Here is a 115343-nt window from a genome sequence, read left to right as displayed (position 1 = left end):
TCGCAGCTCCCGCGGCGGCAGCCGGGGACGAACCTTTGAAGATGTGTTGCTGGCCGGCCTCGCCGAAGATGGTGGCCTGTTCGTGCCCGAGAGCTGGCCGGTGATCGACCCGCGCTCCCTGCGCGGGCTGGGCTATGCGGAGACCGCGGCCAGGGTTCTTGCCCCCTTTGCCGAGGGCTGTTTCACCCTGGATGAATTGCTGGAAATGGCACACGAGGCCTATGCCGGTTTCGCCCATCCGGCGACAGCACCCCTGCGGCAGATCGGTCATGACGCATGGGTCCTCGAACTGTTTCACGGGCCGACGCTGGCCTTCAAGGATTTCGCCCTCCAGCTTCTCGGGCGGATGTTCGAGCGTGTTCTCGAACGTCGCGGCCACGAGATCACCATCATCGGCGCAACGTCCGGCGACACCGGTTCCGCCGCCATTCATGCCTGCGCCGGGCGTCGCAACATGCGCATCTGCATCCTGCATCCCGAGGGGCGCGTCTCCGGGGTGCAGCGGCGGCAGATGACGACGGTCAAGGCAGCCAATGTCGATAATGTTGCCATTCGAGGAACGTTCGACGACTGCCAGAATATCGTCAAGGCCATGTTCGGCGACGAGAATTTTCGCAATGAAATCCATCTCGCGGCCGTGAATTCCATCAACTGGGCACGACTGGCGGCGCAGGCCGCATATTACTACTATGCAGCCATCCGACTCGAGGGAGAGGTCACCTTTTCGGTACCGACCGGCAATTTTGGCGATGTCTATGCGGGGTATATCGCCCATCGCATGGGATTGCCGATGCGCCGCCTGGTTGTGGCCACGAACCGCAACGATATCCTTGCAAGGTTTTTCGACAGTGGGTGCTATTCCACAGGTGAGGTTCATCCCACCATGAGCCCTTCGATGGACATCCAGGTCGCCTCCAATTTCGAGCGTCTGCTGTTCGAGATGGCCGACCGCGATGGCACCCTTGTCGCCCGGATGATGCAGGGCTTCCGTCAGAGCGGGGCGCTCGAGGTTGACGAGGAGGCGAGGAGGCGGCTGAATGGCCTGTTCGTCTCGCACAGGGCGGACGAGGAGGAGACCGGCGCTGCCATCGCTTCCCTGCTGGAAACGGCCGGCTATCTGTGCGATCCGCACACGGCGGTGGGTGTCGCTGCGGGATATGCCCACCTGGAAGACGAATATCCGCTGGTGGTGTTATCAACGGCCCATCCGGCGAAATTCCCCGATGCGGTCCGGAAGGTGGCCGGTGTGACCGCCGACCTGCCGTCGCACATGAGTGATCTGTTCGAACGCGAGGAGCATTACTCGGTGCTGGATAATGATGTCATGTCGGTCATGTCCCATGTGAGGAACTGGACGAATTGAGCGAAGGTTATCGCGAGAGCATTCTCGACAATGGTGTCCGGGTGGTGACGGAAGCCATGCCCCGGCTGGAGACGGCTGCCATCGGCCTGTGGATCGACGTCGGCAGCCGGCACGAGCGGGCCGAGGTCAACGGTGTCGCGCACATGCTCGAACACATGGCCTTCAAGGGCACGGCACGCCGCTCGGCGCGGCAGATCGCCGAACAGATCGAGGATGTCGGCGGATCGCTCAACGCCTACACGTCGCGCGAACATACCGCCTACTATGCGAGATTGCTGGCTGATGACATCGATCTCGCCGGCGACATATTGGGCGACATCGTCCGCAATTCGACGTTCGACGAGGTCGAGCTCGAAAAGGAGCGTCATGTCATCCTGCAGGAAATCGGGGAGGTCGAGGACACGCCCTCGGACCTCGTCTTCGACATCCTGCAGGAGGTTGCCTATCCCGATCAGGCGATCGGGCGCTCGATCCTGGGACCCGAGGACATTGTCGGCCGGATGCCGCGTCGGGCCCTGTTCGACTATGTGGGCGAACATTACCATGCGGATAGGATCGTGCTGTCGGCTTCCGGCAAGGTCCGGCACGATCACGTCGTCGCGCTTGCGGGGCAGGTTTTCGATGGCATGGGCAGAGGTGCGGCATCGGCGCCCGAGAAGGCGCGCTATGCCGGCGGGGTGCGGATGGTCGAGCGGGACCTCGAACAGGTCCATGTCTGCCTCGCCACGGACGCCTTTGCCTATACCGACCCCGACCTCTATGCGCTGCAGGTGTTTTCCGCGGCACTGGGCGGTGGCATGTCCTCGCGGCTGTTCCAGAAGATCCGCGAGGACATGGGCCTGTGCTACTCGATCTTCTCGTTCACCTCGCTGCACAACGATTCGGGCATGATGGGCGTCTACGCCGGTACAGGCGAGGCGGATGTCGAAAGGCTGCTGCCGGCCATCGCCGACGAGATCCGCTCAATGGTGAAGTCGCTCGACGCGGTCGAGTTGCAGCGCGCCAAGGCGCAGATGAAGGCCGGCCTGCTGATGGGGCTCGAAGGCTGTTTCGCCGTCTGCGAGGACATGGCCCGCCAGCATCTGTGTTTCGGCGACCGGCTGTCGGCGGCACAGGTCGCCGCGAAGATCGAGGCCGTCGACATGGAGGCGATCGAGCGGGTCGGCCAGCGGCTGTTCGGCTCGAATCCGGTTGCAGCACTGGCCGCCATCGGTCCCGAAAAGGGCCTGCCGCGTATCGGGATTGACGGGCTGATCACGGTAAACTGATCCGGTTTGAACCCGCTCCAGGCGCGGTCGGTGGTTGCGACCGCTTGCCCGGCGGCAGCAGACGGCGTACCAGCAAGGCATGAAAAGAAAGAACATGGGATCGGAGGCGAGGGAAAGCCGCAGTCGGACCGCGGAGGGCAGTCTTTTCGCTCCCCTGGCGGAGACACGCTTCCGCCAGCTCTGGTCGGCCAATCTGCTGTCGAATCTCGGCTGGCTGATCCAGGGAGTCGGGGCGGCGTGGCTGATGGCCGAACTGACGTCCTCGCCGCAGATGGTGGCCCTGGTCCAGACCATGACCCAGTTGCCCATCCTCGTGTTCGCGCTGTTCGCCGGGACCGCCGGCGACTTGTGGGACAAGCGCTGGGTGCTGATGGCCGCCCAGCTCTGGATGTTGTCGATATCCGCCATTCTCGCCGTCCTCTCCTTTGCCGGCCTGGTGACGCCTGCGGTCCTCCTGGCGTTCACCTTCATGCTCGGTGCCGGTGCCGCCCTCAACGGTCCGGTCTTCCAGGCCGTCGTGCGCGAGATCGTGCGGCCGCAGATGCTGGCCGGGGCCGTGGTCATCAACGCCGTGGCCTTCAACCTCGCCCGCGCCGTCGGACCGGCGATCGGCGGCGGCATCGTCGCGACGGCGGGTGCGGAAGCGGCGTTCCTGTTCAATGCCGTGTCCTATGTCGCGCTCATCCTCGTCCTGCTGTTCAACCTGCCGGCCAGCCCGCGCAACGAGATCCCCCGCGAACGGCTGGGCTCGGCCATCCTCGCCGGCATGCGCTATGTCAGCCAGACGCCGGACATCTGGCGTGCGATGGGGCGGGCCTCCCTCTACGGGTTCGCGGCACCCGCCGTCATGGCCCTGATGCCGCTGATCGTGCGCGACGAAATGGAGGGCGGGGCCATAGTCTTCGGCCTGATGCTGGGCGTGTTCGGCATCGGCGCCCTGATCGGCGCGTTCGTGGTGCAACCCCTGCGGCAGAAGGTCGGCGCCGAACGGCTGGTGACCTTCCAGGCCGGCCTGTTCGGCGGCGCATTGCTGACGCTGGGCATGACCTCCGCACCCGTCGCCGTCGTTCTCGCCGTGATGGTCAGCGGCAGCTGCTGGCTCGGCGCCTTTTCCACCTTCAACATTTCGGTCCAGCTGACCACCGCCCCCTGGGTCCAGTCGCGCGTCCTGGCCATCTACCAGATGGCGCTGTTCGGCACGATGGCGCTCGGCAGCTGGTTCTGGGGCCTGATCGCCGAACTCACCGATATCCGGATCGCCATGCTGGTGGCCGGCCTGAGCATGCTGGGCGGACTCGCCCTGGCCCCGTGGTTCCGTCTCGCCGCCTCGGGCCCGCCGGACTTCAGCCCCTCCGGGCGGTCGGAACCCGAGGCCATGCTTCCGGTCCACGGCAGCGACGGACCCATCCTCAACAGGATGGAATATCGCGTCGCCCTCCACGACGCGCCGGCCTTCGTGCTGGCCATGGACGACCTGGGCCATGTCCGCCGGCGCAATGGCGCCATGCGCTGGCGCCTGTTCCAGGACCTGGCCGATCCCGAGCACTGGACCGAGACGTTCCTCCTGGCGGACTGGGACGAGCTTCGCCGTTTCAACCGGCGCGAATCGGCCACCGATATCGCCATCGAGACCCGGGTCTGGAAGTTCGAGCAGAGCGGCGAGCGCCCCGTGGCCCGCTACATGATCGCCCGGCGCCACGACAGCCGCTTCGCCCTCGACCCGGATGAGGAGGCCCGGCGACAGCTCTGACCCCGGTCGCGCACGAGCGGCCCGGCGACACGGAATCGCCAGGCTGGACGGACCCTGCGGGAAGGAGCGAATGCGGGCGCGGCGGGTCATGCCCGCGATGATGACGGCATGCCCGGCCGGGGCTCGTGGCGGCAGACCGCCGCGGCAGGCCGGGGCGGAGGGCAGCCCTGCGAACGAACGGGCCGGGCAGGGCGGTCGCAAGCGAGACTTCGTCGAGAAGCAGGGCGGTCAGCCGGGAGTGCCATCGGGACTCGTGGAACCCCGCGGCATTCTCGCGGGCGGGGCAGCGATCGCCCCCGGTCTCCTGCCGGTGCCGCTGCCGGAACAAGAGCAGCAGGTCACGGACGGCCTCGCGCGCATCGCGCCCCTCGACATGCAGGAGCCAGGCACGGCGCAACAATCGGGTCTCACCGGCGGTCAGGCCGAGGTTCCGGCGCTGGACCTCGACGAAGCTGTCGAGAACGGGACGAAAACGGCGGCGCACCGCGTCATGGGCGCCCCGGCGCAGTCTTCCCGCCAGCAGCCGGAAGGCGTCGAGCGCCGCTTCGCCCGCGACAAGGCGCTGCGGGCACCGCTGCCCGGCCCGACGACCGGCGATGGCCCGGCACGCCCGCAGCAGCCGCAGCGACCGCCCGACAATGTCCCGGACCCGCAGGCCGGCGATATGCCCCAGAAACCCGTTCATGCCCACCTTATGTTACGAAAGGCGGATTCATGTCAAGGATTTTATTCCTTAATACTGCCGTGGCACCTATGCCTGCGCCTTGCCTTCGACCTGCTGCTCGATGGCATCCTGTGCGGCGCCAACGGCGGCGTTCTTGATGTCCTCGGTGAGCGGCTGGTTGCCGATGACCTCGACCTTCACGTTGCGCTGGGCAAAATTGATGCCGTGTTTCTCGAATTCGTCGCGGATCCGCTGGTAGGCGTCCCGGCGAATGGTCCACTGTTCGCCCGGGCGGGTCATGAATTTCACGCCGACGACCATGTTGAACTCTTCCATCCGGCGCACGCCCTGGAACTTGAGCGGTTCGAGAAAGCTGTGCCCGTAGTCGGGATTGGAGCGCAGTTCGGCGTCGATCTGCTTGACCAGCTTCTTCGCCAGCTTGAGATCGGTGTCGAACGGCACGCGAAATTCGAGCTTCATCATCACCCAGTCGCGACTGTAATTGGTGAGCGACTTGAGCTCGCCGAAGGGGATGGTGTGGACGGCACCGCGATGGTGGCGAACACGGAGGGAGCGTAGCGAGATCGATTCGACCGTACCGCGCAGTTCCCCCATTTCGATATATTCTCCTACCCGGAAGGCGTCGTCGATGAGGAAGAAGATGCCCGATACGATATCGCGTACCAGCGCCTGAGCGCCGAAACCGAGCGCAAGGCCGATGACGCCGGCACCGGCGAGCAGCGGACCGATGTCCACGCCCAGCGATGACAGGGTGATCATGGTGAGCATGACGACGATCGTGATCAGGACCGCGAGGCGGAAGACCGGCAGGAGCGTGGCGAGGCGGGCTTCCGGCCCGGGCGCCACGCCATGTTCCGGCTTGGGCATGCTCGCCATCTTGCGGTCGATCGCCGTGCGGGTGATGATCCAGACGAGATCGGCGATGAGAAACGCGATGGCGATGTCGATCGCGACGCCGAAGAAGCGGCCGGGCAGTGACGAGGCCTGCGAAAGCTGATCGAGATCCAGCCCCCAGACGACCGCGAGGACCGCGGCAGCACTGCCCAGCACGAAAAAGCGGGCGAGGCGTTCGACGATGGGCCGGTAGATGCTGCTCCCGGTTTCGGTCGCGACCCTGCCGGAAGCATGGGCGTCGTCGTGCGCATCCGTTTCACCGTCCGCGTCATCCTCGTCCCCGGCGGCGGTTTCCGCCTCGCCCTCGCCGGCCGGCGGCGGCGGCAGTTCCGCGACGGGGTGCGGATCGAATGCGCGCAGCACGGTCCGCCGAACGCCGATGGCGACCGGGATGGTGATGCCGATCACCGCCAGACTCGCCGACAGCTTGAAGGCGCCGACCAGCCACAGGACGTAGATGGCGATGATGAGGATGGTGCCGCCGATCGGGAGCAGGATGCCCTTGCGCCGGGGGCAGGCTCCCTTGAACGGCACATGTTTTTCGGCGTGGCGCAGGAACAGGACCCAGATGGTGTCGATGGCCATCAGTGCGGCACAGGCCGCAATGACGATCTTCAGCCCGAGGCCCGCCTCGGGTGGCGCGCCGACGCGGGTGACGGTATTGGACAGGCTGACGCCGACGAGGACGGCGAACGCGATCACGAGCGTGGAAACGTAGAGCCATTTCGCGTCCCGGCGGACGAGTGGAACGAGCCGCAGCGAATCGACCCGCGGGGCCAGGACGAATTCGAGCAGGGCGGTAAGCGCCCGTACCAGCACGATGGCCCAGAGGATGTCGATCAGGGCGGCCTTGAACTGGGGCGGCCAGTCGAACCCCAGGAAGCTTCCGAGAGTTCCCAGGCCGAATGCGAAGGCGCCCCCCGCCGTGACGGCAAAACGCCCGGTCGCAGCCAGGATGGTGGGAACGAAGGCGGCGTTGCGGTGGGATTCGATGCGGGTCTTGAGCGGTCCCGCATAGCACCAGTAGAGCCATTCGAGGCCGGCGCCGATGAAGAAGAAGATCAGGACAAGGATCCAGACCCTGAGCTTGTCCTGTCCCGGGAATTCCTTCTCCAGCGCACCGCTGATCATGCCGGGCATGAGGGGAAGGCTGTGAAGGGCGGTCTTCACCCTGTCGACGCGTTGCTGGACGAGGGCCATGCCGTCGTTCCCGGCGGCACCTCCCGCCTGCGCCGGACCAGCGGCATCGATGGCCGGGTCGCCCGCCCTGTTTTCCAGCCACTCGATGATGGCGGGATCGCGCAGCAGGCGGGACAGTTCGTGAAGATCGGCCTGGCTCGGTGGCGGCGATGCCTCCCCGCCTTCGCCGTCAACGGATGGGCCCATCATCGAAGGCGGGATCTGGGCGGCGGCGCGGTTGGTCGGCGATGCCAGCAATACCGGCACGAGCAGCATCAGGACGGTGATCGCGGAGCGGATCCTGGCGTTCATGCCATGGCCTCCCCCATGGCTGCGCGATTCATCGCATGGGCCACCTCGACCGGATCGTCCGTCGTCAGCAATTCGCGATAGTCCGACGGCGTCAGGTGGGCCGGGAAGATTCGTTCGACCCTGACGGTCCCGGAAATCGGGGCGGCCTGGCAGGCGAGCCGGATATCGGGTCCGGCCTTGATCCTGGCGAGCGTCGCCTTTTCGGTGTCGTCGGCGGGCGGCAGGTTGTCCATGCCTTCGAGAACCCGCACAGCGCAGGAGCCGCAACGGCCGCGGCCGCCGCACAGCGAGGCGTGGAGAATATCATGGTTGCGGGCCAGTTCGAGAAGCTGGGGACCGCTGCGGTCGGTGATCGCGGGTCCGCCGTCATAGCTGACGGCCACATTGCGCCGCGACCGTGCATTGCGGATCAGCCGGGCGAGGATCAGGACCGCGAGCAGGATGGCATAGGTCGCCAGGATGACATCGTGGACATCCCACAATGTCGGCGCGACGGGTTCGTAGAGGGCGGCGGTGTCGCGAATGGGGTCGGCGATGGCCGGGGCGGTCTGGTTGAAGTAGATCTCCTTGCCGGCCTCGATGAAGCCGAGCAGGGCCGCAACCGGGATGATCAGTGCCAGGGGATAGACCAGAAGGCCGTATCGCCCCCACCAGGGCTGCACCTGGATCCACAGGAGCAGGCCGTAGCAGGCGTGGATCCAGATCACCATCAGCGCCAGCACCTGCTGCATTCCGAGATTGGGTGCGCGCAGCCAGTAGACTGCCAGTACCCAGGTATAGCTCGGGGTGGCATCGGTGATTGCCGGGGCGACGGCGGTGGCCATGATGTGCGGCAGCAGCAGGGGGATGATGGCGACGCCCATGATGGCCTGAATGAAGTCGCCGGAATTCAATCGTATCTGCGTGCGCTGGAACAGCGACCAAAGGCCCAGGCCGGCATGGACGAGCACGCAGGCCAGCAATACCGTGCCGCCCACCGGGTTTGCCCAGGGTCCCGTCAGGATCGGCCGCGCCTGTTCCAGGGCATGCAGGGATATCAGTCCGAAAGCCAGGTTGATCAGATGAAAGAACACGAAAACGAAAAGTACGAGGCCGGTCGCTATGCGGATTCTGCTGATCATGCGGCATGTCTCTCTGCGGCGTTTCCCGTCTCCTAGACGCAGTTGGTCCATTTGGCAAACGCTGCCGGAGGCGGTGAACGGCGATTGGCCGCTGTGACTTTCTACCTTTTCGAGGCTGTGAAATCCTTGTTCGAAACGATTTGGGGAGATGCGGGAATGGAATGGCCGGGTGACGCCATGGGGAGATGACCATGTCCCGATCGTCCTGTCTCGTCATGCTCCTGTTCAGCCTGCTTCGGCCCGTCATGGCGCATGCGCACGATCCCGGCATGACGGCGGCGACGCTCCTGCTCGAACCCGCGAGGGCCACTCTCGAACTGTCGGTGAAGGGCAGGGATCTTGAACAGGAATCGGGCGTGCGCCTGCGATATGACGGCGAGGGCAACGTCGACCCGGCAGCGCTCGCGGAGCAGGCCGGTGCGGTGCGCAGCTATATCGGGGAACGAGCCGGACTGGCGGCCTCCGGTCGGGCCTGTCGGCCTGCGCAGGTGGAAATCGAGGCGATCGAGGACAATGTCGTTTCGATCATCGACTTTCCCTGCGGTCGGAACGACGCGGGCCTGACCTATGCGACGCGGCTGCTGCATGACATTCAGCCGGCGACGGTCCAGACACTTCTGGTCGTCGACGGCGACCAGTCATCGACGTTCGTCCTCGACCGGGCCCATCCGCGACTGAATCTGAACGAACAACCCTCGCCCGCGGGTCTGGTCTGGCGTTTCTTCCTCGCCGGTACCACCCATCTCTTCATCGGCTTCGACCACATCGCCTTCCTGCTGGCGCTCATCCTCTGGGCGAGGCGGATCGCACCGCTGGTCAAGGTCGTCACCGCATTCACCATAGCCCATTCGATCACCCTGTCGCTGGCGGCCTTCTCGATCTTCGTGCTGCCATCCCGATGGGTCGAGGCACTCATTGCAGCGACGGTCGTCGGCGTTGCCGCGGAGAACTTCCGGTCACGCGATGCGGCAAATCGCTGGATCGAAGCTTTTGTTCTCGGTTTGTTCCACGGATTCGGCTTTGCCTCCGTCCTGGCTGATCTGGCCATCGAGAAGGATGTGCTGGTACCGGCACTGTTCGGGTTCAATCTCGGGGTGGAAGCGGGACAGCTCGTGATCGTCGCCGTTGCGGTACCTCTGCTGCGCGGGGTCGATCACCTGACGACACCAGCCGGGCAGGAGCCACGGCGCGCTCCCGTCGTGGTATGGTTCCTTTCGGCACTGATCGCCGCCTTTGGATGTTACTGGCTGGTCGAACGGCTGTTCATGACGCCTTGAGGTGATCGGCGAGGCGAATGGCCAGTGCCACGATGGTCAGGGTCGGATTGGCCATGCCGGATGTGGGGAATACCGAACTGCCGGCGATGTACAGGTTGCTCATGCCATGCACGCGGCAATGGGCATCGACAACCCCCTTTCCCGGATCGGCATGCATGCGTGTCGTGCCCATGTGATGCCATGAGCCCGAACCGGGAACCTCGAAATCGGGTTGCATGACCCAGTCATGGATGCGCAGGCGTCCCAGCCCCGCGCGCCCGGCTTCCTCACCCACGATCTCCAGTCCGCGACGGATGGTGCGGCGATCGAGCTCGCCAAGCTCCCAGTCGCGAATCACGGTCGGCATGCCCAGGGCATCGACACTGTCACCGAGCATGATACGGCTTTGCGGATGCGGGCCGACCTCGGTGTGGACGCGCAATCCGAGAGCTTCCGCATCGGCGAAATAGCGCTGGTAGCCGTAACTCACCGCATCGTCGATATCGCCCAGGAAGATCTCAAGGCGCTCGGAGAGGTCATCCGGCCATTCAAGGCGCCCGAACGCCTTGAAGATGTCGCGAACGGCCATGTAGCCTTCAGGTTCGGCAAAGAGCTCCTGGCCGACATGCAAGGTGGTCAGGAAACGCTGGACGCGCTCCGCATCCTCCACTTCGGGACGAAGGGCCGCCTGCGGGAAGATCGGCTGCATGGCCGGTCGCCGGGCGATTTGGGAAGGCTGGTTGAGCAGCAGGGTCGCCGCCTCGTGACTGGGATGGTCCATGTAGTACCGGCCGACGATATCGTGTCCGTTGCCGAGGCCGGCGGGCGCCACCGTATTCGAGGCCAGCAGGATGCGGGGATTCTCGATTCCGCCGGTCGCGAGGACCACCTTGCGTGGCAGGATGCTGAAGCCATTGCCGGAAAGGCAGGCCACGTCCAGCCGCTCGACGGTTGTTGCGGTACCGTCGGGGACAATCTCACGGAGGTTGGACCACAAGAACAGTCGAACATTGGCCGATGACACCAGAGCCGACCGGTAGAGTTCCCCCATATTGGTTGGGGGGCTGAGCTGGAAGATCTCCGGCATCAGCCGGCCTTCGAACATCTTGCCCGTGAAGATCGGCGGCAGCGACTTCTTCCAGCGCCGAACGCTGTAGTCGTAATCCTGCAATTCGAGGATGGGTTGCGCGCGGGCATAGAAGGGGTCGAGATCGGCACGAGCGATCGGCCAGCCGCTATCCGGGACCCATGGCCGTTCGATGAAGTCCTGGTGATCCAGCGGGTGGCAGAACCCGCCCCAATGATTCGTCGAACCACCGAAGTAACGCAGCCGCGCATCCACGAGCGATGCCGCATGGTGCCCGACCGACCGACCCTCGTAGAGGGCCTGCGTGGCATCGTCATATTCGAAGCCGCCGGATTCCAGCAGCACGACGTCGATACCACTGCCATCCAGTTCGAGGGCCAGCGCTATTCCTGCGGCACCCGCACCGATGATACAAAGATCACACCCGATTTCACTGCCGTGAGGCACCGAGCGGCCATCGATATCCAGCCTACTAGCCCTTCCGGGCGCGCCAGGCTTCGAATGCCTTCTTGCTCTCCGGCGACTGCGGATAGATGCCCGGGAGGCGCGACCCGTCCATCACCTGGATTTCCACCCAGTCCTCGTAGGCGGTCATCTCCGCGCTTTCGTGCGCAAGCTCTTCGGCCAGATGCGCCGGAAGAACCACGACACCCTCGCCATCGCCGACAAGGATGTCGCCCGGATAGACCGCGGCACCGCCGCAGGCGATCGGCTGATTGAAGTCCAGCGCGTGATGGTAGATCGGACCGGTGGGCGCCGACGGACGCTGCTGATACACCGGGAAGTTCATGGCGCGGATCGACGGGGTGTCGCGAAAGCCGCCGTCGGTGACGGCTCCGGCAGCGCCGCGCATCATGATCCGCCGAAGGAGGATGTCGCCGGCAGAAGCGCCGCGGGCGTCACCGCGACTGTCGATGACCAGCACCTCGCCCTTCGAGATGGTCTCGACGGCCTTGCGCTGCGGATGCTCGGGATCCTTGTATGCATCCATCACGTCGAGATCTTCCCGCGCGGGTATGAACCGCAGCGTGAACGCGCTGCCGACCATTCGCGGCATGCCGGGGCCGACGGGGTGGACATTCTGCAGGTACTGGTTGTGAAACCCACGCTTGAACAGGCAGGTCGTGAGTGTCGCGGCCGTTACACCTTCGAGCTTGGTCTTGGCTTCTGCGGAAAGCACGGATGGACACCCCCCTTGATCTGAGTCACTGGAATCGACGGCGAGGTCGTCCGCCTCCGCCAGCCGGGGCGGGACCACGCGGCGACATATTGAGGCACTGCCACTGCATTCGACAAGTGAAGATATTATTTCGCTTCCGGGGATAACGATGATGCCACGTGAACCATTGTCAGGGTTGATGGTGCAAGGGGGCCGATATGCTCGATGAACGATCCCGAAGCGTCGAGGAATGGACCGCAGCTGATTGGGGCAGGGCCATCGGCGGGGCCACCGGTGCCCTGATCGGGCGGGACTATTCCCATGAATTGCGGATTCCCGACCCGGCGGTGGTACGCTCGGCCATGGAGAGATTGCAACGGGCTCTTGTTGACGATCCGGAGCTCGTGTTCGGGGCGTTCGCCCGTTTCAGTGCCGGCATGGCTGAAGTATGCGGCTGGTTCTCACGGAGGATGGAGGGGGCTGACGAGCCGCCGCCGATCAGTTCGCCTGCCGGCGACCGGCGTTTCAAGGATCCCGCATGGGACGACGACCTGCGCTTCGCCTTCATCCGTCAGGCCTATCAGCTTCAGGTTTCGTGGATCCGGGAGCTGGTCGAGGGGGCGCGGGACCTCGATCACGCCACCATGCGCAAGGTCCGTTTCTATGCCGGCCTGGCCATCGATGCGATGGCACCGACCAATCAGTTGTGGACCAATCCGGCCGCCATTGCGGAAGCGGTGCGAACGGAGGGACAGAGCCTTCGGCAGGGCATGGCGAACGCCTTGAGAGACATCGAGCGTGGCGAAGGCAAGCTGCGCATCACCCGCACCCGGTCGGACGCCTTCCAACTGGGAGTGAATGTCGCGGCGACGAGAGGATCCGTGGTCTACGAGAACGAGTTGATGCAGCTCATCCAGTATGCACCGGCAACCGGCGAGGTCATGCGCCGGCCGTTGCTCATCGTTCCGCCGTGGATCAACAAGTTCTACATCCTCGACCTGGGCGAAAAGAACAGCTTCATCCGCTGGCTGGTCGAGCAGGGCATGACGGTCTTCGTCATTTCGTGGGTCAATCCGGGCGAGGCCCATCGCGACAAGGGATTCAGCGATTACCTGCTCGAAGGGCCGGAGTCGGCAATCGATGCCATCAGGGAAATAACCGGGGAGGAGAAGGTCAATATCCTGGGATACTGCCTTGGCGGGACGCTCACGGCCTGCTTCCTCGCCCGGATGCGCGCCCGTGGCGGCAGCAGGGTGGCAAGCGCGACGTTCCTGACCACGATGCTGGATTTTTCGGACCCGGGCGATCTGGGCGTCTTCATCGACGGGGAGCAGATCGAGCTGCTCGACGAGGCGATGAAGGAGCGGGGCTATCTCGATGCACAATACATGCAGGAAGTGTTCAACCTCCTGCGGGCGAACGATCTGATCTGGAGCTTCCACGTCAACGGCTACCTCATGGGAAGGCAGCCACCCGCGTTCGATCTGCTCTACTGGAATGCCGACGGAACGCGCATGCCGCGGATGATGCACGGTTTCTATCTGCGCAAGATGTACCTTGAGAACCTGTTGACGAAAGCGGGCGGTATCGAACTGGCGGGCGAGCCGATCGACCTGTCGCGCATCGACATCCCCACCTATTTCCTGTCGACGATCGAGGATCATATCGCGCCCTGGAAGAGTACCTACGCGGGATTGCGCCTGCTTTCCGGAGACAAGCGCTTCGTCCTCGCCGGATCGGGCCACATCGCCGGTGTCATCAACCCGGAAACCAGCGGGAAATATGGCTACCGGACGACCGCGGGCCTGCCGTCGACGGCTGAAGCCTATCTCGATCAGGCCGAACACAACGGCGGGTCGTGGTGGCCGGACTGGCGGACATGGATAAGTCGACATGGCGGCGACCCGGTGCCGGCACGATCCATCGTGCCGGGCGAGGGCAGATCGCTGGAGCCGGCGCCTGGACGCTATGTCAGCATTCTTGCGTAAAAATTCGTATTTCATCGATTTTTCGGGAATAACGGCGATTTAGCGGCGTCTATTGAACAGATTGAAGCTTCGACGAGATTGGATCTTCTTCGCTTCGACAGATTTCGGGCCTGCTGCTTTTGTCCGCAGTCCGGAATACCGCCCAACCGATTGCTCCGCGCGACCTCGCCGAGGTTCGCGGAGCCCTCTTTTTTTGTTTCATGGCGGGTGTTGGAAGCAGGAGACGCTTGGAAAGGTGGAGCGAAATGTCGAATCGCATGAGAGAGTTCCGGGGTCCGGCCATATTATCTCTGGTATCTTTCAGCCGGATGGTGGATTTTGTCGGCTGTGACGATTTCAACTGGAAGTCGGTTCCGTGAGGCTTGCCCTGTCGTGGAGAGCTGAATCGCGCTCCGCCGGACAGCCCGCCGATGACATGGACGGGTTGTTGACTGGTGATACTCATGAGTCCGTGCCGGAGCATCGCGAGGGGCGAATGTCATCGACCGAGAGAACAGGCGGCATCGGTCATTCCGATGTGGGCGACCTCGTCGCCGAGGAAATGGTCGAGCATGTCAAGTCCCTGCGTCGTTATGCAACCCTCCTCATAGGCGACAGTTCGGATGCCGACGACATGGTCCAGGAGACCCTGACCCGCGTCCTGGCCCGGGCCCGCAACTGGCGCGATGTGCGCGAGGTGCGTCCCTATCTGTTCGCCACACTGCACAATGTCTATATCGATCATCGCCGCCGTCTGAAGCGGACAGGGCATCCCGTGGATGTCGACGATGTGATGTCGCTGATGATCAGCCCTGCCTCCCAGGTCAAGAGGCTGGAACTTCGCGATCTTGTTCAGGCTTTGTCCAAGCTGCCGCTAGAGCAGCGGGAGGCTGTTCTTCTGGTCGGACTTGAGGGGATGAGCTACGCGGAAGCCGCGGAAGCTCTGAGTATTCCAATTGGCACTGTCATGTCGAGACTATCACGCGGCCGGGAAGCTCTGAGGCAGTTGACCGATCGACGCGGTATCTCAAAACTGCGTGTTGTGAAATGAAAAAGACATATACACACCATCCGGCAGAGATCACCGAAAGTGATCTGAACGCCTTTGTCGACGGTGTTCTGGATTTTGACCGCCGTCGTGACGTCATTGACTATCTGTCCGACCACCCGGTCGCGACCGGCAGAGTGGACAGCTATCTGTCGCAAATGTCCGGTCTGAGGGAACTCGGCCGGATGCTGGATATCGACGATAGTGAAAACTTCTGTCCGGATCTGCAAAGGCGGCTCGTGGCCGAACGGAGGAAGAAGCCTGTCCCCGTGGCCCGCTATCTCGCCATGGCCGCTTCGGTGGCCGTGGTGGTCGCGGCCGGTTTCCTGGCTTTCGAGCTGGCACCGCATCACGGTGGCCAGGCCGACAAGACCAGGGCCGCCCTTGCCAGCGATGCACGGGTACTCGCCAAGGCCATGGTGGTCGACAACGGTACGGCGGTGCCTGCCGGTGCGATCACTCCCGCATCGACGACCGGCATTGCCACCGCATTGCCGATGGAGGCCAATGAATCGCCGGTGACATGGCTGACCCGGCATATGGTCGACCATGTGCTGCGCAAGCCCAATCTCGATGAACTGGGATTGAGGTTCGTCAATGGCGGTGTTCTGGCCAATGCCGCGACGCCGACGATCCAGTTGATCTATGAGGACGAAGAACGCAACCAGTTGTCGATCTATGCCGGCCTGTTCCCCGGAACCGTCGACCAGACCGCGTTTGCCACCGTGCCGGAAGGGCACCTGTCGCTGCACTGGCGCCGGGGACCCCTGCTGTTCGCATTGGTCGCTCCGATGGACAGTCCCAATCTCGACAAGATGGTCAATCTCGTCAGTGCGGGGCTGGCCAAGGTCCCGCAGGCTCCGGCGGCAACTGAATCGGCCGCGACCGCGGTGTCGGCCACGACGACCACCGCGGCTGTCGATGGCAACGCCTCTCCGGTCAACAGGCTGGCCGAAGGCGGAGCGCTGATGACGCCATCCTTCGATATGATCTCCGGTCCGACCGGCAATGTCGCGGTGCCCGCGCCGCGTCCGCCGGAATATCATTTCAGCGTCGGCGATACCCTGCGGCAACCCCAGCATGGTACCGTCACGCCTGCGCTTCCCGTTGAGCCGAACAAGCCGGAAGCTCTCTGAGTCGCCGGTTTTACGGTTTTTTCATGTCCATCTCACCGGGTGAAGGGGGTGGCTGGTAGCGTGATACCTCGGCGACCAGGCGGGAGAGTTGCCCGCTGGTGTGGCCGAGGATGGCTGCTCCCTGCTCCGGGCTGGCGACGGATGCATCACCCGCCGCACCGCTTTCGTGAAGGTCCTGCGCCTTCCAGCCGAAGCCGGCGGCCCCCAGTCCCATGAGGATCGGGAATTCCTTCGTCCGGGTGGCATAAACCGGCTGGAAATTTTCCGCCTTGCTCATATCCACCAGATGGGGAGCGATGTGGAGCATCAGCGAGGTCTCAACCTGTCCCGCGTGGATGCCGACGCGCTGTTCATGGGTGCCGACCAGCCCTTCGGGCAGGCCCAGCTGCGGCCACGAGCATGAGACGACAAACATGTCGTGGCGGATGCGCAGTTCGCGGGCGACGATCTGCATGACCTGGATCTGGCCGCCATGGCTGTTGAGGATGATCAGCTTGCGGACGCCCGCGCGGGCGACGCTGGCGCCGGTCTCGAACCACATGCGGCGCAGGGTTTCGGCGCTGAATGTCAATGTTCCCGGAAAGTCGACATGTTCCTCGCTACGGCCAATCCAGAAGGTGGGAAGGACGGTCACCGGCAGGTCGTCCGGAGCGAGGTCGAGCATGGCGTCGATGATCGCATTGTTGATCATCGCGTCCACGCCCACGGGCAGGTGCGGGCCGTGCTGCTCGATGGCCCCGACCGGCATGATGGCGACCCAGCCCCCGGGTGTGCCACGGGCGAAATCGCCCGACGTCATCTCATGCCAGCGGCGCCGCGGCAGTCTTTTCCCGTCCAAGGGGGTTTCCCATCGTCATTGCTGTCTTGACCCGAAGGCGGATCGGTTCTCCAAGGAGAGGCAGGATCATGCCACCCGCAACGGAAAGCCGCAATGCCAGCTCCCTCGATGATCGCCAATGTCTCCATCCTGCCGGTCCATCGCGACCCTTCGTTCGGTGACGGCGAGGGGGTCTTCGACGTGGCGATCGAGAACGGCCGGATCGCGATGGTGGAGGAGGCCGGCAAGGTCTGCGACATGGCCTTCGAGGGCGGACGCATCGACGCCGGGGACGGGCTCCTGTTCCCGACCTTCGCCGACATGCACACACATCTGGACAAGGGGCACATCTGGCCACGCGCGGCCAATCCCGACGGCAGTTTCGCCGGGGCGCTCGAAGCGGTGCGGGCCGACCGCGAGGCCAACTGGTCGGCCGGGGACGTGGAGGCGCGCATGGAGTTCGCACTGCGCTGCGCCTGGGCCCACGGCACCTCGGCGGTCCGCACCCATCTCGACAGCAGCCCGCCGCAGCATCGCATCTCCTTTCCGGTCTTCGCGGCGATGCGCGAGCGCTGGGCAGGGCGGATCGAACTGCAGGGTGTGGCGCTGGCCACTCCGGACAGGCTGGAAGGGCGCGAGGGCGAGGATGTCGCCCGGGTCTGCGCGGAGCATGGCGGCATCATGGGCGGCGTACCGTTCGACACGGCCAGCCTCCGGCAGGAGGTGGAGCGCATCTTCGACCTGGCCATGGCGCACGACCTGGCCATCGACCTGCACGTCGACGAGACGGACGATCCCGCGGCCTGCGCATTGCGCCATATCGCCCGGGTCGCCATCGAGCGCAACTATGACAAGGCCATCACCTGCGGCCACTGCTGCTCGCTGGCGGTGCAGGACGAGAGCGAAGCCCTGCATACGCTCGATCTCGTCGCCCGGGCGGGGATCTCGATCGTGAGCCTGCCCATGTGCAACATGTACCTGCAGGATCGCCGGGCAGGCCGTACCCCGCGCTGGCGTGGCGTCACATTGATCAACGAGATGCGCGCGCGCGGCATTCCGGTGGCGATCGCCTCCGACAACACCCGCGACCCGTTCTACGCCTATGGCGATCTCGACATGCACGAGGTCCTGCGCCTGGGCATCCGCATCGCCCACCTCGACCATCCCGTCGAGCCCGCCGCCGCCCTCGTCACCACCGCCCCGGCGTCGATCATGGGTCTGTCGTCACCGCATCGCATCGAAGTCGGTGCGCCTGCCGACATGGTCCTGTTCGAGGGACGGACCATGTCAGAGCTGGTGAGCCGCGGCGAGGAGCGGCGCAGGGTGTTCCGTCACGGTATCGAGATCGATACGTGGCCGCCATCCTATCGCCAGCTCGACGGCCTGCTTGCCCGCTGACCGAGGGCCGGGCTACTCCATCTCCGGCGAAAATGGTGGCAGCAAGGAGAAATTCATATGACGGATATCGACGGTCTGATTGCATCATTGGGCGCCATCGCCGTCGAGACACAGCCGCAGAAGGTGCGCCGGCGCAGCCGCGATTTCTACTGGTACAGCCCGGTGCTCAAGCGCGAGCTCGATCATGTCACGGCCGACCTGGTGATCACGCCCGCCGACGAGGGCGAGGTGATCGCCGCGATCCGCGCCTGTTACGCTCATGATGTCCCGCTCACCGTACGGGGAGGCGGAACCGGCAATTACGGGCAGGCGATGCCGTTGCATGGGGGAGCCGTCCTCGACCTGTCGGAGATGAACGCCATACGGGAAATTTCGCTCGGGCGGGTGAGGGTGCAGGCCGGTGCGAAGATCAGCGATATCGATGATATCTGCCGGCGCGAGTCCGGCCAGGAGCTCCGGCTGCACCCTTCGACCCACAAGACCGGCACGATAGGCGGGTATATCGCCGGCGGATCGTCGGGTATCGGCTCGATCACCTGGGGCCTGCTGCGCGATCGTGGCAACATCCTCGGGGCGCGGGTGGTCACCATGGAGGGGGAACCGCGCATCCTCGAACTGCGCGGCGCGGACATCCAGAAGGTCAATCACGCCTACGGCACCAACGGAGTGATCACCGAACTGGCCATGCCGCTGGCTCCGGCCTGGCGCTGGCACGACCTGTTCGTCGTCTTCGACGACTTTGCGACATCGGTGCGCTTTGCCGACGCCCTCGCTCGCGAGGACGCGATTCTCAAGAAGCTCGTCGCCCCGCTGGCCGCCCCCATCGGCAATGCCTTCCTGCGGCCCGACATCATCGGCCGCGACGAGAGTGCGGTTGCACTGATGATTGCCGATATCGCCATGGACGCGTTCAGGGATCTCCTTGACGGCTGGCCGGGTCGGATCGTCCATGAATGCCCTGCCGATGGCCGTCTCCCGGGCGAGTTGCCGGTCTTCGAATATACCTGGAACCACACCACGCTTCATGCGCTGAAGCATGACCGCACCATCACCTATCTGCAGATCCTGTTTCCAGCACCGGACCATGTGGAAAAGGTGCGCCGGATGAGCGGGCATTTCGGCGACGAGCTGCTCATGCATCTCGAATTCGTCCGGTTTTCCGGCGAGATCGCCTGCTTCGGACTGCCGATCGTCCGATACACGGACGACAATCGCCTTAATGAGATCATTGCCTATCTGAACGAAAATGGCTGCCCGGTGTTCAACCCCCATGCCTGCACGCTGGAGGAGGGCGGCATGAAGAGGGTCGATCCGGTCCAGCTCGCCTTCAAGAGGGAAGCCGATCCGAAGGGACTCCTCAATCCGGGGAAGATGCTGGGCTGGGACAATCCCGATTTTGACGAGAGTGCCGACAGAGCATTCCTCTACGATGGTTGATGCCCGAACATGCCGCAAACGTCACAGGGGGCTTTCACGCGGCCGTTTCCGGCGTTACACGGGACAGGTCGTTCAAAAACCGGAGTGATCTCATGGCGCGGCGCGTTGGCAGTGGCTGGCCGATGCTGGATCTGATGCTGGCGACGCAGAAGATGTGGCTGGATTCGGCAGATACGATCCTCAAGCGTTCGATGATGATGGCGGCAGGTTCGATGTCGCAGGCGGAGGCCATGCGCATGGTCGCGGAAAAGCCGCTGGCCATGGCCGAAGCGTCGATGCGGGCGTCGATGGCCGCTGCAAGGGGTGCTGATGCGACAGGTATCGCCCGAGCGGCCATGCGACCCGTGGCGAGCAAGGCCCGTGCGAACAGCCGTCGGCTGAAGTGACGGGCAACGATCGCGAATTCGGGAACGTCGCCTTTCCGTTCATGCTATAGGTACAAACGAAGATGACAGGTGTCGGGGGAAAGGTGTCATGAGGAAAATGTCTCTTGTCGTGGCGAGCACGGTGCTGTTGCTCGGCTGCAGTGGTGAGGGCTTCGAGAACTTCATGCAGGACTGGCACTCGCAGAAGGTCGAGAGCGACCGCCTGGAGGAACCCGTGCCCTATGACACGGAGAATCCGGACGACGTGGAAATCAACAGCACACCGGCTGTCGAAGGCAACATGTAGCCGGACGGCCCGGGTCCCGGGGAGCGGGGCAGGGCGTGCCATGATCGTCTTTCACGCCGGATGATGCGTTCGAATGTGCGTTACGGCGCTTCGAGTCTCTTGCGGTTGGTGTTTTTCTCCTTAAAGATTTTCCCACCATGTTCCCGGCAAGGGTCTTTGAGGGAGAAAGCGCTTGAAGAAACTGTTGCTTGTCGCACTGCTGGGTGCGGCTACCAGTCAGGCGGCTCTTGCTGCCGATCTGCGGATCTGTGTCGAGGGAGCCTATCCTCCGTTTTCGGAGACGTCTCCATCCGGCGAACTCGTGGGCTTCGACATCGATATCGCCAACGCGCTGTGCGACGAACTGGGCAAGTCCTGCGAGATGGTGCAGGTCGAGTGGGATGGCATCATCCCGGCTCTCCTGGAGCGCAAGTGCGACGCCATCATCGCCTCGATGTCGATCACCGAGGATCGCAAGCAGACCATCGACTTCACCGACAAGTACTACAACACACCGGCAAGGTTCGTCGCGCGTGCGGATGCAGGCCTGACGGATACCCCCGAGGGGCTCGCCGGCAAGGTGGTCGGCGTCCAGCGCGGCACGATCTACAACGATTTCATGGTCTCGGAATATCCCGATGTCGAGCTGCGCCTCTACGGTACCCAGGAAGAGGCCAACCTTGACCTCGAGTCCGGCCGGATCGACGCGGTCCTCGCCGATTCGGTGACGCTCGACGACGGTTTCCTCAAGACCGACTCCGGCAAGGGTTTCGCCTTCTTCGGCGAACCTCACAGCGAGGTGAAATATTTCGGCGACGGAGCGGGCATCGGCGTGCGCAAGGAGGACACCGAACTGCGCGACGAGCTTTCCGCGGCCATCACCGCCATTCGCGACAGCGGAGCCTATGACGAGATCCGCAGCAAGTATTTCGACTTCGACATCTATGGCGGCTGATCGCCGGTCGTGAAGGGTGACGGGCCGATGCCGCGACGAGCCGGCGGAACGGGGGTTGCATGAACCAGCTCATCGAGTACCTTCCGCTGCTCTTGCGCGGTGCGTCCGTCACCGTGGCCCTTGCCGTGCTGTCGCTGCTGCTGGCCACGCTGCTCGGCGGCCTCGGGGCGGCGGCGAAGATCGGCGGCGGGACCGTCGCGCGCATGGTTGCCGCGGTCTACACGACGATCGTGCGCGGCGTGCCGGACCTGGTGCTGATCCTGCTCATCTATTTCGGCGGCCAGAGGCTGGCCAACGACATCGGCGCCCTCTTCGGCATGGACTATGTCGAGGTTTCCAAGTTCGGCGCCGGCATCGTGTCCATAGGCTTCATCTACGGCGCCTATCTGACCGAGACGTTCCGGGGTGGCTATGCCGCCGTGCCCCGGGGACAGCGCGAGGCTGCCGAAGCTCTGGGGCTTTCGCCGTGGATCACCCTGCGCAAGGTGACACTGCCGCAGTTCTGGCGGCACGTGCTTCCCGGCTACGGCAATGTCTGGCAGGTGCTGGTGAAGTCCACTGCCGTGGTCTCGGTGATCGGGCTGGAAGATCTCGTCGGCCTCGCCGACAAGGCGGGGAAGTCGACCCGCGAGCCGTTCCTGTTCCTGGTGATCGTCATCCTGGTCTATCTGGCGATCACCGCCGTTTCGGGGCGGCTGTTCGCTATGGCCGAAACGCATGTCGGCAGGGGCCAGACCTTCGCGGCGCGGGGAGGGTGAATCCGTGAAGGTTTCCCTCGTCCTGCAACACTGGGACCTGTTCGCGCATGGCGTGCTGGTCACGCTCCAGCTCACGGCAATCGCCGTCATCGTCGGGTTCCTCATCGCCCTGCCGTGCTCGCTCATCCGCGCAGAGCGGTCCGGGAGCATGGGAGACCGTCTCGTTCGCGGGTATGTCTACCTGTTTCGCGGAACGCCGCTGCTGGTCCAGACCTATCTCGTCTATTACGGCCTGGCGCAGTTCAGCTTCATCCGCGACAGTTTCCTCTGGGTTTTCCTTCGCGAGGCATGGTGGTGCGCGGTCATCACCTTTTCGCTCAACTCCGGCGCCTATGCCACGGAGATCCTCCGCGGCGCGCTCGCGACCATTCCCCGGGGCCAGCCCGAGGCAGCACTGGCGCTGGGCCTGTCGAAATGGCAGACGCGCCTGCTGATCCAGATCCCGCTCGCACTGCGTAACGCCCTGCCGCAATACGGCAATGAAGTGGTGTTCATGCTGCACGGCTCGGTGGTCGCAAGCGTCATCACCATCCAGGACATCCTCGGTGCGGGACGTACCCTGAATGCCAAATACTACGTTGCCTACGAAGGTTTCATTACCGCCGCTCTTCTCTACATGGTCATCACCTTCACGCTTGTCGGGATATTCCGCCTGCTCGAGAAACGCTATCTCGGCTACCTGACGATCAAATCAGGAAAAAATACCATAAAACCGGTTGCCGCCGCAAGCCCGGAGATCGTCTCCCGATAGAGCGGCCTGGCGATGGCCGCCGTCTGGCGGTCATCCCAGGAACGTCGGTATCGAACGGGCTGCGCTCAGCCGGGCCAGAAGCTCGTGGTCTCGTCCCAGATCTCCATCAGCACGGTCATCGGCGTCGCGTTCGGCAGATCGACACGGGCCTCGACATCGCCATGGTCGATATGGATACGCGCACCGACATGGTGCGCCAGGCGCAGCATGCGGCCATTGTCGAGCTGGCAGGCGATCAGCAATGTGTGGATGCCGCGATTGCGGGCCGCCGTCGACAGGCGCCGGAGCAGTTCGCTGCCGATGTCGCGGCCGCGCCAGACACGATCCACCGAGAAGGCCACTTCGGCCGTCCGCTCGCGTCCGGCGGAACATGCGCGCATTTCGCCGAGCCCGATGATCCGGCCGTCATGTTCGGCGGCCAGCAGCACGGCGCTCGACCAGTCGATCTGCGCGATATGGGCGCGGATTCCGTCATCGCTCAGGCGCGTGCCGAAGCGCAGCCGCCGGTCCTCGGGCTCCAGCCGCAGGAGATGGTCGGCAATGGCCGGCAGGTCGAGGCGTCCCAGGCGCCGGATTCGCGGACGCTCATGCGCACACGGTTCGGCGGCAGGATCGCCACGGACGGCAAATTCGTTGACCGCCCGATCATTCTTGTCGAGAATCGGTGTTCCAAGGCTTGCCCACATCGAATGTTCTCCGCCCGGGCTGACCGGTCCATTCGCGTCACACCCGCAGGTTGGTGCGACCCATTCCGGAACTCTTGTCTTATACCCCGAAACATCCATTCGTTGTCGTGCGATTACCGCAATCCTGAGATGTCAGAACGGATAGGCTCACAACCGTTTCCAAAGCTTTTTCTTGTCATAAGATTTCTTATGCATTTCAAATCATAAGAGACAATCCATCGCCTTCATCGACCATGGACATCCCATCCCCTGCGGCCGGATGGCCCCGCCCGGCGACGGGCAAGGCCATGACCGTTTTTGGAACACGGGACCGATCCGATGCGACGACGGCCGCCGCTTGCGTGCGATGATCGAACGCGCATCCTGATCGTTCCGGCAGGACTATCCCCGAATGGCACCGGTCTCAGTAGGTCCAGACGAGATCGGCATACAGCCGGTAGTCCATGATGGTGTTGTTCTTGCCGGTGATCGGCGTTTCGCCACCGACACCGAGCATGAGGTTGTCGAGCAGAGCATAGCGCGCCCCGCCGCCGATGGTGATCGTCGTATCCCGGTCCTTGCTGCCGAAATTGAGCACGTCGACGCCGTCAAGCTGGCTGAGTGCTCCCGCCGTGCGGTCGGCATTGTCGATGGCCGTGAAACCGTTGAGTTCGATCAGCGGAAACAGTCCCGGAAGGACCTCGTAATCGGCATGCAGCGAATAATGCATGATCGACGTGTCCTTGTCGGTATCGAGCGCGAAATTGCCACCCAGGCTCGCCTGCAGGCCCAGATCGCCGATGGTCGTCGCTCCCGTCACGAACGGATTGAGAAAGCCGTCGCCGTCGCCCTCCAGTTCGATCCCGCCGGTCTGCAGGTCGTTGAGCGGAATCTCGTAACGCAGGCCGCCGGTGATGATGGTGTTGCTCTGCGGGTCGGACAACAGGGCATATTTCATGCCGAACGCGATATTGGCAAAGCCGGTCTCGTCATCGAGGACATGCTTGAAATGCGCATCGGCGTAGCCATCCTTGGTCGCGATGAAACCGAGCCTGTCGGTGAGCGCGATCCGGAACTGGGCGGCGACGAGATTGATGTGGCCGCCACCCGTGACGAAGTCGTCCGGCAATTCGTCGTAGAAGTAGATCGGCCTCAATTCCGTGGTGATGTAGGGCGTCTCGTTGAAAACGGGATTCGTCAATGGCGGGACATAGTGCGTGAAGCCATTTTCTCCCAACGAACCCTTGAAGTTCAGCCCGTAATTGTTGTCCGCCTGTTGAGCGTTGGAGGCGTTCGGAATCAGTCCAGCCAAAGCAAGTCCGGCCAGAAGCATGGTTGACTTCCAGATTTCCAAGGTAATTTCTCCAAAACTTGGTTCGAAAGGAGAATCCACCTTGTCAAACTTGACACCATTGATTCAAATCAAGGCTTGGATGAATTTCGAATTATCAAAAATCGAACGGACACATTTATCACAACAGCACGCTTACCATGGGATTTGTTGCCATGCAGGCAAGACTCCCCTGCCCGGCCTGCCGCGGATCGCCCGTCATCAAGCGGCACTTTGCGTGGAGGAAACGGGGAATTCATCCCGATCTTTCGGCCAGCAGCTTCTGCTTGCGGCGGATCGGGCTCTTGCGCGCGGATGTCGTGGCAACGCCGGCTTGCGCCCCGCCCCCAACCACGGCCACGTCATCCGGCTCATCGTCGAACGATGTTTGACCGAAGCGCTTCATGCGCCGTTCGCCGACCTCCTGGCGAACGATCGTGTCGGTGGCGATGATCAACACGTAGAGATAGTAGTCGAGATCATAGAATGCCATGTTGAGGAAGGCACCGCCGATGGCAAAGCCGACGATACTCACCTGCAACGCGGTGCCGAGCTCGAACGCCCACTGGAGATCCGGCCTTGCCGCGGTGCGGCTGCGAATCCGGTAGCAGGTGATGATCGAACCGATGATCAGCCCGAACAGGATGAACAGCCCGACATAGCCATGCTCACCGAGCGTCTCGAAATAGATCGAGTGGGCATTGGTCCAGCTTTCCGACACCCCGTTTTCATCCGGCCCGTCTTCGGCAGACTTCTTGTTGCGGACAAAGACGAGGAAACCTCCGCCATAGATGGGGCGTTCGGCGGCGACACCGATGGCAAAGCGCCAGGAATGCAGCCGCGCCTGTGCCGATGCATCCTCTTCGTAATTGCGTATGGCGTCGATGCGGCTGGCAAGAATGGCGGAAAGGAGCAGGCCGGCAACGACCGCGACGACGACGAGGACGGCCCCCATGGCCACCTTGTTTTTGGACCGCCACCACAACAACCCGCCCATGGCCGCCAGTGCCAGCATGCCGCCGCGCGACTGGGTACCCAGAATGGCGATGACACACAGGCCCACGACCCCCATCAGTGCAAACCGCAGCCAGCGCTGCCGGGCCTGGGTCGAAAGGAAATAGATCAGCGGCACGACCATGTTCATCGCCAGTGCGACGGCATTGTTGTCCTCGATCATCGTCGCCGGCGGACCCCAGATCCGCGCGCCGCCGCCGGTCAGGATGGTGAAGATCCCACCCTTGATGCCGAAGAACGCGATCGAACCGGCAACTACTGCCGTGAGTTGAATGACCCGTTCCCTGCTCGATATCAGGATGAGGGTGACGAAGGCGCCGATCATGATCTTGATCGTGCGGTCGAATTTGGGCGCCGCCTCGACGGGTTCGAGCGCTATGTAGGTGGTGACGCAGATCCAGATGGCAAAGGCTACCATGAACCAGGCAACGGCGTTCATAGCCGGCAGCTTGCGTTCCCTGGGGTTGCACAACCAGGCAATGACGGTCAGTCCGGCGATATAGGTGGCGAACGGCAGGCCGTAGCTGAACCCGTAGGTCAGCCGGTGCGGATTCATCAGCGACAGCCAGGCATAGGCCAGCGCTCCCACATGCGGGCTCACGATGATCATGGGCATGATGGCACCGATGACCAGGACGAGAATGACATCACGCATGAACGACAGGATCCGCTGGGTTGCCGGGCTGGACGGATGGCACGACACCATACGCCCCGAACCAGTATCGTTCTGCTTGACGAAGCCTCCCTCCTCAAGTCCGATTGCCGGGTATGCAGCAATAGGTATGAGGGGATATTCATGAAAATCGGCGAAAAACTGATCAAGCCGTTCGCCGTCTCTTCAGGCAAGGATTTTTGTCTGTCGTCTGTTCCGACCGATGGCCGGGACGAGCTCAAGATCGACAGGGATGCAGCCGAAAAGATGCTGGAACTGGGTATCGAGCGCCTGTCAGCCATGCAGGAGCGGCTCTATGCCGAAAACCGCCAGTCATTGCTGCTGGTCTTCCAGGCCATGGACGCGGCCGGCAAGGACAGCACGATCAAAAGGGTGATGTCCGGTGTCAATCCGCAGGGCTGCCAGGTCTTCGCCTTCAAGGCCCCGTCGGCCGAAGAGCTCGACCACGACTACATGTGGCGTTGCGTCCGCCACCTTCCCGAGCGCGGCCGCATCGGCATCTTCAACCGGTCCTATTATGAGGAAGTTCTAGCTGTTCGGGTCAATCCCCAATTGTTGGAGAATCAGCGGCTGCCGGTGAATTTGGCCGAGGATGGCGACCTGTTCGAGAAGCGCTACCAGGATATCCGCAACTTCGAGGATTACCTGCGGCGGCAGGGAACCCGCGTCATCAAGTTCTTTCTCAACGTGTCGAAGGCCAAGCAGAAGGAAAGGTTTCTCGAACGGCTGGACGATCCGCAAAAACACTGGAAATTCTCGCCCAGCGACCTCGAATCGCGGGAAAGCTGGGACGATTACATGAAGGCCTACGAGGACATGATCAAGGCCACGGCGACCAAGCATGCACCGTGGCATGTCGTACCCGCCGACCGCAAGTGGCTCACCCGCGTGATCGTCATCGCGGCCATCGTCACGGCACTGGAGGATCTTGATCCGCAATATCCCGACGTTTCGCCGGAGTTCAAGGACAAGATCGAGGCTTATCGTTCTGCATTGAAGAATAAGTAGCTGGCTGGAATTTCTGCAACTTGCCGTTTTCTCCCTTTGAAGCGATGATAAGGATGACAATAAGATATCGACTTCGGGGAGGAAACGATGCGCAGAACATCCATCGGCAGCTGGGCCTACAATGTCGGCCCCTACGGTGACAATCCGGTTCCGTTCGACACGGTGCTGGCAAAGGTCGCCGAACTGAAGTTCGACGGTGTCGAACTGGGCGGGTTCAACGGCTACCCGAATCCGCAGAACCACCCGACATCGGACGACCGGGCCGCACTGAAGGAGAAGGTCGCGGCCCACGGACTCGAATTCTCGGGCTTCGCCCAGGACCTGTGGAGCGAACACCTGCTGGATACCGGCGACCCGGCGGCCTATGTGAAAGCGTTCGAGGCCAATGCCGATTTCGCGCGCGACGTCGGCATAAGGCGTATCCGCGTCGACTGCGTGCAGCCGCCCACCATCCACGGTACAGTTGATTACGACACGCTGTTCGGGCGACTGACGACCACCTGGGATCACTGCATTCGCTATGCCGGCGATCGCGGGTTGACGGTGAGCTGGGAATTCGAACCGGGCTTCGCCTTCAACAAGCCTTCCGATCTCGAACGGGTGCTCGATGCCCTGCCTCACGAGAATTTCGGCATCATGTACGACACCTGCCATGGACAGATGGTCGCGGTAAATGGTTCGCGCCAGTATGGCGAGAAGGAGGTGTGCAAGGGCGGCCAGCTTGAGCTGATCCGTCGTCTTTCCGGCCGGATCAACCACATTCACCTGATCGACAGCGACAATACCTGTCACAAGGACGCCCAGGGCGAGGACGAGACCAGCACCCATCCCCCCTTCGGGCTGGGCATGCTCGATTTCGACAGCCTCGTGCCAGCACTGGCGAAGGAGGACGTCGGTCATGACTGGTGGACGGTGGACCTCTGCTTCTGGCCGGATGCCTGGAATGCCACGGCCACCTGCAAGGCGGCCCTCGACGAACTCAATCGCAAATATGGATGAGGGGCATGAAAGTCGGTTTCAACATGCTGCTCTGGGCCACGCACATCACCGAGAACAGCTTTCACCTGTTCGAGGAGATCAAGCGGGTCGGTTATGACGGTGTCGAGATCCCCGTGTTCGAAGGTCATCCCGAGCACTTCCACAAGATCGGCAGGGCACTGGCCGATCACGGACTGGCATCGACGGCCGTGACGGTCATGCCGGATGCCGCCCATGACGCGGTGAGCCCCGATTCCGGAGCGAGAGCGGGCGCCCTCGCCCACCTGCAATGGGCCATCGACTGCACCCATGCGCTGGGCGGGGAACTGCTGGCCGGTCCGATCCATCAGGCCCTCGGACATTTCACAGGCCATGGGCGTAATGAGGACGAGTGGTTGCGGGGAGTCGAGGTGCTCGGTCAAGCCGCCGATCATGCGGCCGGTCTGGGCGTCTCCCTGTCGATCGAGCCGCTCAACCGCTTCGAATGCTACTTCCTGAACCTCGTGGACGACGCATCGGCGTTCACGGATGCCATCGGCCGGGACAATGTCGGCGTCCTCTACGACACGTTTCACAGCAATATCGAGGAAAAGGATCCGGTCGAGGCGCTGCGCCGGAACTTCGCGGCCATCAATCATGTCCACATTTCGGCCAACGACCGGGGAACACCGGGCAAGGATCACATTCCCTGGAAGGAAACGTTCAGCGCGTTGAAGGAATGTGGCTACGATGGATGGCTGACCATCGAGGCGTTCGGCCGCGCCCTGCCTGACCTCGCCGCGGCAACAAGGGTATGGCGCGATTTCTTTCCGGACAGGAAGGAAGTCTACACCTTCGGACATGATTTCATCCGCGAAAGCTGGCGTTCGGCATAGACAGCCAGCGGGAGCGCTTCCTACAAGGGCGGAATATCGCCAAGTGACCAGGTGCGGCGGAACTCATCGGCAAAGCCTGACAGTTGCCCTCGTTCTATAGCCGCCCTCATTCCCTTCATCAGGGACTGGTAATAGGCGAGATTGTTCCATGTCAGCAGAATGGCCCCGAGGATCTCGTCCGACCTGAGAAGATGATGCAGATAGGCCCGCGACCAGTCACGGGCCGCCGGACATTCGCTCGCCTCGTCCAGGGGACGCGGGTCGTCGGCATGGCGGGCGTTCCTGAGATTGACCGTCCCGCGCCGCGTGAAAGCCTGCCCGGTGCGCCCCGAGCGCGTCGGCATGACACAGTCGAACATGTCGATGCCGCGCATGACCGCACCCACCAGGTCCGACGGCTTGCCCACGCCCATCAGATAGCGCGGGCGGTCGTCGGGCAGGTGCGGCACGGTCGCTTCGATCGTGGAGAACATCTCGTCCTGCGGTTCGCCGACAGCCAGTCCGCCCAGCGCATATCCGTCAAAGCCGATCCCCCGCAGTCCCGCCGCCGATTCCGCGCGCAGGCGCTCGTCCGTGCCGCCCTGCACGATGCCGAACAGGCCATGCCCCGCACGCTTCACAAACGCTGCCTTCGACCGCGCCGCCCAGCGCAGCGACAGCTCCATGGCCCGCCTCACCTCATTTTCGGGTGCCGGAAGCTTCAGGCATTCGTCGAACTGCATGGTGATGTCGGCCCCCAGCAGATGCTGGATCCCGACGGAACGCTCGGGTGTCAGTTCGTGCCGGCTACCGTCGATATGGCTTTGAAAGGTCACGCCATTTTCGGTGAGCTTGCGCCTTGCCGCCAGCGACATCACCTGAAAGCCACCGGAATCGGTGAGGATCGGCCGGTCCCACCGCATGAATCCGTGCAATCCGCCAAGCTTGCCGATGCGCTCGGCACCGGGTCGCAGCATCAGGTGATAGGTATTGCCCAGGATGATTTCCGCACCCGTGGAAAGGACCATTTCATTGGTCATCGCCTTGACGGTGGCGGCCGTTCCCACCGGCATGAAGGCTGGTGTCTCGATGGTGCCATGGGCGGTGGTCACGCGGCCGCGCCGCGCCGCGCCGTCACGGGCGAACAGGTCAAAGGAAAGGCTCATCGGGCTCGTTCCAGCAGCGAGGCATCGCCGTAAGAAAAGAAACGGTAGCGTTTGGCCACGGCATGACGGTAGGCCGCACGCATGCGTTCCATGCCGGCAAAGGCCGAGACCAGCATCAACAGGGTGGAGCACGGCAGGTGAAAATTGGTCAGCAACCGGTCCGCACTGCGAATCTCCACCCCCGGCGTGATGAAGATATCGGTGTGGCCGCTCATGGCACGAATGGCCCCGTCATGGAAGGCGCTTTCGAGTGCCCGCAGGGCGGTCGTGCCCGCGGCCGTAACCCGGTGCCCCGCTGCTCGCGCGGCATTGACCACCGAGGCGGTATCGTCGCCGATCTCGAACCATTCCGCATGCATGACATGGTCGTCGGTGTCACCAGTCTTCACCGGCAGAAAGGTGCCCATGCCCACATGCAAGGTGAGCGTGACCGGCTTCACCCCGCGATCTTCGAGTTTGCGCAGAAGGTCCCGCGTCAGATGCAACGATGCCGTCGGCGCCGCCACGGCCCCGTCGCGTCGCGCGAACACCGTCTGGTAGCGATCGTCATCCTCGTGACTGCCGCCGCGCGGCCGCCGGATATACGGCGGCAACGGCATGTGGCCGTGTGCCTTGATCCGCGCCACGAGCGCTTCACCGCTTTCACCCAGACGCAGGAGGATACGGCCATCCTCACGTTTCTCCTCGACATGCGCCCCGAGGCTGTCGGCCAGACGGATATCATCGCCGACACGCAACTTCCTGCCCGGCCGGGCGAAGGCCCACCAGCGATCGGCACCGGATGCCTCCACCAGCGTCACTTCGACCAGCACCTCGCCGCGCCGGGCGAGAAAACGGGTCGGGAGAACGCGGGTGTCATTGAGCACCAGCACCTCGCCCGGCTCGAACAGGTCCGGCAGGTCGGCGACGCGAAGGTCGTCCAGCGCCCCGCCCACATGCAGCAGGCGGGCGCTCTCCCGCGGTTCGGCCGGATACTGGGCGATCAACTCCTCCGGCAGGTCGAAGGCGAACCGGTCAACGCGCATCTTCGCCGATCATCGCCGCCGCCTTTTCGCCGATCATGATGCAGGGCACATTGGTGTTGCCGGAAATCACCGCCGGCATGATGGAGGCGTCCGCCACACGGAGACCGTCGACGCCGCGCACGCGCAGGCGCGCATCGACGACCGCCATCGGGTCGCTCGCGGGTCCCATCTTGCAGGTCGAGGTCGGGTGGAAGATGGTGCCGCCGGTCTTGCGGACGTGGTCGAGCAGCGCCTCGTCGCTGGTGCAGTTTTCACCGGGCGTCACTTCGGCCTCGCGCCACGGATCCATGGCAGGCTGGTCCATGATCCGCCGGATCAGTTTCATGCCGTCGACCATCGTCCGCCGGTCGTTTTCGGCGGCGAGGTAGTTGGCGACGATTCGCGGCGATTCCTCGGGATCGGCCGACCGCAGGGTGAGTTCGCCGCGGCTTTCGGGGCGCAACTGGCAGACGGAAATGACATAACCCGAAAAGGAGTGAAGCGGCTCGCCGGGCCGGTCACTGCTGAAGGGGATGACGTGGAACTGGACATCCGGCGTCGCCAGCTCCTCGCGGGTCTTCCAGAACAGGGCGACGAAGCCGGCACCGACCGTGAGCGGCCCCCTGCGGGTGAAGAACCATTGCAGGCCGGCCTGCACCTTGGCGATCATGCTGTTGCCGACGTCGTTGAGCGTCGCCGGTACGGGCGAACGGTAGACGATCCGCGCCTGGAAGTGATCCTGCAGGCCCTGCCCCACGCCCGGCAGCTCGATTGCGGGTTCGATGCCGACTTCGGCCAGATGGGTCGAGGGACCGATGCCCGAAAGCATCAGCAATTGCGGCGACTGGATCGCACCGGCGCAAAGCACGACCTCGCGGCGGGCCCTCACCTCGTGGTCAATGCCGTGGCAACGATAGTGCACACCGACGGCCCGTCCCTCTTCGAGGATGATCCTGCGCGTGAGGGCATGGGTGACGATCACCAGATTGGGCCGCTTCCTCGCCTCGCGCAGATAGGCCACGGCCGCGCTGCGACGCAGGCCGCCATGCATCGACAGCTGGAATTTCGCCACGCCCTCCTGCGTCTGCCCATTGTAGTCCGGGTTGGTGGGAATGCCGGCCTGGTTCGCGGCGTCGATGAAGGCATCCATGATCGGCAGGTCATGCGCGGGTCCGCCCACCTTCAGCGGCCCGTCCCGGCCGCGCAACTCGTCCTCGCCGCCGTCATAGCTTTCGAGCTTGCGAAAATACGGCAGCACGTCGGCATAGGACCAGCCCTCGTTGCCGAGCTGGCGCCACATGTCGTAGTCCTCCGCCTGGCCGCGCACATAGGCCAGCCCGTTGATCGACGAGGAGCCGCCGAGCACCCTGCCCCGCGGCCAGTTGACCTGGCGCCCGCCAAGCTCCGGCTCGGGCTCGGTCGTGAAGGTGCGCGACGTGCCCGGCGAGAACATCGTGCGATAGTAGCCGATGGGCACGTGAATCCACGGATTGCGGTCCGCCGGCCCGGCCTCGAGCAACAGCACCCGGTGCGCGGGGTTCTCCGACAGCCTCGCGGCCACCGCACACCCCGCCGATCCTGCCCCCACGACGATGAAATCGAATCCGCTCGCCAATCCGTCCATGTTCGGTTCCCCCCCGTTTGACAAGGGGTATTTCGCACCCTGCCCCGTCCGAGGCAAGGCCGTCAGGCAGAATGGCGATGGCGAGCGGAGCAAAAGATCAGGGCAGGATTTTCCTGACCTTGTCGTCGAGCACGTCGAACCAGCCGTCACGGTCGCGACCAAGAAGGACATCGGCCAGATGGCACGCCTGTTGCAGCATGGAATTGAGCGGACGGACATCCCGTGGGCCGAACTCCCGGCAGGCTTGCGCATAGCCTTCCAGCGCCGCCTGCGGATCCCCCAGCATCAGCGCTGCATCGGCGCCACTCGCATGACGCCAGCCCGACCGTACCGGATCGCGCCCGGCATGATCGCGGGCCGTTCGCGCATGCGCGCGGGCTTCGGCATCGGCGTGGTTGGCGGACACCGTGCGCAGATAGGCCAGATTGATCGCGTGATAATGGATCTGGCCATGATCGCCCGCCCGCTGCGCCCGTTCGAGCCCATCGCCGTAGTGACGGCAGGCAGCGTCGAAATCGGCCTGCAATCCCTCCTGCAGCCATGCCCGCTTGAAGCGCCCGCCCAGCGCACCGGCGATGTCGGTGTCCCTGCCCGCATGACGGGCGAGAAGTTCCGTGGCCTCATCCCGCCTGCCGCATTCCTCCAGTGCCAGGGCAAGATCGACGAGACGCGATGGCGACAGCGCATCGGCATGCGGCAGATCACGCTCGATGATCCGCCCGAAACCGTCCCGTGTGAGGATCCAGCTCGCCGCGTTTCCGGCAAGATGCGCATCCGGGTGATCCAGCAACAGGTTGCGGCCGAGACGAAAGCCTTCATGGGATGGTTCGCGAGCACGGACAATCTCCAGATGGTTTCCTTCGACATCGGCCCGGTAAGGTTCGCCGAACGGCCCGAGCGTGCTGCGCCGGGGAACGAAATCATCGCGGGTTCCCGCGACGGCGCGGAACCGGAAGGCCGGTGCGGCGAAGACTTCCGGCCGCCTTTCCCGCAGGTCCTGCATGAAGGCGCTGTCGTCGGCCATGTCCCGGACCTGACGCGTCAGGAAACGGAAAAGCCCCGCCTTGCGCAGGCCATCGCTGGGTGTGCCGTAGAGCAGGACATGGCTGAGCCTGTCCACAAGATCGGGATGATCGACCAGCGCACGCTGGACGACCAGTCCTCCCATGCTGTGGGCGAAGATCGCCAGCCTGGGATAATGGCACAGCTCTCCGTCGTGCATCCGGGTGGCCAGCTGCCCCGCCAGCGCGGTGAGGTCGGGATTGGCCGACCACAGATGCGGCAATCCCGGCAACAACGATGTGGAATAGCCCAACGAGAGGATGTTCCAGCTGTCCAGCTCCGGGTCATCGCCCAGCAAGGAGGCGAAGGCATGCCAGGTATCGCCCATCCGGCCGGTGAAACCGTGGAGGAAGACGATTGCCGGGCAGTCGGAACCGGCCCTGCGGTGAAACTCCACGGTCGCCATCAGACCGCCTCCACGAGATGACACTCGCTGGCCGGAACCGTCCGACGAATCACAGAGCCACTGGAGCGGGCGATGGGAATCGAACCCACGACATTCAGCTTGGGAAGCTGACGTTCTACCTCTGAACTACGCCCGCCCGCTCCGCAACTTCTAGCACGTTCGCGGTACGACGCAATATCCGACGATGCTGCCGACGATAACGGCAGGGCAGAGAGGCATCCGGCGACCACAAGGTATCGCGTGCCCGATGTTCTGTTCATGACATTCGATCCAGGCTGACAAAGGATCATCCATCATAACAGATTATTTTCCTATTTTCAAAAAAAACCAGCTCGTCCTGCAAGCGGGGCAATCGGGCAACAATGCAGATTGCCCCGCTTGTCGATCACGGGATCAGCTTGCCTGACGAAGGGCGGCAAGGCGCTCGTCACGCAGGGCTTCGGCCATGAGGAAGGCGAGTTCAAGGCTCTGCTGCGCGTTCAGGCGTGGATCGCAATAGGTGTGGTAGCGGTCCGACAACCCGGCATCGGTGATGGCCTGGGCCCCGCCGGTGCACTCTGTGACGTCCTGTCCGGTCATCTCCAGATGCACGCCACCGGCATGGGTCCCTTCGGCCTTGTGGATCTCGAAGAAGTTGCGGACCTCGGCCAGCACACGATCGAACGGGCGGGTCTTGTAGCCGGTGGCCGTCTTGATCGTGTTGCCGTGCATCGGATCGCAGGTCCACACCACCTTGCGTCCCTCGCGCTCGATGGCACGGACCAGCGGCGGCAGTCCCTCGCCCACCTTGTCGTGACCCATGCGCACGATCACCGTAAGCCGTCCGGGAACGTTCTCCGGATTGAGAACGTCTGTCAGGCGCAGCAGATCGTCTGGCGCAATGGCCGGACCGGCCTTGACGCCGATCGGGTTGCAGATGCCGCGGCAATACTCGACATGGGCTCCGTCAAGCTGACGGGTCCGCTCGCCGATCCAGACCAGATGGGCCGAGGTATCGTACCATTTGCCCGTGGTCGAATCGATGCGGGTCATGGCCTGCTCGTATCCGAGCAGTAGGGCCTCGTGACTGGTATAGAAAGCCGTGCGGGTGATTTCCGGTGTCGTCAAGTCCGAAACGCCGCAGGCGCGCATGAAATCCAGCGCCATGTTGATACGGTCCGCCATGTCGCGATAGCGCTCGCCCTGCGGCGACCGGTCGACAAACCCCATGTTCCACTCGTGCACCCGGGTCAAGGAGGCGTAGCCGCCCTGCGTGAACGCACGAAGGAGGTTCATCGTTGCCGCCGACTGGGAATAGGCCTGCAACTGACGGCCCGGATCGGGAATACGGCTGGCCTCGTCGAACTCGATGCCATTGATGATGTCACCGCGATAGGATGGCAGTTCGATACCGTCCACCGTCTCCGTGTCGGACGATCGCGGCTTGGCGAACTGTCCCGCCATGCGGCCCAGCTTGACCACGCCCATACCGCCGCCGAAGGTCAGCACGACGGCCATCTGCAAGAGCACCCGCAGCGTGTCGCGGATCTTGTCGGCCGAGAAATCGGCAAAGGCTTCCGCGCAATCCCCGCCTTGGAGCAGGAAGGCCCTGCCCTCGCAGACCCTTGCCAGATCCTCCTGCAACTTCCGGGCCTCGCCCGCAAAGACCAGCGGCGGATAGCTCGCAAGTTTGCCTTCGACCGTCGCCAGGGCATCCGCCTCGGGATAATCGGGCATCTGCAGGCGATTCATCTTGCGCCAGCTATCGGGCTTCCAACTCGTGGTCATCACAGCGATTCCAGGCCATTCATTTTCCGACTGTCAATTCCACCACCGGCAATGGCGAAAGAAGGCGTCTCCGTCGTCGGCTACCGGAGCGTTTCCCGACCGGACATCATGACAATTCCGACCGACCCTATCGAGTGATAAGGTGGCAATTTTGTCGACAAAGCGCAAGCTGTCGTGCCGGCATCGGTATTATTGCAGCCGACACGGGTCGTTCAGTCCGGCGGAGATGGCTTGTACATGGTGACGAACTCCTCGGCGGCGCTCGGATGAATGCCCACCGTCTCGTCGAACTGTGCCTTGGTGGCACCCGCGGTCAGCGCCACGGCAAATCCCTGGATCAGTTCGGCGGCATCGTCACCGACCATGTGACAGCCCAGGACCCTGTCGGTCGCCCGGTCGACGACGAGCTTCATGAAGATCCGCTCCTCGCTCGCCGTGAAACTCAAGATCATCGGCCTGAAGCTGGTCCGGTAGATCTCGACATCATAGCCCTGGGCACGGGCGAGCCACTCGCTCATGCCCACCGATGCCGCCTCGGGCCGGGAAAACACGGCTGTGGGAATTGTATCGTAGCGAACCTTGTGCGGATTGTTGTTGAACAACGATTCGGCGACAACCCGCCCTTCGGCAATGGCCACGGGCGTCAGGTCGAACTGACCGCCATCCATGCCGTTGCCCGCGTGGTCGCTGCAGTCGCCAACGGCATAAATACCCTCGACATTGGTGGCATAGGTGGCATCGACATAGATCATGCCGTCGCTGTTGCGCATCACGCCGATTTCGTCCAGCCCCAGCCCGTCGGTGCACGGCACAGGCTTGCGGCCCGTGGAATAGAGCACGAGATCCGCGTCGACCGTGTCGACATTCGTATGCAGGTGAATGCCGTCATCCGTCTTCGAGATCCGGTCGACGACGGTCCTGGCGCGGATACTCACTCCCTGTCGTTCGAGACTGCGGCTGAGGGTCCGGCGCAGGTCGTCGTCGAATCCCCGCAGCGGCTCGTCGCCGCGCAGGATCAGCGTCGTCCTGCTGCCCAGGCCATTGAGTATACTGGCGATTTCGAGGCCGATGTAACCGGCGCCGACAACGGCGAAACGCCCTGGCAGCGGGTAGCTTTCCTCAAGCATGAAATCGGAGCTGACGCAGTGCTCGATCCCCTCGACCGGCGGAAGGGAGGGAGCGGCGCCAACGGCGACGACCACGTTCCTGGCCATGTGCCGCTCGCCGCCGATCTCGACGGCATGCATCCCTCCCTCGCGCGCCCTGCCGATCATGGCCCTTCCCTCGTGGATCGCCACACCGGCGCCGTCCAGCATCTTGCGATAGATGCCGTTCAGCCGGCCGATCTCTTCATTGCGGGACCTGACCAGGCTGTCGAAATCCAGCGCGATATCACCAAAGCGCCAGCCGTAGTCCTTCGACAACCGTGCAAGGTGCCCGAGATGGGCACCGTAGTGCATCAGCTTCTTGGGAACGCAGCCGCGAATGACACATGTGCCACCGAGCCTGCTCCTTTCGGCGATTCCGACCCTGGCGCCATGGCTCGCAGCACGGCGGGCGCAGGCAACGCCACCCGACCCGCCGCCGATGACGAAGAGATCATATTGAGCCATGCGTCAGCTTATTCCCCCGAGACTGACATACTTGATTTCGAGATAGTCATCCATCCCGTACTTGCTGCCCTCGCGCCCGAGGCCGCTTTCCTTCACGCCGCCGAACGGAGCGACCTCGGTCGCGATGACGCCGTCATTGACCCCCACGAGGCCCACCTCAAGCGCCTCGGCCACCCGGAAGACCCGGCCGATGTCGCGGGCATAGAAGTAGCCGGCAAGGCCGACATCACTGTCATTGGCCAGCTTGATCACTTCGTTCTCGGTCTCGAACCTGAACAGCGGCGCTACCGGACCGAAGGTCTCCTCGTGGGCGATTTTCATGTCCGAATTGCAACCGCCGATGACCGTCGGCTCGAAGAACAGGCCGCCCAGCTTGTGCCTGCTGCCGCCGGTGATCAGCGATCCGCCCTTGCTGACCGCATCCTGGACGTGCTCGCTGGCTTTCTCGATGGCCGAGGCCTCGATCAGCGGGCCGACCGTCACACCATCCTCGATACCGTTGCCGACCTTGAGCTTTCCGACGGCTTCGGCGAACTTGCGCGCGAATTCGTCATAGATCCCGGCCTGGACATAGATGCGGTTGGTACACACGCAGGTCTGGCCGGCATTGCGGAACTTGCAGACGATGGCTCCCTGAACGGCCGCATCGATGTCGGCGTCGTCGAAGACGATGAAGGGCGCATGTCCGCCCAGTTCCATGGACACCTTCTTGACCGTGTCGGCACACTGCCGCAGCAGGACCTTGCCCACCTCGGTGGAGCCGGTGAACGTCACCTTGCGCACCAGCTTGTTGGACGTGATTTCGCTGCCGATCTCGCGAGCACCGCCGGTGACGATGTTGACCACCCCGGCCGGAACGCCGGCACGCTCGCCCAGAACGGCCATGGCCAGCGCGGAATAGGGAGTGTAGCTGGCGGGCTTGATGACGAAGGTGCAGCCCACGGCAAGGCCGGGGCCCGTCTTGCGGGTGATCATGGCCGAGGGGAAGTTCCATGGCGTGATCGCGCCGCAGACCCCGACCGGCTGCTTGATCGCGAGGATGCGGCGTGAGCCCACGGTCTGCGGAATCACGTCGCCATAGTTGCGCTTGCCCTCCTCGGCGAACCATTCGAGGAAGGAATTGGCGTAGGCCACCTCGCCCCGGGCCTCGGGCAGCGGCTTGCCCTGCTCCCGCGTCATGATGTAGGCGAGATCGTCGACATTCTCGTTCACGAGCTGGACCCAGCGTTCGAGAATGGCCGAGCGCTCCTTCGCGGTCCTGGCCCGCCAGGCCGGCCAGGCGGCATGTGCCGCCTCGATGGCGCGCCGGGTCTCCGCGGCACCCAGCTTCGGCGCTGTACCGATCACCTCGCCGGTGGCGGGGTCGGTCACGTTGATCGTGGCGCCGTCATCGGCATCGATCCATTCGCCGCCCACGAGACACTGCTCGCGAAACAGGGCGGGATCCTTGAGGTGATTGCGAATATCCTTGATTGCGGTGGCCATTCCGTTCGCTCCCCATCCGGAACAAATATCCGTTTCGTTCGCCAGAAGCCGCTGTCTAGCACGCTATCCCTCCTCACTCCACAAGCAAGGATGGCCGACGGAACGCGACAGGGAGCAGCCGGACGGCATTGCAGCGCAAGGAATGGCGCAATGCCGCCCGGGATCCGGTGTCAGCCGGCGACGGCCTGCGCCAGATAGCGGCTCATGCGGCGCGAAAACGCGCCCGGATCGGGAACGGGTTCCCCCTCGATGATGCGGGCCTGATCGAGAAGGAGTTGCGACAGCTCACGCAGCTCGTTTTCCCTGCCGGCATCGTCGACAAGTGCCGCCATGCGCCGGACAAGGGCATGGCCGCCGTTGACTTCGAGGATACGGCCGCCCAGCTGGGCAAGCTGGTTGTGCTGCTTGAGGAAGCGTTCCAGGCGCATGTCCATCGAACCGGCATCGGCAACCAGGCAGACGGCGCTGTCCGTAAGCCGTTTGGACAGTTTCACGTCCTTGACCGCGTCACCCAGCGCGAGCTTGATCGTCGCGATCAGCTTGTCGAGCCCCTCGACCGGCTGCTCCTCGTCCTTCTGCGAACCGCCGTCGATCGAGGAGAGATCGACATCCCCCTTGGTCAGCGAGGTGAATTTCCTGCCATCGTGTTCGTCGACCTCGGGCAGCCAGAACTCGTCCACCGGGTCATCGAGCAGCAACACCTCGACTCCCCTGGCCCGCGCCTGCTCCAGCTGCGGACTGTTGCGCAGGCCGGCGATATTTTCACCACTGATGTAGTAGATCGCCTCCTGGCCCGGCTTCATCCGTTCCACATACCCGGCAAGGCTGGTCCAGCCATCGTCCCGGGTGGTGCGGAACCGGGCCAGTTCCATCAATCGCCCGCGATTCTCGCGATCCTCGTAGAGCCCTTCCTTGAGCACCGCCCCGAAGGACTCCCAGAACATCGTGTAGGTCGCAGCCTCCTGCTCCCCGGACATGTCCTCTGCGGCTTCCCCCTCGCCCCCGGTGCCGGCAGCCGTGGCGTCGGCCTTCGCCTTCCGGGCCAGCTCGTCGAGCAGGCGCTTGACCAGGACCTTCCTCATACGGGCAACGACGCTGCCATGCTGCAGCGTCTCGCGGCTGACATTGAGCTGCAGGTCCTCGCTGTCGACCACACCGGAAACAAAGCGCAGATAGCGGGGCAAAAGCGCCTCCACGTCATCGCCGATGAAGACGCGACGGACATAGAGCTTCACACCGTGGTGCCGCTTGGGGTCGTAGAGGTCGAACGGCTTTTGCGTCGGCATGAACAGCAACGCGGTGTAGGCCAGCGTACCCTCTGCCGAGAAATGCACGCGGACAAACGGATCGTCGAACGCGTGTGCGTTGTGGTGGTAGAATTCCCTGTACTGCTCCTCGGTGATGTCCGAACGATTGCGAGCCCACAATGCGGAGCCGTCGTTGATCTGCTCAGGATCGCCGTCTTTCTTGCCCTCGGCCTCACTGTCCTTGCCGGCAACAGTCTCCAGAGTGATCGGAAAACCGATGTGATCGGAGTAGCGGCGGATGATGTCGCGGATTCGCCGGTCCGCGAGGAACTCCTTGGCATCCTCCTTCAGGTGGAGGGTGATCGAGGTTCCGCGCGGCAGCGCATCTTCGGCCTCGCTGATGGAATAGCCTGTCTTCCCGTCCGAGACCCAAAGCCAGCCCTGCTTGTCGCCGGCCTTGCGCGACCGGACGATCACCTTGTCGGCAACCATGAATACGGAATAGAACCCGACGCCGAACTGGCCGATCAGCTTCAGGTCGGCTTTCCGGTCGCCTGTGACGGCTTCGAGGAACCGTGACGTTCCCGAACGGGCGATCGTCCCCAGATTGTCGACCAGATCGTCCCGATCCATACCGATACCGTTGTCGGCAATCTCCAGGAGGCCATGGTCCTCGTCACTGCGGACACGAATGGCAAAGGCGCTTTCGCCCTCGAGCAGTTCCGGCTGTGAAAGGCTCTCGTAACGCAGCTTGTCGCACGCATCCGATGCATTCGACACCAGTTCGCGCAGGAAGATGTCTCGCTCCTTGTAGAGCGAATTGATCACCAGATCGAGAATGCGGCCGACTTCGGCCTCGAAGGGTTGGACGTTCTCCGGCATAGCCTTTTGATCATCTCGCAAGTTAACGGGTCGTCGTGGATGTGGTTCCTGCGTCTCGCGGTTCAAGATGAAGCCATCGGGTCCATGGCCGGCCGAAAGGGTCATTCGGCCGGAAAAGCCGGCAAACGGCACTGGATCGCCGGGGCTGCCGGCGTCCGTGCGGGGGATGACCCTTGCCGGATGATGGACATTCGCCGTCGCAGGATCATGGCGGCACCGGCATCGGACGTTAACTTCTTGATGTACGCGCGTGTTCTGTGGATCGGATCAGAACTGAAACTGCAATCTGTTTGATTGACAAATGCTCGTCGACACCCACATATGCAACATCAAACACTATCATCAGGCTTGAAGGTTATCATTGACCACTGAACAAATTGACGGCTTCGCAGGACTTGGCCTCCGCGAAGACATTCTGCGTGCAATCCGTGACGCAGGGTACGAAAAGCCCACGGAAATCCAGAGCCGCGCAATCCCCGAGGTCCTCAAGCGACGCGATATCGTGGGAATAGCACAGACCGGTACGGGCAAGACGGCCTCATTCACATTGCCGATGCTCGATATCCTCGCATCCGGTCGGGCCCGGGCCCGCATGCCCCGCTCGCTCATTCTCAGCCCGACACGCGAGCTGGCGACCCAGACGGCCGAGAATTTCGAGATTTACGGCAAATACCTCAATCTCAGCATGGCGTTGCTCATCGGCGGCGTCGGCATGGGCGAACAGGAAAAGGTCCTCGAAAAGGGGGTCGATGTCCTGATTGCCACGCCCGGGCGGATGCTGGACTGGTTCGATCGTGGCAAGATCCTTCTCGGTGGCGTCAACGTCGTCGTGATCGACGAGGCTGACCGGATGCTGGACATGGGGTTCATCCCCGATGTCGAGCGGATCATGCAGCTCATGGCGCTCCGCAAGCAGACCCTTTTGTTCTCGGCGACCATGCCGAAGGAAATCCGCCGGCTGGCCGAGCGCTTCCTCACCGATCCCCTGGAGGTCGAGGTTGCGCGTCCCGCCCAGACCAAGAGCCTCATCAAGGACATGCTCGTACCGCTGGCGGATGGCCGCAGGAAGCGTCAGGCGCTCGACCAGCTGCTGCGCGCCGAGGCGGCCGACAAGGCGATCATCTTCTGCAATCGCAAGCGCGATGTCAGCACGCTGACCCAGTTCCTCAAGCGTGCCGACTACAATGCCAGCGACATTCACGGCGATCTCGACCAGAGCCAGCGTGACGCCACCCTGACCGCCTTCAAGCGCGGCGAGGTCGACCTGCTGGTGGCCACGGACGTCGCGGCCCGCGGGCTCGACATCTCCGACATGCCGCTTGTGGTGAACTTCGACGTGCCCCTGCATGCGGACGACTACATTCACCGCATCGGCCGCACCGGGCGCGCCGGGCGCGAGGGCAAGGCATTCACCTTCTCCACTCCCGACGACAGCAAGCTGGTTTCGGCCATCGAGCGCCTGACCGGACGCACGATCGAGCGTCACACCATGGCGCATCGTGCCGAGCCGGAGGCGGATGCCGGCGGTGAGGACAGGAGTTCCGCACGGTCCGGCAGGACCGCCCGCAGCCGTACGGTCAGGCGCGAGGAAAGCGGTGTTTTCAAGACCAAGGCCCGGACGGCCCCGACCGGAAGGGGCCGGGAAGCGGCACAGCCTACTCGCCGGCGTCGTGACACGCGTGATGATGAGCGTCCCGTGCTGGGGTTGGGGGACCATGTTCCGGCTTTCCTTTTGCGGCCCGTTCCTGCAAAAGCCTTGGCAGGCTAACCCGGAATCCATGGAGTTCGGGCATATCATCCGACCAGTCGCAACGATGGGTCCGTCTTCGTTGCGGGCATGACCGGAAGGCGGAACAGGTGACGCGATGCAGACGATCTTCGTGATGGTCAAATGTGAGCTCGGGCAATCCTATGAGGTGGCCGAGGCCGCGCGCGAGAGGATCGAAGAGGCTTCCGAAGTCTACTCGATCTCCGGGCAATATGACCTCATCATGAAATTCCACCTCGATCAGGGTGTGGATATCGGTCGTTTCGTCAACAGCCGGGTGCAGGTACTCGACGGCGTCAAGGACACCTTCACGCTCATCACCTTCAAGGCCTTCGGTTGAAGTTATCCTCCATGCCGAAAACATCGACGTTCGACGCGGAACGCGATCTTGAGATCATTGACCGCCGCGTCGCGTCGCAGGGGTTCTTCCGCTTCGAGAAGCTCAGGCTCCGGCATCGACGGTTCGACGGTTCCTGGAGCGGGGAGTTCGATCGGGAACTGCTTCGCATTCCCCGCGCGGTATGCGTGCTTCCCTATGACCCACAGCGCGATATCGTGCTTTTGATCGAGCAGTTCCGTACCGGTGCCATAGACCACGAGGGCGGTCCATGGCTGCTGGAATGCATCGCCGGATTGATGGAAGACCATGAGGATCCGCCGACGACGGCGCGCCGCGAAGTCGGTGAGGAAGCCGGCATCGAGGTCGACAGGCTGGAGCGTGTCGGTGTCTATGCCCCCAGTCCGGGAGCCGTCAGCGAGCGCACGACGATGTTCATCGCCCGTTTCGATGCGGGCTCGGTATCGGCCGGCATTCACGGCCTCGATGATGAAAACGAGGATATCCGCACCCATCTGGTGACTTTCGACCAGGCGCTCGAATTAATCGACTGCGAACGCATCACCGCAGCCAACGCCCAGTTGCTGTTGCGCTGGCTGCAGATCAATCGTGACAACCTGCGGCAGCGCTGGGGCGCTCCGGCTTGAACTCCGGCGCCAAACATTCTAGCTGTTGCGCACGCGCTCAGGAGGAGGCCCGTCGACCATGGCGACTGCACGTATCTACCAACCGGCCAAGACGCAGGCCTCGTCAGGCCGGCGCAAGACCCGGCAATGGCTCGTCGAGTTCGAGCCGACGGCACGCAAGCAGGCCGACCGGCTGATCGGCTGGATCGGTTCCGACGACACCCAGCAACAGGTTCAGCTGCATTTCCCGTCGAAGGAAGCAGCCATGGCCTATTGCAAGCGCGAGCAGATCGAGTTTCATGTCGATGATCCTCACCGGCGCGTCGTGCGACCGAAGGCCTATGCCGACAATTTCACCAGGCGAGCCTGACCCGACATCGTGACTGCCGTCCGGCGATGATTGTGGCCTTGAGACGGAGTTTTTGGAAGCGGCATGGCCCGATGCGGCAAGCCATTGCCGGGCGGTGTCGTTGCGGATGTCGGGACGATCACGAAAGGGAGGATGAGTGATGGTGGAGATCAGGATGAAACGGCGACAGGCGCTGACCGGTGCCGCGGGCCTCGCTGCCGGCGCCATGTTCCCTCGCATCGGCCGTGCCGGTACGCCACTGAATGTCGGTGCCCTGCGCTTCACCAGCCATGCCGCGAGTTTCGTCGCTTTCGAGCGCGGTTATTTTGCCGACGAAGGGCTTGACGTGACCTTCCGGTTCTTCGAGGCGGCACAGCCCATGGCCGTTGCCATCGCCTCGGGCGATGCCGATTTCAGTGTCACCTCGGTCACCGGCGGCCTCGTCAGCCTTGCCCAAAAGGGTGCAGTGAAGGTCATTGGCGGTGCCCTGCAGGAGGAAAAGGGGATCGATGGGCAGATGATCCTCGCATCCGAGGCGGCCTATGCGGATGGACTGACATCTCCCGGGGATCTGGCGGGACGCACCTTCGGCATCACGACGGCAGGCTCGTCCTTCCACTACATGGCGGCGAAGATCGCCGAAAGGGAAGGAATCGCGGATCTCAGGCTGAAGCCGTTGCAGAAGGTGCCGGCGATCATCGGTGCGCTCAAGTCCGGACAGATCGACGCATGGAGTATCGTTCCCCATATCGGAAAACCCCTGGTCGAGAGCGGTGCCGTCCGGCACATCGGCATGGTCGCGGACTTCATTCCCGATTATCAGGTAACCACGGTCTTCACCTCGACTGCCAACGCCGTTGACGATCGCCCCAGGACAGAAGCCTTCCTTCGCGCCTTTTCCCGCGGGGCCGACGATTTCGACGCGGCACTGGTCGACAGGACCCTGGGCGAGGACAAAGCCACGGAAATGGTCGAGCTCATCCACAAATATGTCTATGCCGACAAGCCCTACGAGGAGGCGGAAAAATCGATCCGTGACGGCGCCATGCGCATCAACAGGGACGCGGCACTCAACGTCACCAGCGTCGGTGACCAGCTTGGCTGGTTCAAGTCGGAAGGACTGGTCGACGAGGATGTCGGCATGGACACGCTGGTCGACTCCTCCTATGTGCGGACATTTTGATCCGAAGTCATGGAACTGCGTCTTGAGCAGGTGAACCATCGCTATGCCGATGTCGACGTCCTGCAATCCATTGACCTTGACATCGTCGGCGGGCGGGTCACCTGCCTGATCGGCCCGTCCGGATGCGGCAAATCGACGCTATTGCGAATCATCGGCGGGATGGAGAGACCGGCCTCCGGCAGGGTCATGCAGGAGGGGGCCGTTCCACCCGATACGCTCAATCCGCTGACTTATGTCTTTCAGGATTTCGCGTTGCTGCCATGGCGTACGGTCGAGGGCAATATACGTCTCGTTCTTGAGGATCATCGACTCAGTCGCGCGGCCCGGCGCGAGATCGTCGACGATGTCCTTGAACGAACCCGGCTGACGGACTTCCGCGACGCCCTGCCCCGCCAGCTTTCGGGGGGGATGCGGCAGCGGGTGGGAATCGCCCGTGCACTGGCCGTGCGGCCCGCGGTGCTGCTGATGGACGAGCCGCTTTCCGCACTCGACAGCCAGACCCGCGAACTGCTGATGGACGATCTGGTGGGGTTGTGGACCCGGTCACCGTTCACGGCCGTCTATGTTACCCACAATCTCGATGAAGCGGTGCGGCTCGGCCACAGGATCGTCCTGCTGTCGCGCCGTCCGGGCACCATTCGCCAGATCGTGACCATTGACCGTCCACTTGCAGGACGTGACGACCGGGACGGCGAGCTTGCCGCCATTCGCGCGCGATTGTGGCAGGAGATGCGCGACGAGGTGGTTCGGGCCGACAATGAACTCGTTCATGGATAATCCCCGCCCCGTTCCTTTCCGCGGCGGAGGATTCTCCCCACGACCCGTCAGGTTTGCAGCACCTCTGGTCTTCATCGCGATCATTTCGCTGCTCGAAGTGGGTACCCGGACAGGTTTCATCTCCTCCCTGACGCTTCCCCGCCCCTCCGATGTCGCGCTCACATTCGTCAGCCTCTACCGCTCCGGGCTGCTCTGGGAACACCTCCTGCCATCGCTGTCGCGGCTGTTCGTCGGCTCGTTGCTGGGAGTGACCGCGGGTATCGTGGTCGGCGTTCTCATCGGCCTGTTCAGCGTCGTTCGTGCCGCACTCGTGCCGATCGTCGCCGCGATCTTCCCCATTCCCAAGATTGCGCTCCTGCCCTTGTTCATCATCTGGTTCGGTATCGACGAAGGATCGAAATATGCGCTGATTGCGCTCGGTACCTTCACGCCGATGGTGGTGGCGACCTATGGCGGCGTGGACAATGTCGATAGGACATTGATCCGCATGGGACAGAGTTTCAATCTTTCGTGGTGGTCCATCACCCGCAAGATCATTCTGCCCGGTGCGCTTCCCGCCATCCTGTCCGGCCTGCGCGTCTCTCTCGCCATCGCCATCATCCTGCTGGTCGCAGCCGAGATGCTGGGCGCGGAACACGGCATCGGAGCCTATATCCTCGAAGCCGGCAGCCTCTACGACCTGGAGCGCCTGTTTGCCGGCGTCGCCATCCTGTCGGTCCTGGGCGTCGCCACCAGCTGGCTCGTCGGTCGTGCTGAAAAGACCCTCCTCACCTGGCGGAATTGAAAATTCTCCGAAGATCTTCAGGTCTTCAATGCCTGAGCTGGATTTCGAGGCGCGCCTCAAGGCCGCCCAGCCTCGATGCGGCCAGCGTCAGCATGCCACCGTGGAGCTCGACCAGATCCTTGACGATGGCAAGGCCGAAGCCCGAGCCCGGCGGTGCGAGATCGAGACGTTCGCCCCAGTCGACCGCCCGCTCCCTCTCGACATCGCTCAGACCCGGACCATCATCGCTCACCGTGAGGCGGAAGGGACTGCCATCCATGGCCGACACGACGATCCGCGAGCGCGCATGCTTGGATGCATTGGTCACCAGGTTGGTCACCATGGCCTCGAGATCCTGGCGCGGAATGCGCAATTCGATCGCGGGAGAACAGTCGATTTCGATCGCGATCGGCGTACGTCGATAGATGAGCGCCACACCATCGCAGACATCGCGCAGGATCGGCAGCAGATGGACCGCGGGTTCGGGTGCGCCGGGGCCGACCGCCGTCGCAAGCGCCGTATAACGGTCGAGCAGCGCGGCCATGCCGTCGATGCGACGGATCGCCATGTCGCGCTCGTCGGGCTGGTCCAGCGCGTTGCGAATGATGGCGAGCGGATGCTTGAGGTCATGCCCGATCTTGCCGATGTAGCGTCGTGTGCGCTGCACCAGGACCTCGCTGCGTGCCAGGGCCTCGTTGAGCTGACTGACCACTGCCGCAATCTCGCTGGGGAATTCCCCCTCGATGCGATGGGTGGCACCTGCTTCGAACCGGGCGGCGGCGTGGCGAAGGCGGCGCAGGGGCACACCCAGCACGATACCGAGCATGAGCAGGATGCCCAGCAGCAACAATCCCAGCACGGTGAAAATCTGCACAGCGGCCCGTTCGAAGGGTGCTGCATGTTCGGCCATGATCGCCGCACGTCGTTCGCTCGTGATCGCCGCCCAGTAGGTGACGTATTTCGAGCCGGGATTTTCGACACCTGGAGCTGAAGGCACACTTTCCTTGATCCGGCGAACCACCGTGCGAAACGTACCGATCGGCGTGTCGATATCCCTTTGCGTGAAACTTACCGAAACGTCGACCGGTGTCGGCAGGATGACATCCTCGAAGAACAGCAGATCCGACCGGTAGAGTGTCCCGTCATCGGCAGCGATCTGCCAGACCAGTTCCACATCCCCCGGGCCGAATGGTGCCACACCCGTGATTTCGGCCGTCGCCCAATATCCCCTGAGTTCGCGCGCAAGGGCCAGCAGGCGGTTCTCCACCACGGCCTCCGCCGGCCCCTGAATGGCCGTCTGGAGCGCAAACCAGCTCGAAACGCCGACCACGACGAAAAGGATACCGGCAACGAGAGCAAAACGCCGCATCAGGCTCCGCGGCTCGCGAAGCCTCAGGATCACGGCCGGTTCACCTCGTCAGCAAGGCGATAGCCGAAGCCGTGCACGGTCTCGATCGCCGTTCGCCCGAGCTTGTCACGCAACCGGCTGACATAGACCGGGATTTCGGCGGCGGTCTTCGTGCTTTCGGCATCGAACCCGCGTTCGACAATTTCCTGGGCCTGCATCGGTCGACCATCGGCAGTGGTCAGGCAGAGGAGAATTCTGTATTCCGTGGGGGTCAGTCGCAGGAGATCGTCGCCGAGCCAGACCTTCAGTGCCACCGTGTCGATGCGCAGGTCGCCGCGTTCGAGGATGACCCCGCGGCTGTTGGGCCCGGCCGAGTTGACCACGCCGCGCACCCAGTCCAGCAGAAGCTCGCTGTCGACCGGCTTGAGCAGGTAGTTGGTGGCCCCGGCGCGAACACCTTCACGCATGTCCGAGACCTCGGTGCGCGAGGCTGTCAGGACGATCACCGGCATGGTCAGTCCCGCGTTGCGCCAGCGCTTGAGCACGGTGAGCCCGTCCATCCCGGGAACCCCCGGATCGAGGATGACGGCGGCATATGGCGCGTCGCGGCCCATTTCCAGCGCCAGTGGCCCATCGGCTGCGTGATCGACGGCATAGCCTTCCTGTTCCAGCAGCCGCCGGATCTGTCGTGCCAGATCGGGATCGTCTTCAACCAGTAGAATTCGCATGGTCGTCAGTTTTCGTCTGCCTGATTGGGAGCCGTCGTGTAGATCACCTTGTCCTGGTCCGGATCGACATAGATGAGGCGCTCACCATCGTCGCCATCGAGCACGACCTCGTACATGAAACCGGAATGAGTCGGTGCCGGACGACGGACATAGATCTTCACGACGGTGAGATCGCGATAGCGCGGATCGCTGTCGAGGGCCTTCCGAACCGTATCCGGGTAGCGCTCAGTACCCGTGGCCGTGCCGCCGAGCACCAGAAACGCCATGATGAATATCGCTGTTCGCTTGATCATTCCCCCATCCTAGGGCCGGAAACAACCCGGATACAGTAAACGGGTGTTATGTCCCTTTCAGGACGGTTGCACAAGAATAACCCCATGAACATTCAATCGATCCCTCAAGACCGGATAAATCGACAAATAGCGATAAAAGCAAGCCGGGAGAACATCATGCGTCTCATATCGTTGCTGATTGGCAGCGTTCTCGTACTGGGTGTGCCAGATAATGCCCGTTCGGATGCCATCTCCGCACATTCCCGTAATGATGAAAAAGCTCTTTTCGAGAATTTCCACGACACTAAATCCGCTTCGCACAACGGTTCGCCCGTGACTGCGACATATGCCCGGCCGGGCAACTCCGGCAAACCCGCGCGCGCCCGGATGCAACTGGCGATGAACGACCATGCGGGCTGGCAGCAGACCGATGCGCAGACATTCCGCATGGCCCCGGGACGGCGCATGGACGGTCAGTCCCTGTCGCTCTCCGGCCTGGCCGGGCTCGACGGCCTGGACCGCGACCGCGTCGTCGAGCGCGTCGAGATCAGCTATTCGGGCGGACGCGACGATGCCTCGTTCGGTCTCATGATCGGGCAAAGCCCGATCGGTCGTGTTCCCCTGCGGCGGAACGCCCGCCACGCTTCGCTGGTCGTCCCGGCCGGTATTTCGGTCGGTGCCAGTCTCGGTGCGTTACGGCTGGCGTTCGAGGGCAGCATCTTCGTCGATGGCGTGACCGTCCACCTGCGGTCGATACACGAACCCCGCCGGACGATTGTCATCCACCGCCCCCGCCACGACAACCGGCGATTCGAGCGGAGAGATGGCCACCGCGACCATGACCGCGGCTCCTATCAGCGGCGTCATGATGACGATCGCCGCCGCTATCAATCTGACCGCCGCGACCGGGACCGGGACCGCGGATCAGACCGGACCCGCCAGCGCGTCCGCGACCATGACCGCGGCACCGGACAGGGTCGCCGCAGCGATATCAGATCCGCGAGGCCCGGCGCGGGCGGGGGAAACGGCTCCTTTCCTCGACATCATTGAGATCGAGATGATTGCGCATGAACCGACGCGACTCGTCGACATGCGGTTGAAATTCCCATGATGTGTAGCGGCCCTGGCGAAGCGCATCGTTCAGGGCCCGCCGCCTGCCCTGCGAGGCCAGGACCTCGGCATGCAGGGCGAACAGGTCGTATCCGTCGGCAATCTGTCCGGCGAATTCCGACGCACGGGGATCATCCTCCGCCAGGTTGTTCCGCTCGCAGGGGTCGTTCCCGAGATCGAACATCAGCGGCGGGTCGCCCGGGGCATGGATGTATTTCAGGGAATTGTCCCGGATCATGACCATGGGCGACACTGCCCCCTCGCCCTGATATTCGGCCATGATGCGATTGCCACGTTCGAGACGGCCCCCATCGAGCAGGGGCAGGAGATTCTCGCCATCGAGGCCATCCATCAACGGAGATTCTGACACATCGGCGAAAGATGCCAAAGTAGGAAAGATGTCGAGAAGGCTTACATGCGTGCCGATACGCTGCGATCCGCCTCGCCGCGGGTCGTGAATGACCAGCGGCACCCGTGCCGACCCTTCAAAGAAGCTCATCTTGTACCACAGCCCGTGCTCGCCCAGCATGTCTCCATGATCGCTGGTGAAGATGATGACGGTGTTATCCGCCAGCCCCGTTTCCTCAAGTGTGGCAAGAATCTCGCCGATACGGTCATCGAGATAGGCCAGCGCGGCCAGATAGGCATGGCGGGCGTTGCGGATTTCGTCCTTGCCGACGGGCATGGCCGCCATGTCGCACACATGGCGCAGTCTCTCGCTATGGGGATCATTCGCAGGAGTGGGGGTCATCGGATCGGGGACATCATCGTGCCCGATCCGGTCCCAGTACCGCCGGCGCATGGCGTAGGGATCGTGCGGGTGGGTGAACGAGACCGTCAGGCAGAAGGGTTCCTGCTCGCGGCGTGCGATGTCATACAGGCACTGGCGTGCACGAAACGCGACCTCGTCATCATATTCGAGCTGGTTGGTGATTTCGGCGGGCCCGGCCTGCTGGACCGAGGCCATGTTGTGATACCACCAGTCGATCCGCTCCCGCGGCCGGTTCCAGTCCGGAACCCAGCCGAAATCCGCCGGGTAGACATCCGTTGTCAACCGTTCCTCGAAGCCGTGAAGCTGGTCGGGGCCGACGAAATGCATCTTGCCGCAAAGAACCGTCCTGTAACCGCTGGCGCGCAGCAGGTGGGCGAAGGTCGGCGTCGAGGCCGGGAGCTCGGCGGCGTTGTCATAGACACCGTGATGCGATGGGAGGAGGCCGGTCATGAAGGATGCACGTGACGGCGCGCAGAGCGGCGAGGCACAATAGGCCGAATCGAAGATCACGCCGTTGGCCGCCAGCCGGTCGAGATGCGGTGTCCTGACGGCCGGATGTCCCGCCCAGGATGTCATGTCGCCGGCCCACTGGTCGGTCATCAGGATGAGAATGTTGGGGCGGGTCATGTGCTCTCCCTGAAATCTGGATGATCTTGCGGACGGCTTCTCGTTAGACGCAACGGAGTTGTCGAGACAAGTGTGGAAGTCCTTCCCACATGGCTGGTGCGCTTCTATAAGCGCCGGCATGCACAGACCCGCTCCCGTCAAGAAGATCGGCATGGTCAGCCTCGGCTGTCCCAAGGCCCTTGTCGATTCCGAACGCATCCTGACCACGCTGCGATCCGAAGGCTACGAGATCGCGGCAGACTACGATTCCGCCGATGCGGTGATCGTCAATACATGTGGATTTCTCGACAGCGCCAAGGCCGAGAGCCTGGAGGCTATCGGCGAGGCGGTGGCCGCCAATGGCCGGGTGATCGTCACCGGCTGCATGGGCAACGACGTCGAGCGGATCCGCGAGATCCATCCCAGGGTCCTGGCAGTAACCGGCCCGCAGGCCTTCGACGAGGTGGTGGCGGCAGTGCATGAAACGGCACCGCCGGCGCACGATCCCTATGTTGACCTCGTCCCGCCCGAGGGCATCCGGCTGACGCCGAGGCATTACGCCTATCTGAAGATTTCCGAAGGCTGCAACCACCACTGCAGCTTCTGCATCATCCCCTCCCTGCGTGGCCGCCTGCGCAGCCGCAAGCCGCATCACATCCTGCACGAGGCCACCAGGCTCGTGGAGGCCGGGTGTCAGGAACTGCTGGTGATCTCCCAGGATACCAGCGCCTATGGCGTCGATCTCAAGCATGAGACCTTCAACTGGAAGGGACGGGAGCTTCGTGCCCACATTACCGATCTTGCCGAGGCCCTGGGCGAACTCGACGTCTGGGTAAGGCTCCACTACATCTACCCTTACCCTCATGTCGACCAGTTGATCCCATTGATGGCCGACGGGCTGGTATTGCCGTATCTTGACATTCCCTTCCAGCATGCAAGCCCCTCCGTCCTCAAGGCCATGCGCCGCCCTGCGCATCAGGAGCGCACCTTGGAGCGCATTGAGTGCTGGCGTCGCGAAGTGCCCGATCTCGCCCTGCGTTCGACCATGATCGTCGGATTTCCCGGCGAGACCGATCACGATTTCGAGCAACTGCTCGAATGGCTCCGCGAGGCACGGCTCGATCGCGTCGGCTGTTTTCGCTACGAGAATGTCGAGGGAGCGGCCTCCAACAACCTCGACGGGCATGTGCCCGAGGAGGTCAAGAAGGAGCGCTGGAACCGCCTCATGGAGCTTCAGCGCGACATCTCGCGCGACAAGCTGGCGTCACGGGTCGGAACCACGACCGACATCGTCATCGATTCGGTCGGCGAGGATGGCGTGGCCATCGGCCGAAGCTGGGCCGAAGCGCCGGAGATCGACGGCGTCATTCATGTCGAGGATGCCGACGAACTGGAACCGGGCGATCTTCTCACGGCAGAGATTACCGGCAGTGACGACTACGACCTCCATGTCGGGCCACCTCTCTGATCGCGAACATTTTTAAGATCAACATCCTATTTTCAATGGAAACATCCATCCTTGCATTACATGCTTGCATCTCATGGAATTCTACTGATAGTTTAATTCACCATCTTCGATCTCTCTCAGTCAGGCCGTCGTTGTCGACAGCCACCCATTTATCGTGGCTGTCCAGTCTTCAGGAGTGGACGGCATGGACTTGCGGAGGAGGCTCCTTCTCGGGACCACCTTGAGCATGGGAGCACTCTCCCTTTCGGCCTGCGGCGGTGGCGGCGCGACAGGCGGCTCCTCGGGCCTGACCAGTTATGGCCTGGGATTGTCGCTGCTGTTCAGTCCTTCGACCTTCGAGACCGTTGAATACGGTGTCAGCGGCGCCCTCGCCCAGACCAACGCGTCCAGCGCCTATGGCGTCGGCGCGACCGGCAGCGGCATGGTGGTCGCGGTTATCGATACCGGTATCGACACGACACATGCCGAGCTCGTTTCGCACGTCCACCCGGACAGCACGGATATCATCGGAGGGCGCGGCGCGCTCCAGGATGTCGGCAATCACGGCACGCCCGTGTCGGGCGTCATCGCTGCCGACAGGAACGCCAACGGCATGCACGGAATGGCGTACAATTCACAGATCATGGCCATTCGTGCCGATTCCGCGGGAAGCTGTTCCGTCGGAAGCTCGGGATCCTGCACCTTCGATCAGACCGACCTGGCCACAGCGACCGACTATGCCGTCAGTCACAATGCCGACATTCTCAATTACAGCCTCGGCAACGCCCTTTCGCTCAACAGCGCTTTTCAAGGCAGCCTCGCCAACGCCGCCGGCAGCGGCCACGTCCTCGTCTTCGCTGCCGGCAACAACGGGTCCAGCAGCCCCGACTATCCCGGTGCCTTCGCGTCATCAAGCGAAGCCCAGGGACGTGCGATCGTCGTCGGTTCAGTCGACGCCAGCAACACGATCAGCGCGTTCTCGAACCGTGCGGGATCGTCGAAGAACGCATACATGGTCGCACCCGGCGAAAACATCGTATCCACGACCTCGGCCTCGGCCGGCGGTGGATATTCAGCCTATGACGGAACGTCACTCGCCGCGCCGTCAGTCTCCGGTGCGGCCGCCCTCGTCTGGCAGGCCGCACCCAGCCTGAGCGCAAACGAGGTCGTCTCGATCCTTCTCAACACCGCAACCGATCTCGGTCAAGCCGGTGTCGACAGCACCTACGGACACGGGCTGCTCAACCTGAAGGCCGCGCTGGCCCCCCAGGGCACGCTGACGCTCAGCCTCGGCAACCGCGTCGACGGGCACGAGCTGGCCGCTGCCGACAGCCGCATGACCCTTCCGGCCATGATGACCGGAGCTCCGGAACTGGGGCAGTCGCTCATGCTGCTCGATGCCTATGACCGTTCCTACAGCGTACTGCTCGAAAATTTCGTCGAACGGCGATCGTCGCCGCTCGACATCGCCCGATGGATCGACAGCGATCACGAGTTCGACAAGGAGGAACGGATCCTCGACGGCCGCGTCGCTTTTCAGGCGCGACCGGCATCCGAGCGCGACAATGGCGACCTCGCCCTGCGCGCACAGTTGCAGCCCGGCACCATGCTGGATATCGCCATCGGTCGCCCGATGGATGCGGCCAGCGTGACCCGCCCTCTCCCTTCGGCCGGTTTCGCCGAGCTGTCACAGGGTGCCTCGATGGCCATTGGCCACCAGCTCGGATACGGCTTCGAGTGGCGCATGGGGTTCAGCACGGCCATCGTCGACACGCAGCGATCCGACCTCGATGGCGCCGATCGCACCGACATCAGCAGCGAACTCGTCCATCGTTCAGCCTCCGGCGCCACGGCACGGCTTTCCCTGGGCCAGCTCGACGAGAGCGACGGCCCCTTCGGCATGGAGAGTGCTGGCGCGCTGGCATTCGGGGACGGCAGCCGTACCGTGCATGGCAGGATTTCCATCGACCAGCCGATCACCAGCGACCTGTCGCTGTTCGCCGAAGCCATGCTCGCCCGTACCACGGTCTCAAGTACAGCCACCGGCCTTGTCCGCGATGTCGGCAATTTCCGCAGTGACGGCTATGCGCTGGGACTGGCCTCACGCAACCTCCTGCGAGATGCCGACCGCTTTGCCGTCACCCTGATGCAGCCCCTGCGTCCTGACGGCCTTGAGGCCAGCCTGGACCTGCCGGTCGCCCGCACGCTCGATGGCACGGTCATCCGTCGCCGGCACGATGTCCGGTTGTCGGGCGATGGCCGCGAAATCGACCTTGCTCTCGACTATCGCCTGCCGCTGCACGATGGCAGGACCGTCCTGCGCCTTGGCGGCATTCTGCGCCATGAAGCCGACCACGATCCGGCACGCGATCTCGACTTCGTTTCCCTCTTCGGCCTCACCCACAGATTTTGACCGGTTGGAGAAGAACGGCAGAATTTTCAACGATTACCGATTAATGGAAGCACTTTCTTGTGCAGGAAATGATATTGGCTGCACAAACCATTGGATGATATAATTCAACCTATGGTTTATAAAATATAGAAAAACCGTTTGATTCAAGAGAGTTAGCGTGGCATAATCCTTACGAAGTCAAGAACGCAAGGCACCGTCTGACTTCCCGGGGTCCCATCCCACCGGTCACGATCGTCGAAGTCGAACCGCTCATCGTCCCGGGGTTTCATGGCCAATCCATTTACATCGCAAGCTCGTGTCAGCCCGGCCGCCATCCGGCGGCAGGCTGCCATGATGCGGCATGAAGACAAGGCCGACCGGCGCAACAACAATCGCCCCTTGGCCATGGGAACGGCACTTTCCGCCGGATTCCTCGGATTCCTCGTCCATGCCGCGACGCGAAGTGCTGCCGCTGCGACGCCTGCGGAAGAAGGCGGCGCAAATCCGGTCTATGGCGAGGCCACGACCAGGCCCGATCTCGCAATGGGACTGGCCGAGGATCCTGCCCCCACGAGCTTCCTCAACTTCACCGGCAACATCTCCGCGGCACGACCGGCCGCGAGGGCCGACACCACCGCCTTCAGCTTCGACGGCAACGACGCCGGACAGGGACTGGAGGAAAGCAAGGCTGCATTCGGCATCGGCGCCCCCATCGTCTCCCCCACCGAAGGCGGGGAAACCGTACAGCCTGCCGGCGGCCCCGACACCTCCGTCGCCAGTTCTTCCGAACCGGTCAACATCACGTTTTCAGCCGCTCCCGTCTCCTTCCTGACAACGGGCCTGCTGGCCGGCGACGGCCAGGACGGCGGCATCGCACCGGAACCCTACACCGGGCCGTATTCGGCGGTCCTGAGCGGCACGCAGGGCGATGACGTGATCTCGGGCACCGACGCGAACGAGGAAATCTTCGGCGGCGGCGGCCATGACATCATTGACGGCGGCGGCGGCAACGATTCCATCGACGGCGGTGCCGGCGACGATGTCCTGCATGGCGGTGCCGGCGATGATCGCCTCATGGGCGGTGACGGTAACGACTTTCTCGACGGCGGAGCCGGGCAGAACATGCTCTACGGCGGACCCGGCGACGACATGATGGTGATCCACAAGGTCGGCGACCTGACGTTCGAGGAGCCCGGCGAGGGTCGGGACACCGTCGTGGTCAACGACGGTTTCGCCGCCGATCTCGACATGCTGGCGGGTCACTCGTTTCCCGGCGGAATCACGACCTTCACCATGGGCTCGGCGGTGGGAACGGCACTCCCCGACGCCGCAGGCGGCTTTGTCCAGTCCATCGACCCGGACATCGAGAACATCGTCATCCTCGACCGGGCGGACCACAATGTCGTGGCCGGCGACACCGACAACCATATCTTCGCCGGCGATGGCAACAACCAGGTCTGGGCCGGCGACGGCGACGATCTGGTCGATGGCATGAGCGGCGACGACCTGATCTATGGCGAGGACGGCGACGATCTCCTTGCCGGAGGCGATGGCTATGACATGCTGTTCGGTGGAGAGGGCGACGACACCTTCCTGTTCGGCCTGAGCGATTCGGCGGTCGATACCGTCTTCGATCATCAGGGCAGCAACATCATCGAGATTGCCGATGCCCAGAGCGACCGGCTGGGCAAGAGGATGGATGGCGACGACCTGATCCTCACCCATGATGGTGCCGATATCGTGCGCATCGACCAGTATGCCGGTCACGAGGCGGCCTTCGACGGCGTACGGACCGGCGGAGATGGCGGCTTCAGCCTGATGCGGAATATCCCCGACGATGCGGGATCGTCGGCCACGACGGCCGACATGACCTACACGACCGCCGGCTCCACCCCGGCAACCGGCCTCGCCGAGGCGTCCGGCAGCGAAGATTTCAGCTGGAACTCTCCGCAACAGGCCTCGGACGACCTGCTTCAGGGCTTCATGTCCCATGCCGTCGACGGCTTCAGCGGTGAAGCCGATATCCTCGCCGACTACATGGGCGACACACCCGTCCACCGCAACTCGCACGATTGAAGAACCAGCCTGCCGGCATACCCGATGCATGGGTTAAGGAATAATTTCCTTTACATTCCATGACATCCATGGCAGGATCGAAGGCATGTCGACCAACCCCACACCTGCAGGTTCCATGACGCGTCCGTTGAGGCTGGCGCGGCGGATCTCGCGTTGGGGGTTGGCACGACTGTTGCGGTTCGCCTGGCTGCGGGCCACCGGGCGGCAGGCGGAACCGGAGATGGCGGGCTGTCGCGACATGGACCCGCCCGGCGATGACCGGCTCCTCCCGGAGACCGTCCGGACACTGGTCATGGCGCTCGAATGCCTCGCCGCCGATGGCCGCGACGGGCTGCGCGCCTTCCTCGCCGACCGGGCGCGCCCATGGTTTGCCGAACTGTGCCAGCACCTGTTCCACTTCGCCGGCGAGGACAACCGTGACGAGCTGGAATGGCTGCGCTGGGCAACCCAGAAGCGCGGCTATCGCCCGCTGGAGGCCCTGCTGGACAGCGTGCTGCGGCGGATGGATCAACCTGCGCGATCGCGTTCCCGCACCGGGGAACATCGCGTGCCGTCAACCGAACGCATCCGCGAACTGCGGCAGGACCCGGAGCACCAGACGGCGCTGCAACGTGCCCGCGGCCGCCGCCGTCTCCTGTGCAGGCTGACCGGCCACATCCACGCCCTGCTGCTGGCCGCCGGCACGGCACTGCCGGCGGAACGCGACGCGGCGAAGACGGCCCACGCCCCGGCGGCCGGGACGTTCCCCGCACCGCAGGACGATTTCACAGCCGACGGCACGTCCTTTCTTCGCGACGCCCCCGCCTGACCGGCCGAACCGGCCCCGATCCCTAAAATTCGACGAAAATCGAAGGTATTTCGCGAGGGATCAGGCTCTTGCGGCCCCTCAGTGAATCTCCGGTTCCGGCAGCCGTTCGGTTCCCGCGAGATAGTCGAAGTCGCAGCCGTCGTGGGCCTGCTGGATGTGCTGCACGAACATCTGCTCGTAGCCGCGCGCGGGCGCCGGCCTGGGCCTGAACGCCTTGCGGCGTCGTTCGAGTTCGGCGTCGTCGACCAGCATGTCGAGGCGGCGGGCGTCGATGTCGATCTCGATCGTGTCGCCGGTCTTCACCAGGGCAAGATTGCCGCCCACCGCGGACTCCGGCGAGACGTGGAGGATGCACGCCCCGTAGGAAGTGCCGGACATGCGCGCATCGGAGATCCGCAGCATGTCGCGAACGCCCTGTTTGAGCAGCTTCCTCGGGATCGGCAGCATCCCCCATTCGGGCATGCCGGGACCGCCCACCGGGCCGGCATTGCGCAGGATGAGAACGTGATCGGCGGTGACGTCGAGATCGTCGGAATCGATCCGTGCCGCCATGTCGTTATAGTCCTCGAACACCAGAGCCGGCCCCTTGTGCTTCAGGAAGCGCGGATCGGCGGCGGACGGTTTCATCACGCAACCGTTGGGGGCAAGATTGCCGTAGAGGATGGCGGCGGCCTGCTTGCTTACCGGATTGTCGAGGGGCTGGATGACATCGTCCTTGTAGACCTGCGCATCGGCAATACCCTCGCCGATTGTGTGGCCGCCGACCATGCGTGCGTCGAGGTCGAGTAGCGGCTCCAGCCGCTTGAGCAGGGCGCGGATGCCGCCGGCATAGTAGAAATCCTCCATCAGGTACCTGCCCGACGGGCGGACATTGGCCAGCACCGGCACGGTCTGCGCCAGTTCGTCGAAGCGGTCGATGGTGAGCGGGATGCCCGCCCGCCGGGCCATGGCGACGACATGCACCATGGCATTGGTCGAGCCGCCCATCGCCAGATGGCAGCGGATGGCGTTGTCGATACTCTTCGCGGTGAGGATGTCCGACGGCTTGAGATCCTCCCATACCATCTCGACCGCGCGGCGGCCCGAGGCGGCGCACATGCGCGGGTGGTTGGCATCGGGAGCCGGAATCGAGCTGGCGCCGATCAGCGAGAACCCCATCACCTCGGCGATCGCGGTCATGGTCGAGGCGGTGCCCATGGTCATGCAGTGGCCATAGCTGCGGGCGATGCCGTCCTCGATCTCGTCCCAGTCCCTCTGGGTGATGTTGCCGGCCTTGAGTTCGGCCCAGTATTTCCAGCTGTCCGAGCCGGAACCGAGAATCTCGCCATGCCAGTTGCCGCGCAGCATCGGCCCGGCGGGCACGAAGATCGCCGGGATGTTCATGGAGATGGCTCCCATGAGCAGGCCCGGCGTCGTCTTGTCGCAGCCGCCCATGAGCACCGCACCGTCGATCGGGTGCGAGCGCAGCAGCTCCTCGGTCTCGATGGCGAGAAGGTTGCGGTAGAGCATGGTGGTCGGCTTGACGAACGGTTCGGACAGCGAGATCGCCGGCAGTTCGATCGGGAAGCCGCCCGCCTGCAGGATGCCGCGGCGGATGTCCTGCACGCGCTCCTTGAAGTGGGCATGGCACTGGTTGATGTCCGACCAGGTGTTGACGATGGCGATCACCGGCTTGCCCTCGTAGTCCTCGGGTCCGTAGCCGATCTGCTTGATGCGCGAGCGATGGCCGAAGGCGCGCAGGTCCTGCACGCCGAACCAGCGGTGCGAACGCAGTTCCTCGGGCTTCTTCCTCGTCATTCCACTTCCTCCCCCTGCTGTTTGCGGATGTCCTCGATGGCACCGCGCGCCAGTTCGTCGGCACGCTCGTTCTCCGCGTGGCCGGCATGGCCCTTGATCCACAGCCATTCGACACTATGCCGCGAGCGGGCCTCGTCAAGGCGCTGCCACAGATCCTGGTTCTTCACCGGCTTCTTCGATGCCGTCTTCCAGCCGTTGCGCTTCCAGCCGGCAAGCCATCGGGTGATGCCGTCGCGGACATAGACGCTGTCGGTGGTCAGGCGGGCGGCAACCGGGCGCTTGAGGGATTCGAGCGCGCTGATGGCGGCCATCAGTTCCATGCGGTTGTTGGTGGTGTCCCCCTCGCCGCCGGACAACTCCCTCTCGTGGCCGTTCCAGCGCAGGATGGCACCCCAGCCGCCCGGGCCCGGATTGCCGCTGCACGCACCGTCGGTGAAGATCTCGACCACCTTGTCAGACGCCATAGGACCCCGCCGAATCGTGCATGCGGTGGAAGCGGAGCCGGCGCAGATATTCGTTCGGATCCTTGGGCCTGACCAGCGCACCCTCCACCTGGTTGAGCCAGTCGTAGAGCCTGGTCAGCGCGAAGCGCAGGGCGCCGCCGCGGGCCAGCACGGGAATGGCCTCGATCTCCTCCGCCGGCATCGGGCGCAGGCTCCGGTATCCGTCGAGCAGCGCGCGCGACTTGGTGATGTTGAACTCGCCCGAGGCCTCGAAGCACCAGGCGTTGATGCAGATGGCGACGTCATAGGCCAGCAGGTCGTTGCAGGCGAAGTAGAAGTCGATGATGCCGGTGACCCTGTCGCGGTCGAAGAACACGTTGTCGGGAAACAGGTCGGCGTGGATGACCCCGCTCTCCAGATGCCGCGGCCAGGCCCTTTCGAGATGGTCGAGTTCGGCCGCGATCTCGTCCGCCAGTCCGGGCTCCACCCCCTTGGGCGATGCCTGCGACTGGGAGAACAGGCCGCGCCAGCTGTCGACCGACAGCGCATTGCGCCGCTCCAGCCCGAAACCGCGCCCGGATGCGTGGAAATCGGCCAGCGCCATGCCCAGCGCGCGACAACGCGCCGGCGTCAGGGCCCGCGGCGACCGGCCGTCGAGAAAGCTGATGATCGCCGCCGGCTTTCCGGCAATCGACTGCAGGGCATTGCCGTCGCGGTCCTTGACCGGCACCGGGCAGCACACGCCGTTGCCGGCGAGATGATCCATCAGTTGCAGGAAGAACGGCAGGTCGTCCGGATCGACGCGGCGTTCGTAGATGGTCAGGATGTAACGGCCGCGGTCGGTCAGCAGGAAGTAGTTGGAGTTCTCGACTCCTTCGGCGATGCCCTTGAGGGCGATGATCCTGCCGATGTCGAAGCCGGCGAGCAGGGTATCGAGCTGGTCCTCGTCGATCGTGGTGTAAACCGCCATGGATGGCCTCAGGAGATGCCGGCGGCAGTGCGCCGGGGAGTGGGCGGTGCCCTGAAGGTCACGTTCTCGCGCACCAGTTCGAACGGTTCGACCTCGACGTCGAAGCGCTCGCGCAGGGCGGCGATCAGCCCCTGGACGAGGGATTCGGGCGCCGATGCGCCGGCCGATATGCCGACGGTGGCGACACCATCGAGCATCCCGATGTCGAGTTCCCGCGCATCCTGGATCAGGAGCGCGCGCGGGCAGCCCGAATTCCTGGCGATCTCGACCAGCCTTACCGAATTGGAGGAATTGGGCGCACCGACCACCAGCACGAGTTGGCAGCGGCCCGCAATGGAGGAAATCGCCTGCTGGCGATTGGTGGTGGCGTAGCAGATATCCTCGTTACGCGGCCCCCGGATCCCGGGAAACCGCTCCCTGAGGGCGGCGACGATGGCCGCGGTGTCCTGCACGCTCAAGGTCGTCTGCGTGGCGAAGGCGAGGCGGTGCGGATCGGGCACCTCGACCCTTGCCACGTCGTCGACCGTCTCGACCAGGAGGACGGACCCTTCGGCCACCTGTCCCATCGTCCCCTCGACCTCGGGATGGCCCGCATGTCCGATGAGGATGATGGTGCGGCCTTCCCGGTGGTGCCGCTCGACCTCGCGATGCACCTTGGAGACCAGCGGACAGGTCGCATCCGCATAGAGAAGCCTCCGCCGCGCCGCCTCCCTGGGCACGCTCTTGGGCACGCCATGGGCGGAAAAGACCACCAGCGCGTCCTCCGGCACCTCGTCGAGCTCGTCGACGAAGATCGCTCCCTTGCTCTCCAGGTCGCTCACGACGTGGCGGTTGTGGACAATCTCGTGGCGGACATAGACCGGCGCCCCATGTTCCTGCAACGCACGCTCGACGATCTGGATGGCGCGCTCCACGCCGGCGCAGAAACCGCGCGGACTGGCCAGCAGCACTTTCAATGCGCGTTTGCCCGATCGAGCCAAACTCCGTCTCCGGTCGCCAGGGATGAACTGTCGCGGCTGAGCTATCACACCTCCGGGCGGCACGATAGCTTTCGCATTCCGCGAACAGGAATTTCGCCGGTTGCGAACTGGTCAAACCGGGCGGCATGCGACATCCTGCGCTACCCGTCCGCCTGCCGACGACGCCTTGGGCCGGATCATCGTACAAAGTCAGGACATGCAAATCACCGATACCCCTTCAAGCTCATCGATAAGGCTGGTCTTCGTCCTGGTCGTCGCAACGGCCCTGGGGCCGTTCTCGATGCAGATCTTCCTGCCGGCCCTGCCCGCGATCCAGGCGGATTTCGGCGTCAGCGCGGCAACGGCCCAGCTCGTCTTCAGTCTCTCGGGTATCGCCATGGCCGTGGCGACGCTGTTCTACGGACCGATTTCGGATGCGATCGGCCGCAGGATCACGATGATCGCCGGGCTGGTTGTGTTCCTCGTCGGCAGCGCCATCTGCGTCGTCGCCCCCAACATCCACGTCCTGATCGCCGGACGGGTGATCCAGGCCGCCGGGGGCGTAGCGGGCATGGTGCTCTCCCGGGTCATCATCCGCGACATCTACAGCCGCGACGAGGCGGCGACCGCGATCGCCTATGTCACGATGGCCATGGTCGTCGCCCCGATGCTTGCCCCGACCCTGGGCGGATACATCGTTGCCTGGACCGTATGGCCCGTGGTGTTCGTCGTCTCGGGACTGGTCGGCCTGCCGGTCCTGCTGGCGACGCTGCGCCAACTGGTGGAGACGCGCTCGCACGACGTCGTCGCAGGCAGCGTCCGCAGCATCCTGCACAGCTTCGCCATCTTGATGCGCAACCACCTGTTCATCGCCTACACCGCGCAGGCGGCCTTTTCGATGTCGGTATTCTTCGGCTTCCTCGCCGCAGCACCCTATGCCGCCATCACCCTGATGGGCCTGCCGGTGGCGGATTACGGGCTCATGTTCATCATGATTTCCGCCGCCTTCATGGGCGGCAATTTCCTCTCCGCGCGGATCGGCGTGAGGGTTGCCGTCGATACCAAGATCACGATCGGCGCGCTTGGGACGCTGGCCGGCACGGCGAGCAGCGTGCTGCTGCTCCTGCTGCTCCCGTGGTCGCCATGGTCGGTGTTCGTGCCCATGGCCGCGACGGCCTTCTTCCAGGGTATGGCCATGCCGAATTCGCAGGCGGCGGTGGTCAGCGTGAAGCCGGAAATCGGCGGTGCGGCCTCCGGTCTCGCCGGCTTCGTCCAGCTCACCATGGCCTCGCTGGTTGCCCAGACGCTGGGTTCGCTGCAATGGGGCACACCCTACCCGATGGCGTTCGGCCTGCTTGTGTGCGCCGGTGCCATGACCTTCTTCGCGTTCCGCGCACGTTCCATGGGGCAGCCGGTGACGTAAGGTCGCCGATCGACATATTGCAGTGCAAAAAAAATCGCTCTAGCTTGCGCCGCGTTCTTTTCCCCAAGCGACGAGAGAGCCAGTCATGAGCGAGCCGTCCGTTCGACCCCAAAACCCGTGCTTCGGTTCGGGGCCGACCACCAAGCGACCGGGATGGTCGCTGAGCGGACTTTCGGGCGCGCTGACCGGCCGCTCGCATCGCGCAGGCCCGGCCAAGGCGCGCATCGCCGAGGTGATCGAGCGTTCGCGGGCCCTGCTGGGCATGCCCGACGACTACAGGCTGGGCATTGTTCCGGCATCGGATACCGGCGCGTTCGAGATGGCCATGTGGTCGATGCTCGGCGCGCGCGGTGTCGATGTGGTGGCCTTCGAGAGCTTCGGCTCCGGCTGGCTGACGGATGCCGTCAAACAGCTCAAGCTCGCGGACCTGCGCCGGTTCGAGGCGGATTACGGCGACCTGCCCGACCTGTCGGCAACGTCATCCGACCGTGACATTCTCTTCACCTGGAACGGCACCACGTCGGGCGTATGCGTTCCCGGCGCCGACTGGATCGCCGCAGGCCGCACGGGCCTGACCTTTTGCGACGCAACATCGGCCGCGTTCGCGATGCCGCTTGACTGGTCGAAGCTCGATGTCACCACCTGGTCCTGGCAGAAGGTGCTGGGCGGCGAGGCCCAGCACGGCATGCTGGCACTGTCGCCGCGGGCCGTCGAACGGCTGGAGAGCCACACGCCGCCATGGCCGCTGCCGAAGATCTTCCGCATGACGAAGGGTGGAAAACTGATCGAGGGCATCTTCCGCGGCGAGACCATCAACACGCCGTCGATGATCGCCGTGGAGGATGCGCTGGACGGCCTGCGCTGGGCCGAGGAGATCGGCGGCCTCGATGCGCTCATCGGCCGCAGCCGCGCCAATCTGGAGGTCGTGGAATCGTTTGTCGCCGAAAGCGACTGGCTCGACTTCCTGGCCCGAGATCCGGCCACCCGTTCCTCGACGTCGATCTGCCTGAAGATCAGCGATCCGGGCATCGGCGACGTGTCGGCCTTCGTCAAGGCGATGACCGGGAAGCTCGACAAGGCCGGTGTTGCCCACGACATCGCCTCCTACCGCGACGCACCGGCCGGATTGCGCATCTGGGGCGGCTCGACGGTCGAGCCCGGTGACATGAAAGCCCTGATGCCCTGGCTCGAATGGGCCTGGCGCTCGACCCGCCCCGCCTTCGCCTGACCTTTCTTCCCAGTCCCGGATATCCCATGCCCAAGGTACTCATTTCCGACAAGCTCAGCCCCGCTGCAGCCCAGATCTTCACCGACCGCGGCGTCGAGGTCGATATCAAGACCGGGCTGTCCAAGGATGAACTGATCGCCATCATCGGCGACTATGACGGCCTGGCCATCCGTTCGGCGACCAAGGTCACCGCCGAGGTGCTGGAGGCTGCCGGCCGTCTCAAGGTGGTCGGCCGCGCCGGCATCGGCGTCGACAATGTCGACATCGAGGCCGCGACCGCAGCAGGCGTCGTCGTCATGAACACGCCGTTCGGCAATTCGGTCACGACCGCCGAACACGCCATCGCGATGATGATGGCGCTTGTCCGCGACATTCCTGCCGCCGACCGCTCGACCCGCGCCGGCAAGTGGGAAAAGTCGCGTTTCATGGGCGTGGAGGTCACCGGCAAGACGCTGGGCGTGATCGGCTGCGGCAACATCGGCGCCATCGTCGCCGGCAAGGCGCAGGGGCTCGGGCTCAAGGTCATCGCCTTCGACCCGTTCCTCTCCGAGGACCGCGCGCGTGACATCGGCGTGGAGAAGGTCGAGCTCGATGCGCTCGTCGAACGTGCCGACATCATCACCCTGCATACGCCGCTCACCGAGCAGACGCGCAACATCCTCTCGCGAGAACGGCTCGCGGCCTGCCGGAAGGGTGTCCGCATCGTCAACTGTGCCCGCGGCGGTCTCGTCGACGAGCAGGCGCTGGCGGATCTCATCACCGAAGGGCACATCGCCGGTGCGGCGCTCGACGTGTTTTCCACGGAACCCGCCCGTGAATCGCCGCTGTTTGCCCTCGACAAGGTGATCGTGACCCCGCATCTGGGTGCGTCCACCGCCGAGGCGCAGGAGAAGGTGGCATTGCAGGTGGCCGAGCAGATGAGCGACTATCTGGTCAGCGGAGCCATCGTCAACGCGCTCAACATGCCATCCGTCTCCGCCGAGGAAGCACCGCGTCTCAAGCCCTACATGCGCCTTGCCGAACAGCTCGGTTCGTTCGCCGGCCAGCTTACCGAAACCGGCCTGCGCTCGGTGACCATCAGCTATTGCGGCCATGTCGCCGGGCTCAACACCCGCCCGCTGACCCAGATCATCCTCAAGGGCCTGCTCGCACCGCTGATGGCCTCGGTGAACATGGTCAACGCCCCGGCGGTGGCGCGCTCGCGCAGCATCGGCGTCACCACGTCCGAATGCAGCGATGTGGAGGCCTACCAGACGCTGATCGAGGTCACGGTGGAGACCGAGCGCGGTTCGCGCGACCTGCGCGGCACGCTGGTCCATGGCGAGCATCCGCGCATCGTGCGCATGCGCGGGATCGACATCGAGGCGAGCCTCGGCGAGCACATGCTCTATGTCCGCAACAACGACAGACCCGGTTTCGTCGGCGGGCTCGGGCGGGTTCTGGGCGATGCGGGAATCAACATCGCCACCTTCCATCTCGGCCGCAAGGAGGAAGGCGGCGAGGCCATCGCCCTCGTCGAGGTCGATTCCGACGTGCCCGAGGATGTCCGCGGGAAGATCCTCGATCTGCCCAACGTGCTTCAGGTCAAGCATCTGAGCTTCTGACCGCGAACGCGTTCCGGCGACACGTTGTCAAGGGTCGCCACGACGATGCTGCCGTGCTAGAGACATGGCGGCAAGAGGCCGGTGCTTGTCGCCGGCCTTTTTTGCGTGAGCAATGAACCCGGACGCTAGCGGGAGAGAAGGTTCATGACCAATGTGGCGGTAGTCGGCTCGCAATGGGGCGACGAAGGCAAGGGCAAGATCGTCGACTGGCTTTCCGAGCGTGCCGATGTCGTGGTGCGCTTTCAGGGCGGCCATAATGCCGGGCATACGCTCGTCATCGACGGCAAGACCTACAAGCTGTCGGCTCTCCCCTCGGGCGTGGTCCGCAGCGGCAAGCTGTCGATCATCGGCAATGGCGTGGTGGTCGATCCGTGGGCGCTGCTCAAGGAGATCGAGACGGTGCGCCAGCAGGGCGTGGCGGTCTCCAGCGAGAACCTGCGCATCGCCGAGAACGCCGCGCTCATCCTTCCGCTGCACGGAGAACTCGACCGGGTGCGCGAGGAGGCCCGTTCGCGCAACAACCAGGGGGCCGGCAAGATCGGCACCACCGGCCGTGGCATCGGTCCGGCCTATGAGGACAAGATCGCACGGCGGGCCATCCGCGTGTGCGATCTGGCCAACCAGGCGACGCTCGAAGCCAAGGTCCACGATTTGCTGATCCATCACAACGCCTTGCGTCGCGGGCTGGGTGTTGCCGAACTTGAGGAAGGCCCTCTGGTCGCCGAGCTTCAGGCCCTCGCACCGAAGCTCCTGCCGTTCGCCGAGCCGGTCTGGCTGCGGCTTTCCGAACTCAAGCGCGCCGGCCGCCGGATCCTGTTCGAGGGTGCGCAGGGAGCGATGCTCGACGTTGATCACGGCACCTATCCCTATGTGACCTCATCCAACACCATGGCCGGCATGGCGGCCACCGGTGCCGGTGTCGGACCCGACAGCGTCGGCTTCGTGCTGGGCATCACCAAGGCCTACACGACCCGCGTCGGATCGGGGCCCTTCCCCACCGAGCTCCACGATGAGACGGGCAGGTTGCTGGGCGAGCGTGGTCACGAGTTCGGCACGGTCACCGGTCGCGGCCGCCGTTGCGGCTGGTTCGACGCGGTGATGGTGCGCCAGGCGGTCAAACTCAGCGGCATCAACGGCCTGGCGCTGACCAAGCTCGACGTCCTCGACGGCCTGAAGACGCTGAAGATCTGCACCGCCTACAACCTCAACGGCCAGACGCTGCACCATCTGCCGGCCGGCATGAGCACGCAGGCGGCGGTGGAGCCGATCTACGAGGAGATCGAGGGCTGGGAGGAGAGCACGCGCGGGGCGCGTTCGTTCGCCGATCTGCCGGCCCAGGCGGTGAAATACGTCAAGCGGCTGGAGGAGCTGGTCGAGGCGCCGGTAGCATTACTGTCCACCAGTCCGAACCGTGAGGACACCATTCTCGTAACCGATCCCTTTGCCGACTGAGGAACAGCATCACATGCCGGGCCATGGCCGTGCCCTGTTCGAACTGTTCGCACGACATGATATTCGCCATGTCGTGTATGTCCCCGACGCGGGACATTCCGAACTGATAGATCTTGTCACGAACGACGAACGGTTCATCTGCACACCTCTGACAACCGAGGAGGAAGGTGTCGCCTACCTCGCCGGCGCGTGGCTGGGGGGCGAGCGCGGTGCGCTGCTGATGCAGTCCAGCGGTGTCGGCAATTGCATCAACATGCTGGGACTGTCCGAGACCTGTCGTTTCCCCCTGTTGATGTTCATCACCATGCGTGGCGAATGGGCCGAGCAGAATCCCTGGCAGCATCCCATGAGCCGCGCCGTGCAACCCTGCCTCGAAGCCATGAACGTCATCGTCCAGCGCGCATCGACCGCCGACGGGCTCGCCGACACTACCGAGGCCGCCATCGAGATGGCCTATGCCGGCGACCATGCCATCGCCGTCCTGCTGGGACAGAGACTGATCGGACGCAAGACATGGTGACCCGCCCGCAGATCGAGCGACGTGAGGCCGTCCGCCTGCTGCTCGACGACCGGGGCGGGCTGCTCGTGGTCTCCGGCCTCGGCTCGCCAACCTGGGATCTGGCCGCCGCAGGCGATCATCCCCGCAATTTCTACCTCTGGGGCGCGATGGGCGGTGCTGCCATGGCGGGGCTGGGCATGGCGCGCGCGCAACCCGGTCTGCCGGTCATGGTTCTGACCGGCGATGGCGAGATGCTGATGGGCATGGGTTCACTGGCGACCATTGCCGCCGCGGCACCGGCCAATCTCTCCATCGTCGTCCTCGACAACCGGCACTATGCCGAGACGGGCATGCAGCCGAGCCATACCGGAATGGGCACCCGTCTCGACGAGGTTGCCCGCGGCTGCGGATTCGCCTGGTCCGCACGCCACTGCGACATTCAGGAACTGGCCGCACTTCGCCAGCGCATTCACGCAATGGAAGGGCCCGGTCTTGCCGTTCTCGAAGTCGAGACGACCGACCAGCCGAGGATCATGCCCAGCAGGGACGGAGTTTTCATCAAGAACCGTTTCCGGGCCGACCTCCGGCGATCCTGACCTCGCCATTTTCGCATACAACCCTTGCGCCTGCAGTGGTTCTCGGCAACGCTGTCAGGCATTAGCCACGCCATAATGAAAATTGTTCAAGGAGGTGACGGCGATGGATGAGCTGAGAATGGACGGGGATGTCGATCCGCTTGAAACCCAGGAATGGATGGATGCGATCGATTCGGTCATCGAATTCGAGGGGGCGGGCCGCGCGGTCCAGTTGCTGGAAGGTGCGATAGCGCGTGCGCACGAGCACGGAGCCGACCTGCCCTTCACCGCAAACACGCCGTACCTGAACACGATCCCGGTCTCCGAACAGGCGGCCAGCCCGGGCGATCACCACGTCGAATGGCGCATCCGCTGCATTTCCCGCTGGAACGCCATGGCGCAGGTCCTCCGCGCCAACAAGACCAGCAGCGAGCTTGGGGGACATATCGCCTCCTATGCAAGCTCCGCCACACTCTATGATGTCGGTTTCAACCATTTCTGGCATGCTCCCTCGAAAGATCACGGCGGTGACCTGATCTTCGTCCAGGGACATGTGGCACCCGGCATCTATTCCAGGGCATTCCTGCTCGGCCGCCTCACCGAACGGCAGATGGACAATTTCCGCCAGGAAACGGGCGGCAACGGCCTTTCGTCCTACCCGCATCCCTTCCTGATGCCGGACTTCTGGCAGTTCCCCACCGTGTCGATGGGGCTGGGACCGCTCATGGCCATCTATCAGGCCCGGTTCATGAAATACCTGCACAATCGCGGCATGGCCGATACCGGGCCGCGCAAGGTCTGGGCCTTTCTCGGCGATGGCGAGATGGACGAGCCGGAGAGCCTCGGCGCGATCTCGCTGGCCGCCCGCGAGAACCTCGACAACCTCGTCTTCGTGGTGAACTGCAACCTTCAGCGCCTCGACGGCCCCGTGCGGGGCAATGGCAAGATCATCCAGGAACTCGAACGGGTGTTCCGCGGTGCCGGCTGGAACGTGATCAAGGTGATCTGGGGCAGTCTGTGGGATCCGCTGCTCGAACGCGATCATACCGGCGCCCTGCGCCGGGTCATGGAAACCACCGTCGACGGCGAATACCAGGCGTTCAAGCGCAAGGGCGGCGCCTATACCCGCGAGAACTTCTTCGCCAAGGATGCGGATGCGCTCAAGCTGGTGGAAGGCATGTCGGACGAACAGGTCTGGCAGCTCAATCGCGGTGGGCACGATCCGCACAAAGTCTACGCCGCCTACAAGCGGGCGGTGGAGACGACCGGCCAGCCCACGGTCATCCTCGCCAAGACCGTCAAGGGCTATGGCATGGGCGAGGCCGGCGAAGGGCAGAACATCACCCATCAGCAGAAGAAGATGGGCGAGGATGCGCTTCGGGCGTTCCGCGACCGGTTCGACATCCCGGTCTCGGACAGGGAACTGGCGGACATTCCCTACGTGACCTTCAAGGATGGAAGCGCCGAGCTCGAATACATGAAGGCGCGTCGCCACGAGCTGGGCGGCTATCTGCCGAAAAGACGCCCTCGGACATCCGTGGAGCTTCCCGCGCCGGCGCTGTCGGCCTTCGACGCGCAGCTCAAGGATACCGGCGATCGCGAAATCTCCACCACTATGGCGTTCGTGCGCATCCTCAACACCCTGTGCCGCGACAAGCAGATCGGCAGGCACATCGTGCCGATCGTGCCGGACGAGAGCCGCACCTTCGGCATGGAGGGCATGTTCCGCCAGCTCGGCATCTACAATCCCATGGGCCAGTTGTACAAGCCCGAGGATGCCGACCAGCTGATGTACTACAAGGAGAGCAAGGACGGCCAGGTGCTCCAGGAGGGCATCAACGAGGCGGGAGCGATGTCCGACTGGATCGCCGCGGCCACCTCATATTCGACCCATGACGTGCCGGTGGTGCCCTTCTACATCTATTATTCGATGTTCGGCTTCCAGCGGGTGGGCGACCTGGCCTGGGCCGCCGGCGACATGCGCGCACGCGGCTTCCTCATCGGTGGCACCAGCGGCCGCACGACGCTCAACGGCGAGGGGTTGCAGCACGAGGACGGGCACAGCCACATCCACGCCCACCTGATCCCCAACTGCGTCTCGTACGATCCGACCTTCTCCTACGAGCTGGCGGTGATCATCCGGGACGGCCTGCACCGGATGCTGGAGAAGCAGGAGGACGTCTACTACTACATCTCGGTCCTGAACGAGAACTACCACCATCCGGCCATGCCCGAAGGTGTGGAGGATCACATCAGGAAGGGGCTCTACCTGCTCAAGGCGGCGGAGGAGCCCGCCGGGAAAGGCAAGCAGGCCAGGGTCCGGCTGATGGGTTCGGGTTCGATCCTGCGCGAGGTGATCGCCGCAGCCGACCTGCTCAAGGACGATTTCGGTGTCGCCGCCGATATCTACAGTGCGCCCAGCTTCAACCTGCTGGCCCGCGAGGGACAGGAGATCGAGCGCTGGAACCGCCTGCATCCCGAAGAGGATCCCAGAAAGGCGCATGTCACTGAATTGCTCGAAGGCAGTGACGCGCCGGTCATCGCATCGACCGATTACATCCGCCTCTATGCCGAGCAGATCCGCGGTTACGTTCCGGCCCGCTATACCGTGCTGGGAACCGACGGATTCGGCCGCAGCGACTACCGCAAGGCCCTGCGCCGGCACTTCGAGGTGGATCGCTACCAGGTCGCCCTGGCCGCTCTCTCGGCCCTGGCGGCCGAGGGCAGCGTACCGCGCAAGACCGTCAGCGAGGCTATCCGGAAATACGGCATCGATACCGAGAAACCCTACGCGCTCTACGCGTGATCGAAAAAGAAAAGCGGAGGAAAACGACATGAGTGCGGTGCGCGAGATTCATGTGCCCGACATCGGCGACTTCAAGGATGTCGAGATCATCGAGGTACATGTCGAGCCGGGGCAGGAAATTTCGGCCGAAGACCCGGTTCTCACCCTGGAGAGCGACAAGGCGTCGATGGAGGTTCCCTCCCCGGCCTCGGGAAAGGTCGTGGATGTCAGGGTCAAGGTCGGCGACACGGTTTCCGAGGGCACGCTGATCATGATGCTCGAAGGTGGGGAGGCCTCGGCTCCCGTCGAGCCCCCTTCCCCCGAAGGCCATCAGGAAAGCGATGCCCAGCCGATCACCTCGCCGGAAAGGAGCTCGGCACCGCCGGTGCCGTCCAAGGCGTCGGGAAGCCAACTGCCCGACTTTTCCGATGTTCATGCGAGCCCGTCCGTACGCCGTCTTGCGCGCGAACTGGAGATCGACCTGCACAAGGTGAGCGGCAGCGGCGAGAAGGGGCGGATCACTAGGGACGACGTCAAGGCGTTCCTGCAAGGGAGCTCCGGCGGTGGCGCTGCCGTCGCAGCCGGAGGCGGTGCGGGCATTCCCGATGTACCCCTGCCCGATTTCTCGAAATTCGGCCCCATCGAGGAGAAGCCTCTGGGCCGGATCAAGAAGATTTCCGGGCCGCATCTCCATCGCGCCTGGCTCAATGTGCCGGCTGTCACCCATTGCGATGAGGCAGACATCACCGACACGGACAGTTACCGCAAGGAACTGGACAAGGCCGCCAAGGACCAGGGGTATCGCGTTACACTACTGGCCTTTCTCATCAAGGCATCTGTCTCCGCATTGAGAAAGTTCCCTGAGTTCAACAGTTCTCTCGGGGCCGGCAAGGACACGCTGATCTACAAGCGCTATTACAACGTCGGGATCGCCGTCGACACGCCCGAGGGCCTCGTCGTGCCGGTGATCCGCGATGCCGACCGCAAGGGCATCGACGAACTGTCCCGCGAAATGGGGGATATTTCGGCCAGGGCCCGCGACGGCAAGCTCGGCTCCGCCGACCTTCAGGGCGCGACCTTCACCATCTCCTCGCTGGGCGGTATCGGCGGCACGGCATTCTCCCCCATTGTCAATGCTCCCGAAGTGGCGATCCTCGGCGTGGTGCGCTCGAAAATGGCGCCGGTGTGGAATGGCAGCGAGTTCGTGCCTCGCAACATGCTGCCAGTCTGCCTGTCCTACGACCATCGGGTCATTGACGGTGCGCTGGCGGCACGTTTCACCCGTCATTTGTGTCATGTCATCGAGGATGTTCGCCGTCTGGCACTGTGATCGGGAGATAGGAAAATGGACATCAGGGTTCCCGATATCGGCGACTTCAAGGACGTCGAGATCATCGAGGTGCATGTCAGGGAGGGCGACGAGATCGCCGCCGAGGACATCCTGATCACGCTGGAAAGCGACAAGGCCTCCATGGAGGTTCCGGCCTCCGATGGCGGCAAGGTCACCAGTGTCAAGGTCAAGGTCGGCGACAAGGTCAGCCAGGGCAGCGTCATCTGCGTCGTCGAGGGCGGCTCCGTCGCCAGAACCCCGGCCTCCGATGGCGGCAAGGCAGGGGCCGCTGCCCCGTCGCAACCTGCACCCGGCGCCGCCCCCGTATCGGGCAAGGCCGGCCAGCATGCCGAAATCCTCGTCCTAGGCGCCGGGCCGGGCGGTTACACCGCCGCCTTTCGCGCGGCCGATCTGGGCAGGAAGGTGGTTCTGGTCGAGCGCTGGGACACGCTGGGCGGCGTCTGCCTCAATGTCGGCTGCATTCCATCCAAGGCGCTCCTGCATGCCGCCAAGGTGATGAGCGAGGCGCAGGAAATGTCCGCGCACGGCATCTCCTTCAGCAAGCCGAAGATCGACATCGACAAGCTGCGCGAATGGAAGGAAGGCGTCGTCGGCAAGCTCACCGGCGGGCTTTCCGGCATGGCGAAGCAGCGCAAGGTCGAGGTCGTGCGCGGCCATGGCCGGTTCATCTCGTCCAACGAGGTCGAGGTCGAGCACGACGGCAAGACGACGGTGGTGAGCTTCGATCAGGCGGTTATCGCCGCGGGCTCCGAGCCGGTCACGCTGCCGTTCATCCCGCATGACGACCCGCGGGTCATGGACAGCACCGGTGCTCTCGAACTGGCGGATGTCCCCAAGCGGCTTCTGGTGCTGGGGGGAGGAATCATCGGCCTGGAGATGGCCTGCGTCTATCACGAACTTGGCTCGAAGGTGACCATTGTCGAGCTCATGGACCAGATCATCCCCGGTGCCGACAAGGATGTCATCACTCCGCTGATGAAACGCATCAAGGGCCAGTACGAGAACATCTACCTCAAGACGAAGGTCACTGCGGTCAAGGCCGAGAAGAAGGGCCTCGTGGTAAGCTTCGAGGGTGGAGATGCTCCCTCGACGGATACCTTCGACAAGGTGCTGGTAGCCGTCGGTCGCAAGCCCAATGGCAGGCTCATCGGCGCCGACAAGGCGGGCGTCGTCGTGGATGAGCGTGGCTTCATCGCCGTCGACCGGCAGATGCGCACCAATGTACCACATATCTTCGCCATCGGCGATCTGGTGGGGCAGCCGATGCTGGCCCACAAGGCCGTGCACGAGGGCAAGACGGCGGCCGAGGTCGCCAGCGGCCAGAAGTCGGCATTCGATGCCAGGGTCATTCCCTCGGTCGCCTACACCGATCCCGAAGTGGCGTGGGTCGGCATGACCGAGAACGAGGCGAAGGCGAAAGGCGTCAAATACGGCAAGGGGGTGTTCCCGTGGGCCGCCTCGGGTCGGGCGATCTCTCTCAACCGAACGGAAGGCATGACCAAGCTCCTGTTCGATGAGGAGACGGACCGCGTGATCGGCGCCGGTATTACCGGTCCCAATGCCGGCGAACTCGTCGCCGAGGTGGCGCTGGCCATCGAGATGGGCGCGGATGCCCAGGACATCGGCCTGACCATCCACCCGCATCCGACCCTGTCGGAAAGTGTGGGCATGGCTGCCGAGATGTTCGAGGGAACGATTACCGATCTCGTCCCGCCCAGGCGCAAGAAGAAATAGCAGCCTTGCGTCAGCACGCAGTCGAGGCCGGTTCGAGCGCCGATCATCAGGCGCTCGAACCGGCCTATTGATGGGGAGACGAACCCTTTCTGCCCGTATTTTCCTAAAATTTCATGAAGGGGAACCGATCAGATCCTCTTCAAGCCAGTATTTTTGATCCGATGATTGTCCCGATGCGGGGTCCATCGCGGGGCCGGGAGAAGGTCAACACAACCAGGCATTACTCGTATCGGGTGACAATGGTCTTGATCCGGGAGAATTCGAGCAGGCCCTCGAAACCCTTTTCACGTCCATGGCCACTCTTCCTGTAGCCGCCGAACGGCAGTTCCACTCCTCCTCCGGCACCGTAGGCGTTGATGAACACCTGCCCTGCGCGGATCTTGCGCGCAAGGCGCATCTGCCGGGCGCCGTCGCGGGTCCAGATGCCGGCGACAAGACCATAGTCGGTGGCATTGGCGATGCGTAGCGCGTCGGCCTCGTCGTCGAACGGGATCACGCACAGGACCGGGCCGAACACTTCCTCGCGAGCGATGGCATGGTCGGCAGGGACGGGGCCCATGAGGGTCGGCGGAACGTAATAGCCGCCGGCCGGGGCATCCACCACCTCGCCTTGCGCCAGAATTCCCACACCGTCGGCGACCGCCCTGTCGATGAACGCCTGTACCCGGTCCCGCTGCTTGCGGCTGATCAGCGGCCCGCAGTCGGGTTCCCGGTCATGCGGACCGGCGCGCAGGGCTGCAAAGCGTTTGGCGAGAGCACCCACGAGCCGTTCCTGAATGCTTCGCTGAACCAGCAGCCGCGAGCCGGCCGAACAGGTCTGCCCGGCATTCTGGATGATGGCATTGACGAGAACGGGAAGTGCCGCTTCGATGTCGGCATCGTCGAAGACGATCTGCGGCGATTTTCCTCCCAGTTCCAGCGTACAGGCGACATGGTTGGCGGCAGCGGCCGTCTGCACCGACGTGCCGACGGATGGCGATCCGGTGAAGGTGACGAAGTCGATACCCGGATGCGCCGCGAGAGCAGCACCGGCGGTTTCGCCATAACCGGTGACGATATTGACCACACCGGGTGGAAATCCCGCCTCGTCGAGCAGCCGGCCCACCTCGATGATCGACAGGCAGGCATCCTCGGCCGGCTTGATGACGAGCGTGTTGCCCATGGCGATGGCCGCACCGAGCACACGGCCCAGGATCTGGATCGGGTAGTTCCAGGGAATGATGCTGCCCACCACGCCATGCGGCTCGCGCACGGTCATGGCCGCGTGCCCCTCGATGAACGGGATGGTGTCACCGTGCACCTTGTCGGCGGCCGAACCGTAATATTCGCAGTAGCGGGCGAACGCGATGATGTCGGCCCGTCCCTGTTTCAACGGCTTGCCGGTGTCCCGGCTCTCGATCCCCGCCAGTTCCCCGATACGGGCGGCGGCAAGCTCACCCAGCCGCATCAGCAGCCGGCCGCGCGCGGTGGCCGTCGAAACGGACCAGGGGCCATCCTCGAAGGCCCGGCGTGCCGCAGCCACGGCACGATCGATCTCCGCCGGACCGCCCGCGGCCAGCCGCGCGAAGGTCGCGCCATCGCTCGGACAACGCACCTCCACGGTCTCGCCATTTTCCGAATCGACCCATTGGCCGTCGATCAGATGTTGTCCATACATGCTGCACACTCCCTCATCCTCTCCCATGACGACAACAGGCTGCTGGCAGGCGGCACGGGAATGCCACAAGCGGCCCAAACGGCCTGTCCCGCTGACCATGCCACCGATTGAAACCGAAGCGCCCATACATTATGTGCAAAACTGTTGATCCGAGTTGTTGTGGACCTGTTTTGGCGCAGTCTTTCGTATTTCATCGCGGCAAGGCCCAGGCTCGCGCCCAGCCGCGTCTTTCAGCATTCATAGCGGCTGCCGAGACGGGCATGTTGCGGATGATCTGGTGGTTGTCGAAGAAGCTCGGCCCCGATCGGGCGGGGCGTCTTGCCGCGGGCATTGCCGGAGTCACCGGCCCCCTGCTGTCGCGTTCGTCCATGCTGTCCGCTAATCTCGCTGTCGCCCTGCCCGGTCTTCCGGACAGCCGCCGGCGTTCGCTGGTGCGGCTGGCGTGGCGGGAAATCGGCCGGGTGATGGGAGAATTTCCCAATCTCGAACAGATCTGCGTTGCCGAAGCGGATGAAAGGCTCGAAATCGTCGAACACTACGACATGGAGCCCATACGCCGTCGAGAGCGGCAGGCCATTTTCGTTTCGGGACATTTCGCCAACTGGGAACTTGCCGCCGGTTGCAGCCGGAAGGCCCGCTTTCCGCTCAGCGTCCTCTATTCGCCGCAGGCCAACGGGGCCGTCGATGCCATGGTCCAGCACTACCGCGAGGGGCTGGGCGTGGAGATGGTCCCGAGAAAACAGGCGGTCCGGGGCATCATCAAGGCCCTGCAGAAAGGCCGCAATTTCGGCCTGCTGCTCGACCAGCGCTATGACGAGGGACAGGATGTACCGTTCTTCGGACATGATACGCCATCGGGCATCGCGGCCGCACAGATTGCCATCCGGATGAAGCTCGACTATGTCCCGGTGCGGATCCAGCGCCTGAAGGATGCGCATTTCCGCATCACCTTCATGCCGTCCATCGATCCCGACCCCGGCTGCGGCACTCCGATGGAGCAGGCCATAGACATGACCCGCCGGGCCTACGGGTTGTTCGAGGGCTGGATCCGCGAGCAACCGGAAAGCTGGCTGTGTCTCAAGCGACGCTGGCCGCGCAACGTCTATCGTTCGATCGGGCAGGATATTTGAGCGACCATCCCGTGACTTGGCTGATGCTCGGCCACAAGGCCGGCGACAACGGACAGCTGAAGGCGCTCGCCGGAGCTCTCGGCTGGCCGGTGATCGAAAAGCATCTGGTCTACCGCAAGACCGAGTTGCTGACCAACCTGTTCGCCGGGCCGACGCTGGCCGGGCTGGTGCCGGAAAAATCCAGCCCGCTGGAGCCGCCCTGGCCCGACCTCATCATCTCCGCCGGCCGCCGCAACGAGCCGCTGGTACGCTGGATCCGGCAGCAGGCGGGTCCCGACCGGGTGAGGCTTGTGCATGTCGGCCGCCCGTGGGCGCTGCACGAGTGCTTCGACCTCATCATCACCACGCCGCAATACCGCCTGCCGGACAAGCCCAACATCCTGCACAACGAGGCCCCGCTGCACCGGGTCGACGCCGGGCGCCTGGTCGAGGCGCGCGGACAGTGGGAAACGCGCCTCGAACACCTGCCCGAACCGCGGACTGCCGTCATCATGGGCGGCAATGCCGGTCCCTATGACATGGACCGCGAAAACGGCGAGTTGCTGGGCTGGCATGCCAACCGCCTGGCAAGGGAGACCGGCGGTTCGCTCATGGTCACCAGCAGTGCGCGCACACCGCGCGAGGCCGTCGATGCGCTGGAGCGTATGGTCGACGTTCCGGCCGTCATCTATCGCTGGTCCCCCGACGCCACGGACAATCCCTATATGGGATTTCTCGCGCTGGCCGACCGGATCATCGTCACCTGCGATTCCATGTCGATGCTGGCCGAAGCCTGCGAGACCGGCAAGCCGGTCATGATCTTCGACCTGTTGCGCGGCCCGGGCTCCCATCGCCCGGCGATGCCCGATGACGGGTCCGTCAGACCGCGCACGCCGATCGAGCGCCTGCGCCAGTTCAGCCTTCGACCGTTCTTCTACAAGCTCGGCATGACGATCGGGCCACGGCGGCTCACCCGCGATGTCAGCATCATACATCGCAGGCAGGTCGAGGCCGGGCGTGCCCGCTGGCTGGGCAGCGACGAACCGGAACCGCGAACGGCCGTCACGCCGATCGCCGACCTCGAACGGGCCGCGGATGCGGTTCGCGCGCTGTTCAACGATCCATCGCCGCCTCGACCGGTGATGCCGTCGAGCGTGCTGCCGGAGTGGCTGCAGCGTTTCGTGCAGGGGTGACATTCACCGGACCGGGAACGTCTTGATCCTGTCACGATGGCTGTTGGCCGCGCCCCGGCTTGCTGGCGACAATCCCGGCACCGTCGGCCGCATCGATCACATGCGCGAACGAACCCATCACCCGTCCCGCACGCAGGCCCATCGGTTCGAGCTCGTTGCCCTCGGCATCGCGGGCACGAAATAGCGGTGCCGCCGGTCCGGCCCGGACGGTTGTCGCATAGTGGAATTCGTGACCGACCAGCGGAACCGACCACGGCAATCCGCCTTCGGCCTCGATCAGGCGATATCCGAGATGCCGGCGCCGCTCGGCAAAGCTTGTGTCCACTGGCAGCATTCCCAGCATGGGGTGCACCTCGCCGCTCTCGTCGGTGAGGGTTCGCCCGAGGGTCATGTACCCCCCGCATTCGCCATAGACCAGGCCCCGGAATCGCAGCATCGCCGCCCGGAACCGTCCTGCCCGTGCCAGACGCCCGGCATGCAGCTCGGGATAGCCGCCGGGAAGGAACACCGCGTCACTGTCGCCCGCCGGCGCTTCATCGGCCAGCGGCGAGAAGAACGTCAACTCACAACCCGCCGACCGCCAGTCTTCGAGCCAGTGCTGATAGATGAAGGAGAATGCCCTGTCGGAGGCGATGGCAACCTTCTGCCCCAGCGGCGGCAGCCCGGCCGCCTTGCCATGACGATGAAGCGGCCGGGCCAGCGACAGCAACAGGTCGAGATCGAGATGGTCCTCCACATGATCCGCTGCCCGGGCGATGAACGTCTCCATGTCGCCGTGTTCTCCCGCCTGCACCAATCCCAGATGCCGCGACGGCAGGTCGAGCGTTTCACTGCGCCTCACCGCACCGATGACCGGCAGGCCAAAGGGTTCCAGGGCCCTGCGCAACATCGCCCCATGGCGGGCGGAGCCCACCCGGTTGAGGATCACCGCCGCGACGGCGACATCCTCGCGAAATCGCCGGAATCCCTCGACGATGGCAGCGACGGAATGGCTCATGTGCCCGGCATTCACCACCAGCACGACGGGCAATCCGAGGAAGGCCGCGACATCCGCCGTTGAACCTCGACCGTCTGGCGGCGCCCCGTCGAAAAGCCCCATTGCCCCCTCGACCACAACGAGATTTTCCTCACCCGTGGATGCGAGCTGGCCGATGCGCGCCCTGCCCATGGCAAAACCGTCGAGATTGAACGACACCGTGCCGCTTGCCGCCTCGTGGAATCGCGGGTCGATGTAGTCGGGCCCGCTCTTGGCCGATCTTACCCGATGGCCTCTGTTCTTCAGTCCGCGAAGAATCCCCAGCGTGAGCACGGTCTTGCCGCAGGCCGATGACGGCGCGCTGACCACGAACCCCTTCGGCCGGCCGCTGCCGGGCGTCATCCTGCCTCCGGCCGGTTGCGCCTCCCGAGCGGATCGAGCGAACGCGGGGCCTCGCCGCGGGCTTGCCCGATCCAGTCCAGCGCCTGGCGCATCAGGGTCACAGCGCCGATGCAGACGATGGCGGGCGGCTCGATACCGTGGCGCACCACGTCGACCGCCGCACGGGCGAGACTGGTCTCGTGCACCCGCATCGACGGCAGGGTGGCATCGGTGACAATGGCAACGGGTTCGTCCGGGTCGCGCCCGCCCGCCAGCAGCCGTCCACTGATGACGTCCAGATGCTTGATGGCCATGTACAGCACGATCACCGGGGAAGCCCTGGCGATGGCGTTCCAGTCTACCCGCGACGGTGCCAGGCCGTCCCGATCGTGGCCTGTCACGAACGTCACGGCCTGATTGATGTCGCGATGGGTCACCGGAATGCCGGCATAGGCAAGCCCGCCGACACCGGCGGTGATACCCGGCACGACCCGCACGGGAATACCGGCCTGGACGAGCGTCTGTGCCTCCTCGCCACCGCGGCCGAACACGAACGGATCCCCTCCCTTCAACCGCAGGACCCGCCTGCCCGCCTTCGCCAGTTCGATCAGGCGCAGCGATATGTCGCGCTGCAACAAAGACGGCTTGCCGCCACGCTTGCCGGCATATTCCACATCGGCATCAGGTCTCGCAAACAGGAGGATCCGCTCATCGACAAGGGCGTCATGGACGATCACGTCGGCCTGCTGCAGCGCATTCAGGCCGTGCAGGGTCAACAGGCCCGGATCGCCGGGTCCCGCGCCAACCAGCCACACCCAGCCGGGTTCGAGCTCCGGCCAGCTGTCAAGGTCGCCTGCGATCGGGGGCAGTTTCATCATGACGTCGTCTCTAGAGCATTTTCACGGCCGGTGGAAACACCGGAACGACAGGACAGCGCGAAGACGCGAGACCATGGTTCGCCGAGGATGCATGCGGCCATGCGATCTTGCCGTTTCCCCCATGGCCGGACGCTTCGAGAGGCTTCGGGAACGGCGGGGACTCCCCTATACTCTCCACATGGCACGTAAACCCGACGGTCCCCTGCGCACCGGTTTCACCACGGGTGCCTGTGCCACGGCAGCGGCACGGTCCGCGTTCGTGGCGCTGACAAAAGGGGAATTTCCCGATCCTGTAACCATCCGCCTGCCGCATGGCGAGGAAGCGCGCTTCATGCTGGCCTGCCGCGATCGCGGCGGTAACTGGGCCACGTCCGGGATCGTCAAGGATGCGGGCGACGATCCTGACGTAACCCACGGTGCTCTCGTGAGGGCCCGGGTGACGCGCATGGACGATGGCGGCGGGGTACGGTTTCGCGCCGGCGAGGGTGTCGGCATGGTAACGATGCCGGGTCTCCCGATCCCGCCCGGCGAACCGGCGATCAATCCCGTACCGCGGGCCATGCTGCGTGCAGCGGTCGAGGAGAGCGATGTCGAGGTCGAGATTTCGATTCCCGGCGGCGAGGAGCTCGCCCGATCGACATGGAATCCGCGCCTGGGCATCGAAGGCGGCCTGTCGATCCTTGGCACGACCGGCATCGTCCGGCCCTTCTCCTGTGCGGCCTGGATCGCGTCGATTCACCGGGGCATCGACGTGGCCCGTGCTGCCGGCCTGCGCCATGTCGCCGGTTGTACGGGTGCAACCACGGAAAAGGCGGTACAACGGCACTATGGACTGGCCGACCATGCCATGCTCGACATGGGCGATTTTGCCGGCGGGCTGTTGCGCTACTTGCGTACCCGCCCCGTTCCGCATGTCACCATTGCAGGCGGAATCGGCAAGATGGCCAAGCTCGCGCAGGGCGCGCGCGATCTGCATTCCTCGCGAAGCCAGGTCGATTTCGAGGCTCTCGCCGCCATGACCGGCGACGGGCGCCTGGCGCATTGCCGTACCGCCCTGCAGGCCCTTGAAGTCAGTGGCGACGGGCTGGCCGCGGTGATTGCCGACCGTGCCCGCCGACAGGCCATCGAATGGCTGGACAATCCGCAGGTGACTATCGACACGATGGTTGTCGATCGACAAGGCAGGATTATTGCTGTCAGCGGAGATTCACGGTGAAGATCCTGATGCTGGCCGGAACCGCCGAGGCCCGACAGCTCGCCGGATGCCTCGGCCGCCGTCCGGATCGCTATGACCTGACGGCGAGCCTGGCCGGCGAGACCCGGCAGCCGCAGGTCTTTCCCTGCAACCTGCGTGTCGGCGGGTTCGGCGGTGAGGCCGGGCTTGTACGGTTCCTCGTCGACGGAGGGTTCGAACGCATCGTCGATGCCACGCACCCCTTCGCCCGCTATCCGCGGACCGTGGCACGGGCAGCGCAGCAAACAGGCATTCCCTGTCTCCGGTTCCTGCGTCCGCCATGGCCGAGGCGGCCCCACTGGCAAATGGTGGACGACCTCGATGGGGCCGCCCGTGCACTGCCCGCCGGATGCCGTGCCCTGCTTGCCACCGGGCGCAAGAGCGCGCGTGCCTTCGCCGGTACGAAGGCGGAATGGCTCGGCCTTCGCGTCGTCGATCCTTGTGACACACGACGGTGGTCGACAAACGGGGTCTGGCTCGATGTGCCGGCCAATCCGACGGTCGAAGACGAGCGAGCGGTAATGGGCGAACATCGTGTCACCCATCTCGTGTGCAAGAATTCCGGCGGCCGGTTCGGATTGGCCCGGCTCGACGCGGCAGACCAGCTTGGCGTCACCACCATCATGATCCGGCGCCCCGGCCTGTCCCTTCCGCCCGACCCCGACCTGGCCACCTCGATCCCGGAGGCCCTGCGGTGGCTCGACCGCATGCTCCTTGAGACGCCATCGGACGCATTCTCGACGGGACCGGAGATTGCCCGCCGAATCTGACGGGAATGTCCGACTAGGCCACCGGCCATCGCTCTGCTATAACCCCTCCCACCTGCTTGAGCGCCCTTAGCTCAGCCGGATAGAGCATCTGCCTTCTAAGCAGAGGGTCGCAGGTTCGAGTCCTGCAGGGCGCGCCAATTCATTGATTCCATTGGCTTTTTATAGGTTAAATAGACTCGCGTTCAACAACGCCGTTTAGACGTTCATCGATTCGCCGGTTTTTCAGCCTGAACGACCCGGACGAACACCGGCGATACGCCGCCGATCATCAATCATCCGGCCGTATCGACTCGAAACGTCGCGCACGGAATCGGATGCCCGCGGCCCTTCAGGCCTCGAAACTGCGGGTGGAGAGATGGGAGTGGACGGGTTGGCCGGTGTGGCGACGGTCGTTGCGGAAGACGATCTGCCCCTCATGTCCGGTCAATTCGAGGGCAGCGCCGAACAGGTCAGCGATATTCATGCGGATGGCGGGTGAAAGGGGGCGTTCGGTGCTGATCGCGGCACGCAGGATACTGCCATCGAGGTAGAGATCGATGCGTACGCGGCCGATCTCGCTCAATTCGAGGGTCATAGCCATGTGATCGTGGTCGTCGTCGACGGAACGTCCACGATCGTCGACTGACCCGCGCCTGAGCCATTGCGACAGCGGGACGCCCGGATCCTGGTCGCCAAGCATTCCGGCGAACCCGCGCCATCCTTCGGGGCCGCTGTCGAGGATGGGCGGACGGGCGGTATCCGGCAGGGGCCGCTCGGCAGGAGCATGGCCGTGCCGGGTCGGGGCATCGGCCCGGTCACTCGTTTCGGCGGAACGGCGCAGGGCATCGTCCCGACTGATCAGCCGTTGGGCCAGCCGTTCGTCCACCGGCAGCCTTTGCCCCTGCGTCGGCCGGTCCGCACCGGCGCGGATCATGAGCGCGCGCATCAGCATCTCCACGCCATCCTCAAGCGTCGATCCCCCGTCGGACGCTGCGGCCGGAACGGGACTGACGAGGCTGACACCGACGATCGCATCGTCCGGAAGGTCGGGCATGGGCACCTCGATCCGCAACTGCCCCTGCCCCAGCCCCAGCAGCGGACGTCCGTCAATCATGTGGCCCTGCACCCGCAAGGTCACGTCGGATCGCACATCGGGATACGAGGGCTGCGATGGCGCGGTTCGGGATCCATCGGGAGGGAAAGGTGTCCGAGCCGCAACGGTGCCGGCGGACGGCGATACCGGCTTGGCAGGCAAGGGTCCATCTGGCGCAACAACAGGCTTTCCCGTTGCGGCCTGCCCATCCGCGACCGCATCACTGCGGGACAATGACGGAAGCACGGGGGATCGGGCTGTCCCCTCCAATGGCGCAGTCCCGGCCTGGACGGTTGCCGGCATGGCCGCTGTCGCTGGTGCCGGGGCGGTCGCCGCGGGCGATGCCGTTACTGTCGGTGCAATCGGGGGCGATGCCGCCGCCGCCGACAGCGCATGGGAAGCGTTGACGGCCGGCCATGCCGAAGGTCGCCCGTCGACCGCCACGACCATGCCGCCTGCCGCCGGCTGCATGGCAGGTCGGGGCAGGCCAGCCGATGGCGGGGACATGTCGGGCGACGGGACCACCGGAGGGTGCATGGCCGGCATGACAGGAGGGCTGGCAGCCGGCAGCGGTCGCGGTGCAATGCGGATGTCGATGCTTGCGCCCTGGACCGGGCTTCCGTCCCGGAGCAACTGGGCCTGCACCACCGGTCCCGGACGCGCCGGAACGGTGTCGATGGTACGGATGTCGATCACCCGCGCGGATTGGGCTGTCGCCGTAGGCTTGCCATCCATCTCGACGATGGGCAGGTTCATGCCCGGCCGGGGCCGTCCCGCCGCGGGCAGTTCGACGGTCAGGCGCGTTCCGCCGGGAACCGGCTGCGACAGTTCGAGGGCCACCTGCCCGGCCTGGCCACGGGTCACGACCTGTCTGCCCATGGCATCGGCCACCGTGAGATCGAGGCGGCGCAGATTGGCGGTGGTGGCCGTATCCCGTCGCAGACCATCGATTGCGTCCGGCCCCTCGCCACCCGACGCGGCATTGCCGGTCATCAAGGGCATTCCCGGCGGCAGCGGTGTCATTCCGGCCATCGGTCAGATCTGCCCGAGCGTGCGGATCCTGGCCTTGGGATGGATCTCGTTCTGTGACAGTACCACGGTTGCCGGGCGGAACCGTTCGACGATCGAGCGGACATAGGCGCGGATGGCCGGCGAGGTGACGATCACCGGCAGTTCGCCGCGCATGGCCTGTTTTTCGAATGCATCGCGCATGGCGCGGATGAAGTCCTGGAGCTTGCCCGGCGCCATGGCCAGTTGCCGTTCGTCCCCCTGGCCGACCAGCGCATCCGAAAAACCGCTCTCCCATGTGCCGGAAAGCGTCAAAAGGGGAATGTAGCCACCGGGACCTGTTGCCGAATTGCTGATCTGGCGGGCAAGCCGCGCGCGGACATGCTCGACGATGAAGACGACGTTCTGGGTGTGGCTCAGCGCCTCGCCGATGGCCTCAAGGATCAACGGCAGGTCGCGGATCGAGACCCGCTCGGCCAGCAGCCCCTGCAACACGCGCTGGATGCCTGCGGCACTGATGCGGCCCGGAACGAGGTCGGTCAGCAATTTCTGGTAGTCATCGTCAAGTTCCTTGAGCAACTTCTGCGTCTCGGCAAAAGTGAGCATGTCGGCAAGGTTGTCCTTGACCAGCTCGGTGATGTGGGTGGTGACGACCGTTGCCGGATCCACCACCGTATACCCCTTGAAGCCCGCCTCCTCGCGCATGGAGCGCGCGACCCACGCAGCCGCGAGACCGAAGGTGGGCTCCGTCGTCTGTTCGCCCGGCAGGGCGATATCGCCGCCCTGCGGATCCATGACCAGCAGCATGTTCGGACGGATGTCGCCGCGCCCTGCCTCCATCTCCTTGACCTTGACCACATAGGTATTGGCCGGAAGCTGGATGTTGTCCTGGATGCGCACCGACGGCATGACGAACCCGAGTTCGGAAGCGAGCTGGCGTCGCAATGCCTTGATCTGGTCCGTGAGCCGGCCCGCCGCACTGTCGCTGATGAGCGGCAGGAGGCCGTAGCCCAACTCGAGCCGGATCGGATCAATGTGCAGGATATTGGCAATGGGCTCTTCCGCCGGCGGTTCGACGGCCTTCGCCTCCTTTTCGGCCTGCTGGCCGGTCTCGACCGTATCGGCGGCCTGCCTGGCCATGCGCCACGCCAGATATCCCGTGCCGCCGGCCAGCGCCAGGAACGGCAGGGCCGGCAGGCCGGGAAGGACGGCCAGCAGCGTCAGCAGTCCGCTGGTCACGCCAAGCACGCGGGGAAAGGCACCAAGCTGGCTGACAAGCGCCACATCCGCGCGCCCGGAAACACCGGCCTTGGAGACGAGGAGACCCGCTGCCGTGGAAACGATCAGGGCGGGAATCTGCGAGACAAGGCCGTCGCCAACGGTCAGGATGGTATAGCTGGTGGCGGCCTCGGAAAAACTGATGCCCATCTGGCCGACACCGATGATGAGACCGGCCACGAGGTTGATGAATGTGATCATCAGGCCCGCGATCGCGTCGCCGCGCACGAACTTCGCGGCACCGTCCATGGCGCCGAAGAAGGCGCTCTCCTCCTCAAGCTCGCGACGGCGCAGACGGGCCGTGCCCTCGTCGATCAGACCGGCCGACAGGTCCGCGTCGATGGCCATCTGCTTGCCGGGCATGGCGTCGAGCGAGAACCGCGCGGCAACCTCGGCAATTCGTCCCGACCCCTTGGTGATCACGACGAAATTCACGATGACGAGGATCGCAAAGACGATGATGCCGATGACGAAATTGCCCTGCATGATGAAGCCGCCAAAGGCCTCGATCACCTGCCCCGCGGCATCGGTCCCCTCATGGCCGTGCGCCAGGATGAGACGGGTGGATGCGAGATTGAGGGACAATCTCAGCATGGTGGCGATCAGCAGGACGGTCGGAAACGAGTTGAAATCGAGCGGACGCTCGATGAACAGCGAGGTCAGCAGGACCATCACCGAGAACGTGATCGACAGGGCGAGCAGAACGTCGAGGAGAAAACCGGGCAGCGGCAGGATCAGCACCACCAGGATACCGATGACCCCGAGTGCCATGAGAATATCGCTCTGACGCAGGGTGTTCACCACTTGCGGAACGACGTCCCTGCGCAGATTTCCCAGATCGGTGGCCATGACTGCTAGTGCCTGCTGCTACCGGCCACGAACGGCGTCGCGACCTCGTTCGGAGCGGGTGGGATGCTCATGCCCTCCGCCCCATACTGTTTGAGCTTGTTGCGCAAGGTACGGATCGAAATGCCGAGAATGGTCGCGGCGTGGGTGCGGTTGCCCATCGTATGATCCAGGGTCTCGAGGATCAGACCCCGCTCGACATCGGCCACGGTCCGGCCGACGAGTGCCCCCTCGCGCGAACTGCTTTCGGCATCCGGTCGCGGCTGGCCGCTCAGGATGATGGCGTCGGCATCGATCTCCGCTCCCTGGGCCAGCAGCACTGCCCGATGGATGCAATTCTCCAATTCGCGAACATTGCCCTTCCAGCTGTTTCCCAGCAATCGTCCGATGGCAGCGGTCGACAATTCGCGCTGCGGCAGGCCATTGGTGGCCGAGTGCTTGACCACGAAGTGACGGGCAAGCGTGACGATGTCGCGAGGACGGGCGCGAAGCGGCGGAAGGTGCAGATTGAGGACATTCAACCGGTAGAGGAGATCCTCGCGGAATACACCTTCTGCGACGGCCTCGTCGAGGTCGCGATTGCTGGTGGCGATCAGGCGGATATCGACCTTGACCGGCCTGCTGCCCCCCACCCGGTCGATTTCGCGCTCCTGAATGACCCGCAACAGCTTGGCCTGCAGGCGCACGTCCATCTCCGTGATCTCGTCGAGCAGCAAGGTGCCTCCATGGGCCTCCTCGAACTTGCCGATGCGCCGGGCGCTGGCACCGGTAAAGGCTCCCTTCTCATGGCCGAAAAGTTCGGATTCGAGCAGGTTTTCGGGAATCGCCGCGCAGTTGACGGAAATGAAACGGCATCTTGCCCGGCGGCTGTTTTGATGGATGAAGCGGGCCATCACCTCCTTGCCCGTCCCGCTCTCGCCGGTGATGAGCACGCTCGCGTCGGCCGGGGCGAACTGTCGCGCCAGAGCCATCACCTGCCCCATCGCCGGATCCTCGAAGATCAGTTCATCGCGGGTCTCGCACACAGCCTCAAGAATGGCCGAAATCAGTTCCGGGTCAGGTGGCAGCGGCAGGAACTCCCTGGCACCTGCACGAATGGCATCGACCGCCTCGCGGGGCCTGCTGTCGATGCCGAAGGCAATCACCGGCAGGTGGATGTGCTCGGCGGCAAGCGCACGGATCGCTCCGGCGATATCGCGTCCGACTTCGATCAGCATCACGTCGGCACTCTGCCCACCGCGCAACGACGCCAGGGCGGCATCGAGCGTGGCCACGTGGCGGACATCGGCACCACGGCCGGCGGCGATGCGGCTGGCTTCGCCGACCTCCTCGCCATGCTCACCGATGATGATCAGACGCATATCCGTCCCCTCTTGAAGACTGTTGCTGACGGTCGCCGGCTCGCGCGCCTCCCGTCGCTCATCCGAACTCCTCCAGCTGCTCGGAGGGTGGCAACAGGCCGTTGAGCAGCGATTCGAGACGCCGCGGATTTTCCCGCTCGGCGATCGACATCACGCAAAGCAGCTGTATTTCATGGTGCAATCTCTCGGTCTCACTCATCTTCGACAGGCGTTCGGCCAGCGGCGTGAGAATCGCATGCGCGATGACGGCACCGTAGAAGGTCGTGAGCAGTGCGACTGCCATGGCCGGCCCGATCGCTGATGGATCATCGAGTTGCCCGAGCATCTGCACGAGGCCGATGAGGGTGCCGATGAGCCCCATGGCCGGTGCGATGTCGGCCGCCCGGCGCAGGATGCTTTCCGCACGATGACGCCGCTCGTCGAGGATCTCGACCTCGCGCTGCAAGGCGGGTGCGACCTGGTTCAACCTGGCGCCGTCGATGATCATCTCGAGGCCGCGCTGCAGGATCGGCCGCTGCGCCAGCGTACCGGACCGGGTCTCGATCTGGCGGAGATCCCCCCGTCGCGCCAGATCGGCAATGGCCAGTCCCTCGCGCGCTATACGGCGCGGCGATCCCTGACCGCGCGGCGACAGGGCACGGACAATCGTGCGCGGTGCATGCTTGATATCGTCGAAGGGAAAACTGGTGATCGTCAGGGCCACCGTGCCGCCAATCACGATGAAGATCGATGGCAGGTCGACGAAGGCTGCCGGCCGGCCGCCGAGGAGGATGGCGGCGAGAACCATGCCGATGACCGCGATCAACCCCAGGATCGCAGCCGGATCGGCAAACAGTTGCTCGCCGGACCGACGTCCGGCAGGGGCCTTGGCCATTATTGCTCGCTCTTGATGATCTCGGTCATGGTGATACCCAGGTGATCATCGACGACGAGAACCTCGCCGCGCGCCACAAGCCGGTTGTTGACGTAAATGTCGATCGGCTCGCCCACCCGCCGGTCAAGTTCGACAACGGCGCCTCGCCCCAGCCTCAAAAGCTGGTTGACAGGCATCGATGTCTTCCCGAGCACGGCCGCCAGCTGCACCGGGATATCGTAGACGGCGCTGAGCGCCTCCGCGGGCGTGACCTTCGCGGGTTCGCTTTTCCGCGGCGCCTGTTCGCTCTCAACCACATCCTCGATATCGTCGTCATGCTCACTCATGGCTCTTCCTCGTCAACCTCTCCCGGCACCTCCGGCGCCGATGAACCATCCGGCGAAAACGTCGCCTTGTCGCTCCCGTCCGCACAACCGGCCTCCTCGCCGGCAGCTCGCGTCCCTTCGCCGATCAGGATCGCCAGATGCTCGCGCACGACACGCTCCACCTGTCCGGGATCGCTTTCCGCCCAACCGTCCCGCCAGGACACCCTCACCTGACCGGGTTCGAACGCCGCTGACGGTCTGACCAGGATCCGGGTTTCGAGCGACAGTTCCCGGCGCATGCCCTCAATTCCCTGTTCCACCACCCCCGCGATGTCAGGAGCGACCTCGACACGGACTTCATCGGGGTGGTCCAGGCGGGCGACGCACTGACGCACGAACCGCACGACATCCTCGTCACGAGGGCGTGTCGCCTCATCGGCCTCGATGGCATCGATCGCGGTCTTGAGGACGAGCGCCAGTTGTCCGCGTGCGTGATCGAGCAGTTCGTTGCGGGCCTGCTCGGCACCCGCCAGCGACCGGGTGAAGTCGCCGGCAAGCGAGGCAAGCCGCGCCTGATTGAGGTTATGCTGGATCTCAAGCGCATTCTGGCGGGCATCGGCAGCGGCCCGGGCGCACATGCGCGCGACATCGGCTTCGCTGAAGGCAATCTCGGTCGCCGGCGGCTCGACCTGCTGGCTCTCCGGCACGACGTCCTCGGGCTCGTCGGGCATCTGACGACGGATTTCGCGCCAACTCGGATGCAGCCGTTCGTCAAGCCGCTCGGGCGGATGCCAACGCGGCGAGCTGTTCTCGTAAATGATCGAGGCACCGCCGAGATCGCGCCTCCTGGCGAAGGGATCGCTCATCGTCAGTACACCAGTTCGTCTTCCTTGCCGTCGGCAAGGAAGATCTCACCCGAAGCTGCCAGTTCCTTGGCCATGTTGACCAGGAACTGCTGTGCCTCCTCGACGTCACGCATCCGCACGGGTCCCATGGCTTCCATGTCCTCGCGCAGGATCTTCGATGCGCGCTCGGACATGTTGGAGAAGAACAGCTCCTTGACCTTGTCGGTCCCGCCCTTGAGCGCGATGCCGATGCGGTCATTGCCGGCATTGCGCAAGAGCGTCTGGATGCCCGAGGAATCGAGTTTGACGAGATCCTCGAAGGTGAACATGAGTGCCTTGATGCGGTCGGCCGATTCCTTGCTGCGCTCCTCAAGGGTGGTAATGAAGCGATTCTCGGTGGCGCGATCGAAGTAGTTGAAGATTTCGGCCATGACCTCGTGGTTGTCCCGGCGGATGGTCCGGGCGAGATTGCTCATGAACTCGGCCCTGAGGGTCTTTTCGACGTCGGCCAGGATGTCCTTTTGCACCACTTCCATGCGCAACATGCGCATGACGACTTCCACGGCGAAATCATCGGGAAGACTGCTCAGCACGCGGGCAGCGTGGGCAGGTTCGATCCGCGACAGGACCACGGCGACGGTCTGCGGGTATTCGTTCTTCAGATAGGACGCGAGCACGTTCTCGTTGACGTTGCCGAGCTTGTCCCAGACGGTCCGACCGGCCGGGCCGCGGATCTCTTCCATGATCAGTTCGACGCGCTCGTTGTCGAGGAAGCGTGTCAGCAGTTTTTCGGTGGTATCGAAGCTGCCGACCACACCGCCCGACGACGACAGCCTGTCGTTGAAATCGGCAAGCACGTTCTCGACAATGACATTGTCGATCCGGCCAAGGACCGACATGGTCTGGGAAATCTCCTTCACCTCGTCCAGCTCAAGCCTCGAAAACAGCGAGGCCGCCTGGTCCTCGTTGAGCGCCAGCATCAGGATCGCTGCCTTCTCGCCGCCACTCAGCTTGTCGAATTGCAAGGACTGCGCCATGGAACGTTCCTCCTCCTACTCCATCTGCAGCCAGCTGCGGATAACCCGGATGGCATCTTCGGGACGATTGTTGATGACGTCGGCGACCTCGTTGATCAGGGCGAGTTTCACCTTGCCCCGGACATGGGTCAGGTGAACGGCCTCGTCCTCGTCGACCTCCTCGTCCGGATTGCCTGAACCCTTGCGTCTCGGATGATCGCCATCGTCGGTTTCGGGCTCGCTGTGGTGTTCGAGCATTTCCGGCTCGATAGGCGTTCCCTGGCGCAGGACCACCGGTCGGCCATGCTCGTCGACGGTGATGGTCGAGCCGGTGGCGGCGTGAACCAGGAGGGGCTTGCCGTCACGGCCCATGATGACCGAGGTCGCCTCCTTGTTCGGCGAGATCCGGTTCTCCGGCACGATCCGCTTGAGAGCGGGCCGGATGCCCAGGAGAATGACCAGCAGGGCGGTCAGTGCGATCATGCCGAGTTCGCCGAAGCGCATGTAGTCAGCCTTGTCGAGCGACAGGAAGCCCTCGTCCTCGATCGGCTCGACCTCGGGAACCACGAAGCGCCGGCTGATCACCGATACGCTGTCGCCGCGTTCGTCATCGAGACCGGCAGCCGAGCGCACCAGCGTCTCGAGCTCGTCGAGTTCCTGCTGCGAACGTGGCTGGTAGACCTGTGTCCCGTCCGGACCCGCCTGGTAGATGCCGTCAACCTGGACAGCGACCGATATCCGCTTGATCTGCCCGCCTCGGCGTGTCTGGCTACGCACCGTGCGCGAGATCTCGTAATTGACTGTCTCTTCGGTGCGATTGGAATTTTCGGACGATGTGGCCGCATCGCCCTGAGCCTGCGCGGTCGGCAGATTGCCGGCGACGCTCACGGTCCGGTTGGGTCTTTGATCGGTGGAATCACTCTGTTCATCGACCGTCTGGGTGCTGCGCGCCACCTGGCTGTTGGGGTCGAAGGTTTCTTCCGTCGTCGAAATCTCGTCGAACGTCAGCTCCATCGCGACTTCGGCATCGACCCGGCCGACACCGACACTGCGTTCGAGCAACTGGACAATCTTCTGCTTGATCCGCTGTTCCTGCGAGCGGCGATAGGCATCCTCTTCATCGAGGGCATAGGATTGCGAGCCTTCTTCATCGCTGCGCGCGAGAAGGTTGCCCGAATCATCGAGTACCGTGACCTGACTGGCGCTAAGCCCCGGAACGGCCGCCGCAACCAGATTGCGGATTGCATCGATCTCGCGTCCCTCGAGGACATGCCCGCCACGCATCGACACGAAGACCGAAGCCGTGGGCTTGTCGGCATCGCGCTGGAACAGCTGGCGCTTCGGCATGACGATATGGACACGCGCCGCGCGGACGGGCTTCAGGCTGCCGATGGTCCTTGCGAGCTCTCCTTCGAGCGCGCGCTTGAGGTTGACATTGGATAGAAAATCGGTGGTTCCGAAACCGGAGCTCTCGTCGAAGATCTCGTAGCCGACGACCGCCCCGCCCGGCAGCCCTTCCTCGGCCAGGGACATGCGCAGACGCAGCGCCTGGTCCTCGGGCACCATGATCGCATCGCCGTTGGGCGTCAGCTCGTAGCTGACGCCGAGCGCCTCGAGCTTCTGCACGATGGCCTGGCTGTCGCCAATCTCCAGCCCCGAATAGAGCAAGGTCATGCGCGGTTCGAGCGCCCGGCTCCCGAGGAAGGCAAGGAAGGCGAAAAAGGCGAGGAAGACGAGACCGATCGCGACAATGCGGGACGGGCCGAGCATGCGCAGCTGCTCGACCAGCGTCGGCGGGGCGTCGGCAAGCAGGGGCGCCACCTCCTGCCCGCCATCGGCCAATGCTTGAAGCTCTTCTGCCATCGCCGCCCGGTTGCTCCTCGAAAACACTCCGGCAAAAACCGGCTGTTTCGGGAGACTAGTGCAGCGCTACTGAACAAAACGTTAACAGCCGCAACCCGCTGGAACCACTCCCTCGCCGGGTTCGGCCCGAACCGGCCCCTTTGAATGACATTTCAGGCAGGAAGAGACGACGCATCAGCGTTCATCACCATTGTCGCGGTCGCTGGCCTCCCATGCAGCCATTGCCGGACGAAAGCCTCATTCGCGAAACTCCTGCAACCTGGTCACGCGCAGCCCACCCATTCCATGGCGGTCGATCGCCCGCTCCCAGGAGGAATATTCCTCCGCCGATATATTGTATCTCTCGCAGGCCTCCTCGAAGGTCAACAATCCAGCCCGGACGGCCGCCACGACCTCGGCCTTGCGGCGCGCCACCCAACGACGGGTGTCGGGAGGGGGCAAGGTTTCGAGGCTGAGCAGCGTTCCATTGGGTCCGACGACCGAAGTCGGGCGGTCACACTCAGTGTCCGACATCAGGGTTCTCCATCAATAACAGATCGATTACTGTCGATTCTTTCATCGAGCCATTTTGACCCTGTAACTTTTAAATCGGCACTAACGGGCATGGTAAAAAGAATTTATCCATAACTCGTCCCTTCCTTTATTCATCAACGACTGATCTGGATAAGCTCATCCAACATGTCATTCGTCGTCGTAATGACACGGGCACTTGCGGAATAAGCTCTCTGGGTGATGATCATCTTGGTGAATTCATCGGCGAGATCGACATTTGCGGCTTCGAGGGCACTCGTCGCCAGACGACCGGCGCCACCCGATCCAGCAAACCGGAGGTTGTATTCACCCGATGCATCGGTCTGGGAAAATACATTGCCCGATCGTGGATCGAGCGCTGACGGATTGGCGAAGGTGGCGATCGGCAGTCGATAGAGACGGCGTTCCTCGCCATTGGTGAACGAGGCGACCACATAACCTTCCTCGTTGATGCTGACGCCGTTGAGTTCACCCACCTCGGCACCATTCTGCAGCACGAAAGCAACATTGGTGGGGCTGGCAAACTGGGTGAGGCCATCGACCTCGCCGATGCTACCGAAGTCGAAGGAAATCGTGCTGGGATCGGCACCCGATGCAACCGACCAGGTGATGTTGGCATCAGTGATCGTGTTGGCCAGCGGCGTGCCACTGCCATCGAACGTGATCTGCCCGGAAGTCACCAGGCCATCGGGGGCGACGACATCGGCCGGATCGGTGGCATAGATCTCGACCTCCCAGACATTGGGAGCCGTCTTGAGGAACCCCATGGTCAGGTTCTGCGGCCGGCCCAGGCTGTCCCAGACCTGGATCTTGCGCGAAAATTGCGGCTCCACACCGCCACTGGCCATGTTGACGGAGCCGGCGGTGGCCAGCGTGGCATCATAGGGCGGAACATTGCCGTACTCGGTCTGATCGGCATCGAGATTGGCACCGATCTCGACATTCGTGGTCGACGTGGCGAGACCGTTGACGATCGCCACATTAACCGTTTCGAGCTTGTTGATGTCGATGATGTCCTCATTGGCATCAAGCGCCCAGCCCTGCAGGTAGAAACCGCTGGGCGTCACGAGATTGCCGAGGTAGTCGGGATTGAAGGCGCCTGCCCGCGTGTAGAGCTGCTCGCCGCTGATGGCGTCGGCGGTCGGTTCGGAATTGACGACGAAGAAGCCGCCACCGGAGATGGCCGCATCGGTCGCCGAGGACGAGGACTGGATCAGTCCCTGGCGAGTGACATCCGCCTGCGCGAATGAACGCACGCCGCCGGGCGAATAGGATGTCGGAGACTGGCTCCCGGTGACCAGGCTTGAAAAATGCGCGGCCGTTCCCTTGTAGGCAGTCGTATTCACATTGGCGATGTTATCGGAAATCATCCCCATCGACTTGCTCTGCGCCGAGAGCCCGGAAACACCCGCAAACAGCGATCCGAACAGACTCATTTCTCATTCTCCAACTTTATCAACCGATTGAGGCCCGCCCGCTGTCCGGACGGTCTTGTGTTATTGAAGCACCCCCGCCTCAGGCAGCGGCCGATGTGCGAACGGCAAGGACGCTGTCGATGCTGAACGGAGCTCCGTTGACCAGAAGCTTGGGTTCACCATCGATGGTCTCGATGGCATCGACGATGCCGTGACCGCGTGTGGCGATGGTGAGTGGATCGCCATTGGCATCGATTCCGGATGCCTCGATGCGATAGGCGCCGGAGGGTAACCGCTCGTTGCGCTCGGAAAGGCCATCCCAGGTGACGGTCTGCAGTCCCGATTCCGCGGGTCCGGCAAGCTTGCGGACAACGTTGCCGGATTCGTCGAGGACACTCACCGACACGTTACCGGTACCATCGGGGATATCGATGGCAAAGCTGGCCGATCCGCTGTCGGCAAGCTCGACATTGCCCCCTTCGATCTCGACCTCCCGGCCCAGGTACGACATGGCGGCGTTGGTCATGTTCGAACCCATCAAGTCGATCAGTTTCTCGAGTTGACTGTTCGTCTCGATGGCCTGCTCGACCGAGGAGAACTGGACCAGCTGGGAGGTGAACTTTTCCGCATCCATCGGACTGAGCGGGTCCTGCTGCTGCAATTGCGTGGTCAGGAGCGAAAGGAAGGTGTCGAAATCGCCGGCAAGGGTATTGCTGCTCCTTGCAGCCTTGCCGGTTCCGGCCGTCGAGGTCGAATTGAGGGTGCTGACGTCCAAGTTTCCCGCCTTTCTATATCGTTAGGTCATACAAGCCGTTGGTCACCAGAACCGGCATGGCCACCGCCGCGGCCGAAACCGGCGTGGCCTCCTTGGGCAGCTCGTCCAGATGACCGGCAAAGCCGCCTCGCTGCTCGCGATGTCCATGGCCGCCCTGCTGGCCGTTGGAACGGTTCTGCTGCATGGCGAGGTCGAGACCGTTGTCGACCGCCAGGCCATGCTGACCGAGCAACCTTTCGAGATGCCGGGACTCCCGCTGCAGCAGGTCGAGGGTCTCCGGGCGTTCGACGGATATCGACACCGAGACCTTGCGTTCATGGTCGAAGGAGACATCGATATCGACGCCGCCGAGTTCCTCGGGATGAAGCTGGATCCGCAGGCGGCCGACACCGTCCTGGGTCGCCTGGACAAGTTGCTGGGCGATCTGGACGGAGGGAGGCAGTGGCAACTGCGTCCGGGCGTAGACCCGTTCGGCATGCAATGCTCCACTCTCGCGTACGGGGCGAAATTCCCCCAGGTCGAAATCGACGGCATCGGGACTGTCGGCCGTTTCGTCGACGGAGGTCCCGGCAACGGGATCACTGGCTTCAGGAGAGAATGCCCGCATCCATCCGGTACGCTCGACCGGCACCTCGGGCACATAGGACGATCCCGCCGAATGACCGGACATGGTCGAGACGACAGCGCCGCTTGCCGGCGGCAACCTGTCCACGACCATCGACATGCGCTCGCTGCGGGTCGGCAGTTCGGCCATCTGAACGGGTCTTGTGTCGACGTGGCTCACTGCCGGTATCGGACGTACCGGGCCGCCACGCTCGTCGCGTAACGGTGCGACGGCAGACACGGCCGTGGGGACGACGGTCGGCGATGTCCCGGCCGCAAGCGCAACGGGTGCCGAATCGTCGACCGCCGGAGCGGCCGGCACTGGCTGCTGTACGATGCGGGTATCGGACGGCTGCGACGAAGCCTTGATCGCCTCCGGCAACCCGGAAATCATCTCGACCTCGGGATCACCGACGATGAGGTCGTTCAGCGGAACCACAACATCGCCGCCACGCGCCGTGGTTGACGGCGATATGTTCATGCGGGCGACAATCGCCATGTCGGTAACGGACGTGGCATCCCCCGCCGTGTCGGCCCATGCCGTCTCGACGGGATTTCCTCCGGTATCGAAGGATACCGGCGGTTCGGTCAACGACTGCTGCGGACCGTCAGGCAGTGCCTGGTCGACCGCCGCGGGCACCTGCACCATCGGTGTTCCCACTGTCGTTGCGACGGTCGCTGGGGCCGCGACCGGCAAGACGGAGTTCGCCAGAAAGCGGGTCCGCAGCGCGTCGACCGTCGAAACCACCGGGTTACCGACAACACCTGCCACCAATGGCGGTTTCGTCGGGACAATCTCGTTCGGATGCGCACTCCCTGTGTCGGGCGCATTCATCGCATCCCCGACATCCGCTGCAAGTTCTCCCATCGCCTGCGGGAACAAACCGGGGGCACGGTCGAGGATTGGCGGCCGGCCGGCGGCGGCAGGGGTATCGGTGTCAACCACGGTGTCAAGCGGCAGGCCGGCCGACAGGTTGCCCGCACCCGCGAGCGAATCGGCGTTGGCGCTGGTATCCGCCACCCTGCCCGGGTTGATGAGCAGGTTGGCGAACAGCATGGCAAGGAGAGGATCGGCCGCGGCCGCCTCCCCTTGAGGCATCCGACCGGCCAGCGACCTTGAACTGACTTGGCTGATGGCGTTTTCTGACATGCCCGCACCGTCAGCAAGGAGCGTGCCAGATCCCGTTTCAGGGGTCTTGGAGCGACCGGCGTGCCAATGAACGCCAATTCAACCGGAAATTTTTGCCGGGTTGCCGGTCATTCTTGCCGGGCTACAATACTCGACACCCGGACACACATCGGGAACGATGCCCGTCTTCAAACACATCACGATGTGTGGCGGCCACGCCCGACATGACATCGTCGAACGCGGCCGGTGGAATTATTCGTCGCGATAGGCGCGCTCGCGCTTCTCGTGCTTTTCCTGAGCCTCGATACTGAGTGTCGCAATCGGCCGTGCCTGGAGGCGACGAACACCGATGGGCTCCATCGTGTCCTCGCAATAACCGTAGCTGCCATCCTCGATCCGCTCGAGAGCGGCTTCGATCTTGCTCAGCAGCTTGCGTTCACGATCACGCGTCCGCAACTCGAAGTTTCGCTGGGCATCGGCCGAAGCCCAGTCACTTGCATCCGGAAGGCGATTCTCTTCCTGCTGGAGTTGCTTGAGGGTGGCACCCGAACCCTTGAGGATCTCGTCACGCCATTCGTTGAGCTTGCGCCGGAAATACTCCACCTGACGCGGGTTCATGTAGGGTTCGTTTTCACTGGGGGTATACGTTTGGTCAAAGACTTCGGACATCGCCAATCTACCCTGAACACGAGCCGCCGAAACGGTTCCATCGCCCATTCACGGTCACGACCGTGATCTCGTCGCCCCCTTACAAAACAGCGACGCCACGTGCAACCTCGCTTTTTCGGATGGCATCCTATTGAGCAACATATCGGGAATGACCACTCCTCAATAATGCCGCCTTTGTCATAACGTCTCGTTCAGCTTGCAGCTGCCTTCGCAACGCTGCCGGCGACGAAGCCGCATAGGCATCAAATCGCACGATAACGCATCATAATGCATCATTCTGCCGGACAACCCCTCCAGTCCCAGCAACTCCTTGATCACCTCGGTGGCCTGCAGGGAACCGATCACGCCGGCGGCACTGCCGAGGATGCCTCCCTGCGCGCACGTCGGCAGCACGTCATCGCCGGGCCGTTCGTCCATCAGGCAGCGCATGCACGGATGCGGAGGCCCCAGATAGGCCTTGTAGGTGGTCAGTTGTCCGTCGAGCCCCTGCACGGCCCCGCTCACCAGCGGCTTGCCGGCAGCCATGGCCGCATCGTGAACCAACAATCGCGTCGCGAGGTCGTCGCAGCCGTCGGCAACGATGTCGTAAGCGCCGATGAGTTCGGCAGCGTTGGTTTCGTCCAGCCTCAGGTCATGCCCGATGATCTGCACGAGCGGATTGAGGGCATGGATGCGCCGACGCACGGCTTCGACCTTGCTGCATCCCTGATCTGCGGACGCAAACGCGATCTGGCGCTGCAGGTTGCTCTCGTCGACCCGGTCGAAGTCGACCACGCCGATACGGCCAATTCCGGCAGCCGCCAGATAGAGGAGCAGCGGCGAGCCCAGCCCGCCCGCACCGATCACCAGCACGCCTGCCGCCATCAGCCGCTCCTGACCGATCCCGCCGATCTCCGGCAGGACGATCTGGCGGGCATAGCGCCGAAGCTCGCTCTCGCCCAATGCCATCGCCCGTCCTTCCCCATCACCCGTGCACCGGATCGCCATCCGCGGCTTCCGGCCTTTCGTCAACATGGCCGTTAAGCATTCGTTAAGCATGTTGCGCTAACGTCGTCATCATGACGGACAGGTCAACATGACGGTAAGGCCATGGAGTCATCGCACGAAATCGCCATAGCCCTGCGCTATGACCGCGAGTCGGGCACGCTGCCCTATGTCACGGCCAAGGGACGCGGAGCGATCGCGCGCCAGATCCTCGCGGTCGCCCGCGAGGAGGGTATCCCCGTTCGCAAGGATGCCGATCTCGCGGCCCTGCTCGAAAAGCTCGACATGCAGAGCCCCATCCCCGTGGCGGCCTTCGCTGCCGTGGCTGAAATCCTGGCTCTGCTCTACCGCACAAATTCGGCCGCTGCCAGCGAAAGGCAGCACCGGCCATGATCACGGAACCGGAGGCGATCGGCAAAGGCATGAGGGCATGAATACCAATGATCGGAGACTTTCTCCGAATGAAGATGATTGCCTCGAAAGGCTGCAAGCTCTCCTCGCCAGCACGGCCGAGCTTGGCCGCCGTACCCGCAACGGCGAAACCATCGAGCTCGACGGCATTCTCGAAGACATCAGGCGCCTGATGCCCGAGATCACCGGACTCGGCGACCCGGCGCGCGAGATGGCCCAGCGCCCCCTGTTCGCCCTGCTCGAAGAGGTCAACACGATTGTCGAATATCTCGATCGCGAATGCACCCGGGCCCGCAACGAGGTCGAGAATGCAACCACGCGGAGACAGGCTTCGGCTGCTTACGGCAGCCGGGTCATAGCCTTCCCGCGCGGCGCACGGGAGCACGATTGAGTGGCCGTCGACAATCTCGACCTGATGCGGTCCGTCGCGGCCCTCGTCGTCGTGCTCGGCCTGCTGCTGCTCCTGACCTGGGCAGCTCGCCGCTTCCTTCCCAATCTCGGGGAGCGGCAGACAGGGCGGCGTCTCGGCATCGTCGAGATGCGGGCACTCGACACACGCCACCGCCTCGTCCTTGTACGGCACGATGACCGTGAACACCTGCTGGTGCTGGGCCCCGGCGGAGCCACCGCGCTGCCAGCCCCTTCAGGCAGCCCGGCGCCCTCGCCGACCACGACCGATGGATCGGCGGCATGACCCTTCGCACCCTTCCCGGTTCGCGCCTGTGCATGGGTCTGGCCATGCTGGCGACGCTCATCTTCTGGAGCGCTCCCGCGGCAGCCCAGTCGATCAGCATCGACCTGGGCGAAGGGGGATCGGTCAGCGGGCAGATCATCCGCCTCGTCCTGCTCATCACCGTCCTCAGCCTTGCACCCTCGATCCTGGTAATGGTGACGTCCTTCACCAGGGTGGTGATCGTCCTGTCGTTCCTGCGTACCGCGCTGGGGTTGCAGCAGACCCCGCCCAACGCCGTGCTGGTGAGCCTTGCCCTGTTCCTCACCCTGTTCATCATGACACCCACATTCGAGACAGCATGGAATACGGGAATTTCTCCGCTGATTGAAAATCGGATGGATGAAATGGAAGCCTTCGAGAAGGCCAGTGCCCCGTTCCGCACCTTCATGCTCCAGCAGGTCCGCGAAAAGGACCTCGGGCTGTTCTATGACATCGCCAAGCTGCAGCCGGTGGAGAACGCGGAATCCACGCCCCTTCGCGTCCTCGTGCCGGCCTTCATGATCAGCGAACTGCGCCGGGCCTTCGAGATCGGCTTTCTGGTCTTCGTCCCGTTTCTCGTCATCGACATGGTCGTGGCCTCGATCCTCATGTCGATGGGCATGATGATGCTGCCGCCGGTGATCATCTCCCTGCCGTTCAAGATTGTCTTCTTCGTCCTTGTCGATGGCTGGTTTCTCGTCGTCGGCAGCCTTGTGCAGAGCTTCCAGCCCGGCTGACGCCCCTTTTCCCTGCCCTGTCCGCGCCCTAGACTGCGAACATCGCTCGATAGTCGGATCTGTGGGAGGAATGGCATGAGCAGGACGGTGCACAAGGACGAAGATCGACATGCGGCGGCACTTGCCGAACTGGACGGGATCCTCGGCGAAAGGTTGAGCCGGTCGCTGTCGGTACGCGAGCACCACGGTCATGGCGAAGGGCACCACGGCAACTGTCCGCCCCCCGATGCCGTGGCCTTCGCTCGCACGACCGAGGAAGTTTCCGCGATCGCGAAGATCTGCAACCGGCACTTGATGCCCATCATTCCGTTCGGCACGGGCACCTCGCTGGAAGGCCATGTCGAGGCCCTGCATGGCGGCCTGTGCATCGACCTCTCCGGCTTCGACCGGATCGTCGAGGTTTCCCCCGACGATCTCGACTGCCTCGTGGGTGCCGGCGTCACACGCAAGCAGCTCAACAACCACCTGCGCGACATGGGCCTGTTCTTCCCGGTCGATCCGGGCGCCGACGCGAGTATCGGCGGCATGGCGGCGACCCGTGCTTCCGGTACCAATGCCGTGCGTTACGGCACCATGCGCGAGAGTGTCCTCGGACTGACGGTGGTGCTGGCCGACGGCCGCATCATCAAGACGGGTGGCCGGGCAAGAAAGTCATCAGCCGGATACGATCTCACACGGTTGTTTATCGGCTCGGAGGGAACGCTCGGCATCATCACCGAGATCCGCCTGCGGCTGTTCGGAATCCCCGAGCAGATCGCTGCGGCCGTGTGCAGCTTTCCCACCATCGAGAATGCCGTCGAAGCGGTGATACAGACCATCCAGATCGGCCTGCCGGTGGCCCGCATCGAGTTGCTCGATCCGTTGCAGATGCGCGCCTGTATCGAATATTCGAAGCTCCACGACATGACCGCCGCCCCGACCCTGTTCTACGAGTTTCACGGCAGTGAAACGGGTGTCGGGGAAAACTCCGAAACCGCCCAGGAAATCGCGGAGAGCTTCGGCGGCAGGAATTTCGAATGGGCCGTGCGCCCGGAGGATCGCAACCGCCTGTGGCAGGCCCGCCACGACGCCTATTACGCGGGTCTTGCCCTGCGCAAGGGCTGCATGGCCTGGCCCACCGACGTCTGCGTGCCGATCTCGCGGCTTGCCCGGTGCATCCACGAGACCCGTACCGACATCGAGGAAAGCGGCCTGCTCGCTCCCATCGTCGGCCATGTCGGCGACGGCAATTTCCACGTGCAGTTCCTCATCGATCCTGGCGACCCCGCCGAGCTCGAAAAAGCGCGTTTCCTCAACAAGCGGCTGGTGCGACGGGCGCTGGCGATGGGGGGCACCTGTACCGGCGAGCACGGCATCGGCCATGGCAAGATCGACAGCCTCGCCGAGGAACATGGCGACGCCGTTCAGGTGATGGCGACGATCAAGCGGGCACTCGACCCGAACGGCATCATGAATCCGGGCAAGATCATCGGCTGATGCGGCGGCATGCAACCGTATCCATCGGCATGCAGGCAGCGGCGAACCGGCCTCATCCGAGATCGCGGGCGACCTCGTGGAGCACGGCATGGCGGGCGACGACCTCCTCGATGTCCTCGCCATAGCCTCCACCGACCACGCAGACCAGCGGGATACCCGCACCGCGGACCGTACGCAGCACCGTCTCCTCGCGTGCGCGCAGTCCGGCATCGGTGAGCGCCAGACGGCCGAGCCTGTCGCGCTCATGCGGATCGACGCCGGCATTGTAGAAGACGATGTCCGGACGCAACCCGGCGATGAGCGGTCGCAGCAGCCGGTCCAGGACGGCGAGATAGTCGTCGTCGCCACAGCCCGGATCCAGCGCCAGATCGAGATGCGAGCGCTCCTTGCGCGCCGGGAAGTTGGTGCGGCAGTGCATCGAAAAGGTGAAGACCGACGGATCGCCCCGCATGATCGAGGCGGTCCCATCGCCCTGGTGAACGTCGAGATCGATCACCAGCACCCGGCGCACCTGCCCCTCGCTCAGCAGGACCCGGCTGGCGACGGCGACGTCGTTGAAGACGCAAAACCCGCTGCCGGCATCGGCAAAGGCATGATGACTGCCACCGGCGAGATTGCAGGCCATGCCGTGTTCAAGCGCCAGGCGTGAGGCGAGCACCGTGCCGGCCACCGCCGCGCGGGCCCTCAGCGCCACCTCTTCGTTCATCGGCAGGCCGAGCCGCCGTTCGGCTGCGGGGTCCAGCCGCTGTTCCAGTACGGCCGTGACATAGTCCTGCGTATGGGCGAGCTCCAGCCAGCCGCGCGGGGCTGGTACCGGCCGGTAGCGGCAGCATGGATCGGCCAGCCCCTTGCGGATCAGCAGGGCCAGCAACCTCTCGAACTTCGGCATGGGAAACCTGTGCCCGCGGGGCAGACGGGGTGCATAGGCCGGGTGGTAGACGAGCGGTGGGCGCAAGGTCGGCCTCGCATGGCGATGGTCTGGTGCGGTGGACGAACGCTACCGCCACCGCAGCCGATGTGAAACCTCCACGACACACAAGCCTTGTCCAATGGGCGACGGATTCGTTTTGAATCCGTTAAAAAATCGCGTATAAGTTGAAATTGACAATAGCTCGTCTTCTTTCGGGATAGATGCTTCAAAGGGACCAACGGACTGATGATCGATGTCAACCGGACATTCTGGCTGAACCGGCGCGTGCTCGTCACCGGGCATACGGGCTTCAAGGGGACATGGCTTTCCGCTTGGCTCGCCGATCTCGGAGCCGATCTCATCGGGTTCGGTCTGCGCCCCACCGTTCAGGGAACACTGCACCGTTCGGCGGGCCTGCAGGGCCGGATGGATACGATCGAGGCCGATATTCGCGACCGCGACACCCTGGAACAGGCGATTGCCAGTCGCGAGCCGGAAATCATCTTCCATCTCGCCGGCCAGCCCCTCGTGCTGGCCGCGTTGAAGAACCCCGTCGACACGTTCGACATCAACACCATCGGCACGCTCAACCTGTTGCAGGCTGCCCGGCGATCGCGCCGGTTGAGGGCAATCGTCGTCGTCACCAGCGACAAATGCTACGAACCGCGCAAGGAGGCCTGCCGGGAAGGTCACCAGTTGGGCGGCATCGATCCCTACAGCGCCAGCAAGGCCTGCGCCGACATCATTGCCTCAAGCTACCGGCGCTGCTTCCTGACACCCGAGGACGGCATCGGCCTCGCCACCGCCCGTGCCGGCAATGTGATCGGTGGCGGCGATTTCAGTCACAACCGGCTCCTGCCCGACCTCGTCCGGGCGGCACGCAGCGGCCAGCCCGTCATCCTGCGCAATCCGGACGCGGTACGCCCGTGGCAGCATGTCCTCGATGCGCTTCAGGGGTACCTGATGCTGGCCGAGGCGGCAGCGACCGACCCCGCGTCATATTCAGGCCCATGGAATTTCGGGCCATCGGAACGAAACGAATGCTGGCCGGTGCGTCAGGTCGCCGAATATGTGACCGCGGTCCTTGGCGGCAGTGTCGATATCCGGCCACGACAGGACAGCCTGGAATCGCCGGTTGTCCGGCTCAATGGCGAAAAGGCGAGGCGACAACTGGACTGGACGCCGAGACTGGATACCGGAAGTGCGATCAGGCTCGCCATCGATGGTTATCGCCGGTTGCTCGACGAACCGCAGAGCGATTGGCTGATCGAGCAGATCCGCCATTACGAATCGCTGGACGGAACGCTGGTCGACCTGCCCGCGGCCAGCATCGCCGCCAGTTCTGTCGCCGACATTTCGGGAACGGGGGCAAGCTATGCCATCAAGCCTTCCTGAGCGCATACCCGTTTTCATTTTGTGCGGCGGACGCGGCACCCGGATGGGAGAGCTTGCCGCAGGGCGTCCCAAACCCATGGTGGAGATCGATGGCGAACCGCTGCTGTGCCACCTGATGCAGGCCTATGCGCGCTTCGGCTTCAGGCGGTTCATCCTGTGCACCGGTCATCGCGGCGACGTGATTTCCAGCTATTTCATGAACTATCCCGTGGCTTCACAGGATTTTACCGTGGATCTGGGCAATCGGAGCATATCCTTCCACCAGACGGACCGATTGCCCGACTGGCAGGTGACGATTGCCCACACGGGCAGCGACAGCATGACCGGTGCCAGGGTCGCGCGCGCGGCGGCACGCTATCTCGACGCGGAGGAGACCTTCGCCGTGACCTATGGCGACGGCCTCACCGACGCCGATCTCGGTGCGGAGATGATCTTCCATTTGGTTCATCGACGGATCGGCACCGTTCTCGCCGTCAATCCCACGTCGAGCTACGGTGAATTTCGCGTCGCCACCAATGGCATGTCGCACTTCATGGAAAAGCCCCGGCTGGATGACCGCTGGATCAATGGCGGGTTCTTCTTCTTCCGTCGGCAGTTCCTCGACTATCTGAGCTGCGATCCGGACTGCGTCCTCGAACGCGAGCCGCTGCAACGCCTGTCGGAACAGGGTGAACTCGCCCTGTTCCACCACGAGGGTTTCTGGTCGAGCATGGACACGCCGAACGATCATGAACGCATGAACGCCCTTTGCGAAGGCGGTGCCCGCCCCTGGCTCGGAGCCCGCTGAGATGCGCGTGCTCGAACAGCCCATGGCAGGCGTCTACCTGCTGGAACCGGAAGCGCACCACGATGAGCGGGGGCGCTTTTCCCGGTGCTTCTGCGTGGAGGAACTGGACCGGCTCGATGCCAATACCGGTATCGTGCAGGCCAATATTTCCCACAGTCATCGATGTGGAACACTGCGCGGCCTGCACTACCAGCACCCCCCGTTCGCCGAGACCAAGTACGTGCAATGTGTATCCGGTCGCATACACGACGTGGTGCTCGACCTTCGTCCCCGCTCGGCGACCTTCCGCAAGTGGTACGCGGCCGGACTTGATGACCGGAATGGATGGATCATGGTGATACCCGAGGGTTGTGCGCACGGATTCATGACACTGGAAGAAGATTGCGCGGTGCAATATTTCGTCACGGCACCCCATGCACCGCAGCATGAAGCCGGCGTGCGCCATGACGATCCGGCCTTTGCCATACGATGGCCGATGGCGCCGCGTGCGATTTCGGCGCGCGATGCGTCGCACCCGCTGTTCGATGAGCGGGTCTCCCCCATGGGAGAGACTTGCCCGGCATGAGCCGGATCCTGCTCACCGGAGCAAGTTCGTTCACCGGTTGCTGGCTGGCCGAGGCGCTGGCGCGTCGCGGTGCATCCGTCGTGGGGCCCCTTCGTGGAACCCTGACCGATGGCGACAGACTTCGAAGCTGGAGAATCGAGAAGGCGGCACGACATGCAAGGCTGGTCGAATCCGCTCCCCTGGGCAGTCATCGCCTCCTCGGGATCGTCGAACGGGAGGGACCTTTCGATCTCGTTTTCCTGCATGGTGCCGAAGTGGGAAATTTCCGATCGATTGACTATGACCCACTGGAGATGGCCCGCCGCAACACGGCCGGAATCGATGCGCTGCTCGACGCGCTGGCACGGCAGGGCTGTCGCCGGATGGTCGTCACGGGCAGCCTGTTCGAGGCCGACGAGGGGCGCGGCGACGGTCCGCGCCCGGCCATCGGTGCCTATGGCCTCGCCAAGACACTGAGCTGGCAGGCCATGCGCTTTGCCGGCGAACGCCGCGGCTTCGCCGTTGGCAAGGTGATCATCCCCCATCCCTTCGGGCCTCTGGAAAAACCCGGGCTGGTCAGCGAACTCATGCGTCACTGGATGCGGGGCGCTCCCGCACCGGTCCGACACATGTCCCGGGTTCGCGATTTCATCCCGGTGCAGATCCTCGCCAGCGCCCAAGCGAACTTCGCCCTGACCCTGCCGGACCTTCAGGGGATGTTCCGACTGGCGCCCAGCGGCTTTGCGGAAACTGTCGGCAGTTTCGCGACGCGCCTTGGCGATGCGGTTCGGCCGCTTGTGGGCAGCGCCTGCGCACTCGAATGCGCGCCCTGCCCTTCAGCCGCCCATGCCGATGACGACGAGCCAGCAGAGCGGATCAACGGCGATGGGCTGGTCGATCCCGGTGCACCGGAAATGCCCGCGATCTGGGCGTCCATCGTCGAATTCTACACCAGGTTGCAACAAGCTTCGATGGACGGCATTTTATCAATTAAAAGTTGAATTTAGTACAAGAACCGATCAGGTTGGAGGTGGGTTTTCATCGCGGTCAGGCATCTTATCCTTCGGGGCCGAAAAAAAGGGACTGGATCATGCCCGTGATCTCGCCGACCATTGGTGTCTGCATCATAACATATCGCGCGCGTGATCTCCTTGAGGGGTGCATCACGCCGTTGCGCCAATCCCCGCTCAACCCGCGCATCCTGGTGGTCAATTCGACCTCCAACGACGGGACGGTGGAGCGTGCCCTTGAGCTTGGCGCGGAAACATGGGTGATCCCGCGCGGCACGTTCAATCACGGTGCAACCCGCGAAGCTGCGCGCAAGCGCCTGGGTACCGACCTCGTCGTCATGATGACGCCCGACGCTCATCCCCTCACCCATCATTTTCTCGCCAAGCTCCTGCGACCACTGGCCGAAGGCAAGGCCGACATGGCCTATGCCCGCCAGCTTGCGCGGGCCGAGGCCGATCCGATCGAACGCTTCATCCGCGACTTCAACTATCCCGAATTTGGTGGCGTGCGCTCGCTGGCGAGCCGGGAGCAGCACGGCAATTACAACCATTTCTGCTCCAACAGCTGTGCTGCATGGCGACAACGCGCACTCGACGCCATCGGTGGCTTCAAGCCGACGCTGGTCAGCGAGGAAACGGTCGCGGCCTGCGAACTGCTCGAAGCCGGGCGCAGCATCGCCTACGTTCCCGAAGCCATCGTGGTCCATTCGCATCCCACCGGCCTGTGGAACGATTTCCGCCGGCAGTTCGACGTCGGCTACAGCCGCGCCCAGTTCAGCGACCTGCTCCTCGCACGCGGCAAGGATGAGAGCCGCGGAATGGAGTTCCTGCGGCAACTGATCGAGCACCTGGCCATCGAAAGGCCGACGCTCATACCCTACGCTACCCTTCATACGCTCGTTCGTTATCTCGGCTACCGGATGGGCATGGCCGGCCATCGCCTGCCGCACCGGCTCAATGCCTGGCTGAGCAGTCAGGATTTCTTCTGGCAGAACCGCGAGATCGCCCCCGAGGCCCGGGGTGAGAACGCCTGACCATGCGCATCGCCTTTGTCACCAACAACCGGTTCCCGGCGCGCGAGGGTATCGCCCGCCATCTGACGGAGATCACCACGCGGCTCGACCGGCGCGGTGTCGAGTGCATCGTCCTGTCGCCGGGCAGCCGCTTCGGCCGATGGCAGCAGGACAGGGACGGCAGCACCGCGCACCTGCGCTATCCCTACTGGAAGCTGCGGCCGTTTCACCACGCCATGATCCGGCGGATGCTGCAACGCTGGATCGACGAGGGTGCAGGTGATGCCGATATCATTCACGCGCATCTGCCGCTCATTCCGCCCATCGACACCGACAAGCCGTTATTTGTCACGTTCCACAGCCCGCTGCTGAGCGACACGGCGGCCATTCCCGAAAGGGATGTCCGTGCCAGACTGGTCCGGCTGAATGCCCGACTGGTATCGGCGGGATATGAACAACAGCACATCGACCGTGCAAGCCGGATCATCGCCGTCTCCGACGGCGTGGCCAGCGAGCTCGACCGTCATTACCGCTGCCCGCGGGCATCGGTCGAAGTCATCACCAACGGTGTGGACAGCCGCTTCTTCGGCTTCAGCCCCTGCGACCGCCGCAGTCGTCACCTGCTCTATGCCGGTCGCATCGGTTACCGCAAGGGGCTGTTCCGCCTGCTGGATGCGCTGGCCCTGCTGAAGGATCCGCGCATCCGCCTCGAAATCGCCGGCGAGGGGCCGCTGGAAGGCAGGCTGCGCAATCATGCGAGACAACTCGGCATCGCCGAACGGGTCAACTTCATCGGCTTTCTCGACCGCAACCAGTTGCGCGAGAAGCTCAAGCGCGTGGCCTGTCTCGTCAACCCGGCCGACTACGAAACCGGGCCCCTGACCGTGCTCGAAGCCATGTCGGCCGGCACGCCGGTCCTCTCCACCGCCACCGGGCTGGTGGGCGAGATGGGGCCGCACGCCCCCGTGCTGCTGACGGACATGACCGCTCTCAGCCTCGCCCAGGCGGTGGAACGGATCCTTGTCCATCCGGCCGAGGCGCGAGACCGCGCACTCGCAGCAAGACGCCTGATTGACCAGCGTTTCGACTGGGAACGGGTGACCGACCGGCTCCTCGGCCTGTATCGCTGCAACGAGCTGCGCGCGGCATGAGGCACAGGCGTGCCAGTCTTCCCGACAGGGCCGACACGGTCATCGTCATCTTCGGCTTCACTGCCGACCGGCTGCGTCGCCAGCCATGGTTCACTGCCGATGGCATGGCCAGCGGGCTCGCCGCCCTCGGCGAAAGCGTGGTCGTCCTCACCGACGCGACCGCCATGGCCGAGGGGCGGCCGTTCACCGTCCACCGGCTCGACCGGCTGTTCCGTCGCGGCAGGGCCACGATGGAACTCGATTTCACCATACAGAAGCTGGACCCCCGCAGGGTCATCATCATCACCGGGGTCATGGCCCTGATGATGACACGCCGCTTTCCCTGGACCCATGACACGACGATGCTCATGGCGAGTCCGCGCCTCCACCCCAGGGAAGTTCTCTCTCCCGGTATCGCGTTCCTGTGGCGTGAACGCAGGCTGGTGCTGCGCCCTCTGTTGAACAGCCTGGTTCCGGGATTTCTGCTGGCTGCCGGCTACCGGCGTTCGGGCGCGCGGGCGCTGCTCTATCTGAGCAGGGCCGCCCAGAGCCGCTTCACCCGGGCAGGACTGCCGTTCGGGCGCCATCTGCGTCCGCAGGTTCACCCCTTCCCTCCGGTTTCTCCCGACCCCGGCGGCTACCGCCCGCAGACGATCTGCTATCTGGGTCCGCCGCTGGCCCTCCGCGGCGCGGTGCTCGCCCTCGAAACGTTCGAGCGCGCGGTCGGCCGCGGCCTCGAAGCAGGATTCCTCCTGCTGTTGCGACCTGATTGCGATCGGGAGGTCATGGCCGCCTATCTCGCCCGCGTGGAAAGGAGCCCGGTGCGCCGGTTGATCGACTGTCGGGTCGGCATGCTCGACGATACGGCACTGCGCAACGCCGTGCGGCAGGTCGATGTCCTGTTGCTGCCATTTCTCGCTCCGGTCTCGGATGTGCCTCTCGTCATTCTCGAAGCGGGTCTGGGCGGGAGGACCGTGGTGACGCTCGACACTCCCGGTGTGAGCGAATATGCGAACGAGCTGGGCGGCATTGTCGTCGGCAGTCCGGACCGGCTGCCCGACGCGCTGATCCATGCAACACGGAGCCGCAGCCGCCCCTGCATCGATCCGGACAAATGGCGCGGCTGGAAGTCCGAGGTCGAAAGCCTCCCCGCACCACGTCCCCGGTCCATCGGCGATCTGGCCATGATCGCCCTTTGCGGTGCCGATGGCTGTGGCAAGACCTGTCTTTTGCGGCACCTTGAAATCCACCTGGGTGCCGAAGGCGTCCCGACCGTGCATGTCTGGAGCCGATTTCGCAATTATCTTTCCAAGCCGCTCCTGGCATTGGCGAGACTTACCGGACACAACCGCAGGGAAACCATCGGCGACACGGTGACCGGCTATCACGACTTCGCCGGGCGGGCATGGCTGGCACTTCCCTTCCTGGTCCTTCAGGTCATCGACAGCCGGCTCGATCTGGCCATGCGCTACCGCCGGCGGGGTGAGCGGATGGTCCTCGCTGATCGCTGCATCTTCGACACATTGGTCGATCTCGCCATCGACACCGGCCTGGACCGGTTCGTGATCGAGCGGATCGGGCCGCGTCTGGTGCGTCACCTGCCACGACCGAACATCACCATTCTCGTTCGACGCGACCCGGAAGCTGTCCGCCGCGACAGGCCGGATGCGCTGGCCGATCGCAATCATGAACGGCGGCGCGAACTCTACGATCGACTGGCCGCCTTCTTCGGCCTGGCGATCATCGACAACGACGGCACGCCGGACCAATCGGTGGCCGAAATTCTGAGACTCGCCGGGTTGGGCGGCGGGTCATCTTCCAGGGGCAAGGTCCGTGATCTACGTTTTCTACAACAATGACCCGTTGGCGCAGGATCTTGGCGGCGGAGCCGAGCATTTCCGCGGTCTGCATCGAGCCTTGTTGAAATCGGGGCTGGAATTCCAGCTTGTCGCCGCGCGCATGCAGGACGTCCGCGACGCTCCGAACATCCACTACATCTCGCGCGGATCGAACTTCCTTCGCTACTATCTCGCACTGTGGCGATGGTTCTGGACCCGCCGCCGCGACTTTCGCGCGGGCGATGTGTTCCACTTCCACCGCAACTACGCCGCCTGGCCGAAGCTGACCTTCTGTCCCGGCACCGGCCGGGTCCTGATCAGCTACCACAATGTCACGGGCCAGGTGCTGCAGGGCTGGCTCGGCAGCCTCGCCTCGCCGATCCGCAAGTTCATGCTGATGTTCGAGCGACGCGTCACGTCGCTGGCCGATGCCATCGTCTGCGTCAGCGACCGCGACCGCGAGACGCTCGCGAATATCGTGGTCCACGAGCCCTTCGAGCGTGCCGGGGTGATCCCCGCCACCTATGACGAGGCCCTGTTCGGCCATGACGAGAACAGGCCCCCATCGCCAGGGCTTGCCCACGACATCCTGCTGCTGGGCCGCATCAGCCATCAAAAGAACGTTCCCCTGGCCATCTCGGTGGTCGAGCGGCTGCGGGCGCTCGGTCATGATTTCCGCCTGACGATCGCCGGAGACGGCGAGGACAGCCGGCAGCTCATCCGCCGCATCGCCGAGAGCCCGGCCAGCGCCCACATCAAGTGGGTCGGCTGCGTGCCGCACGATGAGGTGCCGGCGATCATCCACCACCATGGCATGCTGCTGCTCACCAGCCGCTACGAGGCATCTCCGACGGTCGTCAAGGAAGCCCTGCGCTGCATGCGGCCGGTGGTCAGCACCGATGTCGGCGATGTGCCGGACTGGATCGAGGAAGGGCAGACCGGCTTTATCTGCGATGCCGACCCGATCTCGCTCGCCGAAGGCTGCCTGCGGGCCGCCGCCATGATCGGGAACGGTACCTACAGGAGCACCGACCGCATCGACGATCTCAGCGAGGATGCGATCATGACGAGGGTCATGCAACTCTATCGTCGCCTTCAAGCGGTGTGAACCTTCCCCACCTCTGGTCGGTCGCCACGCTGACAGGCAGCCGGGTCATGGCGATGATGCTCAATCTCGTCGCCATGACCGTGATTGCCCGCAGTCTCGGTCCGCACGAGCTCGGCATATGGTCGATCATGCTCGCCCTGCATGCCTATGGCGTGCATCTGGGCGAATTCGGCCTGCGATCGGTCGTGACGGCCGAAGCGGGCTACGTCGGAGGGGCCTGTCGTCACCTCATCGCGAACTACCTGTCGCTGAGACTGTCGATCAGCGGCATCGTGTTCGTCATGGCGATCGTCGCCTCGGCGTTCATGCCGCCCGACATGCGCCTTGCCGCCGTCGTCATGGCAGCGAGCCTGTTTGCGGTGTCGCTGCAACTCGACTGGATCGCACTCGCACGCAACCACGCCATCGAGGCGGGCCTGCTGCTGCTGGTACGACCGCTGGCGATGCTCACCCTCACCATGCTGGTCTCCGGTCTCGAACATGCCAGCTCGGTAGCGATGATCTTCACGGCGAGCTGGTCTCTCTCCGCATTGGTTTCCTCGATCACGCTACGCGCTCCGCCGCCGGCCGCCGCCGAACTGTTGCGCGCCCCGACCCTGCTGCATCTCGGGCTGCCATTGATGGCGTCCACCCTGATCTCGCAGGCACAGGCCAATCTCGACCTGCTGTTCGTCGGCTATGCCTTCGGCACCCGGGAGGCCGGATACTACTATCTGGCGACGGCCATCGTCACCGCCGCTCTTGTCCCGGCCAATGCGATGGGCCAGCTCGCCATGGCCAGGCTGGCCCCGCTGCGGGGACAGATGGACGTGTTCCGCCGCCGCCTCGCCCGCGAGCTGGGACTGGCAGCCTGCCTTGCCCTGTCGGGAGCGGCCGCCCTCGCCCTCCTCGGCCCCTTCCTGCTGCCGATGATCTTCGGCAACGCCTTTGCACCGGCGGCCGGACCGATGCTGTACCTGCTTCCATGGCTCGTCCTGGCCAGCCTGACCAGCGTCACGCAGGGCGCGCTCATAGCGATACGCAGGCAGAAAACCGTACTGTGGGCCAATATCGCCATGCTGGGAATGCTGGCACTGGCGCTGCCACTGGCCGGCCGCAGCGGTCTGCTCGAAGCCTTTGCCATCAGCCGCGCGGTCGCCGAATGCACACGGCTGGCCATGCTGCTCGCGCCGATGCTGGCCGGCACCATGCCAGAATCGGCATCCACACCCACGGAGCAGCCGGTCGGGGCAGGAAGGTAATGCTTGCCCCCTCTTTCACCCCTGTCCGGGCCGTCCTCAGTGAGCGGCATCCCAGCTCGGACCGTGGCCGACATCGACCACCAGCGGAACGCTCAGCGATGCCGCCCCTTCCATCACCGAACGCACGAGGTCTTCCAGCGCCGTCAGTTCATCGTGCGGCACCTCAAGCACCAGTTCGTCATGGACCTGCAACAGCAGCCGGGTGTCCATCTTCTCGCGTTCGAGCGCATGCGCCACGTGGATCATCGCCCGTTTCATGATGTCGGCAGCCGATCCCTGTATCGGCGCGTTGATCGCCTGCCGTTCG

General features: G+C 63.9%; 99 protein-coding genes and 2 tRNA genes (2 of these 101 running past the window's edge). 57 read left to right on the top strand and 44 right to left on the bottom strand.

Annotated elements, in window-relative coordinates; genetic code table 11:
• From H6851_14625 to H6851_14615, 3 genes are all read left to right on the top strand, one after another.
• Window positions 1-1363, top strand: partial view of a threonine synthase gene (locus H6851_14625; GenBank protein ID MCB9944840.1) — the 3' portion only. It extends 8 nt beyond the left edge of the window; 1363 of the gene's 1371 nt are visible here — the last part of the coding sequence; the start codon falls outside the window, past its left edge; it ends in the stop codon at window positions 1361-1363.
• Entirely contained in the window at window positions 1360-2631 is a 1272-nt protein-coding gene (locus H6851_14620) for an insulinase family protein (GenBank protein MCB9944839.1), read from the top strand. The genes H6851_14625 and H6851_14620 overlap by 4 nt, the downstream gene beginning before the upstream one ends.
• A 79-nt stretch (window positions 2632-2710) precedes the next feature.
• Window positions 2711-4381 (top strand): MFS transporter, encoded by a 1671-nt coding sequence (locus H6851_14615; protein MCB9944838.1) that lies wholly within the window; start codon window positions 2711-2713, stop codon window positions 4379-4381.
• A 751-nt stretch (window positions 4382-5132) separates the two neighbouring features.
• Here H6851_14615 and H6851_14610 read toward each other — a convergent pair.
• Window positions 5133-7451 carry a mechanosensitive ion channel family protein gene (locus tag H6851_14610; protein MCB9944837.1) on the bottom strand — a complete coding sequence of 773 codons (2319 nt, stop codon included), beginning with the start codon at window positions 7449-7451 and terminating at the stop codon, window positions 5133-5135.
• Window positions 7448-8572, bottom strand: a complete 1125-nt coding sequence (locus H6851_14605; protein MCB9944836.1) for a 2Fe-2S iron-sulfur cluster binding domain-containing protein — start codon at window positions 8570-8572, stop codon at window positions 7448-7450. Before H6851_14605 ends, H6851_14610 begins: the two co-directional genes overlap by 4 nt.
• A 191-nt stretch (window positions 8573-8763) precedes the next feature.
• Here H6851_14605 and H6851_14600 point away from each other — a divergent pair, with 191 nt between their 5' ends.
• Window positions 8764-9849, top strand: coding sequence for a HupE/UreJ family protein (locus tag H6851_14600; protein ID MCB9944835.1), 1086 nt, complete (start codon window positions 8764-8766; stop codon window positions 9847-9849).
• On the opposite strand, the gene H6851_14595 is transcribed toward H6851_14600, so the two are convergent.
• Both H6851_14595 and H6851_14590 read right to left on the bottom strand, forming a co-directional pair.
• On the bottom strand, window positions 9836-11362 hold the full coding sequence (locus H6851_14595; GenBank protein ID MCB9944834.1) for a GMC family oxidoreductase: 1527 nt from the start codon (window positions 11360-11362) through the stop codon (window positions 9836-9838). The two genes, H6851_14600 and H6851_14595, sit on opposite strands and share 14 nt — an antisense overlap.
• 25 nt (window positions 11363-11387) lie before the next feature.
• Complete coding sequence (locus H6851_14590) at window positions 11388-12095, bottom strand: ribonuclease activity regulator RraA (protein MCB9944833.1); 708 nt, start codon at window positions 12093-12095, stop codon at window positions 11388-11390.
• A 197-nt stretch (window positions 12096-12292) separates the two neighbouring features.
• Between H6851_14590 and phaC the strand changes: the two genes are divergently transcribed.
• From phaC to H6851_14575, 3 genes are all read left to right on the top strand, one after another.
• Entirely contained in the window at window positions 12293-14062 is a 1770-nt protein-coding gene (gene phaC, locus H6851_14585) for a class I poly(R)-hydroxyalkanoic acid synthase (protein ID MCB9944832.1), read from the top strand.
• 475 nt (window positions 14063-14537) lie between these two features.
• On the top strand, window positions 14538-15092 hold the full coding sequence (locus H6851_14580) for an RNA polymerase sigma factor (protein MCB9944831.1): 555 nt from the start codon (window positions 14538-14540) through the stop codon (window positions 15090-15092).
• On the top strand, window positions 15089-16225 hold the full coding sequence (locus tag H6851_14575) for a hypothetical protein (GenBank protein ID MCB9944830.1): 1137 nt from the start codon (window positions 15089-15091) through the stop codon (window positions 16223-16225). The genes H6851_14580 and H6851_14575 overlap by 4 nt, the downstream gene beginning before the upstream one ends.
• A 10-nt stretch (window positions 16226-16235) precedes the next feature.
• Here H6851_14575 and H6851_14570 read toward each other — a convergent pair whose 3' ends face one another.
• Window positions 16236-17024, bottom strand: a complete 789-nt coding sequence (locus H6851_14570; protein ID MCB9944829.1) for a creatininase family protein — start codon at window positions 17022-17024, stop codon at window positions 16236-16238.
• A 132-nt stretch (window positions 17025-17156) separates the two neighbouring features.
• On the opposite strand from H6851_14570, the gene H6851_14565 reads away from it, so the two are divergent.
• From H6851_14565 to H6851_14535, 7 genes are all read left to right on the top strand, one after another.
• Entirely contained in the window at window positions 17157-18440 is a 1284-nt protein-coding gene (locus H6851_14565; protein MCB9944828.1) for a cytosine deaminase, read from the top strand.
• A 57-nt stretch (window positions 18441-18497) separates the two neighbouring features.
• Complete coding sequence (locus H6851_14560) at window positions 18498-19877, top strand: FAD-binding oxidoreductase (GenBank protein ID MCB9944827.1); 1380 nt, start codon at window positions 18498-18500, stop codon at window positions 19875-19877.
• Window positions 19878-19969: 92 nt separating this feature from the next.
• Entirely contained in the window at window positions 19970-20263 is a 294-nt protein-coding gene (locus tag H6851_14555) for an antifreeze protein (protein MCB9944826.1), read from the top strand.
• A gap of 88 nt (window positions 20264-20351) precedes the next feature.
• Window positions 20352-20549 (top strand): hypothetical protein, encoded by a 198-nt coding sequence (locus H6851_14550; GenBank protein ID MCB9944825.1) that lies wholly within the window; start codon window positions 20352-20354, stop codon window positions 20547-20549.
• Between the two features lie 172 nt (window positions 20550-20721).
• Window positions 20722-21483, top strand: a complete 762-nt coding sequence (locus tag H6851_14545) for a transporter substrate-binding domain-containing protein (GenBank protein MCB9944824.1) — start codon at window positions 20722-20724, stop codon at window positions 21481-21483.
• Window positions 21484-21542: 59 nt separating this feature from the next.
• Window positions 21543-22241, top strand: coding sequence for an ABC transporter permease subunit (locus tag H6851_14540; protein ID MCB9944823.1), 699 nt, complete (start codon window positions 21543-21545; stop codon window positions 22239-22241).
• On the top strand, window positions 22201-22992 hold the full coding sequence (locus tag H6851_14535) for an ABC transporter permease (GenBank protein MCB9944822.1): 792 nt from the start codon (window positions 22201-22203) through the stop codon (window positions 22990-22992). The genes H6851_14540 and H6851_14535 overlap by 41 nt, the downstream gene beginning before the upstream one ends.
• A gap of 65 nt (window positions 22993-23057) precedes the next feature.
• On the opposite strand, the gene H6851_14530 is transcribed toward H6851_14535, so the two are convergent.
• From H6851_14530 to H6851_14520, 3 genes are all read right to left on the bottom strand, one after another.
• Window positions 23058-23678 (bottom strand): GNAT family N-acetyltransferase, encoded by a 621-nt coding sequence (locus H6851_14530; protein ID MCB9944821.1) that lies wholly within the window; start codon window positions 23676-23678, stop codon window positions 23058-23060.
• 403 nt (window positions 23679-24081) lie between these two features.
• Window positions 24082-25011, bottom strand: a complete 930-nt coding sequence (locus H6851_14525) for a transporter (protein ID MCB9944820.1) — start codon at window positions 25009-25011, stop codon at window positions 24082-24084.
• 232 nt (window positions 25012-25243) lie between these two features.
• Complete coding sequence (locus H6851_14520; protein ID MCB9944819.1) at window positions 25244-26656, bottom strand: putative O-glycosylation ligase, exosortase A system-associated; 1413 nt, start codon at window positions 26654-26656, stop codon at window positions 25244-25246.
• Window positions 26657-26797: 141 nt separating this feature from the next.
• On the opposite strand from H6851_14520, the gene H6851_14515 reads away from it, so the two are divergent.
• The 3 genes from H6851_14515 to H6851_14505 all read left to right on the top strand — a co-directional run bounded on the left by H6851_14515 (window position 26798) and on the right by H6851_14505 (window position 29535).
• Entirely contained in the window at window positions 26798-27682 is an 885-nt protein-coding gene (locus tag H6851_14515; protein MCB9944818.1) for a polyphosphate kinase 2 family protein, read from the top strand.
• An 87-nt stretch (window positions 27683-27769) separates the two neighbouring features.
• Window positions 27770-28681, top strand: a complete 912-nt coding sequence (locus tag H6851_14510) for a sugar phosphate isomerase/epimerase (protein ID MCB9944817.1) — start codon at window positions 27770-27772, stop codon at window positions 28679-28681.
• A 5-nt stretch (window positions 28682-28686) separates the two neighbouring features.
• Complete coding sequence (locus H6851_14505; protein MCB9944816.1) at window positions 28687-29535, top strand: sugar phosphate isomerase/epimerase; 849 nt, start codon at window positions 28687-28689, stop codon at window positions 29533-29535.
• A 20-nt stretch (window positions 29536-29555) separates the two neighbouring features.
• Here the strand turns inward: H6851_14505 and tgt are convergent, their stop codons facing one another.
• The 9 genes from tgt to htpG form a co-directional block, all read right to left on the bottom strand.
• A complete protein-coding gene (gene tgt, locus H6851_14500) occupies window positions 29556-30680 on the bottom strand; it encodes a tRNA guanosine(34) transglycosylase Tgt (GenBank protein ID MCB9944815.1) in 1125 nt (374 codons plus the stop codon).
• A complete protein-coding gene (queA, locus tag H6851_14495; GenBank protein ID MCB9944814.1) occupies window positions 30677-31705 on the bottom strand; it encodes a tRNA preQ1(34) S-adenosylmethionine ribosyltransferase-isomerase QueA in 1029 nt (342 codons plus the stop codon). Before queA ends, tgt begins: the two co-directional genes overlap by 4 nt.
• On the bottom strand, window positions 31695-33308 hold the full coding sequence (locus tag H6851_14490) for a choline dehydrogenase (protein MCB9944813.1): 1614 nt from the start codon (window positions 33306-33308) through the stop codon (window positions 31695-31697). The genes queA and H6851_14490 overlap by 11 nt, the downstream gene beginning before the upstream one ends.
• Window positions 33309-33405: 97 nt before the next feature.
• Window positions 33406-34776 carry an alpha/beta hydrolase gene (locus H6851_14485; protein ID MCB9944812.1) on the bottom strand — a complete coding sequence of 457 codons (1371 nt, stop codon included), beginning with the start codon at window positions 34774-34776 and terminating at the stop codon, window positions 33406-33408.
• A 61-nt stretch (window positions 34777-34837) separates the two neighbouring features.
• A tRNA-Gly gene (locus H6851_14480) sits at window positions 34838-34912 on the bottom strand.
• 257 nt (window positions 34913-35169) lie between these two features.
• Window positions 35170-36543, bottom strand: coding sequence for a 3-deoxy-7-phosphoheptulonate synthase class II (locus H6851_14475; protein MCB9944811.1), 1374 nt, complete (start codon window positions 36541-36543; stop codon window positions 35170-35172).
• A 212-nt stretch (window positions 36544-36755) separates the two neighbouring features.
• Complete coding sequence (gene gorA / locus H6851_14470; GenBank protein MCB9944810.1) at window positions 36756-38156, bottom strand: glutathione-disulfide reductase; 1401 nt, start codon at window positions 38154-38156, stop codon at window positions 36756-36758.
• 3 nt (window positions 38157-38159) lie between these two features.
• A complete protein-coding gene (locus tag H6851_14465) occupies window positions 38160-39641 on the bottom strand; it encodes an NAD-dependent succinate-semialdehyde dehydrogenase (protein ID MCB9944809.1) in 1482 nt (493 codons plus the stop codon).
• Window positions 39642-39811: 170 nt separating this feature from the next.
• Window positions 39812-41770: a molecular chaperone HtpG gene (htpG, locus tag H6851_14460; protein ID MCB9944808.1), complete on the bottom strand. Its 1959-nt coding sequence runs from the start codon at window positions 41768-41770 to the stop codon at window positions 39812-39814.
• Between the two features lie 376 nt (window positions 41771-42146).
• Between htpG and H6851_14455 the strand changes: the two genes are divergently transcribed.
• The 7 genes from H6851_14455 (at window position 42147) to H6851_14425 (ending at window position 47594) form a co-directional block, all read left to right on the top strand.
• Window positions 42147-43538 (top strand): DEAD/DEAH box helicase, encoded by a 1392-nt coding sequence (locus H6851_14455; protein MCB9944807.1) that lies wholly within the window; start codon window positions 42147-42149, stop codon window positions 43536-43538.
• Between the two features lie 97 nt (window positions 43539-43635).
• Complete coding sequence (locus H6851_14450; GenBank protein MCB9944806.1) at window positions 43636-43878, top strand: Lrp/AsnC ligand binding domain-containing protein; 243 nt, start codon at window positions 43636-43638, stop codon at window positions 43876-43878.
• 11 nt (window positions 43879-43889) lie between these two features.
• Window positions 43890-44522, top strand: a complete 633-nt coding sequence (locus H6851_14445; protein MCB9944805.1) for an NUDIX domain-containing protein — start codon at window positions 43890-43892, stop codon at window positions 44520-44522.
• A 58-nt stretch (window positions 44523-44580) separates the two neighbouring features.
• Window positions 44581-44871, top strand: a complete 291-nt coding sequence (locus H6851_14440) for an ETC complex I subunit (protein ID MCB9944804.1) — start codon at window positions 44581-44583, stop codon at window positions 44869-44871.
• Between the two features lie 154 nt (window positions 44872-45025).
• Entirely contained in the window at window positions 45026-46033 is a 1008-nt protein-coding gene (locus H6851_14435; protein MCB9944803.1) for an ABC transporter substrate-binding protein, read from the top strand.
• Window positions 46034-46042: 9 nt separating this feature from the next.
• Window positions 46043-46810, top strand: a complete 768-nt coding sequence (locus tag H6851_14430; protein ID MCB9944802.1) for an ABC transporter ATP-binding protein — start codon at window positions 46043-46045, stop codon at window positions 46808-46810.
• Complete coding sequence (locus tag H6851_14425) at window positions 46803-47594, top strand: ABC transporter permease (GenBank protein ID MCB9944801.1); 792 nt, start codon at window positions 46803-46805, stop codon at window positions 47592-47594. Before H6851_14430 ends, H6851_14425 begins: the two co-directional genes overlap by 8 nt.
• 25 nt (window positions 47595-47619) lie before the next feature.
• On the opposite strand, the gene H6851_14420 is transcribed toward H6851_14425, so the two are convergent.
• The 3 genes from H6851_14420 to H6851_14410 are packed head-to-tail and all read right to left on the bottom strand — an operon-like array spanning window position 47620 to window position 49942.
• On the bottom strand, window positions 47620-48975 hold the full coding sequence (locus tag H6851_14420; protein ID MCB9944800.1) for a HAMP domain-containing histidine kinase: 1356 nt from the start codon (window positions 48973-48975) through the stop codon (window positions 47620-47622).
• Entirely contained in the window at window positions 48972-49649 is a 678-nt protein-coding gene (locus H6851_14415) for a response regulator transcription factor (GenBank protein ID MCB9944799.1), read from the bottom strand. The genes H6851_14420 and H6851_14415 overlap by 4 nt, the downstream gene beginning before the upstream one ends.
• Before the next feature lie 5 nt (window positions 49650-49654).
• Window positions 49655-49942, bottom strand: coding sequence for a hypothetical protein (locus H6851_14410; protein MCB9944798.1), 288 nt, complete (start codon window positions 49940-49942; stop codon window positions 49655-49657).
• Between the two features lie 156 nt (window positions 49943-50098).
• Between H6851_14410 and H6851_14405 the strand changes: the two genes are divergently transcribed.
• Window positions 50099-50971 (top strand): hypothetical protein, encoded by an 873-nt coding sequence (locus tag H6851_14405; protein MCB9944797.1) that lies wholly within the window; start codon window positions 50099-50101, stop codon window positions 50969-50971.
• Here H6851_14405 and betC read toward each other — a convergent pair.
• Entirely contained in the window at window positions 50913-52430 is a 1518-nt protein-coding gene (gene betC / locus H6851_14400; GenBank protein ID MCB9944796.1) for a choline-sulfatase, read from the bottom strand. The genes H6851_14405 and betC overlap by 59 nt on opposite strands.
• Window positions 52431-52548: 118 nt before the next feature.
• On the opposite strand from betC, the gene rimO reads away from it, so the two are divergent.
• From rimO to H6851_14380, 4 genes are all read left to right on the top strand, one after another.
• On the top strand, window positions 52549-53877 hold the full coding sequence (gene rimO / locus H6851_14395) for a 30S ribosomal protein S12 methylthiotransferase RimO (GenBank protein ID MCB9944795.1): 1329 nt from the start codon (window positions 52549-52551) through the stop codon (window positions 53875-53877).
• A 184-nt stretch (window positions 53878-54061) separates the two neighbouring features.
• The gene (locus tag H6851_14390) at window positions 54062-56269 is read left to right on the top strand and encodes a S8 family serine peptidase (GenBank protein MCB9944794.1); all 2208 of its coding nucleotides are present in this window, start codon (window positions 54062-54064) and stop codon (window positions 56267-56269) included.
• Window positions 56270-56599: 330 nt separating this feature from the next.
• On the top strand, window positions 56600-58324 hold the full coding sequence (locus tag H6851_14385) for a hypothetical protein (protein ID MCB9944793.1): 1725 nt from the start codon (window positions 56600-56602) through the stop codon (window positions 58322-58324).
• Between the two features lie 85 nt (window positions 58325-58409).
• Window positions 58410-59132 (top strand): hypothetical protein, encoded by a 723-nt coding sequence (locus H6851_14380; GenBank protein ID MCB9944792.1) that lies wholly within the window; start codon window positions 58410-58412, stop codon window positions 59130-59132.
• Window positions 59133-59210: 78 nt separating this feature from the next.
• Here the strand turns inward: H6851_14380 and H6851_14375 are convergent, their stop codons facing one another.
• The 4 genes from H6851_14375 to ispH are packed head-to-tail and all read right to left on the bottom strand — an operon-like array spanning window position 59211 to window position 63322.
• Window positions 59211-60929 (bottom strand): dihydroxy-acid dehydratase, encoded by a 1719-nt coding sequence (locus tag H6851_14375; GenBank protein ID MCB9944791.1) that lies wholly within the window; start codon window positions 60927-60929, stop codon window positions 59211-59213.
• Complete coding sequence (gene rnhA, locus H6851_14370) at window positions 60926-61393, bottom strand: ribonuclease HI (GenBank protein ID MCB9944790.1); 468 nt, start codon at window positions 61391-61393, stop codon at window positions 60926-60928. The genes H6851_14375 and rnhA overlap by 4 nt, the downstream gene beginning before the upstream one ends.
• On the bottom strand, window positions 61383-62342 hold the full coding sequence (gene thrB / locus H6851_14365) for a homoserine kinase (GenBank protein ID MCB9944789.1): 960 nt from the start codon (window positions 62340-62342) through the stop codon (window positions 61383-61385). Before thrB ends, rnhA begins: the two co-directional genes overlap by 11 nt.
• A gap of 8 nt (window positions 62343-62350) precedes the next feature.
• Entirely contained in the window at window positions 62351-63322 is a 972-nt protein-coding gene (gene ispH / locus H6851_14360) for a 4-hydroxy-3-methylbut-2-enyl diphosphate reductase (GenBank protein ID MCB9944788.1), read from the bottom strand.
• A gap of 196 nt (window positions 63323-63518) precedes the next feature.
• Here ispH and H6851_14355 point away from each other — a divergent pair, with 196 nt between their 5' ends.
• From H6851_14355 to lpdA, 9 genes are all read left to right on the top strand, one after another.
• On the top strand, window positions 63519-64724 hold the full coding sequence (locus H6851_14355; GenBank protein ID MCB9944787.1) for a multidrug effflux MFS transporter: 1206 nt from the start codon (window positions 63519-63521) through the stop codon (window positions 64722-64724).
• Between the two features lie 85 nt (window positions 64725-64809).
• Window positions 64810-65952, top strand: a complete 1143-nt coding sequence (locus H6851_14350; protein MCB9944786.1) for a phosphoserine transaminase — start codon at window positions 64810-64812, stop codon at window positions 65950-65952.
• Window positions 65953-65978: 26 nt separating this feature from the next.
• Window positions 65979-67556, top strand: coding sequence for a phosphoglycerate dehydrogenase (locus H6851_14345; protein ID MCB9944785.1), 1578 nt, complete (start codon window positions 65979-65981; stop codon window positions 67554-67556).
• A gap of 144 nt (window positions 67557-67700) precedes the next feature.
• Window positions 67701-69008 (top strand): adenylosuccinate synthase, encoded by a 1308-nt coding sequence (locus H6851_14340; GenBank protein MCB9944784.1) that lies wholly within the window; start codon window positions 67701-67703, stop codon window positions 69006-69008.
• Window positions 69009-69021: 13 nt separating this feature from the next.
• Entirely contained in the window at window positions 69022-69528 is a 507-nt protein-coding gene (locus H6851_14335; GenBank protein ID MCB9944783.1) for a phosphonopyruvate decarboxylase, read from the top strand.
• The gene (locus H6851_14330; protein MCB9944782.1) at window positions 69522-70103 is read left to right on the top strand and encodes an aldehyde dehydrogenase; all 582 of its coding nucleotides are present in this window, start codon (window positions 69522-69524) and stop codon (window positions 70101-70103) included. Before H6851_14335 ends, H6851_14330 begins: the two co-directional genes overlap by 7 nt.
• A gap of 103 nt (window positions 70104-70206) precedes the next feature.
• Complete coding sequence (aceE, locus tag H6851_14325; protein ID MCB9944781.1) at window positions 70207-72888, top strand: pyruvate dehydrogenase (acetyl-transferring), homodimeric type; 2682 nt, start codon at window positions 70207-70209, stop codon at window positions 72886-72888.
• A 28-nt stretch (window positions 72889-72916) separates the two neighbouring features.
• Window positions 72917-74197, top strand: a complete 1281-nt coding sequence (aceF, locus tag H6851_14320; protein MCB9944780.1) for a dihydrolipoyllysine-residue acetyltransferase — start codon at window positions 72917-72919, stop codon at window positions 74195-74197.
• A gap of 15 nt (window positions 74198-74212) precedes the next feature.
• A complete protein-coding gene (lpdA, locus tag H6851_14315; GenBank protein MCB9944779.1) occupies window positions 74213-75952 on the top strand; it encodes a dihydrolipoyl dehydrogenase in 1740 nt (579 codons plus the stop codon).
• 220 nt (window positions 75953-76172) lie between these two features.
• On the opposite strand, the gene H6851_14310 is transcribed toward lpdA, so the two are convergent.
• A complete protein-coding gene (locus tag H6851_14310; GenBank protein ID MCB9944778.1) occupies window positions 76173-77636 on the bottom strand; it encodes an aldehyde dehydrogenase family protein in 1464 nt (487 codons plus the stop codon).
• A 143-nt stretch (window positions 77637-77779) separates the two neighbouring features.
• On the opposite strand from H6851_14310, the gene H6851_14305 reads away from it, so the two are divergent.
• Window positions 77780-78739, top strand: a complete 960-nt coding sequence (locus H6851_14305; GenBank protein ID MCB9944777.1) for a lysophospholipid acyltransferase family protein — start codon at window positions 77780-77782, stop codon at window positions 78737-78739.
• Window positions 78736-79911 carry a mitochondrial fission ELM1 family protein gene (locus H6851_14300; protein MCB9944776.1) on the top strand — a complete coding sequence of 392 codons (1176 nt, stop codon included), beginning with the start codon at window positions 78736-78738 and terminating at the stop codon, window positions 79909-79911. The genes H6851_14305 and H6851_14300 overlap by 4 nt, the downstream gene beginning before the upstream one ends.
• 31 nt (window positions 79912-79942) lie before the next feature.
• On the opposite strand, the gene H6851_14295 is transcribed toward H6851_14300, so the two are convergent.
• Window positions 79943-81289, bottom strand: a complete 1347-nt coding sequence (locus H6851_14295; protein ID MCB9944775.1) for a cobyrinate a,c-diamide synthase — start codon at window positions 81287-81289, stop codon at window positions 79943-79945.
• Window positions 81286-82143, bottom strand: coding sequence for a uroporphyrinogen-III C-methyltransferase (gene cobA / locus H6851_14290; GenBank protein ID MCB9944774.1), 858 nt, complete (start codon window positions 82141-82143; stop codon window positions 81286-81288). Before cobA ends, H6851_14295 begins: the two co-directional genes overlap by 4 nt.
• Window positions 82144-82324: 181 nt before the next feature.
• Here cobA and H6851_14285 point away from each other — a divergent pair, with 181 nt between their 5' ends.
• From H6851_14285 to H6851_14275, 3 genes are all read left to right on the top strand, one after another.
• Window positions 82325-83362 (top strand): cobalt-precorrin-5B (C(1))-methyltransferase, encoded by a 1038-nt coding sequence (locus H6851_14285; GenBank protein MCB9944773.1) that lies wholly within the window; start codon window positions 82325-82327, stop codon window positions 83360-83362.
• On the top strand, window positions 83359-84150 hold the full coding sequence (locus H6851_14280) for a precorrin-6A/cobalt-precorrin-6A reductase (protein MCB9944772.1): 792 nt from the start codon (window positions 83359-83361) through the stop codon (window positions 84148-84150). Before H6851_14285 ends, H6851_14280 begins: the two co-directional genes overlap by 4 nt.
• A gap of 60 nt (window positions 84151-84210) precedes the next feature.
• Window positions 84211-84287, top strand: a tRNA-Arg gene (locus H6851_14275).
• Window positions 84288-84478: 191 nt separating this feature from the next.
• Here the strand turns inward: H6851_14275 and H6851_14270 are convergent.
• The 14 genes from H6851_14270 to H6851_14205 form a co-directional block, all read right to left on the bottom strand.
• The gene (locus tag H6851_14270; GenBank protein MCB9944771.1) at window positions 84479-86254 is read right to left on the bottom strand and encodes a hypothetical protein; all 1776 of its coding nucleotides are present in this window, start codon (window positions 86252-86254) and stop codon (window positions 84479-84481) included.
• 3 nt (window positions 86255-86257) lie between these two features.
• Window positions 86258-88357 (bottom strand): flagellar biosynthesis protein FlhA, encoded by a 2100-nt coding sequence (flhA, locus tag H6851_14265; GenBank protein MCB9944770.1) that lies wholly within the window; start codon window positions 88355-88357, stop codon window positions 86258-86260.
• A gap of 5 nt (window positions 88358-88362) precedes the next feature.
• Window positions 88363-89715, bottom strand: coding sequence for a sigma-54-dependent Fis family transcriptional regulator (locus tag H6851_14260; GenBank protein ID MCB9944769.1), 1353 nt, complete (start codon window positions 89713-89715; stop codon window positions 88363-88365).
• A 58-nt stretch (window positions 89716-89773) separates the two neighbouring features.
• Window positions 89774-90589 carry a MotA/TolQ/ExbB proton channel family protein gene (locus H6851_14255; protein ID MCB9944768.1) on the bottom strand — a complete coding sequence of 272 codons (816 nt, stop codon included), beginning with the start codon at window positions 90587-90589 and terminating at the stop codon, window positions 89774-89776.
• The gene (gene fliN, locus H6851_14250) at window positions 90589-90915 is read right to left on the bottom strand and encodes a flagellar motor switch protein FliN (GenBank protein ID MCB9944767.1); all 327 of its coding nucleotides are present in this window, start codon (window positions 90913-90915) and stop codon (window positions 90589-90591) included. Before fliN ends, H6851_14255 begins: the two co-directional genes overlap by 1 nt.
• Window positions 90912-91760 carry a hypothetical protein gene (locus tag H6851_14245; protein ID MCB9944766.1) on the bottom strand — a complete coding sequence of 283 codons (849 nt, stop codon included), beginning with the start codon at window positions 91758-91760 and terminating at the stop codon, window positions 90912-90914. Before H6851_14245 ends, fliN begins: the two co-directional genes overlap by 4 nt.
• A gap of 2 nt (window positions 91761-91762) precedes the next feature.
• Window positions 91763-92776, bottom strand: coding sequence for a flagellar motor switch protein FliG (gene fliG, locus H6851_14240; GenBank protein MCB9944765.1), 1014 nt, complete (start codon window positions 92774-92776; stop codon window positions 91763-91765).
• A 15-nt stretch (window positions 92777-92791) separates the two neighbouring features.
• On the bottom strand, window positions 92792-94618 hold the full coding sequence (gene fliF / locus H6851_14235) for a flagellar M-ring protein FliF (GenBank protein ID MCB9944764.1): 1827 nt from the start codon (window positions 94616-94618) through the stop codon (window positions 92792-92794).
• Window positions 94619-94855: 237 nt separating this feature from the next.
• The gene (locus H6851_14230) at window positions 94856-95131 is read right to left on the bottom strand and encodes a DUF1153 domain-containing protein (GenBank protein MCB9944763.1); all 276 of its coding nucleotides are present in this window, start codon (window positions 95129-95131) and stop codon (window positions 94856-94858) included.
• 134 nt (window positions 95132-95265) lie between these two features.
• Window positions 95266-96585, bottom strand: a complete 1320-nt coding sequence (gene flgE, locus H6851_14225) for a flagellar hook protein FlgE (GenBank protein MCB9944762.1) — start codon at window positions 96583-96585, stop codon at window positions 95266-95268.
• A 79-nt stretch (window positions 96586-96664) separates the two neighbouring features.
• Entirely contained in the window at window positions 96665-97339 is a 675-nt protein-coding gene (locus H6851_14220) for a hypothetical protein (GenBank protein MCB9944761.1), read from the bottom strand.
• A 13-nt stretch (window positions 97340-97352) separates the two neighbouring features.
• Window positions 97353-99092 carry a flagellar hook-length control protein FliK gene (locus H6851_14215; GenBank protein ID MCB9944760.1) on the bottom strand — a complete coding sequence of 580 codons (1740 nt, stop codon included), beginning with the start codon at window positions 99090-99092 and terminating at the stop codon, window positions 97353-97355.
• A 231-nt stretch (window positions 99093-99323) separates the two neighbouring features.
• Complete coding sequence (dksA, locus tag H6851_14210; GenBank protein ID MCB9944759.1) at window positions 99324-99740, bottom strand: RNA polymerase-binding protein DksA; 417 nt, start codon at window positions 99738-99740, stop codon at window positions 99324-99326.
• Between the two features lie 177 nt (window positions 99741-99917).
• Window positions 99918-100688 (bottom strand): HesA/MoeB/ThiF family protein, encoded by a 771-nt coding sequence (locus tag H6851_14205; GenBank protein MCB9944758.1) that lies wholly within the window; start codon window positions 100686-100688, stop codon window positions 99918-99920.
• 141 nt (window positions 100689-100829) lie between these two features.
• Between H6851_14205 and H6851_14200 the strand changes: the two genes are divergently transcribed.
• The 5 genes from H6851_14200 (at window position 100830) to H6851_14180 (ending at window position 104060) form a co-directional block, all read left to right on the top strand.
• The gene (locus tag H6851_14200; GenBank protein ID MCB9944757.1) at window positions 100830-101117 is read left to right on the top strand and encodes an EscU/YscU/HrcU family type III secretion system export apparatus switch protein; all 288 of its coding nucleotides are present in this window, start codon (window positions 100830-100832) and stop codon (window positions 101115-101117) included.
• A gap of 37 nt (window positions 101118-101154) precedes the next feature.
• Window positions 101155-101526: a hypothetical protein gene (locus H6851_14195; GenBank protein ID MCB9944756.1), complete on the top strand. Its 372-nt coding sequence runs from the start codon at window positions 101155-101157 to the stop codon at window positions 101524-101526.
• Window positions 101527-101550: 24 nt separating this feature from the next.
• Window positions 101551-101829 (top strand): flagellar biosynthetic protein FliO, encoded by a 279-nt coding sequence (locus tag H6851_14190; GenBank protein MCB9944755.1) that lies wholly within the window; start codon window positions 101551-101553, stop codon window positions 101827-101829.
• Entirely contained in the window at window positions 101826-102584 is a 759-nt protein-coding gene (gene fliP, locus H6851_14185; GenBank protein ID MCB9944754.1) for a flagellar type III secretion system pore protein FliP, read from the top strand. Before H6851_14190 ends, fliP begins: the two co-directional genes overlap by 4 nt.
• A gap of 75 nt (window positions 102585-102659) precedes the next feature.
• Window positions 102660-104060: an FAD-binding protein gene (locus H6851_14180; GenBank protein ID MCB9944753.1), complete on the top strand. Its 1401-nt coding sequence runs from the start codon at window positions 102660-102662 to the stop codon at window positions 104058-104060.
• Between the two features lie 52 nt (window positions 104061-104112).
• Here the strand turns inward: H6851_14180 and H6851_14175 are convergent, their stop codons facing one another.
• Window positions 104113-104949, bottom strand: a complete 837-nt coding sequence (locus H6851_14175) for a histone deacetylase (GenBank protein ID MCB9944752.1) — start codon at window positions 104947-104949, stop codon at window positions 104113-104115.
• Window positions 104950-105216: 267 nt separating this feature from the next.
• On the opposite strand from H6851_14175, the gene rfbG reads away from it, so the two are divergent.
• The 9 genes from rfbG (at window position 105217) to H6851_14130 (ending at window position 115036) form a co-directional block, all read left to right on the top strand.
• Window positions 105217-106365: a CDP-glucose 4,6-dehydratase gene (gene rfbG / locus H6851_14170; protein MCB9944751.1), complete on the top strand. Its 1149-nt coding sequence runs from the start codon at window positions 105217-105219 to the stop codon at window positions 106363-106365.
• Window positions 106346-107152 (top strand): NTP transferase domain-containing protein, encoded by an 807-nt coding sequence (locus H6851_14165; GenBank protein ID MCB9944750.1) that lies wholly within the window; start codon window positions 106346-106348, stop codon window positions 107150-107152. Before rfbG ends, H6851_14165 begins: the two co-directional genes overlap by 20 nt.
• Window position 107153: 1 nt before the next feature.
• Window positions 107154-107717, top strand: a complete 564-nt coding sequence (locus tag H6851_14160; protein MCB9944749.1) for a dTDP-4-dehydrorhamnose 3,5-epimerase family protein — start codon at window positions 107154-107156, stop codon at window positions 107715-107717.
• Complete coding sequence (locus tag H6851_14155) at window positions 107714-108697, top strand: NAD(P)-dependent oxidoreductase (protein MCB9944748.1); 984 nt, start codon at window positions 107714-107716, stop codon at window positions 108695-108697. The genes H6851_14160 and H6851_14155 overlap by 4 nt, the downstream gene beginning before the upstream one ends.
• A gap of 89 nt (window positions 108698-108786) precedes the next feature.
• Complete coding sequence (locus H6851_14150; protein ID MCB9944747.1) at window positions 108787-109740, top strand: glycosyltransferase family 2 protein; 954 nt, start codon at window positions 108787-108789, stop codon at window positions 109738-109740.
• A 2-nt stretch (window positions 109741-109742) separates the two neighbouring features.
• On the top strand, window positions 109743-110870 hold the full coding sequence (locus tag H6851_14145) for a glycosyltransferase family 4 protein (protein MCB9944746.1): 1128 nt from the start codon (window positions 109743-109745) through the stop codon (window positions 110868-110870).
• Window positions 110867-112708, top strand: coding sequence for a hypothetical protein (locus tag H6851_14140; protein MCB9944745.1), 1842 nt, complete (start codon window positions 110867-110869; stop codon window positions 112706-112708). Before H6851_14145 ends, H6851_14140 begins: the two co-directional genes overlap by 4 nt.
• Window positions 112683-113795 (top strand): glycosyltransferase family 4 protein, encoded by a 1113-nt coding sequence (locus H6851_14135; GenBank protein MCB9944744.1) that lies wholly within the window; start codon window positions 112683-112685, stop codon window positions 113793-113795. The genes H6851_14140 and H6851_14135 overlap by 26 nt, the downstream gene beginning before the upstream one ends.
• Window positions 113792-115036, top strand: a complete 1245-nt coding sequence (locus H6851_14130; protein MCB9944743.1) for a lipopolysaccharide biosynthesis protein — start codon at window positions 113792-113794, stop codon at window positions 115034-115036. The genes H6851_14135 and H6851_14130 overlap by 4 nt, the downstream gene beginning before the upstream one ends.
• A 36-nt stretch (window positions 115037-115072) precedes the next feature.
• Here the strand turns inward: H6851_14130 and polA are convergent, their stop codons facing one another.
• Window positions 115073-115343, bottom strand: the 3' portion of a protein-coding gene (polA, locus tag H6851_14125; GenBank protein ID MCB9944742.1) for a DNA polymerase I. Its footprint extends 2444 nt past the window's final position; 271 of the gene's 2715 nt are visible here — the last part of the coding sequence; its start codon lies beyond the right edge, outside the window; the stop codon is at window positions 115073-115075.

It is taken from the genome of Geminicoccaceae bacterium (assembly GCA_020638465.1).
In the GTDB taxonomy this organism is placed as follows: Bacteria; Pseudomonadota; Alphaproteobacteria; order Geminicoccales; family Geminicoccaceae; genus JAGREO01.
Note: the sequence above shows the minus strand (reverse complement) of the source record. Positions and strands in the feature narration are given on the sequence as shown.

Excerpts from the sequence above, each read along its gene's own strand:
- fliF (MCB9944764.1), bottom strand. The coding sequence starts at position 94,618 with ATGGCAGAAGAGCTTCAAGCATTGGCCGATGGCGGGCAGGAGGTGGCG.
- fliP (MCB9944754.1), top strand. The coding sequence starts at position 101,826 with ATGACCCTTCGCACCCTTCCCGGTTCGCGCCTGTGCATGGGTCTGGCC.
- H6851_14570 (MCB9944829.1), bottom strand. The coding sequence starts at position 17,024 with ATGACGTCGGGCGATTTCGCCCGTGGCACACCCGGGGGCTGGGTCGCC.
- H6851_14375 (MCB9944791.1), bottom strand. The coding sequence starts at position 60,929 with ATGACGAGGAAGAAGCCCGAGGAACTGCGTTCGCACCGCTGGTTCGGC.
- H6851_14175 (MCB9944752.1), bottom strand. The coding sequence starts at position 104,949 with ATGCCGAAGTTCGAGAGGTTGCTGGCCCTGCTGATCCGCAAGGGGCTG.
- rnhA (MCB9944790.1), bottom strand. The coding sequence starts at position 61,393 with ATGGCGTCTGACAAGGTGGTCGAGATCTTCACCGACGGTGCGTGCAGC.
- queA (MCB9944814.1), bottom strand. The coding sequence starts at position 31,705 with ATGCGCGTTGACCGGTTCGCCTTCGACCTGCCGGAGGAGTTGATCGCC.
- htpG (MCB9944808.1), bottom strand. The coding sequence starts at position 41,770 with ATGCCGGAGAACGTCCAACCCTTCGAGGCCGAAGTCGGCCGCATTCTC.
- H6851_14440 (MCB9944804.1), top strand. The coding sequence starts at position 44,581 with ATGGCGACTGCACGTATCTACCAACCGGCCAAGACGCAGGCCTCGTCA.
- H6851_14425 (MCB9944801.1), top strand. The coding sequence starts at position 46,803 with ATGGATAATCCCCGCCCCGTTCCTTTCCGCGGCGGAGGATTCTCCCCA.
- H6851_14345 (MCB9944785.1), top strand. The coding sequence starts at position 65,979 with ATGCCCAAGGTACTCATTTCCGACAAGCTCAGCCCCGCTGCAGCCCAG.
- H6851_14555 (MCB9944826.1), top strand. The coding sequence starts at position 19,970 with ATGGCGCGGCGCGTTGGCAGTGGCTGGCCGATGCTGGATCTGATGCTG.
- H6851_14330 (MCB9944782.1), top strand. The coding sequence starts at position 69,522 with ATGGTGACCCGCCCGCAGATCGAGCGACGTGAGGCCGTCCGCCTGCTG.
- H6851_14445 (MCB9944805.1), top strand. The coding sequence starts at position 43,890 with ATGCCGAAAACATCGACGTTCGACGCGGAACGCGATCTTGAGATCATT.
- H6851_14510 (MCB9944817.1), top strand. The coding sequence starts at position 27,770 with ATGCGCAGAACATCCATCGGCAGCTGGGCCTACAATGTCGGCCCCTAC.
- H6851_14270 (MCB9944771.1), bottom strand. The coding sequence starts at position 86,254 with ATGGCCGGAATGACACCGCTGCCGCCGGGAATGCCCTTGATGACCGGC.
- H6851_14450 (MCB9944806.1), top strand. The coding sequence starts at position 43,636 with ATGCAGACGATCTTCGTGATGGTCAAATGTGAGCTCGGGCAATCCTAT.
- H6851_14515 (MCB9944818.1), top strand. The coding sequence starts at position 26,798 with ATGAAAATCGGCGAAAAACTGATCAAGCCGTTCGCCGTCTCTTCAGGC.
- H6851_14285 (MCB9944773.1), top strand. The coding sequence starts at position 82,325 with ATGGCACGTAAACCCGACGGTCCCCTGCGCACCGGTTTCACCACGGGT.
- H6851_14410 (MCB9944798.1), bottom strand. The coding sequence starts at position 49,942 with ATGATCAAGCGAACAGCGATATTCATCATGGCGTTTCTGGTGCTCGGC.
- flhA (MCB9944770.1), bottom strand. The coding sequence starts at position 88,357 with ATGGCCACCGATCTGGGAAATCTGCGCAGGGACGTCGTTCCGCAAGTG.
- H6851_14255 (MCB9944768.1), bottom strand. The coding sequence starts at position 90,589 with ATGGCCAAGGCCCCTGCCGGACGTCGGTCCGGCGAGCAACTGTTTGCC.
- H6851_14195 (MCB9944756.1), top strand. The coding sequence starts at position 101,155 with ATGAATACCAATGATCGGAGACTTTCTCCGAATGAAGATGATTGCCTC.
- fliN (MCB9944767.1), bottom strand. The coding sequence starts at position 90,915 with ATGAGTGAGCATGACGACGATATCGAGGATGTGGTTGAGAGCGAACAG.
- gorA (MCB9944810.1), bottom strand. The coding sequence starts at position 38,156 with ATGGCTCAATATGATCTCTTCGTCATCGGCGGCGGGTCGGGTGGCGTT.
- H6851_14430 (MCB9944802.1), top strand. The coding sequence starts at position 46,043 with ATGGAACTGCGTCTTGAGCAGGTGAACCATCGCTATGCCGATGTCGAC.
- tgt (MCB9944815.1), bottom strand. The coding sequence starts at position 30,680 with ATGAGCCTTTCCTTTGACCTGTTCGCCCGTGACGGCGCGGCGCGGCGC.
- H6851_14145 (MCB9944746.1), top strand. The coding sequence starts at position 109,743 with ATGCGCATCGCCTTTGTCACCAACAACCGGTTCCCGGCGCGCGAGGGT.
- H6851_14180 (MCB9944753.1), top strand. The coding sequence starts at position 102,660 with ATGAGCAGGACGGTGCACAAGGACGAAGATCGACATGCGGCGGCACTT.
- H6851_14615 (MCB9944838.1), top strand. The coding sequence starts at position 2,711 with ATGAAAAGAAAGAACATGGGATCGGAGGCGAGGGAAAGCCGCAGTCGG.
- aceF (MCB9944780.1), top strand. The coding sequence starts at position 72,917 with ATGAGTGCGGTGCGCGAGATTCATGTGCCCGACATCGGCGACTTCAAG.
- H6851_14295 (MCB9944775.1), bottom strand. The coding sequence starts at position 81,289 with ATGACGCCCGGCAGCGGCCGGCCGAAGGGGTTCGTGGTCAGCGCGCCG.
- H6851_14505 (MCB9944816.1), top strand. The coding sequence starts at position 28,687 with ATGAAAGTCGGTTTCAACATGCTGCTCTGGGCCACGCACATCACCGAG.
- H6851_14580 (MCB9944831.1), top strand. The coding sequence starts at position 14,538 with ATGTCATCGACCGAGAGAACAGGCGGCATCGGTCATTCCGATGTGGGC.
- H6851_14140 (MCB9944745.1), top strand. The coding sequence starts at position 110,867 with ATGAGGCACAGGCGTGCCAGTCTTCCCGACAGGGCCGACACGGTCATC.
- H6851_14165 (MCB9944750.1), top strand. The coding sequence starts at position 106,346 with ATGCCATCAAGCCTTCCTGAGCGCATACCCGTTTTCATTTTGTGCGGC.
- H6851_14520 (MCB9944819.1), bottom strand. The coding sequence starts at position 26,656 with ATGCGTGATGTCATTCTCGTCCTGGTCATCGGTGCCATCATGCCCATG.
- betC (MCB9944796.1), bottom strand. The coding sequence starts at position 52,430 with ATGACCCGCCCCAACATTCTCATCCTGATGACCGACCAGTGGGCCGGC.
- H6851_14435 (MCB9944803.1), top strand. The coding sequence starts at position 45,026 with ATGAAACGGCGACAGGCGCTGACCGGTGCCGCGGGCCTCGCTGCCGGC.
- H6851_14605 (MCB9944836.1), bottom strand. The coding sequence starts at position 8,572 with ATGATCAGCAGAATCCGCATAGCGACCGGCCTCGTACTTTTCGTTTTC.
- H6851_14475 (MCB9944811.1), bottom strand. The coding sequence starts at position 36,543 with ATGACCACGAGTTGGAAGCCCGATAGCTGGCGCAAGATGAATCGCCTG.
- flgE (MCB9944762.1), bottom strand. The coding sequence starts at position 96,585 with ATGAGTCTGTTCGGATCGCTGTTTGCGGGTGTTTCCGGGCTCTCGGCG.
- H6851_14150 (MCB9944747.1), top strand. The coding sequence starts at position 108,787 with ATGCCCGTGATCTCGCCGACCATTGGTGTCTGCATCATAACATATCGC.
- H6851_14390 (MCB9944794.1), top strand. The coding sequence starts at position 54,062 with ATGGACTTGCGGAGGAGGCTCCTTCTCGGGACCACCTTGAGCATGGGA.
- H6851_14485 (MCB9944812.1), bottom strand. The coding sequence starts at position 34,776 with ATGGCGACCGTGGAGTTTCACCGCAGGGCCGGTTCCGACTGCCCGGCA.
- H6851_14600 (MCB9944835.1), top strand. The coding sequence starts at position 8,764 with ATGTCCCGATCGTCCTGTCTCGTCATGCTCCTGTTCAGCCTGCTTCGG.
- H6851_14310 (MCB9944778.1), bottom strand. The coding sequence starts at position 77,636 with ATGGGAGAGGATGAGGGAGTGTGCAGCATGTATGGACAACATCTGATC.
- H6851_14340 (MCB9944784.1), top strand. The coding sequence starts at position 67,701 with ATGACCAATGTGGCGGTAGTCGGCTCGCAATGGGGCGACGAAGGCAAG.
- H6851_14540 (MCB9944823.1), top strand. The coding sequence starts at position 21,543 with ATGAACCAGCTCATCGAGTACCTTCCGCTGCTCTTGCGCGGTGCGTCC.
- H6851_14230 (MCB9944763.1), bottom strand. The coding sequence starts at position 95,131 with ATGTCGGACACTGAGTGTGACCGCCCGACTTCGGTCGTCGGACCCAAT.
- H6851_14215 (MCB9944760.1), bottom strand. The coding sequence starts at position 99,092 with ATGTCAGAAAACGCCATCAGCCAAGTCAGTTCAAGGTCGCTGGCCGGT.
- dksA (MCB9944759.1), bottom strand. The coding sequence starts at position 99,740 with ATGTCCGAAGTCTTTGACCAAACGTATACCCCCAGTGAAAACGAACCC.
- H6851_14565 (MCB9944828.1), top strand. The coding sequence starts at position 17,157 with ATGCCAGCTCCCTCGATGATCGCCAATGTCTCCATCCTGCCGGTCCAT.
- rimO (MCB9944795.1), top strand. The coding sequence starts at position 52,549 with ATGCACAGACCCGCTCCCGTCAAGAAGATCGGCATGGTCAGCCTCGGC.
- H6851_14335 (MCB9944783.1), top strand. The coding sequence starts at position 69,022 with ATGCCGGGCCATGGCCGTGCCCTGTTCGAACTGTTCGCACGACATGAT.
- H6851_14530 (MCB9944821.1), bottom strand. The coding sequence starts at position 23,678 with ATGTGGGCAAGCCTTGGAACACCGATTCTCGACAAGAATGATCGGGCG.
- H6851_14200 (MCB9944757.1), top strand. The coding sequence starts at position 100,830 with ATGGAGTCATCGCACGAAATCGCCATAGCCCTGCGCTATGACCGCGAG.
- H6851_14350 (MCB9944786.1), top strand. The coding sequence starts at position 64,810 with ATGAGCGAGCCGTCCGTTCGACCCCAAAACCCGTGCTTCGGTTCGGGG.
- H6851_14190 (MCB9944755.1), top strand. The coding sequence starts at position 101,551 with ATGCGGTCCGTCGCGGCCCTCGTCGTCGTGCTCGGCCTGCTGCTGCTC.
- H6851_14155 (MCB9944748.1), top strand. The coding sequence starts at position 107,714 with ATGAGCCGGATCCTGCTCACCGGAGCAAGTTCGTTCACCGGTTGCTGG.
- aceE (MCB9944781.1), top strand. The coding sequence starts at position 70,207 with ATGGATGAGCTGAGAATGGACGGGGATGTCGATCCGCTTGAAACCCAG.
- phaC (MCB9944832.1), top strand. The coding sequence starts at position 12,293 with ATGCTCGATGAACGATCCCGAAGCGTCGAGGAATGGACCGCAGCTGAT.
- H6851_14160 (MCB9944749.1), top strand. The coding sequence starts at position 107,154 with ATGCGCGTGCTCGAACAGCCCATGGCAGGCGTCTACCTGCTGGAACCG.
- H6851_14560 (MCB9944827.1), top strand. The coding sequence starts at position 18,498 with ATGACGGATATCGACGGTCTGATTGCATCATTGGGCGCCATCGCCGTC.
- H6851_14355 (MCB9944787.1), top strand. The coding sequence starts at position 63,519 with ATGCAAATCACCGATACCCCTTCAAGCTCATCGATAAGGCTGGTCTTC.
- H6851_14245 (MCB9944766.1), bottom strand. The coding sequence starts at position 91,760 with ATGAGCGATCCCTTCGCCAGGAGGCGCGATCTCGGCGGTGCCTCGATC.
- H6851_14405 (MCB9944797.1), top strand. The coding sequence starts at position 50,099 with ATGCGTCTCATATCGTTGCTGATTGGCAGCGTTCTCGTACTGGGTGTG.
- H6851_14415 (MCB9944799.1), bottom strand. The coding sequence starts at position 49,649 with ATGCGAATTCTACTGGTTGAAGACGATCCCGATCTGGCACGACAGATC.
- H6851_14205 (MCB9944758.1), bottom strand. The coding sequence starts at position 100,688 with ATGGCATTGGGCGAGAGCGAGCTTCGGCGCTATGCCCGCCAGATCGTC.
- H6851_14550 (MCB9944825.1), top strand. The coding sequence starts at position 20,352 with ATGAGGAAAATGTCTCTTGTCGTGGCGAGCACGGTGCTGTTGCTCGGC.
- H6851_14465 (MCB9944809.1), bottom strand. The coding sequence starts at position 39,641 with ATGGCCACCGCAATCAAGGATATTCGCAATCACCTCAAGGATCCCGCC.
- H6851_14385 (MCB9944793.1), top strand. The coding sequence starts at position 56,600 with ATGATGCGGCATGAAGACAAGGCCGACCGGCGCAACAACAATCGCCCC.
- rfbG (MCB9944751.1), top strand. The coding sequence starts at position 105,217 with ATGATCGATGTCAACCGGACATTCTGGCTGAACCGGCGCGTGCTCGTC.
- H6851_14575 (MCB9944830.1), top strand. The coding sequence starts at position 15,089 with ATGAAAAAGACATATACACACCATCCGGCAGAGATCACCGAAAGTGAT.
- cobA (MCB9944774.1), bottom strand. The coding sequence starts at position 82,143 with ATGAAACTGCCCCCGATCGCAGGCGACCTTGACAGCTGGCCGGAGCTC.
- H6851_14380 (MCB9944792.1), top strand. The coding sequence starts at position 58,410 with ATGTCGACCAACCCCACACCTGCAGGTTCCATGACGCGTCCGTTGAGG.
- H6851_14535 (MCB9944822.1), top strand. The coding sequence starts at position 22,201 with ATGTCGGCAGGGGCCAGACCTTCGCGGCGCGGGGAGGGTGAATCCGTG.
- fliG (MCB9944765.1), bottom strand. The coding sequence starts at position 92,776 with ATGGCGCAGTCCTTGCAATTCGACAAGCTGAGTGGCGGCGAGAAGGCA.
- H6851_14260 (MCB9944769.1), bottom strand. The coding sequence starts at position 89,715 with ATGCGTCTGATCATCATCGGTGAGCATGGCGAGGAGGTCGGCGAAGCC.
- H6851_14610 (MCB9944837.1), bottom strand. The coding sequence starts at position 7,451 with ATGAACGCCAGGATCCGCTCCGCGATCACCGTCCTGATGCTGCTCGTG.
- lpdA (MCB9944779.1), top strand. The coding sequence starts at position 74,213 with ATGGACATCAGGGTTCCCGATATCGGCGACTTCAAGGACGTCGAGATC.
- thrB (MCB9944789.1), bottom strand. The coding sequence starts at position 62,342 with ATGGCGGTTTACACCACGATCGACGAGGACCAGCTCGATACCCTGCTC.
- H6851_14490 (MCB9944813.1), bottom strand. The coding sequence starts at position 33,308 with ATGGACGGATTGGCGAGCGGATTCGATTTCATCGTCGTGGGGGCAGGA.